103 protein-coding genes, 2 tRNA genes, 5 pseudogenes and 1 riboswitch (2 of these 111 running past the window's edge) are annotated in these 115343 nt (G+C 62.8%); of the genes and pseudogenes, 51 read left to right on the top strand and 59 right to left on the bottom strand.

The genetic code is table 11. From position 1 onward, the window contains the following. On the bottom strand, window positions 1-1198 hold the 5' portion of the coding sequence (locus tag ATE59_RS08915; RefSeq protein ID WP_058812113.1) for a protein adenylyltransferase SelO. 266 nt of this gene lie to the left of the window's left edge; only the first 1198 of its 1464 coding nucleotides appear in the window; its start codon is at window positions 1196-1198; its stop codon lies beyond the left edge, outside the window. A gap of 489 nt (window positions 1199-1687) precedes the next feature. On the opposite strand from ATE59_RS08915, the gene ATE59_RS08910 reads away from it, so the two are divergent. The 8 genes from ATE59_RS08910 to ATE59_RS08875 all read left to right on the top strand — a co-directional run bounded on the left by ATE59_RS08910 (window position 1688) and on the right by ATE59_RS08875 (window position 11193). Then, window positions 1688-2080: a hypothetical protein gene (locus tag ATE59_RS08910; protein WP_058812111.1), complete on the top strand. Its 393-nt coding sequence runs from the start codon at window positions 1688-1690 to the stop codon at window positions 2078-2080. Between the two features lie 69 nt (window positions 2081-2149). Then, window positions 2150-2339: riboswitch (cobalamin riboswitch) on the top strand. Window positions 2340-2413: 74 nt separating this feature from the next. Then, entirely contained in the window at window positions 2414-4381 is a 1968-nt protein-coding gene (locus tag ATE59_RS08905) for a TonB-dependent receptor plug domain-containing protein (protein ID WP_082657364.1), read from the top strand. Window positions 4382-4404: 23 nt separating this feature from the next. Next, window positions 4405-5202: an ABC transporter substrate-binding protein gene (locus ATE59_RS08900; protein WP_197409153.1), complete on the top strand. Its 798-nt coding sequence runs from the start codon at window positions 4405-4407 to the stop codon at window positions 5200-5202. Beyond that, window positions 5199-6185: a FecCD family ABC transporter permease gene (locus tag ATE59_RS08895; protein ID WP_058812106.1), complete on the top strand. Its 987-nt coding sequence runs from the start codon at window positions 5199-5201 to the stop codon at window positions 6183-6185. Before ATE59_RS08900 ends, ATE59_RS08895 begins: the two co-directional genes overlap by 4 nt. Next, complete coding sequence (locus ATE59_RS08890) at window positions 6178-6954, top strand: ABC transporter ATP-binding protein (protein WP_197409152.1); 777 nt, start codon at window positions 6178-6180, stop codon at window positions 6952-6954. The genes ATE59_RS08895 and ATE59_RS08890 overlap by 8 nt, the downstream gene beginning before the upstream one ends. Window positions 6955-7039: 85 nt before the next feature. After that, complete coding sequence (gene galE, locus ATE59_RS08885) at window positions 7040-8065, top strand: UDP-glucose 4-epimerase GalE (protein ID WP_058812103.1); 1026 nt, start codon at window positions 7040-7042, stop codon at window positions 8063-8065. A gap of 801 nt (window positions 8066-8866) precedes the next feature. Continuing rightward, on the top strand, window positions 8867-9883 hold the full coding sequence (locus tag ATE59_RS08880) for an NAD-dependent epimerase/dehydratase family protein (protein ID WP_058812102.1): 1017 nt from the start codon (window positions 8867-8869) through the stop codon (window positions 9881-9883). Next, on the top strand, window positions 9883-11193 hold the full coding sequence (locus ATE59_RS08875; RefSeq protein ID WP_269434526.1) for a nucleotide sugar dehydrogenase: 1311 nt from the start codon (window positions 9883-9885) through the stop codon (window positions 11191-11193). The genes ATE59_RS08880 and ATE59_RS08875 overlap by 1 nt, the downstream gene beginning before the upstream one ends. Before the next feature lie 44 nt (window positions 11194-11237). On the opposite strand, the gene ATE59_RS08870 is transcribed toward ATE59_RS08875, so the two are convergent. The 7 genes from ATE59_RS08870 to ATE59_RS08840 form a co-directional block, all read right to left on the bottom strand. After that, on the bottom strand, window positions 11238-12230 hold the full coding sequence (locus ATE59_RS08870) for a hypothetical protein (RefSeq protein WP_058812101.1): 993 nt from the start codon (window positions 12228-12230) through the stop codon (window positions 11238-11240). Window positions 12231-12252: 22 nt separating this feature from the next. Beyond that, window positions 12253-13017, bottom strand: a complete 765-nt coding sequence (locus tag ATE59_RS08865) for a class I SAM-dependent DNA methyltransferase (protein ID WP_058812100.1) — start codon at window positions 13015-13017, stop codon at window positions 12253-12255. Between the two features lie 15 nt (window positions 13018-13032). Beyond that, window positions 13033-14172: a DegT/DnrJ/EryC1/StrS family aminotransferase gene (locus ATE59_RS08860; RefSeq protein ID WP_058812099.1), complete on the bottom strand. Its 1140-nt coding sequence runs from the start codon at window positions 14170-14172 to the stop codon at window positions 13033-13035. Then, window positions 14172-14585, bottom strand: coding sequence for a hypothetical protein (locus ATE59_RS08855; RefSeq protein WP_058812098.1), 414 nt, complete (start codon window positions 14583-14585; stop codon window positions 14172-14174). The genes ATE59_RS08860 and ATE59_RS08855 overlap by 1 nt, the downstream gene beginning before the upstream one ends. Window positions 14586-14596: 11 nt before the next feature. Next, window positions 14597-15664, bottom strand: coding sequence for a GDP-mannose 4,6-dehydratase (gmd, locus tag ATE59_RS08850; RefSeq protein WP_231737224.1), 1068 nt, complete (start codon window positions 15662-15664; stop codon window positions 14597-14599). A gap of 64 nt (window positions 15665-15728) precedes the next feature. Then, window positions 15729-16805 carry a hypothetical protein gene (locus ATE59_RS08845; RefSeq protein ID WP_058812096.1) on the bottom strand — a complete coding sequence of 359 codons (1077 nt, stop codon included), beginning with the start codon at window positions 16803-16805 and terminating at the stop codon, window positions 15729-15731. Continuing rightward, window positions 16799-18163, bottom strand: a complete 1365-nt coding sequence (locus tag ATE59_RS08840; RefSeq protein ID WP_156416750.1) for a lipopolysaccharide biosynthesis protein — start codon at window positions 18161-18163, stop codon at window positions 16799-16801. The genes ATE59_RS08845 and ATE59_RS08840 overlap by 7 nt, the downstream gene beginning before the upstream one ends. Window positions 18164-18412: 249 nt before the next feature. Between ATE59_RS08840 and ATE59_RS08835 the strand changes: the two genes are divergently transcribed. Then, entirely contained in the window at window positions 18413-18967 is a 555-nt protein-coding gene (locus tag ATE59_RS08835) for a sugar transferase (protein WP_058812094.1), read from the top strand. Between the two features lie 4 nt (window positions 18968-18971). Here ATE59_RS08835 and ATE59_RS08830 read toward each other — a convergent pair whose 3' ends face one another. Beyond that, window positions 18972-19853, bottom strand: coding sequence for an NAD-dependent epimerase/dehydratase family protein (locus ATE59_RS08830; protein WP_058812093.1), 882 nt, complete (start codon window positions 19851-19853; stop codon window positions 18972-18974). Between the two features lie 41 nt (window positions 19854-19894). Here ATE59_RS08830 and ATE59_RS08825 point away from each other — a divergent pair, with 41 nt between their 5' ends. Further along, entirely contained in the window at window positions 19895-21055 is a 1161-nt protein-coding gene (locus ATE59_RS08825; RefSeq protein WP_231737223.1) for a glycosyltransferase family 4 protein, read from the top strand. A 14-nt stretch (window positions 21056-21069) separates the two neighbouring features. Here the strand turns inward: ATE59_RS08825 and ATE59_RS08820 are convergent, their stop codons facing one another. From ATE59_RS08820 to ATE59_RS08790, 6 genes are all read right to left on the bottom strand, one after another. Further along, window positions 21070-22311 carry a hypothetical protein gene (locus tag ATE59_RS08820; protein ID WP_156416749.1) on the bottom strand — a complete coding sequence of 414 codons (1242 nt, stop codon included), beginning with the start codon at window positions 22309-22311 and terminating at the stop codon, window positions 21070-21072. Window positions 22312-22328: 17 nt separating this feature from the next. Then, a complete protein-coding gene (locus ATE59_RS08815; protein WP_197409151.1) occupies window positions 22329-24527 on the bottom strand; it encodes a GumC family protein in 2199 nt (732 codons plus the stop codon). A gap of 38 nt (window positions 24528-24565) precedes the next feature. Continuing rightward, complete coding sequence (locus ATE59_RS08805) at window positions 24566-25258, bottom strand: polysaccharide biosynthesis/export family protein (protein WP_231737222.1); 693 nt, start codon at window positions 25256-25258, stop codon at window positions 24566-24568. A 74-nt stretch (window positions 25259-25332) separates the two neighbouring features. Next, window positions 25333-26748, bottom strand: a complete 1416-nt coding sequence (locus ATE59_RS08800; RefSeq protein WP_058812088.1) for an O-antigen ligase family protein — start codon at window positions 26746-26748, stop codon at window positions 25333-25335. Between the two features lie 16 nt (window positions 26749-26764). After that, window positions 26765-28735 (bottom strand): polysaccharide biosynthesis protein, encoded by a 1971-nt coding sequence (locus ATE59_RS08795; RefSeq protein WP_231737221.1) that lies wholly within the window; start codon window positions 28733-28735, stop codon window positions 26765-26767. A gap of 169 nt (window positions 28736-28904) precedes the next feature. Then, complete coding sequence (locus tag ATE59_RS08790; RefSeq protein WP_058812087.1) at window positions 28905-29696, bottom strand: metallophosphoesterase family protein; 792 nt, start codon at window positions 29694-29696, stop codon at window positions 28905-28907. Between the two features lie 230 nt (window positions 29697-29926). On the opposite strand from ATE59_RS08790, the gene wecB reads away from it, so the two are divergent. Genes wecB through hslU form a run of 5 tightly spaced genes read left to right on the top strand, consistent with a single transcriptional unit; the run spans window position 29927 to window position 35108 of the window. Beyond that, window positions 29927-31042 (top strand): non-hydrolyzing UDP-N-acetylglucosamine 2-epimerase, encoded by a 1116-nt coding sequence (wecB, locus tag ATE59_RS08785; protein WP_058812086.1) that lies wholly within the window; start codon window positions 29927-29929, stop codon window positions 31040-31042. Continuing rightward, entirely contained in the window at window positions 31032-32327 is a 1296-nt protein-coding gene (gene wecC, locus ATE59_RS08780) for a UDP-N-acetyl-D-mannosamine dehydrogenase (RefSeq protein ID WP_058812158.1), read from the top strand. Before wecB ends, wecC begins: the two co-directional genes overlap by 11 nt. A 45-nt stretch (window positions 32328-32372) precedes the next feature. After that, window positions 32373-33179 carry a class I mannose-6-phosphate isomerase gene (locus ATE59_RS08775; protein WP_058812085.1) on the top strand — a complete coding sequence of 269 codons (807 nt, stop codon included), beginning with the start codon at window positions 32373-32375 and terminating at the stop codon, window positions 33177-33179. A gap of 56 nt (window positions 33180-33235) precedes the next feature. Beyond that, window positions 33236-33802 carry an ATP-dependent protease subunit HslV gene (gene hslV / locus ATE59_RS08770; protein ID WP_058812084.1) on the top strand — a complete coding sequence of 189 codons (567 nt, stop codon included), beginning with the start codon at window positions 33236-33238 and terminating at the stop codon, window positions 33800-33802. A gap of 4 nt (window positions 33803-33806) precedes the next feature. Continuing rightward, window positions 33807-35108 (top strand): ATP-dependent protease ATPase subunit HslU, encoded by a 1302-nt coding sequence (gene hslU / locus ATE59_RS08765; RefSeq protein ID WP_058812083.1) that lies wholly within the window; start codon window positions 33807-33809, stop codon window positions 35106-35108. Between the two features lie 108 nt (window positions 35109-35216). Here hslU and ATE59_RS17575 read toward each other — a convergent pair whose 3' ends face one another. Beyond that, the gene (locus tag ATE59_RS17575; protein WP_003044814.1) at window positions 35217-35390 is read right to left on the bottom strand and encodes a DUF1328 family protein; all 174 of its coding nucleotides are present in this window, start codon (window positions 35388-35390) and stop codon (window positions 35217-35219) included. 255 nt (window positions 35391-35645) lie between these two features. On the opposite strand from ATE59_RS17575, the gene ATE59_RS08760 reads away from it, so the two are divergent. The 7 genes from ATE59_RS08760 (at window position 35646) to ATE59_RS08730 (ending at window position 42172) form a co-directional block, all read left to right on the top strand. Continuing rightward, entirely contained in the window at window positions 35646-36518 is an 873-nt protein-coding gene (locus ATE59_RS08760) for a helix-turn-helix domain-containing protein (RefSeq protein WP_058812082.1), read from the top strand. 157 nt (window positions 36519-36675) lie between these two features. Further along, window positions 36676-37590, top strand: a complete 915-nt coding sequence (locus tag ATE59_RS08755) for a tetratricopeptide repeat protein (RefSeq protein WP_051066407.1) — start codon at window positions 36676-36678, stop codon at window positions 37588-37590. Further along, window positions 37544-38536 (top strand): tRNA lysidine(34) synthetase TilS, encoded by a 993-nt coding sequence (tilS, locus tag ATE59_RS08750; protein WP_058812080.1) that lies wholly within the window; start codon window positions 37544-37546, stop codon window positions 38534-38536. Before ATE59_RS08755 ends, tilS begins: the two co-directional genes overlap by 47 nt. 102 nt (window positions 38537-38638) lie before the next feature. Next, on the top strand, window positions 38639-40582 hold the full coding sequence (gene ftsH, locus ATE59_RS08745) for an ATP-dependent zinc metalloprotease FtsH (RefSeq protein WP_058812079.1): 1944 nt from the start codon (window positions 38639-38641) through the stop codon (window positions 40580-40582). Window positions 40583-40631: 49 nt separating this feature from the next. Next, window positions 40632-41027, top strand: a complete 396-nt coding sequence (locus ATE59_RS08740; RefSeq protein ID WP_058812078.1) for a hypothetical protein — start codon at window positions 40632-40634, stop codon at window positions 41025-41027. Window positions 41028-41058: 31 nt separating this feature from the next. Beyond that, entirely contained in the window at window positions 41059-41541 is a 483-nt protein-coding gene (locus ATE59_RS08735) for a hypothetical protein (protein ID WP_058812077.1), read from the top strand. A 25-nt stretch (window positions 41542-41566) separates the two neighbouring features. Beyond that, complete coding sequence (locus ATE59_RS08730; protein WP_058812076.1) at window positions 41567-42172, top strand: DUF3800 domain-containing protein; 606 nt, start codon at window positions 41567-41569, stop codon at window positions 42170-42172. Window positions 42173-42250: 78 nt separating this feature from the next. Here the strand turns inward: ATE59_RS08730 and rpoZ are convergent, their stop codons facing one another. Next, window positions 42251-42595 carry a DNA-directed RNA polymerase subunit omega gene (gene rpoZ, locus ATE59_RS08725; protein WP_003044837.1) on the bottom strand — a complete coding sequence of 115 codons (345 nt, stop codon included), beginning with the start codon at window positions 42593-42595 and terminating at the stop codon, window positions 42251-42253. Window positions 42596-42732: 137 nt separating this feature from the next. Here rpoZ and ATE59_RS08720 point away from each other — a divergent pair, with 137 nt between their 5' ends. Beyond that, window positions 42733-43923, top strand: a complete 1191-nt coding sequence (locus ATE59_RS08720) for a phospholipase D-like domain-containing protein (protein ID WP_058812075.1) — start codon at window positions 42733-42735, stop codon at window positions 43921-43923. A gap of 6 nt (window positions 43924-43929) precedes the next feature. Here ATE59_RS08720 and ATE59_RS08715 read toward each other — a convergent pair whose 3' ends face one another. Next, window positions 43930-44526 carry a class I SAM-dependent methyltransferase gene (locus ATE59_RS08715; RefSeq protein ID WP_058812157.1) on the bottom strand — a complete coding sequence of 199 codons (597 nt, stop codon included), beginning with the start codon at window positions 44524-44526 and terminating at the stop codon, window positions 43930-43932. A 168-nt stretch (window positions 44527-44694) separates the two neighbouring features. On the opposite strand from ATE59_RS08715, the gene ATE59_RS08710 reads away from it, so the two are divergent. Continuing rightward, on the top strand, window positions 44695-46020 hold the full coding sequence (locus tag ATE59_RS08710) for an MFS transporter (protein ID WP_058812074.1): 1326 nt from the start codon (window positions 44695-44697) through the stop codon (window positions 46018-46020). A gap of 16 nt (window positions 46021-46036) precedes the next feature. On the opposite strand, the gene ATE59_RS08705 is transcribed toward ATE59_RS08710, so the two are convergent. Beyond that, window positions 46037-48367 carry a CDC48 family AAA ATPase gene (locus tag ATE59_RS08705; RefSeq protein ID WP_443029278.1) on the bottom strand — a complete coding sequence of 777 codons (2331 nt, stop codon included), beginning with the start codon at window positions 48365-48367 and terminating at the stop codon, window positions 46037-46039. Between the two features lie 75 nt (window positions 48368-48442). After that, window positions 48443-49215 (bottom strand): annotated as a pseudogene (locus ATE59_RS17570) (IS5 family transposase). 161 nt (window positions 49216-49376) lie between these two features. On the opposite strand from ATE59_RS17570, the gene ATE59_RS08690 reads away from it, so the two are divergent. Beyond that, on the top strand, window positions 49377-50255 hold the full coding sequence (locus ATE59_RS08690) for a LysR substrate-binding domain-containing protein (protein ID WP_040590058.1): 879 nt from the start codon (window positions 49377-49379) through the stop codon (window positions 50253-50255). 256 nt (window positions 50256-50511) lie between these two features. Here the strand turns inward: ATE59_RS08690 and ATE59_RS08685 are convergent. From ATE59_RS08685 to ATE59_RS08665, 4 genes and pseudogenes are all read right to left on the bottom strand, one after another. Continuing rightward, window positions 50512-51514 (bottom strand): annotated as a pseudogene (locus ATE59_RS08685) (IS110 family transposase). 93 nt (window positions 51515-51607) lie between these two features. After that, a pseudogene (locus tag ATE59_RS17565) lies at window positions 51608-52353 on the bottom strand (IS5 family transposase); the annotation flags it as partial. Window positions 52354-52390: 37 nt separating this feature from the next. Further along, entirely contained in the window at window positions 52391-52906 is a 516-nt protein-coding gene (locus ATE59_RS08670; protein WP_058812069.1) for a hypothetical protein, read from the bottom strand. A gap of 71 nt (window positions 52907-52977) precedes the next feature. Then, entirely contained in the window at window positions 52978-54060 is a 1083-nt protein-coding gene (locus ATE59_RS08665; RefSeq protein WP_058812068.1) for an AI-2E family transporter, read from the bottom strand. A 124-nt stretch (window positions 54061-54184) separates the two neighbouring features. On the opposite strand from ATE59_RS08665, the pseudogene ATE59_RS17560 reads away from it, so the two are divergent. Beyond that, window positions 54185-54898: pseudogene (locus tag ATE59_RS17560) on the top strand (IS5/IS1182 family transposase); the annotation flags it as partial. 186 nt (window positions 54899-55084) lie between these two features. On the opposite strand, the gene ATE59_RS08655 reads toward ATE59_RS17560, so the two are convergent. The 9 genes and pseudogenes from ATE59_RS08655 to ATE59_RS08620 all read right to left on the bottom strand — a co-directional run bounded on the left by ATE59_RS08655 (window position 55085) and on the right by ATE59_RS08620 (window position 64252). Next, window positions 55085-56152, bottom strand: coding sequence for a hypothetical protein (locus tag ATE59_RS08655; RefSeq protein ID WP_058812066.1), 1068 nt, complete (start codon window positions 56150-56152; stop codon window positions 55085-55087). A 516-nt stretch (window positions 56153-56668) separates the two neighbouring features. Next, window positions 56669-58183, bottom strand: a complete 1515-nt coding sequence (locus ATE59_RS08650; RefSeq protein WP_058812065.1) for a KAP family P-loop NTPase fold protein — start codon at window positions 58181-58183, stop codon at window positions 56669-56671. An 85-nt stretch (window positions 58184-58268) separates the two neighbouring features. After that, a complete protein-coding gene (locus ATE59_RS08645; protein ID WP_058812064.1) occupies window positions 58269-58940 on the bottom strand; it encodes a recombinase family protein in 672 nt (223 codons plus the stop codon). Window positions 58941-59559: 619 nt separating this feature from the next. Then, entirely contained in the window at window positions 59560-59877 is a 318-nt protein-coding gene (locus ATE59_RS08640; RefSeq protein ID WP_058812063.1) for a BRO-N domain-containing protein, read from the bottom strand. Between the two features lie 726 nt (window positions 59878-60603). Next, window positions 60604-61005, bottom strand: a complete 402-nt coding sequence (locus ATE59_RS17980) for a BRO-N domain-containing protein (protein ID WP_082657359.1) — start codon at window positions 61003-61005, stop codon at window positions 60604-60606. Window positions 61006-61091: 86 nt separating this feature from the next. Then, a pseudogene (locus ATE59_RS18380) lies at window positions 61092-61367 on the bottom strand (antA/AntB antirepressor family protein); the annotation flags it as partial. Continuing rightward, window positions 61324-62334 carry a hypothetical protein gene (locus tag ATE59_RS18205; RefSeq protein WP_231737219.1) on the bottom strand — a complete coding sequence of 337 codons (1011 nt, stop codon included), beginning with the start codon at window positions 62332-62334 and terminating at the stop codon, window positions 61324-61326. The pseudogene ATE59_RS18380 and the gene ATE59_RS18205, both read right to left, overlap by 44 nt. 116 nt (window positions 62335-62450) lie before the next feature. Continuing rightward, entirely contained in the window at window positions 62451-64097 is a 1647-nt protein-coding gene (locus tag ATE59_RS08625) for a site-specific integrase (protein WP_156416746.1), read from the bottom strand. An 80-nt stretch (window positions 64098-64177) separates the two neighbouring features. Then, window positions 64178-64252 (bottom strand) — tRNA-Thr (locus tag ATE59_RS08620). A gap of 106 nt (window positions 64253-64358) precedes the next feature. On the opposite strand from ATE59_RS08620, the gene ATE59_RS17800 reads away from it, so the two are divergent. After that, window positions 64359-64514 carry a hypothetical protein gene (locus ATE59_RS17800; protein WP_156416745.1) on the top strand — a complete coding sequence of 52 codons (156 nt, stop codon included), beginning with the start codon at window positions 64359-64361 and terminating at the stop codon, window positions 64512-64514. On the opposite strand, the gene ATE59_RS08615 is transcribed toward ATE59_RS17800, so the two are convergent. Both ATE59_RS08615 and ATE59_RS08610 read right to left on the bottom strand, forming a co-directional pair. Next, window positions 64504-64818, bottom strand: coding sequence for a DUF1905 domain-containing protein (locus tag ATE59_RS08615; RefSeq protein WP_058812060.1), 315 nt, complete (start codon window positions 64816-64818; stop codon window positions 64504-64506). The genes ATE59_RS17800 and ATE59_RS08615 overlap by 11 nt on opposite strands. A 6-nt stretch (window positions 64819-64824) precedes the next feature. Then, window positions 64825-65769, bottom strand: coding sequence for a peptidylprolyl isomerase (locus ATE59_RS08610; protein WP_058812059.1), 945 nt, complete (start codon window positions 65767-65769; stop codon window positions 64825-64827). Between the two features lie 77 nt (window positions 65770-65846). On the opposite strand from ATE59_RS08610, the gene ATE59_RS08605 reads away from it, so the two are divergent. After that, a tRNA-Ser gene (locus ATE59_RS08605) sits at window positions 65847-65937 on the top strand. Between the two features lie 14 nt (window positions 65938-65951). On the opposite strand, the gene ATE59_RS08600 is transcribed toward ATE59_RS08605, so the two are convergent. Both ATE59_RS08600 and ATE59_RS08595 read right to left on the bottom strand, forming a co-directional pair. After that, the gene (locus ATE59_RS08600) at window positions 65952-67616 is read right to left on the bottom strand and encodes a recombinase family protein (RefSeq protein ID WP_058812058.1); all 1665 of its coding nucleotides are present in this window, start codon (window positions 67614-67616) and stop codon (window positions 65952-65954) included. Continuing rightward, complete coding sequence (locus ATE59_RS08595; RefSeq protein WP_082657357.1) at window positions 67613-68074, bottom strand: DUF2924 domain-containing protein; 462 nt, start codon at window positions 68072-68074, stop codon at window positions 67613-67615. The genes ATE59_RS08600 and ATE59_RS08595 overlap by 4 nt, the downstream gene beginning before the upstream one ends. Before the next feature lie 171 nt (window positions 68075-68245). Here ATE59_RS08595 and ATE59_RS17795 point away from each other — a divergent pair, with 171 nt between their 5' ends. Continuing rightward, window positions 68246-68449 (top strand): hypothetical protein, encoded by a 204-nt coding sequence (locus ATE59_RS17795; protein WP_156416744.1) that lies wholly within the window; start codon window positions 68246-68248, stop codon window positions 68447-68449. Window positions 68450-68487: 38 nt separating this feature from the next. Here the strand turns inward: ATE59_RS17795 and ATE59_RS17545 are convergent, their stop codons facing one another. Further along, window positions 68488-68691, bottom strand: coding sequence for a helix-turn-helix domain-containing protein (locus ATE59_RS17545; RefSeq protein ID WP_082657356.1), 204 nt, complete (start codon window positions 68689-68691; stop codon window positions 68488-68490). Between the two features lie 140 nt (window positions 68692-68831). Between ATE59_RS17545 and ATE59_RS08585 the strand changes: the two genes are divergently transcribed. Further along, window positions 68832-69635 carry a hypothetical protein gene (locus ATE59_RS08585; protein ID WP_156416743.1) on the top strand — a complete coding sequence of 268 codons (804 nt, stop codon included), beginning with the start codon at window positions 68832-68834 and terminating at the stop codon, window positions 69633-69635. Between the two features lies 1 nt (window position 69636). Here ATE59_RS08585 and terL read toward each other — a convergent pair whose 3' ends face one another. The 3 genes from terL to ATE59_RS08570 are packed head-to-tail and all read right to left on the bottom strand — an operon-like array spanning window position 69637 to window position 72915. Beyond that, entirely contained in the window at window positions 69637-71058 is a 1422-nt protein-coding gene (gene terL / locus ATE59_RS08580) for a phage terminase large subunit (RefSeq protein WP_197409148.1), read from the bottom strand. Next, entirely contained in the window at window positions 71048-71470 is a 423-nt protein-coding gene (locus tag ATE59_RS17790; RefSeq protein ID WP_156416742.1) for a DUF5681 domain-containing protein, read from the bottom strand. Before ATE59_RS17790 ends, terL begins: the two co-directional genes overlap by 11 nt. Then, window positions 71470-72915 (bottom strand): DNA modification methylase, encoded by a 1446-nt coding sequence (locus ATE59_RS08570; protein ID WP_156416741.1) that lies wholly within the window; start codon window positions 72913-72915, stop codon window positions 71470-71472. The genes ATE59_RS17790 and ATE59_RS08570 overlap by 1 nt, the downstream gene beginning before the upstream one ends. Window positions 72916-73369: 454 nt before the next feature. On the opposite strand from ATE59_RS08570, the gene ATE59_RS08565 reads away from it, so the two are divergent. From ATE59_RS08565 to ATE59_RS08545, 5 genes are all read left to right on the top strand, one after another. Beyond that, window positions 73370-75451: a S9 family peptidase gene (locus tag ATE59_RS08565; protein ID WP_058812051.1), complete on the top strand. Its 2082-nt coding sequence runs from the start codon at window positions 73370-73372 to the stop codon at window positions 75449-75451. A gap of 163 nt (window positions 75452-75614) precedes the next feature. Continuing rightward, a complete protein-coding gene (locus ATE59_RS08560; protein WP_058812050.1) occupies window positions 75615-78374 on the top strand; it encodes a valine--tRNA ligase in 2760 nt (919 codons plus the stop codon). Between the two features lie 92 nt (window positions 78375-78466). After that, window positions 78467-79828, top strand: coding sequence for an MATE family efflux transporter (locus ATE59_RS08555; protein WP_058812154.1), 1362 nt, complete (start codon window positions 78467-78469; stop codon window positions 79826-79828). Between the two features lie 98 nt (window positions 79829-79926). Next, on the top strand, window positions 79927-81093 hold the full coding sequence (locus ATE59_RS08550; protein WP_231737217.1) for a sensor histidine kinase: 1167 nt from the start codon (window positions 79927-79929) through the stop codon (window positions 81091-81093). A gap of 1 nt (window position 81094) precedes the next feature. Then, window positions 81095-81829, top strand: coding sequence for a LytR/AlgR family response regulator transcription factor (locus tag ATE59_RS08545; RefSeq protein WP_003039043.1), 735 nt, complete (start codon window positions 81095-81097; stop codon window positions 81827-81829). Window positions 81830-81845: 16 nt separating this feature from the next. Here ATE59_RS08545 and ATE59_RS08540 read toward each other — a convergent pair whose 3' ends face one another. From ATE59_RS08540 to ATE59_RS08530, 3 genes are all read right to left on the bottom strand, one after another. Beyond that, a complete protein-coding gene (locus ATE59_RS08540) occupies window positions 81846-82187 on the bottom strand; it encodes a UrcA family protein (protein WP_058812048.1) in 342 nt (113 codons plus the stop codon). A gap of 300 nt (window positions 82188-82487) precedes the next feature. Further along, complete coding sequence (locus tag ATE59_RS08535; RefSeq protein ID WP_058812047.1) at window positions 82488-82871, bottom strand: hypothetical protein; 384 nt, start codon at window positions 82869-82871, stop codon at window positions 82488-82490. A gap of 106 nt (window positions 82872-82977) precedes the next feature. After that, window positions 82978-85053 (bottom strand): M13 family metallopeptidase, encoded by a 2076-nt coding sequence (locus tag ATE59_RS08530; RefSeq protein WP_058812046.1) that lies wholly within the window; start codon window positions 85051-85053, stop codon window positions 82978-82980. Between the two features lie 234 nt (window positions 85054-85287). Between ATE59_RS08530 and uvrA the strand changes: the two genes are divergently transcribed. Together uvrA and ATE59_RS08520 are read left to right on the top strand one after the other, a co-directional pair. Next, window positions 85288-88179 carry an excinuclease ABC subunit UvrA gene (gene uvrA, locus ATE59_RS08525; RefSeq protein WP_058812045.1) on the top strand — a complete coding sequence of 964 codons (2892 nt, stop codon included), beginning with the start codon at window positions 85288-85290 and terminating at the stop codon, window positions 88177-88179. A gap of 177 nt (window positions 88180-88356) precedes the next feature. Next, entirely contained in the window at window positions 88357-89034 is a 678-nt protein-coding gene (locus ATE59_RS08520) for a hypothetical protein (RefSeq protein WP_058812044.1), read from the top strand. Window positions 89035-89074: 40 nt separating this feature from the next. Here the strand turns inward: ATE59_RS08520 and ATE59_RS08515 are convergent, their stop codons facing one another. The 3 genes from ATE59_RS08515 to ATE59_RS17540 form a co-directional block, all read right to left on the bottom strand. Beyond that, entirely contained in the window at window positions 89075-89626 is a 552-nt protein-coding gene (locus ATE59_RS08515; protein WP_058812043.1) for a hypothetical protein, read from the bottom strand. Between the two features lie 155 nt (window positions 89627-89781). Continuing rightward, window positions 89782-90090, bottom strand: coding sequence for a putative quinol monooxygenase (locus tag ATE59_RS08510; RefSeq protein ID WP_058812042.1), 309 nt, complete (start codon window positions 90088-90090; stop codon window positions 89782-89784). After that, entirely contained in the window at window positions 90087-92015 is a 1929-nt protein-coding gene (locus ATE59_RS17540; protein ID WP_197409147.1) for an AAA family ATPase, read from the bottom strand. Before ATE59_RS17540 ends, ATE59_RS08510 begins: the two co-directional genes overlap by 4 nt. Window positions 92016-92219: 204 nt before the next feature. Between ATE59_RS17540 and ATE59_RS08505 the strand changes: the two genes are divergently transcribed. From ATE59_RS08505 to phoB, 6 genes are all read left to right on the top strand, one after another. Further along, window positions 92220-93281 carry a substrate-binding domain-containing protein gene (locus tag ATE59_RS08505; RefSeq protein ID WP_058812041.1) on the top strand — a complete coding sequence of 354 codons (1062 nt, stop codon included), beginning with the start codon at window positions 92220-92222 and terminating at the stop codon, window positions 93279-93281. 258 nt (window positions 93282-93539) lie between these two features. Then, window positions 93540-94916, top strand: a complete 1377-nt coding sequence (pstC, locus tag ATE59_RS08500; protein ID WP_058812040.1) for a phosphate ABC transporter permease subunit PstC — start codon at window positions 93540-93542, stop codon at window positions 94914-94916. Further along, window positions 94909-96165, top strand: coding sequence for a phosphate ABC transporter permease PstA (gene pstA, locus ATE59_RS08495; RefSeq protein WP_058812039.1), 1257 nt, complete (start codon window positions 94909-94911; stop codon window positions 96163-96165). Before pstC ends, pstA begins: the two co-directional genes overlap by 8 nt. 17 nt (window positions 96166-96182) lie before the next feature. After that, window positions 96183-96965, top strand: coding sequence for a phosphate ABC transporter ATP-binding protein PstB (pstB, locus tag ATE59_RS08490; RefSeq protein ID WP_058812153.1), 783 nt, complete (start codon window positions 96183-96185; stop codon window positions 96963-96965). Window positions 96966-97006: 41 nt separating this feature from the next. Continuing rightward, window positions 97007-97720 (top strand): phosphate signaling complex protein PhoU, encoded by a 714-nt coding sequence (gene phoU / locus ATE59_RS08485; protein WP_058812038.1) that lies wholly within the window; start codon window positions 97007-97009, stop codon window positions 97718-97720. Further along, on the top strand, window positions 97720-98418 hold the full coding sequence (gene phoB / locus ATE59_RS08480) for a phosphate regulon transcriptional regulator PhoB (RefSeq protein WP_058812037.1): 699 nt from the start codon (window positions 97720-97722) through the stop codon (window positions 98416-98418). The genes phoU and phoB overlap by 1 nt, the downstream gene beginning before the upstream one ends. Before the next feature lie 207 nt (window positions 98419-98625). On the opposite strand, the gene ATE59_RS08475 is transcribed toward phoB, so the two are convergent. Next, on the bottom strand, window positions 98626-100011 hold the full coding sequence (locus ATE59_RS08475; protein ID WP_058812036.1) for an OprO/OprP family phosphate-selective porin: 1386 nt from the start codon (window positions 100009-100011) through the stop codon (window positions 98626-98628). A 218-nt stretch (window positions 100012-100229) separates the two neighbouring features. Between ATE59_RS08475 and ATE59_RS08470 the strand changes: the two genes are divergently transcribed. The 3 genes from ATE59_RS08470 to ATE59_RS08460 all read left to right on the top strand — a co-directional run bounded on the left by ATE59_RS08470 (window position 100230) and on the right by ATE59_RS08460 (window position 102997). After that, window positions 100230-101138 (top strand): SDR family oxidoreductase, encoded by a 909-nt coding sequence (locus ATE59_RS08470; RefSeq protein WP_058812035.1) that lies wholly within the window; start codon window positions 100230-100232, stop codon window positions 101136-101138. Window positions 101139-101196: 58 nt separating this feature from the next. Continuing rightward, on the top strand, window positions 101197-101853 hold the full coding sequence (locus ATE59_RS08465) for a DUF4328 domain-containing protein (protein ID WP_082657353.1): 657 nt from the start codon (window positions 101197-101199) through the stop codon (window positions 101851-101853). Between the two features lie 79 nt (window positions 101854-101932). Beyond that, window positions 101933-102997 (top strand): hypothetical protein, encoded by a 1065-nt coding sequence (locus tag ATE59_RS08460; protein WP_058812033.1) that lies wholly within the window; start codon window positions 101933-101935, stop codon window positions 102995-102997. Here ATE59_RS08460 and ATE59_RS08455 read toward each other — a convergent pair. The 8 genes from ATE59_RS08455 to eno all read right to left on the bottom strand — a co-directional run bounded on the left by ATE59_RS08455 (window position 102969) and on the right by eno (window position 109751). Beyond that, window positions 102969-103322 carry a DUF2794 domain-containing protein gene (locus ATE59_RS08455; protein ID WP_058812032.1) on the bottom strand — a complete coding sequence of 118 codons (354 nt, stop codon included), beginning with the start codon at window positions 103320-103322 and terminating at the stop codon, window positions 102969-102971. The two genes, ATE59_RS08460 and ATE59_RS08455, sit on opposite strands and share 29 nt — an antisense overlap. Next, window positions 103322-104041, bottom strand: coding sequence for a serine O-acetyltransferase (gene cysE, locus ATE59_RS08450; RefSeq protein WP_058812031.1), 720 nt, complete (start codon window positions 104039-104041; stop codon window positions 103322-103324). Before cysE ends, ATE59_RS08455 begins: the two co-directional genes overlap by 1 nt. Before the next feature lie 106 nt (window positions 104042-104147). Continuing rightward, on the bottom strand, window positions 104148-104780 hold the full coding sequence (locus tag ATE59_RS08445; protein ID WP_058812030.1) for a hypothetical protein: 633 nt from the start codon (window positions 104778-104780) through the stop codon (window positions 104148-104150). 145 nt (window positions 104781-104925) lie between these two features. Beyond that, a complete protein-coding gene (locus ATE59_RS08440; RefSeq protein WP_058812029.1) occupies window positions 104926-106302 on the bottom strand; it encodes a pyruvate dehydrogenase complex E1 component subunit beta in 1377 nt (458 codons plus the stop codon). 1 nt (window position 106303) lies between these two features. Then, entirely contained in the window at window positions 106304-107374 is a 1071-nt protein-coding gene (pdhA, locus tag ATE59_RS08435; protein ID WP_003039108.1) for a pyruvate dehydrogenase (acetyl-transferring) E1 component subunit alpha, read from the bottom strand. A 129-nt stretch (window positions 107375-107503) separates the two neighbouring features. After that, on the bottom strand, window positions 107504-107863 hold the full coding sequence (locus ATE59_RS08430) for an FtsB family cell division protein (protein WP_058812028.1): 360 nt from the start codon (window positions 107861-107863) through the stop codon (window positions 107504-107506). 68 nt (window positions 107864-107931) lie between these two features. Beyond that, window positions 107932-108453: a DUF7716 domain-containing protein gene (locus ATE59_RS17785; protein ID WP_156416740.1), complete on the bottom strand. Its 522-nt coding sequence runs from the start codon at window positions 108451-108453 to the stop codon at window positions 107932-107934. 23 nt (window positions 108454-108476) lie between these two features. Continuing rightward, window positions 108477-109751, bottom strand: a complete 1275-nt coding sequence (eno, locus tag ATE59_RS08420) for a phosphopyruvate hydratase (RefSeq protein WP_058812026.1) — start codon at window positions 109749-109751, stop codon at window positions 108477-108479. A gap of 180 nt (window positions 109752-109931) precedes the next feature. Between eno and ATE59_RS08415 the strand changes: the two genes are divergently transcribed. The 5 genes from ATE59_RS08415 to ATE59_RS08395 all read left to right on the top strand — a co-directional run bounded on the left by ATE59_RS08415 (window position 109932) and on the right by ATE59_RS08395 (window position 112044). Next, a complete protein-coding gene (locus ATE59_RS08415) occupies window positions 109932-110507 on the top strand; it encodes a hypothetical protein (RefSeq protein ID WP_231737216.1) in 576 nt (191 codons plus the stop codon). Between the two features lie 7 nt (window positions 110508-110514). After that, window positions 110515-110979 carry a phage holin family protein gene (locus tag ATE59_RS08410; RefSeq protein WP_058812025.1) on the top strand — a complete coding sequence of 155 codons (465 nt, stop codon included), beginning with the start codon at window positions 110515-110517 and terminating at the stop codon, window positions 110977-110979. After that, window positions 110979-111365, top strand: coding sequence for a hypothetical protein (locus ATE59_RS08405; protein ID WP_058812024.1), 387 nt, complete (start codon window positions 110979-110981; stop codon window positions 111363-111365). The genes ATE59_RS08410 and ATE59_RS08405 overlap by 1 nt, the downstream gene beginning before the upstream one ends. After that, window positions 111349-111735 (top strand): hypothetical protein, encoded by a 387-nt coding sequence (locus ATE59_RS08400; protein ID WP_003039125.1) that lies wholly within the window; start codon window positions 111349-111351, stop codon window positions 111733-111735. The genes ATE59_RS08405 and ATE59_RS08400 overlap by 17 nt, the downstream gene beginning before the upstream one ends. Before the next feature lie 93 nt (window positions 111736-111828). Beyond that, window positions 111829-112044 (top strand): DUF4170 domain-containing protein, encoded by a 216-nt coding sequence (locus tag ATE59_RS08395; protein ID WP_003039127.1) that lies wholly within the window; start codon window positions 111829-111831, stop codon window positions 112042-112044. 55 nt (window positions 112045-112099) lie between these two features. Here the strand turns inward: ATE59_RS08395 and ATE59_RS08390 are convergent, their stop codons facing one another. From ATE59_RS08390 to ATE59_RS08380, 3 genes are all read right to left on the bottom strand, one after another. Then, window positions 112100-112378 (bottom strand): ETC complex I subunit, encoded by a 279-nt coding sequence (locus ATE59_RS08390; protein ID WP_003039130.1) that lies wholly within the window; start codon window positions 112376-112378, stop codon window positions 112100-112102. 66 nt (window positions 112379-112444) lie between these two features. After that, window positions 112445-114919, bottom strand: coding sequence for an ATP-dependent helicase HrpB (hrpB, locus tag ATE59_RS08385; protein ID WP_058812023.1), 2475 nt, complete (start codon window positions 114917-114919; stop codon window positions 112445-112447). 7 nt (window positions 114920-114926) lie between these two features. Then, window positions 114927-115343, bottom strand: partial view of a polyprenyl synthetase family protein gene (locus ATE59_RS08380; protein WP_003039135.1) — the final stretch only. The gene runs 597 nt beyond the window's last position; only the last 417 of its 1014 coding nucleotides appear in the window; its start codon lies beyond the right edge, outside the window — the gene reads right to left on this strand; it ends in the stop codon at window positions 114927-114929.

Raw genomic sequence — 115343 nt, 5'->3', positions numbered from 1 at the left:
TCCACGGCGCCATGGCATCGGGCGCGGGAAGCAGCGCCTGCAGCATATCGCCCTCGCCTCGGAGCAGCATGGCGAGCGCGCGGAAGAACAGCGTGAAATCGACCTGATGCGTCTCAAGCTGATCAAACAAGCCGTCGATCAACTCGTCATCGCCATCGCCCGGCTGCGTCAGCCCGAGCTTGGCGCGCATCCGTGCGAACCAGGCCATGCGAAAGCGTTCGGGAATGGCGTTGGCAAGCGCCTTCGCCTCTTCGACATCGTCCGGCCTTACCGCGTGGATGGCCGGGAGCAGCGCTTCGGCGAAGCGCGCCATGTTCCAGTGCAAGATTTGCGGCTGGCGGCCGTAGGAATAGCGTCCGTTCGCGTCGATCGAGCTGAAGACCGTGTTCACCGCGAAGCGGTCCATGAAGGCACAGGGGCCATAATCGATCGTCTCGCCGCTGATCGCGACATTGTCGGTGTTCATCACCCCATGGATGAAGCCGGCGCCGAGCCAGCTTGCGACAAGATCGCACTGTAGGCCGATCACCCGGTCGAGCAATGCCAGATGCGGGTTGGCCGCTTCGGCAAGTTCGGGAAAATGGCGGCGCACGGCATAATCCGACAATTGAACGACATGGTCGGCGCCGAAATGCGCGGCGAAGAACTGAAAGGTGCCGACGCGGATATGGCTGCTCGCGATGCGCGTCAGCACGGCGCCGGGGTGCGCCTGCTCGCGCTGGACGCGATCGCCGGTGGCCACCGCGGCGAGCGCGCGCGTCGTCGCGATGCCCATCGCCGCCATCGCCTCGGACACGAGGAACTCGCGCAGTACGGGGCCGATCGCCGCCTTGCCGTCGCCGTTGCGCGAAAAAGGCGTCGGCCCCGACCCTTTGAGCTGGACGTCGAACCGCGCCCCGTCGGGCGCGACGATCTCGCCGAGCAGCAGCGCGCGGCCGTCGCCCAGCTGCGGCGAGAAATGCCCGAACTGATGCCCGGCATAGGCGAGCGCCAGCGGGTTGGCGCCGCCGGGCATTTCCTCGCCCGAAAAGATCCGGGCGAGCTGCGCATCGCTCACGCCCGCCGCATCGATCCCCAACCGTTCGGCAAGCGCATGGTTGAAGATCAACAGCGTCGGCGCCGACGGCTTCGCCGCCTCCGCGGGCGCGTAAAAACCCGGCATCGCGTCGTGAAAACTATTGTCGAACGCAAAATCCATGCCCGGCTCCCTAGGGCAGCAATGTCGGTCGAAGCGCCAACGATTGCAAGCCGCAGCACAGTCGTCACCATCCTGCATTATGTCGCGAAGCCGCGTCCGTTCGCCGCGTCATCCATTTCAGTTCTCGAGATATATGATAGAGCATGGCGATCAATCCAAACGGTTTGGAACCGTCATCGTTTGGTCACCCCATGCGCATAGATGACGCCGTCCCAAGGCTGAATGCTATAAGCAGAACAACATCCAATATGAAAGAAATTGGATTATCATTCGTTGACAAATACTTGTAGTGGCGAGATGGAATGACACGATCAAGATTTGGATAGGGCCGGGCACCTCCAGTGGATTGGATTGCACCAGCCTCGAAGGCCCCGCCAGTCTGGCGGGGCCTTCAACTTATTAAAGCCCGGGCATACAAGCAAGGTTCAGGCAGCGCGCGCCAAAGGGCAGCAGCCCGATCCCGAGCGCCGCGCGATTCGAAAGTGATCAATGCAAATTCTGCAGCAAGCCGCCGCCGATTATCACGGCCTCATTCTGGATATAGGCGCGGCGACGGGCCTCCCCGATGCGATGCTGCACCTGCATGCGGGGATGCTCATCTTCCTCGGGACCGCGCTGGTGATGCGCCGGGGCCTGGATGACATATTGCCGCTGGGCATCGTCATCATCGCCGCCTGCGGCAACGAGGTGCTCGACCGGATCAATCTCGGTAACTGGAACTGGCCCGACACGCGCATGGACCTGTTCAACACGATCGTCTGGCCGCTCGCGACCCTCCTCGTCGCTCGGACCGTTCGAGGCCGCCGTTCTGCCGCCGCCAGCAAGAAAGCTCCAGCCGAGCCAGCCACTGAGCCAGCAGCGGCCAATCCTGACTTCGGCTGAAGCCCGACGCGCCGGTCCAGCCCGGCCCGCGAATTGGCGATTGCAGCGCGCTTCCGCTTTTGCTAGCGGCCCGCCTCGTGACCTCGGGTTGCCTGGAAACAGGCATGAAAAGGGAAGACCGGTCGATCCGGCGCTGCCCCCGCAACTGTAGTCCGGCGAGGTGGATGCAATCATGCCACTGGAAGCTTGTCTTCCGGGAAGGCCGCATCCCACCGCTGACCCGGCGAGCCAGGAGACCTGCCAGGGCGTCGCCGTTATCTGCACGCGGGCGGGGTGTACCGGGCGCAGGCGAGGATCCTCGCGTGACGGCAAGCCGTTACGCTGGAGGTACTCGTGAAGTCATTTTTCTGGAAATCCACCTTGTCGCTCGTCGCGGTTGCCGCGGCCTCGCCCGCATGGGCGCAGGACGCTGACGCTGATAGTTCGACGATCACCGTCGTCGGCGATCTGCTAGGCGCCGACCAAAGCAACGCCTCGGTCTCGGTCATCGACGCCGCCGCCATCCGCCGCGCCCAAAACGGCACCGCCGCCGACCTGATCGCGCGGCTGCCCGGGGTCAGCATCACCCAATATGGTACGCTCGGCAGCGTATCGAACGTGCGCATCCGCGGCGCCGAGGGCGAACATACGCTCGTCGTCATCGACGGGGTGCGCGTCGGCGATCCCTCCTCGCCGGGCGGCGGCTTCGACTTCGCCAATCTGATGCTCGGCGCGATCGACCGCATCGAGGTGCTGCGCGGCGCGAACAGCCTGCCGTGGGGCAGCCAGGCGATCGGCGGGGTGGTCGCCATCTCGACCACCGAGCCTGACACGGTCGGCGGCGGCACGAGCGGCCGGATCGGCGCCGAATATGGCGCGCGCGATACGGCGCGGGTCAACGGCCAGCTCCGCGCCGATCTCGGCGCATCGCAATTCGGTCTCGGCGGCGGCTATGTCCGCACCGACGGGATCAGCAATGCCGCGGTCGGCACCGAGCGCGACGGCTATCGCCAATATGCGCTCAACCTCACGAACCGGACCGAGATCGGCAATACGCTGACCGTCCGCGCCTTCGGCCTTTATGCCGACAGCCGCGTCGATCTCGACGGCTTCGCGCCCCCGACCTACAGCTTCGGCGACACCGCCGAATATCAAAAGACGCGCGAACATTATGCGGCCGCCTCGGTCGAGCACCGCCCCGGCGGCAACGGCAGCACGACCGGCTTTTCGCACAAGCTCGCCTTTGGTTTTGCCGACATCAACCGCGATAATTACGACCCGGCGGCGGGCAGCGATCCGAGCTTCAAGGCGCGCGGACGCAGCGAACGGCTTTCGTACAGCATCGACTGGCTGACCGCGGGCAACGTAAGCGGACAGCAAATCCGGCTGATCGCGGGCGCCGAACGCGAATGGACGCGCTCGCAGACCGCCGACGCCTTTTCGAGCGACAGCGGCCGAACCGCGACCACCGGACTGTGGGCGATGGTCGTCGGCAAGCCGACCGAGACGCTGTCGCTGACCGCGGGGGTGCGCCGCGACGATCACCGCGACTTCGGCGGCGCGACCAGCCTCGCCTTCGATGCGGGGCAGAAGCTCGGCGATCATGTCACGCTGCGCGCGAGCTACCGCGAAGGCTTCAAGGCGCCGACGCTGTTCCAGCTTTCGGATACCGCAGGCGCCTACGGCAATCCCGATCTGCAGCCCGAGCGCGCCCGCGCCTATGAAGTCGGGGTCCGCATCGCTGCCGCACCGCTCGCGTTCATCGACATCGCCTGGTATCGCCGCGACACGCGCAATCTTATCGATTTCGTGAGCTGCCCCGCCGGCCCCAATCCCCTGCCCCCGATCTGCGCGACGGGCAACCGCCCTTTCGGTACTTACGACAATATCAACCGCGCGCGCGGCCAGGGGGTCGAGGTCGAGGGCGCGGTACAGCTGTCGCCGGGCCTGCGCTTCAGCGCCAACTACAGCCTCGTCGTCGCGACCGACCGCACCCCCGGTTCGGTCTACGAGGGCAATCGGCTGGCGCGGCGCCCCAAGCATCTTGCCAATGCCGAACTTGGCTGGACGCCCGGCGGCGCCTTCGCTGGCGCCGACCTGTCGGTCGCCGCGCGCTATGCCGGCAAGAGCTTCGACGATCGCGCGAACAATGTGACGCTGGACGATTATTGGCTGGTCGATCTGCGCGCGAGCTACCCGCTCGTCGCCGGAATCGATGTCTATGGCCGCATCGAAAATCTGTTCGACACCGATTATCAGACCGTGGCGGGCTATGGCACTGCGGGCCGCTCGGCCTATGTCGGGGTCCGCTGGGCCTTCTGATGCGCGCGGGAGCGGCCCTTGCGATGCTGGCGGCCCTCACGGCCTGCCAGCCGCGCGCGCCGCTCCCCGCCCTTCACGGTATCGTCAGCATCGATTATTGCGCCGACCAGATGCTCCTTGGCCTCGTGCCCCGGGAGCGCATCCGCGCCATATCCTTCGAGGCCGCGAGCGACAGCGCCTTTGCCGCGCCGCGCGCCGCGGGCCTGCCGCGGCTGCGCCCGCAGCTTGAGGATATTGCGATGCTGCGCCCCGCCCTCGTCGTGCGCTCCTATGGCGGCAGCGCGAAGCTCGACCGCCAGCTCGAAGCGATGGGGATAAGGGTCGTGCAGCTCGGCTATGCGGGCACGCTCCCCGATGTCCGAAACCAGATGCTCCGGGCAGGCGCGGCGCTCGGCGCCGACCCGCGCGCCGCGGCGCTGGTCAAGGCCTTCGATGCCGAGGTCGCCGCCGCGCGCCAGGGCGGCGGGCACGCGGGCACCGCGCTTTACATCACCCCCGGCGACGTCACGACCGGCCCCGGTTCACTGGTCGCCGAGGTCATGGAAGCGGCGGGCTACACCCCCTATCGCACCCGCCCCGGCTGGGGCAGCCTGCCGATCGAGGAGATGGTGCGCCGTCCGCCCGATCTCGTGTTCCGTGCCTTTTTCGACAGCGCGCGCTATCGGCAGGATTATTGGACCGCCTCGCGCCACCCCGTCGTGGCCGAAGCCACGCGCCATGCCCGCGATGTCGAGGTGCCCGGCGGCTGGCTCTCGTGCGGCAATTGGTTGGCGGGACACGCGGTCAAGGCGCTCGCCGATGCGCGAAGGGATATGCGATGACGCGCCTCAACCTGACCCTTGCCGCGATGCTGCTGCTCGCCGCGATGCTCGCGCTGGCGACCGGCCCCGATGGCGTATCGCCAGCGCTGCTCGCCGGCTGGCTCGGCGGGCATGATCCCGCCGCGGCGATCATCCTTGCCGACATCCGGCTGCCGCGCGTGCTCAGCGCCGCGGTCGTTGGCGCGTCACTGGGCCTCTGCGGCGCCGCGCTGCAAGGGCTCACGCGCAATCCGCTTGCCGAACCCGGCATCCTCGGCGTCTCGGCGGCGGCAACGCTCGGGGCAACGCTGACGCTCTATTTCGGGCTCGTGGCACTCTTCCCCTGGGCGCTTCCCCTCGGCGCGATCGCGGGCGCCGCGCTCGCGACGCTGCTCCTCGCCTCGGCGGCGGTGCGGACGCAGGGCATGGCGAGCCTGATCCTCGTCGGCGTCGGCCTCTCGAGCCTCGCGGGCGCGCTGATGGCGCTGATCCTCAACTTCGCGCCCAATCCCTTTTCGCTCTCCGATCTCGTCAACTGGACGCTCGGGTCGGTCGCCAACCGGTCGCTCGCCGATCTTGCGATGACCGCGCCGCTGATCCTCGTCGGCGCGCTATTCCTGTTCGCCCAGCGCGCGAACCTGTCGCTGCTCACGCTTGGCGAGACTGCTGCCGCGGCGCACGGCCTTGACGTCCGCCGCACGCGCATCGCGATCGTCGCCGGAACCGGAATCGCGACCGGCGCTGCGGTGGCGCTGGCCGGCGCGGTCGGCTTCGTGGGGATCGTTGCGCCGCATTTGGTTCGCCCGTGGACGGGGCACGATCCGGGGCGGACCCTGGCGCCTTCGGCGTGGCTGGGCGCGCTGCTCCTCGTGCTTGCCGATCTTGTGGTGCGTATCCTGCCGACCGACAATGAGCTGCGCCTGGGCGTCGTCGCCGCGCTTGCGGGCGCGCCAGTTTTCACGCTGATTGTGCTGCGCCGCGGCCGAGGCGGTGCGCGTGGCTGACGATCTGATCATCGAAGCGCTGCGCGTCGAGGCGCAGGGCACCCCCCTCATCGACGATATCAGCGCCCGCTTCGCACCGGGGCAGCTGACCGCGATCGTCGGCCCCAATGGCGCAGGCAAATCGACGCTGCTGCGCGCGATGGCGGGCGTCGTGCCGACGCAGGGCGCGATCCGCATGGGCGCCACCGACCTCACCGCACTGCGCCCCGCCGAACGCGCGCGGCGGCTTGCCTATCTGCCGCAGGTGCACGAACTCGCCTGGGACATCAGCGTCGCCGACATGGTCGCGCTCGGCCGCTTCGCTTATGGCGCCGCGCCGGGCCGGCTCTCGGCCGAGGACAAGGCGGCGGTCGATCGCGCAATGGCCGCCACCGGCTGCACCGACCTTGCCCACCGCGGCGTTACCAGCCTGTCGGGCGGCGAGGCGGCGCTCGCCTGTCTCGCGCGCGTCCTCGCCGCCGAAACGCCGGTCCTGCTCGTCGACGAGCCGGTCGCGGCGCTCGATCCCGCCAATCAATATCGCGTGATGGAATGCCTTGCCTCGCTCGCCGCCGACGGCCGCACGGTCGTCGCGGTGCTCCACGACCTGTCGCTGGTCGCGCAATTTGCCGACACGGTGCTGTGGATGGCGGGTGGTCGACTTGCCGCGCAAACCCCCGCCACCCACGACGCTTTCGCGCAATATGTTCCGGCACTCTTCGCTCGCGCGCCTGTCTTTGCCAGCGACGGATCGAGCGCGCTCTATTTTCGTCGCAGCCAAAGCACGTAACGCCACCTTTGCTTCTGGTGCCTAAGCCCTTCTGAATTGACCGCGCCGCGCGAAGCGCTAGGCAGGCGGTGCAAGGAGGCGATGGGTGAAGGTCTTTGTTACCGGCGGTGCCGGCTATATCGGCAGCCACACGCTCGTGCAGCTTTTGGCGGCGGGGCATGAGGTGTGCGTGTTCGACAATTTCGCGAACAGCTCGCCCGTCGCGCTCGACCGGGTGCGGCAACTGACCAACCGCGACATGGGGCTAGTCCAAGCGGACATTCGCGACGCCGACGCGCTGTGCGATGCGGTGACCACATTTGCGCCCGACGCCGTCGTCCATTTCGCCGGGCTCAAGGCCGTCGGAGAATCAAGCGACCTCCCGCTCCTCTATTATCAGACCAACGTCAGCGGCACGATGAACCTGCTCGCCGCGATGGATGCGGCCGGGTGCACACGGATCGTCTTCTCCTCATCTGCAACCGTCTATGGCGAGGCGCATTATCTGCCGTTCGACGAGGATCATCCGATCGCCCCCACCAACCCCTATGGCCGGACCAAGGCGATGGCGGAGGGCATCATCGGCGACTGGGCCAAAGCGACCTCGGACGCGTCGGCGGTGCTGCTGCGCTATTTCAATCCCGTGGGTGCGCATGAATCGGGCCGCATCGGCGAAGACCCGCAGGGTATCCCCAATAATCTGATGCCCTATGTCGCGCAAGTTGCCGTCGGACGCCGTGCCAGCCTGCAGATATTCGGGGACGATTACGACACGCGCGATGGAACAGGCGAACGCGACTATATCCATGTAGTCGATCTCGCGGCTGCTCATCTCGCGGCCATCGAATGTGCGGCATCAACGTCTGGCTGCGAAGCTGTTAACGTCGGCACCGGCCAAGGCGTCACCGTCCGCGAACTGGTCGCCGCCTATGAACGCGCCAGCGGACGACCGATCGCGACCAATGTTGTAGCCCGGCGCTCTGGCGATGTCGCAAGCAGCTATGCCGCGACGACGAAAGCTGCCCGGCTGCTGAATTGGCGCGCGGCATTCAACATCGACGACATGTGCGCAACGAGCTGGCGCTGGCAATCTACTAACGTCGACGGATATGGCGCCGGAGAGACCCAATGACGATATTGATTGCCGGAGTCGCAGGCTTCATCAGTATCACATTGTCGCCACCCTATCTCGCGCGCGCGGCGAACGGGTGATTGGCATCGATAATTTACCTATCACACGCTCGGCGCTCAGCGAGGCGCCCGCGGTTCGCTGGAAAATCCGGCGGCCTATATTCACTTCGACGTTTCCGGCCACCTCAACATGCTGGAATTGGCGCGTCGCCGCGGCATCGAGTCTATGTCTTCACACAGTTGGTTTACGGCATGCAACGTGACATGCCGTTCCGCGCGCAATCCCGCGCCTGCACGCCGATATCGCTCTATGGGGCTACCAAGCGTGCGAGATCGATTGAAGGGTCCGGCGGTTGGAGAGGCCACACCGTTTGTATAATATCGGTAATAACTGGTCGGAAAAGCCGTCCGATATGGTTGCCGCTATAGCGGCGACCTGCGGCCACCAAGCCGAAATCAACCCACTGTTGATGCGGACGGGTGGCGCGCGGAAAGCTTGACGGCTTCCACCGGCCGTTGAAACCTTCCAAGGGATCGTGGAAACTATTCTCGAGCGCGAAATCAAAGGCGTCTGTGTCGAGTGTTGACGTCATGAATGCAAGTAGCGCGGCTCTCTACTGCTCCGGCTCCCCTCATGTCGTGCACCAACGCGCCATTCCTCGGGTCGAACACGCCCTTGTTCGCAGTAATGTCCGGTTTGGCTTGTCCGGGAGAGATTGGCCATGGCGATTGCGCGCCGCCTGTCCTATGGCGCACCGGCGCGCCTCCAGGCGACCATGTCCAGATTCGGTAGAATGGAATTATGAAGAAGATATTCGTCACGGGCAGTGCCGGCTTCATCGGCTTTCACCTCTGCAAGCTGCTGTTGGACGAAGGTTTTGAAGTATTCGGCCTCGATGCCATGACCGACTATTACGACGTACGGATCAAGATCGAGCGCCACCGCCTGCTGACGTCGCGCTCCAATCGCTTCACCGCACGGGAATTTCGCCTGGAAGAGGCCGACGAGCTGATGTCCTATGTCCGCTCGGTCCAGCCGGACGCCATCGTTCATCTCGCGGCGCAAGCCGGCGTACGGTACAGCCTCGAAAATCCGCGCGCGTATATCGACACGAATATCGTCGGCACATTCAACATCATGGAATGCGCACGCGAACTCGGGATCGGCCACCTTCTCATGGCTTCGACCTCGTCGGTCTATGGCGCAAATGAGGAAATGCCTTTCGACGAGCGGCAGAAGACCGACACACCTCTCACCATCTACGCGGCAACCAAAAAAGCCAATGAAGCGATGGCGCACAGCTATGCGCATCTTTGGGACCTGCCGACGACGATGTTTCGTTTCTTTACGGTCTATGGCCCCTGGGGCCGACCGGACATGGCACTCTTCAAATTTACGAAGGGCATTATCGATGGGACCCCGATCGATATCTACAATCACGGCGACATGTGGCGCGACTTTACCTATGTCGAAGATCTGGTACGCGGAATCCGGCTCCTGATCGACGCGGTTCCTCCCGGGATCGCTGATCGCGGCGAACCGATCCTTATCGACAATCTGTCGCCCGCGGCGCCGTTTCGCATCGTCAACATCGGCAATTCGGACAAGGTCCGTTTGCTCGACTTCGTCGAAGCGATCGAAGATGAGATCGGGGTGAAAGCGCTTCGAAACTATATGGACATGCAAACGGGTGACGTGCCGGCAACATGGGCCGACGCGTCGCTGCTCGAGGCTTTGACCGGATATGCGCCGCGTACCGACTTTCGCACCGGGGTGCGAAATTTCGTCGCCTGGTACCGGGAATATTACGGAGTTTGATGATGACCGACGTGAATAGCGCCGATGCCGCCGCGGCGTCCTATGACGATGCCGTCGTTGCGATTATCGGCCTCGGCTATGTCGGCCTGCCCCTCGCAGTCGAATTCGGGAAGCAGCGCCGCGTCGTCGGCTTCGATATCGACGCGCGGCGCATCGAAGAGCTGCAGGCGGGCCATGACCGGACGTTGGAAGTCGAAGGCGCCGAACTGGCCGAAGCGGAAAAGCTCGTCTTTGCACACGATCCCGAAGCGTTGCGCGAATGCCGTATCTTCATCGTGACGGTGCCCACCCCGATCGACGCGCACAAACGCCCAGACCTGACCGCTTTGAAGCGCGCTTCCGAAATGGTCGGGCGAGTGATGCCCGCGGGCGCACTCGTCATTTACGAGAGCACCGTCTATCCCGGCGCGACCGAAGAAGATTGCGTGCCTGTGCTCGAAAATGTTTCGAGCATGCGGTTCAACAAGGACTTTTTCGCAGGCTACAGCCCCGAACGCATCAATCCCGGCGACAAGGCGCACCGGCTGCCGACGATAACCAAGGTCACCTCGGGTTCGACCCCGGCGATCGCCGAAGAGGTCGACCGGCTCTATCGCGCGATCGTGACTGCCGGCACGCATAAAGCGCCCTCGATCCGCGTCGCCGAAGCGGCAAAGGTCATCGAGAACACACAGCGCGATCTCAATATCGCACTGATCAACGAACTCGCGCTTATCTTTGCTCGCATGGGCATCGACACGCTCGACGTGCTGGAAGCGGCGGGCACCAAGTGGAACTTCCTGCCCTTCCGCCCCGGACTGGTCGGCGGCCACTGCATCGGGGTCGACCCCTATTATCTGACGCACAAGGCGCAGGCGGTCGGCTATCATCCCGAGGTCGTGCTTGCGGGCCGGCGAATCAACGATGCGATGGGTCATTATGTGGCGAACCGGCTGGTACGCGAGATGATTGTTCGCGACATCGCGATCAAGGGCGCACGCGTGCTCGTCCTCGGCCTGACGTTCAAGGAAAACTGCCCCGACCTTCGTAATACGCGCATTGTCGACATCGTCGCTGAACTGGAAGGCTATGGCATGACGGTCGATAGTCACGATCCGTGGGCCTCGGCCGACGAAGCCCGGCACGAATATGATATCGAACTCGTGGAGCCCGCCGAAGCGGCCTATGATGCGCTCGTCCTTGCGGTCGCGCACGACGAATATCGCGACATGGGCCTGCCGGGCATCCTGAAATTCGCCAAATCCGAATCCGCCCCCGTTTTCGACCTCAAGGGGATATTGGACGATCGCACCTCGACAATTCGCCTGTAGCCTGCCCAAGCGGGGCGCTGTCGGCACCGCACCCTTTGTGACCTTTACCAGGTTCCGCTGAAAAACAGCCGCGGCAGGTTGATCACATAAGGTAGGATCACAGCGCTGCTCAGCACCAGAACGGCGCCGCGATCGAATATGTCGCTTTCGCCATCGCCTCGCGATACCGACCATTCATAGGCGAGCACGACAAGCGCGCCCATGATAAGAAAGCGGTTGAACGTCGGCAGAATGAAGGCCGAAACGAGAAACATCGAGGCGAAGGCCACAACATAAAGCGGAATATATCGCAGGCTCTTCGTCGGGGCCCGTACGAACAGGTAAGCGGCGGCAAAGATTGCGACGCCGAAATTCTTCAGGCCGCGCGAAGCTTCGGTAAGATCGATGTCGACCCGCGACCCGAGCACCGAACTTTCGAAGAAAATGACGACGCATGCAGCGGAAATCGCCAGGAGGGCCAGCCGGCGGCGATAAGCAAGTATGCCGGAAAGCAGCATCGAAATATGAATGCAGGTCAGGACCAGCGTCATTCGGCCCGCCTTGAACAGGCTCACTTCGCTGCGGCACAGGAAATAGTAGAAATAAATAAGCGCGGAACAATAACGAAGGGACGATGTATCCAGCGTCAATACGAATGCGCAGAGGATCAGAAAAGAATAGTCGTTTCGGCGAACCCGGAAAGACATGATCATCCCGGCGATCTGAATAGCGCTTTCCACGAGGAGCCACAGCCTGAAATCACGAAGCAGAAGGATCAGACCCGAATGCAGAGGCTCCAATTTTGTCAGGAAGAATATCTCGCTATCGTTTACGAACGACAGCATATACACGTATGAATAATAATTCATCGTGTCGGAATTGTAGTCGAAACCCCTGAAGCCCCCGGCCGCGATCAGCGCAACGGTGATGACCAAGGCGATCAAGCTCATCGGCAGCTTGCGGAATACCACCCAGCCGACGAGCGCCGCCAGAAAGGCACTCCCCGCATAGATTTCCAGCCAGAGCAGGTCTTCGCCGAATATTTCCCAGGCAAGCACCGGCCGAACGCCTCGTCAGACCTCAGACCGCAACGGCTGAGCAGAAAATATTCCAGCTGTCGTCGTTCGGTTCGCCGCCCGCCGGAAAGCTGCGGATGACCGGCGGCCCGAACCCGGCGACCTCGAGCAACAACTCCAGTTCCTGCGGGAAGAAATAGCGCATGTCATGGGTTTCTTCGGCATGGCCCAAATAGCGATCGCCGTCCACCGTCCACAATTTGAATGTGACATGCGCCAGATGCCGAAAGCTGTCGATCGCCGTCGAGGCCGACCGGATCGTCTGCCCTTTCGCGCCTTCGACCACGCGGACGCGGTCCTCGGGCCGCACGCCGAGCACGGCAGGGCCATACCAGCAATCGAAAGCAAAGAGGCCGCCGGTACGCAAATGACGACGCACATTCCGCAGAGCGGCCAGCACTGCTTCGTTGCTGTTCATATAGCCGAGCACCGCGAACATCATCGTCGCGACGTCGAATGGCCCCTCCGCCTGAAAATTCCGTGCGTCGCCGACCAGAAAGTCGAGCTGCGCTTTTTCCGGAAGCGTCCGCGCCTTTTCTTCGGCGAGCGCGATCATCGACGGCGACATGTCGACGCCGACGCAGGAAATCCCGCGCCGCGCCCATTCGAGGCTGTGCCCCCCGGTGCCGCAGCCGATATCGAGGACACGGCCCATCGCGACGCCGTTGTTTCTCGCGGCCGCAGCCACGAGATCGCATTCCGCGACATAATCCTTGTCGCCATACATCGCATCATATTGGTTGGCGTAAGAGGTGTCGAAGACGGTCATGTCGCGGGGCTTTCGTTAGCTCAGAATCTTGCGGACGGCAGCGCAGACATGATCCATCTGCTCGGCGGTGATCGCCAGCCCGGACGGTATGTACAAGCCCTTGCGGGCAATCCGTTCGGTCACGGGATAGGTTTCGCCCAGGAACAGGCCCATGTCGTGGAACACCGGTTGTTCGTGCATGCCGAGGAAGAAAGGACGCGATTCGACACCCTCCGCCTTCAAAGCGGCGGCGAAGCTTGCCGCGTCCAGCGGATGGTCGTCGTCAAGAAGCAACGGATAGACCCAGAAAACACTACGCCCCCAATTTTCTTCCATCGGCAGCTGGACGCCCGGCAGGTGGCCAAGGCGCGCGGTATATTCGGCGGCGATCGCGCGCTTGCGCTCGACGATGTCCTCGATGCGCTTCACCTGGTTGACGCCGACCGCGGCCTGCATATTGGTCAGCCGGAATTGATGGCCCAGTTCGGTATGCAAAAAACGCCGGTCGGGACGAAAACAGAGGTTGCGCAGGTCGCGGCAGCGTTTGGCAAGGTGATCGTCGCTGGTAATCAGCATCCCACCTTCGCCGGTCGTGATCAGCTTGTTGGCGAAAAAGCTGAACGTCGCGATATGCCCCATGCCGCCGCAGACCCGCCAGGTCGCGCTGTCGGTATCGCGGCCCGACAAATAGCGGGCGCCATGGACTTCGGCCGCGTCCTCGATGATCGCCAGGCCGTGTTTCTCGGCCAGCGCGAGGACGGGATCCATATCGACCGGATGGCCGAACATATGGACGACCATGATCGCCTTGGTCGCCGGCGTGATCTTGGCCTCGATCTCATCGGTCCGCATGTTGAAAGTGCGCGGGCAGCAATCGACGAGAACGGGTTTCGCGCCGACGCGCACCGCCGCGAGAGCGCAGCTGATAATCGTATAGCTGGGCATGATGACTTCGTCGTCCTGCCCGATGCCCAACGCTTCGACCGCGACCTGCAACGCCACGGTGCCGTTGGCGACGGCAATGCCATGAGACTGGCCGCAATAATCGGCCCATCCCTGCTCGAACTCGTCGACATAGCGCCCGGCGGATGAAATCCATCCGCTGCGGAAAGCTTCCTCGAGAGGTTTGAAGTCCTCGTCGGTCAGCAGCGGTTCGTTAACCGGCACCCACGTCATCAAAATCGTTCCTTGTCTTTGTTGCCGGCATAGGGGCCCTGCTTCACTTCGAACAGGACCGTGTCCTCATAGAGATGAAAGCCGTGCCCCCCGCCGAGCAGCAGAATGATCGCGCCCTCTTCGAGATCGCGCTCCGCGACAAAATTCCGCCCGCTGTCGTAGATGGTGACCCGGCATCGCCCCTTGCGAACCACGATACACTCGTTCGTGCCCTCTACCTGCCGGGTGATCGGAAGGTGGACGTGCGCCGGGATGCCTTGCCCCGCGCCATAAACGATCATGCCCATCTGCAGGCTGAAATCGCCCGGCGTCATGAAGGTCGTTTCGGACGGCAGCCAGTGCGGGTCGACGATATAGGCGAGCGGGACGCCCGCATCGTTCGCAATGATTTCGACAGGCGAAGACTGACTCATCGCGGATACCGTCAGAAAAGCGAGCGGCGCGCGCTGCTGGCCTGTTCGATTTCCGCCTCGACCAGATCGGCGTCGGCCATCTCGTCGACCAGCGACTGGAAGTCGACCTTCGGTACCCAGCCCAGCTTGGTGCGTGCCTTCGTCGCGTCGCCGAGCAGCGTCTCGACCTCCGTGGGACGAAAATATCCCGGATCGACCTCGACGATGCAGGTGCCGTCCGCGAGATACCCCTTCTCGTCGACGCCCTCGCCTTCCCACCGGATATCCATGCCGAGGCGGCGGCCAGCCACTTCGACGAATTCGCGTACGCTATGCTGCTCGCCGGTCGCAATCACGAAATCCTCGGGCTTGTCCTGTTGCAACATCAGCCACTGCATCTCGACATAGTCGCGTGCATGCCCCCAGTCGCGCAACGCGCCGAGATTGCCCAGATACAGGCGCTTCTGAAGCCCCAGCTTGATGCGGGCCAGCGCGCGCGTGATCTTGCGCGTGACGAAGGTTTCGCCGCGGATCGGGGACTCGTGATTGAACAGCACGCCGTTGCAGGCATACATATTATAGGCCTCGCGGTAATTGACCGTGATCCAATAGGCGTAAAGCTTCGCGACGGCATAAGGCGAGCGCGGATAGAAGGGCGTGGTTTCCTTCTGCGGCACTTCCTGCACCAGCCCGTAGAGTTCCGAAGTCGAGGCCTGGTAAAAGCGCGTCTTTTCGGCAAGACCCGAGATTCGCAGGGCCTCCAGAACGCGCAACACCCCGACGGCGTCCGAGTTCGCCGTATATTCGGGTTCCTCGAACGAAACCGCGACGTGACTCTGGGCAGCAAGATTATAGAATTCGTCCGGTTCCACCTGCTGAATGACGCGCATCAGGCTGCTCGAATCCGTCATGTCGCCATAATGTAGAGTCAAACTGCCTCCACCTTCGTGCGGGTCGGAATATAGATGATCGATACGCGCCGTATTAAAGATCGAAACGCGCCGCCTGATACCGTGGACCTCGTAGCCCTTCTTGATCAGAAACTCTGCCAGATAGGCGCCGTCCTGACCGGTAATACCTGTAATAATTGCCTTTTTCATCAACGAGGTCTTTCAAAATGCAGCGCCGCGCTAACTAGAGAGAGGCGCCGCGCAATGCAACAGATTAGCGTCCTTTAACCCACGCCCGAACGGGTTTGAGCAAAGGGATGTGACTGAGTGCGGAACGGATGCGGTAAGGACTGACGAGGCGGCGCAGCATCGTCGCACGCCCCTCGCTCACCGGCGCGATCTCGCGCGCATGGTGACCGCGATGCGCCGCCAGCAAACCGGCGACTTCTCCGACCCGCCCGTCCAGTATCGCATGCCAGATGATCGTATGCGCCTCGGCATACGACTGCCACGTCAGGCCCGCGACCGAACCTGCGCGCCGATCGACCTCCTCCGCGAGGTCGCGGAACACCGTTTCCAGCTCTTCCTGCGACCATATGGCATGGGTGATACCGCCGGGAAGGTCGACATGAAAGCCCTGCGGCGTGACGATCGTCTTCACCCCTGCGGCCAATGCGTCGAGCGTTCCGAGCGACCCTTCGTCCCGGCCCAGATAGAGATAATAATCGAACGCCGGCACGCGGGCCATCATCTCGACATAGTCGGCCCGGAAATCATCGGTCCCAGGCGAATAGGCGACCTCGGCCCCCGCTGCTTCGAGGAGCGGGATGACGTCTTCCCAGCCGAGGCCGAAAATTTCGAACCGGAACCGGTCGAGACGCATCGTTCGCGCCATTTCAACCAGCATGGCCTCGCGCTTGCGGCCGTCGGCATAGAGCCGGGTGGTCAAGCCGATCACGATGCGCCTCGGTGCGGCCGCGAAATCATGGCCGGGCACCGCAAAAGCAAGCGACGTCTCGCCCACGCCCGCGGCAACCAGCGTGTCGCACGTATGGCTCGACAGCGCGATTCCAACATCGACACCCGAGGTCAGCTCGCTCTTGACCAGGCCTACCTTGTAGGGATCGTCGAGGTGCGTGATGAGCATCGTCGCCGGCGTGTTGTGCGGCACGTTGGCGAACGCATAGCTCATCCAATGGTTCACGTCGGCGTCGGCGTCCTCGGCCTCGCCCACCGAAACAGCAAAGCCGAAAGCCGGGGCATGTTCGGCGATCCGCGCAGCCATCTTTTCGATGATCCACGACCGATTGTCCTGCGCGAGGACCAAATGCGCCTTGCGGGCCTTTACCATGTCACGATCTTCTTTTTAACGAGCAGTATCCACGAAATGACGAATGCCGCAGCATAGGCGACGGACAGCCCGAGCGCCGCGCCGGAAAGGCTCCAGGATGCCGCACCGATCACCAGCGCCGCGATTCCGATGCCTGCTCCCAGCAAACCCGACCAGGCCTGAAGCGCGGCATTGCCCGACGCGATTGCGACCGAATGCGTCCATATGAACGGCAGTGCGACAACGATCCACAAGGATATCAGGGGATATATCGAAGGGACGTCGCTATATTCGGGCCCGAACACATAATGTGCGAGCGGATAAACCAGTGCCCATCCCGCAAGATATACGAATAACGCAATGGCAAGCAGATAGATCGTGGTCTTTTTCAGAATAGTGGACAGTTCGGCCATCTTCCCGTCGGCGACATAAGCAGCGACGTTCGGCAGAATGACGACGAAGATCGGATCGACGCATTTCCAAGCCATACCGGCGATACTCTTGGCAATCTTATAGACCGCGACATTATGCTGCGAGAGGAATATCCCGCATATCAGCGTGTCGAGTTCCTTCACCACTGAATCGACGGCAGAAATCGTCTGGCTGCTGAAGAGCAGCTTCGATCGCTCGCGGTAAAAGATCCATAGTTGATCCGCCGCACCGGCGAGACCGGCGATGGGGCCGTAGCTCCGATGGGCGATACCGCGCGCGAGGTACAATATCCACAGGTTAATGACGATCGCCGGCGGAACCTGGACCAGAAATGCCGTTTCGACCGTCGCTTGCCCTAGAAGAAAGACGATGCCGAAACCCAGCAGCCTCAGCGCCCAGTCCAGCGACTGAAGCAGTGCATATTTGTGAATTTTTCCCGAGAGGCGCATGATTCCGATCGCGGGACCAATTCCGACCTTGGCGCCAAACACCCCCAAGGCCGCCAGCCACGGGATCCCTGGATCGACGTCGATTCCGAGCGCTCGCAGAACAAGAAAACCAGCGGGTACCGAAATGCCGAACGCTACGGTTCGCGCGAGTACGTCGAAAAGAAAAAGCGACCGCATGTTGCGCGCCGAATCTTCCGCGCTCGCCTTTTCGCTGAGAACGACGATCGAAACTTCCTGGATACGGTAATCGAACAGCGCGTTTACGACCGTCGGAACCGCCATGGCGAGCGCATAGGCGCCGAAATCCTGTGGCCCGAGCACACGGCCCGCAGCGAGAATATAGAGCGCGCCGAAGATGGCGACGCCGAAACTGGCGGCATATTGCCAAGCCATGTCCCGCAGGGAAAACAGCCGGATCTGTCGAGCCGCATCGCCGAGCCTCGAGAAAAGTCCCATTTTTTCTATTAGTCGATTTCTTGATTGAGGAACTCCGATCACGCCACGTCCGCTCGTCGGTGAGTGACTTGCGAGCGCAGGCGAGGTCGGGAGCAAGATCGCCCGGCCGCCCTATAGGCCGAAGCGCCGACGCGCAACTCTTCTGATGCCGCGACTCCCGCCAGTCGCAACCGGACTCAAATTTCCAATAGCCCGGAAAGCTCGCGCCATCTATACGCGCGCACCGTGCACTCGGCGAGCGCATCGCATTCCACTTTCCGATCTCAGGACCATGACGGGTATATTTTCGATATGACGAAGCGCTTCATGGATATAACCGTTTCGCTGCTTCTCTTCGTCCCCGCCCTCCTTATCTGCCTGATCGCGAGTCTCGCGATTTTCATCGACATCAGGGCCAATCCGGTTTTCACACAGCGACGAGTGGGCCGTAATCGCCGTCCCTTTACCCTCGTGAAGATGCGGACGATGCCGCCGGACACGCCCCACCTCGCCTCGCATCAGGTCGGTGCGGCCGCGATCAGCCGGACCGGAACGGTTCTGCGCCGGCTCAAGATCGACGAATTACCCCAACTCTGGTGTGTTTTGCGCGGCGAGATGAGCTTGGTCGGCCCTCGCCCCTGCCTCGAAAGCCAGACCGAATTGGTCGCGGAACGGGACAGGCTCGGCGTTTTCCACATTCGGCCCGGGATAACCGGGCTCGCGCAAATTCAGGGCGTCGATATGTCGACCCCGGTCAAGCTTGCTCAGATCGATGCGGCCTACGCCGCAAACCCGAGCGTTATGGCGGATATTTCGATACTTGTTCGAACCGCCATCGGCGGCGGCCGCGGCGACGCGGCCGCCTGATCTTCTATCCCGTTCGCGTCGGCGGGTTCACCGCCCTGCCCATGGCTGCGCGAACAATATCGTCAGGAGGCACCAGCCACTGCGGGCTTGCCGCGCGGGCAAAACGGCCGCCATCGAAAGCCGCGGCGCCAAACAGGCTCTCTCCGCGTCGGCCAAGCAGCTTCTGCAGCATCCGACGCCCCAGTTCTCCAACGGAGAAGACGCGTTTGCGACGCCCCGCCGCGACGAGCATCCTCGCGTAAAGCTCCTCCGACGTGAGCGGCGCGCTGTCGGTCACGATATATGTCCCAGCTTGCCCGGTGCGAATCGCAGCGAGCACCGCTTCGACGAAATTGTCGACGTGCATAAAACTGCGACGCCCCTCGGCGCCCTTCAACGGCAAAGGCAAGCCACGCTCCGCCGCGCGGCGGAAGAGCGCAAAAACGCCGGGCGCATCCTCCGCGATCAGGATCGGCGGACGCAATATCGTCAGAAGGGGCCCGCCGCTCGCAATGCGGTGGAGAGCCTCGTCGCCGCGCAGCTTGCTTCGCCCATAGGGGCTGTCGGGCCGGGGCGTTACGGTGTCATCCAGCAATTCGCCGAAATTGCTGCTACTGGCGACGGCCGCCACGCTGCTGACGTGCACAAACTGCTTCACGGCGGCATTCCGCGCGGCTTCATATAGTCGCTGTGGAATGATTACATTGGCCAGTTCGGCCGCCTCCCCCACGCCCGATTTCTCGCCGACGCAATTCACCACCGCGTCGCACCCGGCAAGAAATCCGGGAATATCGCCCTGCTCCATATCCCGCCGTGACAGGATGCGACATGTCACGCCGTCGCGCGCGAGGCGGGCGGCCAGATGGCGCCCGAGAAAACCGCTGGCACCAGCGATCGCGACTTGCATATCGATCGATTCCTTTACATCAGACCGGATCACTAAATCGGGTGCGGCGCGCGCAGTCGACCACTTTCTCAAATCATTCTCAAACGAGACCCATGAGCAAAATTCTGATCAATGGATCGCATCCGCAGTATCTCGTCAATTTCCGCGGCCCTTTGATTCGGGACCTCATCGCGCGCGGACATGAACTCCATGTCTCGTCGCCCGATCTCGATGGAGAATGGCGCGACGCCGTTCTTGAGCTCGGAGCCACGCCGCACAGCGTCCCGCTGCGTCGCACGCGGATCAGCATATTGGGCGATCTCAATTATCATGGCTTCATCTATCGGCTGATCCGCAAGGTCGGGGCGGATTTTGTCCTCAACTACACTATAAAGCCCAACATTTGGGGAAGTTTGGCCGCCAGCCGCGCCGGAGCGCGGTCGGCAAGCATGGTCACAGGATTGGGGTTTGCCTTTATCGCCGGCGACGGGCTGGCACGCGCGGCGACCCAGAAAATAGCACAGCGCCTTTATCGCATGGCGACCGACGCCAACAGCCATGTCGTCTTTCAGAACCCCGACGATCTCGCCGATTTCATCGCGGCGGGAAGCCTCCGCAAGCCGGACAAGGCTGTGATCGTCAACGGCTCGGGCCTCGACCTCGATCATTATAATGTCGCGCCGCTTCCGCCCGCCCCCGTGTTCCTCAGCCTTGCCCGCCTTTTGCGGAGCAAGGGGCTGGAGGAATATGCCGAAGCCGCGGCGCAGGTCAGGACCACCATACCGGCGGCGCGTTTCCTGCTGGCCGGGATGCTCGATACCGGTCCCGATGCGGTAAGCCGGGAACAACTCGACCGCTGGATCGCCTCGGGTATCGAATATCTCGGTCATTTGAACGACGTACGTCCCGCCATTGCGCAAGCGTCGGTATTCGTCCTCCCGTCGTGGCGCGAGGGCACACCTCGCACCGTATTGGAAGCGATGGGGATGGGGCGGCCCATCATCACCACCGACGCGCCAGGATGCCGCGAGACGACTGTCGATGGCGTAAACGGGCTCCTCGTCCCGGTTCGGGATGCCGGCGCCCTCGCCGATGCGATGATCCGGCTTGCACGCGATTCCTCTCTACGGGCCGCATGGGGTACCGAAAGCCGGCGAATGGCCGAAGAGAAATATTCGGTGGACAAGGTCAATCAGTCGCTGATCGAAGGCCTTGGCCTATAAGGATTCCAATATCCTTACCGCGCCTTTCCGGGAGCGCGGCCTCCGGCCAAGGACAATTTGCCGATCGAGAACAAGGTCGGGTTGCGGCCGATGCCCCCGGCGACGCGCATATCGAGCCGGACGAGTCTGCAGCCATCCGGTACCCGCAGCTCATGCGTCCGCTTCAGCGGCACGGACGTCGCAAGCAGATCGTTGGACCGGATGATCGTTTTCACCGACGGGCCCAGCAGGCACGTCATCTCCCAATTTGCCGATGCTTGCAAATTGGGCGTTCGATCGATCACCTGCCAACGGAATGCCGAACCGGCAGGGGGCGTGAAAATCTTGCTGGCTGCGATCCCGACCGTACCGGGCGCGCCCGTTATTTCCAGTCCGGTCTGGCCGTCGTCGAGCGCGATCGGAACCGCGCCTTGCTCTGCCCCATCAGCAAATGCCCAGACGAAGGGAGGATACCCCTCGGTTGCGTCGGCGGTCACGCTCACGCCATGCAAGCTCTCTTTTTCCGCGCCGGGCAGCTGCGGGTGCAATCGCAGTGCTAGTTCATATTGCTTTTCCTGAAGCAGCCTGCCGACCAGCTGCGCATAGATGGGACGGATATACGGAACATCGGGCGCAACCGCCCGGCGGTCGATCAACAGCTGCGCAACCGGGGCCGAACGCGGCAGCCTTGTTACCGCTGCCTGGACAAGATCCAAAATCCACGGATTATCACGCCTGATATAGGGAGCAAGGTGGCGGCGTCCCTCAGGCGACATGATGATCATGGCGAGCGCTGGCATCATCTCGGTGGTGGCGCGATGATCACCGCGAAACATCAGGTCGAAGTGACGTATCCCCTCGGGCGGCGAGCCATAGCGCAAATTATCTTGCGCCAGCCAGAGCTGGACCGCCCCGTCACGCCGCGACAGGCGATCGGATTGGCGCATCGCCTTTCGCGCATCTGCCATATTGCCTTCGATCTCCAGCCCCTTGCCGACGAGCCACAAGGAACGCGGATTCAAAGGGGCGAGCTTCAGCGTGGCGCGCCCGGTATCGATCAGCCGCTCAGAATCGACCTTTTTACCCGGCTCGTACACGCTGATCGCCAGACGCATCTGCCCACTGCGCCAGGAAAAAAATCCGGCACCGAGGGGACGGAAACTGTCGATCGCCAGTCCGATTGAGGCCGCGGCCTGCGAGAATGCGAGCACCGCCAGAAAAAGACCGCAAAGCCAGCCCAGAAAAAGCTTCAGCCCAATTGTTCTCGCGCCCGTCACGCCCTTACCGTCCTCGCTCAGTTAGCGCCGTCAGTGGCAGCAGCATCCTTGCCATAGCTATATCCATAGCCGTAGCCGTAGCCATAGCCCGACTGACGCGCTCGATATTTGGTGAGCAGCGCCCCGAGGATGTGGGCACGCGACTCCCGAAGACGTGTGATCGCCGCTTGCGAGGCGCGTACCGCCGTCCGGTCGGCTTCGATCACATAGATCAGCCCCTCGACCACATTGGCGATAAGCGGTGCATCGGACAGTCCGAGCATCGGCGGGCTGTCGAGGATAACATGATCAAAGCGTTCCGAAAGCGCGCGGACCAGCGAGGCGAGACGGTCACCGCTAAGAAGTTCCGAAGCGCTCGGCGGCACCGGCCCCGCGCTGATGAAGCTGACGTTGGACTTGCCGATCGTCTGAATGAGGTCTTCCCAATTATCCTCGCCGGCGAGGAAGTTCGACACCCCTTTCGAATTGTCGAGACCGAGCCGCGTCGCCACGACGGGACGGCGCATGTCGACATCGACCAGAACCACCGAACCCGATGTGCGGCCGATGACGCGTGCAAGCGAATAGGCCGAAGTCGATTTCCCTTCCGAAGGCGACGTGCTGGTCAGCGCCATCGTCCGCGGCAATCCATGGTCAGTCGAGAAGCCCAGATTTGTCCGGACGGTCATATAGGCTTCGGACAGAATGGATTTCGGATCTTCGATATCCGAAAGCACCTCGTCGTCGACCACCGGGATCGCGCCGAGCAAAGGAACGCCGAGCCGGTCCGATATCTGCTGCGGCTCACGCACGCTTTCGTCGAGATTTTCGAGGATTACGACGGTCAACCCAGCGAAGAGCAAGCCCAACAAAAGCGCCGCCGCGAGGTTCAGAACCAAACGGGGCGACGACGGCTTGACCGGATTGACCGCATCATCGACGACCGAGATATTGTTCGTGCCGACGCCGGCAACGCCGATTTCCTTGTAGCGTTGCAACAGCCCGTCATACAGTTCGCGATTGGTATCCACCTCACGCTGATAGATATTATACTGGATGCTCGAACGGTTTTCCGTATCGAGCCGGCCCAGCAATCTGTCGACCCGGGCGCGAAGATCCGTTTCCCGCTGGACCGCCGCATTATAGTCCGCGCTGTACGCTCCGCGAACGCGCGTTTCCTCGGCCGAAATCGCACGATCGAGGGCCGCGACCTTCTCCCGCGCGGCTTGGGCCTGCGGATATTCGGGTTCGAACTGGACCAGCAATTCCTGGTAGGCAGCGTTGGCTTCCGCGCGCCGCTGACGCAGCGTACTCAGCGACTGGTTCGAAAGACCGAGCTGCGTAGCGCCAGGCGCCCGCGCTGCGCTCAGCTTCGATTCGGCTTCGGCCCGTTCTGCGGTTGCCTGGACGAGAAGACGATTGAGCTGTTCCAGATCGCTCGACGCCAAGGTCTGGGTCGTCCGTGTACGCCCGTCCTCCCCCTGGATTTCCGACAGTCGTACAATGCCCTGTCGCGCGGCGTAGTTCACAAGGTCGCGTTCGGATTTTTCCAACCGGTCGCGCAGCCCCTGCAGACGTCCTTCGAGATAGATGCGCGCATCCGCCGTCGACGCCAAGCGGCGATCCATGCTTTGTTGCACAAATTCGTTCACCCAGGTACTTGCGATCAGGCGCGACAATTGCGGCGAAGCGCTGGAATAGCTGACGTCAACGAGCGCCGAGCCGCGCAGCGGCGAGATCCCGACATTATCGAGCAGCAATTCGACCGCCTGCCGCTCGCGTTGGCGAAGATCTGCGGCCGAAACCGGCCCCGACCGGAGACCGGAGAGCAATCCCTCACCCTCAGGCGTTTCGCCATGCGCTGCGAAAAATTCGGGATTACGCGCCAGCCGCAAACGACGCTCGACGCGCTCCGCGAGTGAACGCGCATTGAGCAACGAATATTGGGTGAGGTAAAACTCCTGATCGGGAGCGTTGCTATCTCGTTTCAATCCCTCGACGTTGGTCACATTGGCTTGTTCACGAGCTATCTCGATGCGCGATGTCGCTGTATATTGCGGCGTCATCAACAGCGTGATAATTGCTCCTGCAACCGTGACCGCTGACACAATGGCAAGCGCCAGCCAGATATGGCGCCGAACGGCGTTCCAGTATTCCAGCAGCACCGGAGCAGACCAGAAGGGCCTTTCGGCTCCGTTTTCCGATCTTGCCATGTTACCCACCGCAGTCGTCGTCATGTTTGACATCAGGGAAATTCTCGTTCGATTTCTATAGATCAGTTTTTTTTGTCCAGAACCGCTACCAACGGCGATACGAACAGCGGCGAAACGGATACGATCTGCTGGAATAGTCGGCGCCCCGGCGAATCGCCGACCACCACTATGTCGTTGGGGTAAAGTACGGGGTCGGCATAGGCGCCGCGGCGTACCGCCGCCAGATCATAAAGTGCGATCATCTGGCGCCCGTTCACCTCGCGATGAATGACAACCTCGCGCAAACGCGCGAATTCGGTGGCCCCGCGCGCGGCCGCAACTGCGCGCATCAACGTCATTCCTGGAAGGATCGGATAGTTGCCCGGCTCGGCCACTTCGCCATCGACCGTCACGAAATTACTTACTGATTGTTCGAGGTTGACCGCTACCTGCGGGTTGCGGACATAGCCAGCGCGCAGTTGCTGGGTGATCCGGTCTGCGGCCTCGCCCAGCGACAGGCCGGACACCTGGACAACACCGGCGATGGGTAGGGAAATATTGCCCGAGCCGTCGACCGTGACGCGCCGGTCCGCAAGATCTTGGATACCCATGACGTCGACAATCAGCTTGTCGAACGGCCCGACCTTATACTCGAAATTCTGGTCGGCACCGGTCTGCCCCTGCGGCCCCGGCAGCTCGGACATGTCCACGCGAGTCACCGAAGGACCACCTAGTCCCTCGCCCACAAGACCCGACGCGCAGCCGGCAAGGAACAAGGCCAGCGCTATCGCGGTGACGCGAGGAAGCACTTTCACGCCGGTTTTCGTAATATTACGCCGCATAGTCCCAGTCACTTCCGATTAAATCCATAAGCATTGGCGCACCACACCGCTGCGATCGTAATATAAAGCAGGAGCGACGGAACTCTCAGCGGATAATCGGTCACACTGGCCAAGGCAAGCATTGCCACGACCGCGAAACCCGCGCGGCCCAATATCTGTGCCGCATAGTCCCCTTCCTCGGCGGCGACGCGGCGACTGCGCCAGAGCGACGCGAAGGCGACGCTCGCCATATACGCTGCCCACAACAGCAGGAGGAGAGCCGGCAAGCCGCCGGTCAGAAGCCATTCGAGATAATCGTTGTGCGCGTGGTTGAAATAGAATGGGGATACCAACCTGTCAGGTTCGAAGATCTGATATACTTCCACAAAAGTTCCGATACCGCTGCCGAATGGAAAGAAACGCCGCGTCGCTTCTGCGAGAATCGGAAAGGAGCTGAAGCGGAGTTCCGATGCGGGATCGGTCTCCAAAAGACGATCGAGTGCCGGCGTGTTCGCAGCAACGACCAGCCCTACGACGAGCAGGAACGCCGCTATACCTAGCCCCACAAGACGCGAGCGATGCCTACCGCGCATTCCGACGACGCGGCCCTGCGCGGCCGGCGCGCGATAGACCCACCATGCGAGGGCCAAACCGGCCGCGGCGAGCACGATGCCGGCGCGCGATCCGGTCATCAGGATGAACGAAAGCAAAAGGCACGCCCCCGTCAGCGTCATCGCCTTATGAAAGAAGAGCGTATCCGGCTTACCCTTGAAGAGCGAAAGATTGGCGGCGAGAAGCGGATAGAGCGTGGCCAGCAGCGCCGCCTGATGGTTGCGATTGGCGAACAGGCCGACCCCTAGACCGTTGTTAGTAATTCGATAGAAGTAAAGCGCGCCGTTCGACGGGCCTATCGCCTGGATCATGCCGATGACACCGCTCAAAAGCCCGACCACGATCAAGAACTGCAATATCTGCCGGTGCCGCCGCAAGTCGAGGGCCAGCGCGGCGATCAAAAGGGCTATCGGCCCCATCAGGGAGAACAGCGCATTCCACGTCCGCGCCTGCGCCATCGACAGCGGCTGCCAAGGCATTTGCATTCCGGCCGCCCGGTAAACATCGGCGACGACCTCGCGGCCCGGCAAGGCCGTCCATACAGACGGCGGCAACGGAATCACATGCAGCACCAGCAACAGGGCGACGGCCAGCGCGAACAGCAGCAGCGGCTTGCCGCGTCGCCAGGCCTCCCCACCACAGGTGACTGCCGCGACACAAAGCAGGACGGCTGACAAAGGACGCCAGACCAGCAATGACACGATATCGTCGCGGCCACTGCCCGCCATCAGAAAGGCTGCCCCCAAGAGGACAAGCGCGATTACAAATGCCGGGCGCCCCGGACCGTCAATGCCGGCCTTGCCCCGAATCCTGTTCAAGAAATTTGTCTGCATAAAGTCGTGCACTCGCTCAGGCGCCCGCAGCGCGCAAGTTCCCGATCCGTTTGGGAGCCGTCGAGCGGTCGGTTTGCGCATAGTCAGGAACCGCGCGGCGAACAACCGCCATTGCTTTGTCGACATCCGCCCTGTCGAGCGCCTGCTCAAGTTCATAGAGCAGCGCCGCAAGTTTGGTCCAACCGAGCTTCGCTTCCTGGGCGCGCATGATCCGACTATGCTCGGTCGGCAGCGGATTGTCGCCGAGCAACAATTCTTCGTACATTTTTTCGCCCGGGCGAAGCCCGACCTCCTCGATCGCTATGTCGCCATCGGGATTGGTTTCGTCGCGAACGGTGCATCCCGACAGTTGGATCATTGAATGAGCGAGGTCATAGATGCGAATGGGCTGACCCATGTCGAGCACGAAGACCTCACCTCCTTTCGCCATGGCACCCGCCTGCATCACCAGCTGGGCCGCCTCCGGGATCGTCATAAAAAATCGCGTCACATAGCGATGCGTCAGCGTGATGGGGCCTCCCGCAGCGATCTGTGCCCGAAAGCGCGGCACAACGGATCCGCTCGAACCCAGCACGTTGCCGAACCGCACCATCGAAAATATGGTGCCACTTTTTACGTCGGCACGCGCCTGCAAAACCAGCTCGCAGATGCGCTTCGAGGCACCCATAATGTTGGTCGGGCGCACCGCCTTGTCAGTGCTGACAAGAATGAAGCGCGACGCGCCCACCCGTTCGGCTTCGATACAGCAGCGATATGTGCCGAATACGTTATTGCGAAGGCCGGAGATCGGGTTCGCCTCGACCAGTGGCACATGCTTGTAGGCAGCCGCATGAAACACCGTTTGCGGCAGGTGACGGTCCATAATGCGCGCCGCGACCAACGGCTCCGAAATATCGGCGAGCTCTGCGAAAATCTCAGCACTATGATCCGCCGCGACAGTTTCTTCGAGCTCGGTATGAATCGTATAGAGCGCGAACTCCGACTGTTCGACGAGGATCAGGCGGCGCGGGCGGCGCGCAAGGATTTGCCGACACAATTCGGATCCGATCGAGCCCCCGGCGCCCGAAACCATTACGACTTTGTCCTCGATGGCACCCTTTAACAAGGTTTCGTCGGGTGGGACGGCGTCACGGCCGAGCAGCTCCTCGACCTGGACATCGCGCAAATCCCGAACCGAAACCTTGCCGTCCAGGATGCTTGCCATGCTAGGAAGCGAACGGACACGCACCGAATGGGGCTTCAGCTGTTCGACGATCTGCAATCGCCGCGACCGCGAGACGCTCGGCAGAGCTAAAAGTATTTCGTCGAGTGCCAACTCGCCGATCACGCGGCCGATATCGCCTGTGCCGTAAATCCGCACGCCATCGATCCGATGGCCCTCGACGCTCGGATCGTCGTCGAGATAGCCTGCGAGGGCTACTTGGCCGTCCTGCTGGATCGCGAACGCCAGTTGTTGCCCTGCCCGCCCGGCCCCATAAATCGCCACACGCTGACCGCGCGCCCGCTTTGCAACATGCAGAATGTCGACGAGCGCATAACGGATGGCGATGCGACTAATGGCAAGCAAAAGCAGGAAGATCATCGGCTGCAACACCCCGATTGTCCGCGGTACCCCCGCAATGCCGATGAACATGAATATCGTGATCATCGGCAGCGAGACGAGCAGGCAAGCGGCCGCGAGGTCCATCATCGTCCTGCCGCCCGCGAAGCGGATAATCGATCGATAGATGCTGCACCAACGGGCTGCGATCAGCCAAGCTGGAATGACTGTCGCCAAAACGATCCCGACTGCGGGGCTGACAAGATCCCACTTACCGAGACGGATGGAAAATGCCAGCCAGACCGAAATCACGCAGAGCGCCAAATCCATGGCCAGCGCGATCAGGCGACGTAACGGACGCGGGAGGTCGGCCAGCCGCCGCAATCCGGCAACGATCGACATGATGATAAAGGTGGAAAAGTCATCGGGGCGAGGCCGAATCGTCATGGAAGCTTTCCAACTTTCGCATAATTGGTCTTAATGATGAGGGCATTCCGCGTTGCCAAAGCCCAACCTTGTCAACTTCATCCCGAAGGAGAAGGTGCAGTCCCCGTCGATATCGGGAGGGATAGGGTCACGCAACGGCAAAGGTAAGGTTATGGCGGTGCCTCTTTGTCTATGCCGCCGCGAGGCCGGACATTGAAACTCCCTTAGTCTTTAGATAGCATCTTGCTGTTCCCTCAAGGACGATTGCCGTCAACACGCCTGATCGATAGGCGCCGGTATCGATACCGATGCGGTTCGGACATTCGTCGATTTCGTCGCGGATCGTATGCCCATGGACGACCATAACCCCGTGATCGCGTTCATCCTGCAGGAAATCTTCCCGGATCCAGCGCAGGTCGGCGAACGATTGCCGTTCCAGAGCTATGCCGGGACGGATGCCGGCGTGGACGAAAACATAGTCGCCGATCGTGATGATGTCTTCGCCCTGGCCTAGAAAGTTGACATGCGCCTCAGGGACCATCGCGGGCAGACGCTCGGCCACCTCCTCGAAACTTGCGGACGTGAGGCTCAGATCGTCGTTCCAATAGCTGGCGACGGTGGCGTCGCCCCCTATCCGCATAAAATAGCGCAAACGGCGCACATCGCCGGTCAGCGCCGCCAGAAAGCACTCTTCATGGTTTCCGATAAGCAGTCGAGTGTCCGGAAACTCGTGGTGCAGCGACATCGCCCGCTCGACAACCTCGGCCGATTCAGGGCCGCGATCAATGAGGTCGCCCAGAAGAATCAGCGTGACCCTTGCCGGACCCCGGTTAGCATTGTCTGCACGAATCTGGTCCAGCAGCTCGGCAAAGAGATCGTCACGTCCGTGAATGTCGCCGATCGCATAGACGCGCTGCCCTTCCGGGACAGAAAAACTGCTTCGTGCGGTTTCGTCCGACTTGCTTGTCCGCTTCCAAAACATCGGAATTAGAACCATCCCACTACAAACAAAATGCATAATTCGGGCAGAAACGAATGTGGCGCGCGAATGGCGTCGCTCCTAGTCCCCCGGCACGTCAGTTGCAACCTACGCACGAGGGCCCTGAAAGTTCATCGACGATTGGGCATTCTATCATTTCCTTGCGGGCACAAGACTTTAAGAGTGTTGCAAGCTCTTCCGTGTAGGAGTTTTTCGCGACAAGGAGTTTTCGAATGCGCGTTATGACGGTCTTCGGCACCCGCCCGGAGGCGATCAAAATGTTTCCCGTCGTGCACGCGCTTCGCCGCCAACCTGGCGTCGAAGGGCGCGTCTGCGTCACCGCGCAGCATCGCGAAATGCTCGATCAGGTTCTCGACATTGCGCAGATTAGGCCCGACATCGACCTTGACGTCATGACGCCAAACCAGACGCTCGATGCGCTGCTCGCCCGGCTGGTGACCAGCCTCGGCGAGGTCTTCGATGCCGATCGCCCCAACCGCGTTCTTGTCCATGGCGACACGCTGACGACGATGGCGGCGACGCTCGCCGCCTATTTCCGCAAGATTCCGGTCGGCCATGTCGAAGCCGGGCTGCGCAGCGGGAATATTTATCATCCTTGGCCCGAAGAGGTGAATCGCAAGGTCACGGGCGCGGTCGCCGACCTGCATTTTGCCCCGACCGAAACCGCGGCGGCGGCGCTGCGAGCCGAAAATGTGCCAGCCGAGCGGATACACGTCACGGGCAACACCGTCATTGACGCACTGCTCGCGACAAAAGCGCGCATCGACGAAAGCCCGTCGCTAGCCGCTGGTCTCGACCAACTCGTCGAACGCTTTGCTGGCAAGCGCATCGTCGCCGTCACCTCGCACCGGCGCGAGAATTTCGGGGACGGGATGCGGGCGATTGCCGAAGCCATCGCCGCCATCGCCGCGCGCCCCGACGTCGCGGTGATCTTTCCCGTCCACCCGAATCCGCAGGTCCGCAGCGCGATGGAGCCGCTGCTCGCCGCGCTATCCAACGTCGCGCTGATCGACCCGCTCGATTATCCGCATTTCGTGCGCCTGCTCGCCGAATCCGACCTTGTGCTCACCGACAGCGGCGGCGTGCAGGAGGAAGCGCCGTCGCTCGGCAAGCCGGTGCTCGTGATGCGCGAAACGACCGAGCGGCCGGAAGGCATTACGGCAGGCACGGCAAAACTCGTCGGCACCAACAAGGACCGTATCGTTACCGAAATTTTCAGCCTTTTGGACGATAGCGAAGCCTATTCGGCGATGGCCCGCGCGCACAATCCGTTCGGCGACGGCCTCGCTGCCCAGCGAATTGCGGAGATTGTCGCGCGTGCCCATTGATACCGACCAGCAAGTTACCGTCCTCGGCCTCGGCTATATCGGGCTGCCGACCGCGGCGCTGATCGCGCGGTCGGGTTGCCGCGTCACCGGCGTCGATGTCAGCGAGAAGGTCGTTGAAACGGTCAACAGCGGCAAGGTGCATATCGAGGAAGTCGATCTCGACGGGCTCGTCCAGGGCGTCGTCGCACGCGGCGCGCTCACCGCATCGACCGAAGTCGCGCCCGCCGACAGCTTCGTGATCGCCGTGCCGACGCCGCACGACGCCGATCATCGCCCTGATATCAGCTATGTGCTGGCGGCAGCCCGCGCGATTGCGCCCAAGCTGCAAGCCGGCAATCTTGTCATCCTCGAATCGACATCGCCCGTCGGCACGACCGAAAAGGTCGCCGCGCTGATCGCCGAATTGCGACCCGACCTTAAGGTGCCAGGCGCGTGCGCCGGTGCCGCCGACATCTTCATCGCCTATTGTCCGGAACGTGTCCTCCCCGGCCGCATTCTGGTCGAGCTGGTCGATAATGACCGCTGTATTGGCGGTATCACGCCGCGCTGCGCGCGCCGTGCGATGACCTTCTACCGCCAGTTCGTGCGCGGTGCCTGCATCACGACCTCGGCGCGCGCCGCCGAAATGGTCAAGCTCGTCGAAAACAGCTACCGCGACGTCAACATCGCCTTCGCCAACGAACTGTCGATGATGGCCGAGGAAATGGGCGTCGACGTCTGGGAGGTGATCCGACTCGCCAACCGCCATCCGCGCGTCAACATCCTTCAGCCCGGCCCCGGCGTCGGCGGCCATTGCATCGCGGTCGATCCCTGGTTCCTCGTCCACGGCGCGCCCGATCACAGCCGCCTGATCCGTACCGCGCGCGAGGTCAATCTCGCGAAGACTGCGCATGTCATCGGCGCCGCCGAAATGCTGGTGTCGCAGCACCCGCAGGCGCGCGTCGCTTGCCTCGGCCTCGCCTTCAAACCGAACATCGATGATTTCCGCGAAAGTCCTGCGGTCGAGGTGGCGGCAGCCCTCGCTCGCCGCTTCGGCAAGCAGGTCGACATCGTCGAGCCCTATGCGCGCGGGCTGCCGGCCGAATTCGCCGGTACCGGATCCGAACTCATCGACCTCGATACCGCACTCGCGAAGTGCGACCTGCTGATCGTGCTCGTCGATCACGACCTGTTCAAATCGATCCCGCTCGAAGAACGGTCGGACAAGATCGTCTATGACACGCGCGGTCTCTGGCTCGACCAGCCCGGCGGGAGCACCCCCAACCGGCTCCATCGCGCTGCCTGAGGTTCTCCGCTTGACGCTTCCGGGGCAGGCCCGCATTTTGGGCAAATGTTGACCCGCCTCGAAACCATCGTTGTCGAAAAGCCCTGGGGCCGCACCGACATCCCGCGCGACTTCGGCGATTTCGGTGGCCGCCGTGTCGGCGAGATATGGTTTTCGAACCCCGCCGGCATTGACGCGCCGATCTTGGTGAAATTCCTTTTCACCTCGGAGCGGCTGTCGATTCAAGTTCATCCCGACGATGTGGCAGCGTGGGCGGCAGGCTATCCGCGCGGCAAGGAAGAATGCTGGCTGATCCTCGATGCAAAGCCCGGCGCCGAACTCGGCGTTGGGCTCAACCGCGAAAGCAGCCGCGAAGAGCTCCACAGTGCCGCGCTCGACGGCGGGATCGTTGACATGATCGACTGGCGCCCCTCGAAAGTCGACGATTTCGTCTATAATCGGTCCGGCACGATCCATGCAATCGGTCCCGGGCTGACCGTCGTCGAGGTGCAACAGAATGTCGACTGCACCTACCGCCTCTACGATTATGGTCGCCCGCGGCAGCTTCATCTGGACGAGGGGCTGAAGGTCTCGAACCCCGGTCCTGCCAACGACCCACGCGATGCAGTAGTCGATCCGCGCGCCAACTGTATGCTCGTCAGCGGACCGCATTTCCATCTCGCCCATCTCGCAAGCCCCGTCGACCCGGCAATCCTCGCGCAAGCGAGCGGCGACCTCACCTTCGTCCCGCTCGCGGCAGGTTGCCGCGTTGCGGGCGAAAGCGTCGCACTTGGTGAAGCTGTGCTCATCACCGATCCCACGGCCATCGAAATCGACGACGGTAGCCGCGCGCTCCTGACCTGGCCCGCCTGACGGCGATCCCGCCCCTCCCCTTGCGGCCCGGCGCCGCTTTACCCATATCGCGCCGCATGACCCAATCGACCGCGCACCGTGACGCGCCCTGGCACGGAACCACCATCCTCTCCGCCCGCAACGCAGACAAGGTCGTCGTAATCGGCGACGGTCAGGTGTCGATGGGGCAGACGGTGATGAAGCCCAACGCCCGCAAGGTCCGCCGCCTCCACGACGGCAGCGTGATCGGGGGCTTCGCGGGTGCGACCGCCGACGCCTTCACCCTGTTCGAACGGCTCGAGGCCAAGCTCGAACGCCACAATGGTCAGTTGCTGCGCGCCGCGGTCGAACTCGCCAAGGACTGGCGCACGGACAAGTATCTGCGCAACCTCGAAGCGATGATGATCGTCGCCGACAAGGAGGTAACGCTCGTCATCACCGGCAACGGCGACGTCCTCGAACCGCTCGGTGGCATCGCCGCGATCGGCTCGGGCGGCAATTTCGCGCTGTCGGCGGCGCGCGCACTCGCCGATTATGAAAAGGACCCCGAGGTGCTGGCGAAAAAGGCGATGCAGGTCGCCGCCGATATCTGCGTCTACACCAACGACCAGACCACGCTCGAAACCATCGAAATTCAGGCATAATATCATGAACAAGGATTTGACTCCGAAGGCGATCGTCGCCGCGCTCGACACGCACATCATCGGTCAGAAGGATGCCAAGCGCGCGGTCGCCGTCGCGCTGCGCAATCGCTGGCGCCGCCAGCAGCTCGCCCCCGATCTGCGCGATGAGGTCAGCCCCAAGAATATCCTGATGATCGGCCCGACGGGGTGCGGCAAGACCGAGATTTCGCGCCGTCTGGCCAAGCTCGCCGATGCTCCCTTCATCAAGGTTGAGGCGACCAAATTCACCGAGGTCGGCTATGTCGGCCGCGACGTCGAGCAGATCGCGCGCGACCTGGTCGAGGAAGCGGTGCGTCTCGAGAAAGATCGCCGCCGCGGCGCGGTGCGCGCGGCCGCCGAGGAAGCCGCGATGGAGCGCCTCCTCGACGCGCTGACCGGCAAGGGCGCCAGCGAAGCCACGCGCCAGAGCTTCCGCCAGCGTATCCGCGAAGGCCATCTCGACGACAGCGAAGTCGAGATCGAGGTGTCCGACGCCCCCGGCATGCCGTTCGACCTGCCCGGCCAGCCCGGCCAGATGAGCATGATCAATCTCTCCGACATGCTCGGCAAGGCGATGGGCGGCCTTCCCAAGAAGCGCCGCAAGATGAAGGTCATCGACGCCGCGACCCGGCTGATCGAGGAAGAGCAGGACAAGCGGCTCGATCAGGACGATGTCGCGCGCGTCGCGCTCGCCGATGCCGAAGCCAATGGGATCGTGTTCCTCGACGAGATCGACAAGATTGCGGTCAGCGACGTGCGCGGCGGTTCGATCAGCCGCGAGGGCGTCCAGCGCGACCTGTTGCCACTTATCGAGGGCACGACCGTTGCGACCAAATATGGTCCGATGAAGACCGATCATATCCTCTTTATCGCCAGCGGTGCGTTCCATGTCGCTAAGCCCAGCGACCTGCTCCCCGAATTGCAGGGCCGTCTGCCGATCCGTGTCGAATTGGGCGCACTCAGCGAGGAGGATTTCGTTCGCATCCTCAGCGAGACCAAAGCGGGTCTCCCCGAGCAATATGCCGCGCTGCTCGGGACCGAAGGGGTCACGCTGAGCTTTACCGCCGACGCCATCGCCCGCGTCGCCCGGCTCGCGGCCGAGGTGAACGAAAAGGTTGAAAATATCGGCGCCCGCCGGCTCCAGACGATCATGGAACGGCTTGTCGAGGAAGTGAGCTTCACGGCCGAAGACATGCCCGACACCACGCTCGAAATCGACGCCGCCTATGTCGACAAGCAACTCGCCGATGTCGTGGGCGACACCGATCTCAGCAAATATGTGCTCTGACGGCTAGCGGCCCACCGTCGTACGGCGGCGGGGGTTGCCTCCTGATTGCACAAAAAAAGCGGGCGGTTTCAAACCGCCCGCTTTTTTTGTTGCTTATGTCGCGACCTGTCAGCTGATCTTCTTCGCCGCAGCCGAACCGAGGACGAGGAACAGAACAACCAGGGCCAAGCCGACGAAGAAGAGGATTTTGGCGATCCCGGCCGCTGCACCGGCCACGCCGGAGAAGCCGAGAACGGCCGCGAGCAATGCGATCACTGCGAAGATCAACGCCCATTTGAACATGTTGAATTCCTTTCGATACCTAATCATCCGGATTCGCGCGCTTTGTTTCGCGGGAACGATGATTTGAACGGATGAGCGGCGGCGAATGTTCCGCGCCCCATCCTCGCGTCCGCACGTCGGCTTTTCCGCCAATCCGGAATCCGCTTCCTTTCGGCCTGTTGTTTGCGGAACTTCATTTGACTTTCGCGCGTCCACAATGCGAGAACGAGCCGACACGGTCGAAACGGGTTGCAAGCGACCGGCACGGAGACAGCAATGGCAGATGAGGACGTCGCCCCGCAGCAGGGCGAGTTGGCGATCACGCGCACCGGCGACCGGCTTCGCCTAGCGCGCGAGGCGGCAGGGCTTTCGCTCGCCGACATCGCGACGCGTACGCGCGTGACCCAGCGGCATCTTCAAGCCATAGAAAACTCGGAATTTTCGGAACTTCCGGGCCGGACTTATGTCACCGGCTTCGCCCGCGCCTACGCTCGCGCGCTTGATCTGCCCGAGGCCGAAATCGCCGCCGAGCTTCGCCGCGAACTCGACGAGGATGAATATGGCGCGCGGCCGCTCTACGAAGCCTATGAGCCGACCGACCCCGCCCGCCTGCCGACCGCACGGTTGACCTGGACGCTCGTCATCGTCGCGCTCTTGCTGGTCTCGGCCTATGGCGTGTGGCGCTTCCTGTCGGTCGAACCCGACGAGGCGCTGATCGCGGCACAAAATGCCGACGCCGACGCGTCAGAAGCCCCTGCTGCCGCTACCCCGGCGGCAGGCGCCGCCAAGGCGGGCGCGCCGAACGCGGCAGTGCCGGCGAACGCCCCCGTCGTGCTTACCGGCCTTTCCGAAGTGTGGATCGGGTTCGACGATGCCGCGGGCAAGACCGAAAATTGGCGCACGCTCGACGCCGGCGAGACCTATGAGGTTCCCGCAGCCTATATCGAGCAGTTCACGCTGCGCACGAGCCGCCCGCAGGCGCTCAAAATCACCGTCGGCGGCCGCGACGTCGGCGCGACCGGCCCCGCCGATACGCTCGTCAAGGGAATCTCGCTCAAACCCGCCGACCTCGTGGCGCGCGCCGAAGGAAGCGGCAGTACCGCGACGGTTCCGCTGCCCAAGGCCAAAGGCGCCTCCGCGCGCCCCTGATTCGTCTCCGTTCCCGACGGATCGACGCGGCCGCGCGCCGAAATGGGTTTGCGTATCCGCCGTTTGCGGCGTTATGAGAGCATAGAGACAAGATAGTTAACTGGTGGGGGCCGCACGGCAGATGAGGAAGTTACAAGGGTCTTTGATCGGCGCGACAATGATCGCGCTGACAGCGGCGCCTGTTGCACAGGCGCAGGACGCCGGGATCGACAAGCGCGTCGAGCGATTGGAAAAGGAAATGCGGGCGGTCCAGCGCTCGGTCTTCCCCGGCGGCAGCCCCGCTTTCTTCGAGGGCGAGATCGCGCCCGACAACACGCCCGGCGAACGCGCGAAGGGCAATGCCCCGGTCATCGACCTCACCGCGCGCGTCGATGCGCTCGAAGCCCAGCTTCAGACGCTCACCGGCCAGACCGAGCAGAACAGCTATCAACTACGCGAACTCGAAAAACAGTTCGCCGCCTATAAGGCCGAAATGGAAAAGCGCCTTGCCGCCCCCGCCATCGGCGGTGAAACCCCGGCAAGTCTGCCGCTTGCATCGGGTTCGGGGGCGACCAAGCCTGCCACGGTGACGCAGGCGTCGACGACTACGACCACCAAAAAGCCCTCAACGACGACGCCCGCCGCGAGCAAACCCGACGCCAACCGGCTCGCGCTCGTCAAGAAGGTCGAAATTCCGGCGACCGGCAACGAGGCCGAAGATGCCTATACCTACGGCTTCCGCCTGTGGGACGCCAAACTCTATCCCGAGGCGCAGGCGCAGCTCAAACAGGTCGTGGCAAAATGGCCCAAGAGCAACCAGGCAAGCTATGCGCAGAACCTGCTCGGGCGCGCCTACCTCGATGAAGGCAAGCCCAGCCTTGCCGCCGTCGCTTTCTATAATAATTACAAGGATCGGCCGAGCGGGCCCCGCGCGCCGCACAGCCTGATGTATATGGGAGTAGCGCTCGACAAGCTCGGGCGCAAAGCCGACGCCTGCAAGGCCTTCCGCGAACTGGATGAGGTCTATGGCGACAAGGCACCGAAGGATGTCCGCGACGATGCTGCCGCCGCAAAAGCAAAAGCAGGCTGTTGACAGCGACGCCGTCGAGCGGCTCGGCGGCGAACTCGCCGCGCTCGTCGGCGCTGACTGGCATCGCCGTGACTATGGCGTCGCCGTATCGGGCGGCCCGGACAGCATGGCGCTGCTCTGGCTGATGGCTTCGCTGCTGCCCGGGCAGGTCCGGGCGGCGACGGTCGATCACGGATTGCGCAGCGGTTCGGCCGAAGAGGCGCGCATGGTCGCGGCCTTCTGCGCGCGTGAACATATTCCCCACGCGACGCTGACGCCGGATAGTCCAATCGCGGGCTCGCTGCAGGCCGCGGCGCGAACGGCGCGCTATGATCTGCTCGACGGCTGGCGCCGCGAACAGGGAATCGACTTCATCGTCACCGCACACCATGCCGACGATCAGCTCGAAACGATGATCATGCGGCTCAACCGCAGCAGCGGCGTCGGCGGCCTCGCCTCGATCCGCACGCGCAACGGTCAGGTTCTGCGCCCCTTGCTCGGCTGGCGGCATATGGAACTGACGCGGCTCGCGCTCGATCAGGACATTCCGTTCGTCGACGATCCGTCAAACAGCGACGAGCGTTTCGACCGGGCGCGGCTGCGCCACGCGCTGCGCTATCAATCGACGATCGACGCCGAAGCCGCCGCACGCTCGGCGCGCTGGCTCGCCGAAGCCGACGAGGCGCTCGACTGGGCGGTCGATCAGGCGATCACAAGCTGGCCCGAGGCCGACGACGCGGCGGTCATTCGCGATCTCGGCTATCCGCCCGAGCTTTTCCGCCGCATCGTCATGCGCCGTCTGTCGCAAGCCGACCCGCGACTCGTGCTGCGCGGCGTCACCCTCGACACGGTCATCGCGGCGATGCGCGAAGGCCGCCGCGCGATGGTCGGCAGCCTGTTGATCGACGCAGCAGGCAACAGTGACGGCTCAATCTGGCGCATTTCCTCGGCGCCGCGGCGGAAAAGCTGAATTTATCGCGCTTGGCACATTGTCATTTAACCGGATATTCCTATCTTGCAGCCTATAGTCGCGGCTTCTCGCGATGCTGGCGTTGATTGGGATATTTTCCGAATGCAGGACGACAAGGAACCGCAGGGCAACCCCTGGATGAAGAGCGTGATGATCTGGAGCGGCATCCTGCTTGCCATGCTCCTCGTCGCGTCGATGTTCGGCGGCGCCTCGCAGGGCACCGGTTCGCCGATGGCCTATTCGGAATTCCGTGAGAAGGTTCAGGAAGGCGCCGTGAAAGAAGTCGTCCTTTCCGATGACCGCGTTTCCGGCAAGCTGACCAATGGCGAAAACTTCTCGGCCAATATCGTCCGCGATCCCGAACTGCTCAAGCTGCTCAACGACAATGGCGTCAAATATGACGGCAAGCCGACCGACCAGGGCAATATCTGGGTCTATCTGCTGATCCAGGCGCTGCCTTTCATGCTGATCCTCGGCATCGCTTTCTTCGTTTTCCGCCAGGTTCAGAAAAATAACGGGTCGGGCGCGATGGGCTTCGGCAAGAGCCGCGCGAAGATGCTCACCGAGAAGCAGGGCCGCGTGACCTTCGACGATGTCGCCGGCATCGACGAGGCGCGCGAAGAACTGCAGGAAATCGTAGAATTCCTCAAAGATCCGAGCAAATTTTCCAAGCTCGGCGGCCAGATCCCGAAGGGCGCGCTGCTCGTCGGCTCACCGGGCACCGGCAAGACGTTGCTTGCCCGCGCGATCGCGGGTGAAGCCGGCGTCCCCTTCTTCACCATCTCGGGTTCCGATTTCGTCGAAATGTTCGTCGGCGTCGGCGCGAGCCGCGTGCGCGACATGTTCGAGCAGGCCAAGCGCAATGCGCCGTGTATCGTCTTCATCGACGAAATCGACGCGGTCGGCCGGCATCGCGGTGCCGGCCTTGGCAACGGCAATGACGAGCGCGAACAGACGCTCAACCAGCTGCTCGTCGAAATGGACGGCTTCGAAGCGAACGAGGGCATCATCATCGTCGCTGCGACCAACCGCCCCGATGTGCTCGATCCGGCGCTGCTGCGTCCGGGCCGCTTCGACCGCCAGGTCGTCGTCCCGCGCCCCGACATCGAAGGCCGCCAGAAGATCCTCGAGGTTCACACGCGCAAGAAGCCGCTCGCGCCCGACGTCGACCTGCGCCGCATCGCGCGGGGCACGCCCGGCTTTTCGGGTGCCGACCTTGCCAATCTTGCCAACGAAGCCGCACTGCTCGCGGCCCGCAAGGGCAAGCGCCTGATTGCGTCGAGCGAGTTCGAGGAAGCCAAGGACAAGGTGCTGATGGGCGCCGAACGCCGTTCGATGGTGATGACCGAGGACGAAAAGAAGGCCACCGCCTATCACGAGGCCGGCCACGCGCTCGTGTCGATTCACGTCGAGCATAATGATCCGCTGCACAAGGTGACGATCATCCCGCGCGGCCGCGCGCTGGGGGTCACGTGGAACCTGCCCGAACGCGACCGCTATTCGATGAGCATGAAGCAGATGAAGGCACGCCTCGCGCTCTGCTTCGGCGGCCGCATCGCCGAGCAGCTCATCTACGGCAAGGATGAGCTCAACACCGGTGCGTCGAACGACATCCAGCAGGCGACTGACATGGCGCGCTCGATGGTCATGGAATATGGCATGTCCGACAAGCTCGGCTGGCTGCGCTACCGAGACAATCAGGACGAGGTATTCCTCGGCCACAGCGTTTCGCGCGCGCAGAACATGTCGGAAGAAACGGCCAAGCTGATCGACGCCGAAGTTCGCCGCCTCGTCGAGGACGGCGAGAAGACGGCGCGCAAGGTGCTCACCGACCATCTCGACGAGCTGCATCTGCTTGCAGGAGCGCTGCTCGAATATGAGACGCTCTCGGGCGAGGAAGCGCGCCGCGCGATCAAGGGCGAGGACATCGGCCGCGACAGCGACGCGAACAAGCCCGGCGCCCCCATTCAGGGTCATGCCGGCGGCCTGCCGCAGATCAAGCGCAAACCGCGCCCCTTCGGCGACACGCATCCTCAGGGCGCGTGACGACCGTCGATTCAGCCGGTATTCAGGGCGCCGAAGGAATTTCGGCGACATGATGAACGGCAGGATGCAGCGCATGGGACTGGTTTCGGCGGCTCTGGCATCCGGGCTAGTTCTGACCGCGGCGTCGCCCGGTGACATGAGCGTCGCGACCTTCCTGCAGCGCGCCGAAGCGTTGCAGCGGCTTGGGCCGCTCGCACTCGCCATGCCCGAGACGGACCAGCTCAAGGGCGAGGTCATCGCGGCAGGCAAGCGCTATCAGGCGCGGATCGAGGCCGACCGCAAAGCGGGACGCAAATCGGCGAGCTGTCCGCCGAAAAGCGGCACGCTGACCCCCGAGCAATGGCTCGCGCATCTTCGCACCTATCCGCCGCAGAGCCGCAGCCGCACGACGATCAACATGGCGTTCGACGGGTTGATGCGGAAACGCTATCCCTGCCCCGCTTGACTAGGCCGATTTCCAACATTCTAAGGACCAGATGATGCGCGGCAGGCTTTTCGCATATATTCTCGCGGCGGGCCTTGGCGCCGCCGCGCCCATGGCCGCCGCGCAGGAAAAGGGTGCGCTGACCTCGACTGTGGAACTCGAGAAGGTGAGCGGCGCCGACAGCGCCAAGCCCGTCAAATCCTACGTCGCACCGGACGTCGTCGTTCCCGGCGACCGCGTGCGCGTCACACTGCTGTTCGCCAATCCCGGGCTCAGCCCGGCGACGGGGGTTCGCATCGTCAACCCGATCCCCGCAGGGCTAGTTTTCGACGGCACCGACGACCGCGCCGATTTCAGCGTCTCGGTCGACGGCGGCAAGAGCTTCGGCGATCTTGCGGGACTCACCCTCCCGGGCGCCGATGGGTCGCCGCGCGCGGCGACGGATACCGACGTGACCCATGTCCGCTGGCTCTGGAGCACCGCCGTACCGGCAGGCGGATCGCGCTCGGTTGCCTTTTTCGGCCGCGTCAAATGATCGACGTACGGGGCGCGGCGCAGGCATGACCATCTATTGCGACGAATCGGGCGGCCTCAATGCCGGCGCGATGACTTTTGCCGCGGTGATGCTTACCTCCGAAGCCGCGGCGCAAATCCATGCCCGCTTTCGCGCCGTGACGGGCCTGCGCGGCGAACTCAAGGGCAGCCGTATCTGCCTGACCGAGCGTGCCTATCTCCTCGAACTTTTCGACCGGGCGGGCGGACGCGCCTGGGTGGCCGTCGCCAAACGCGCGCGGCTCCAGCCGCCGGCCAACGGCCAGCCGACAAGCGATCTTGCACTCTACGCGGCGCTTCTCGATCTCGCGATCGGAAGCTGGCTTCCCGAAACCGGCGGCGTGTGCAGCGACGTGGTGATCGACGACGGCCGCTACGATCCCAAAATTCTCGAAAATGTCCGCGAGGCGATCCAGACCGGGCTCGGCGGCTGGGGCCGCGCGTCGCTCGCCGACAGCCGCCGCTCGGAAGGCGTGCAGATCGCCGATGTCGTCGCGAACAGCCTCTATAATGTCGAGGTCGCGTCACCGCGTGCACGGCGCATCGGCATCATTATCGAACCGATGCTCGCCTCGCGCGCGATCCGCGTCGCCGAACTCACGCAGCTTCCCTGAGCGCGCCGCCAAGGCGCCCCGGAAACGAAAAGGGGCCGCGGCTTCCCGCAGCCCCTTTCGGTAGTGCTTTCGCCGATCTTAGTCGAAATCGGCGCCGCCACCTGCGGGACTGCGCGGCGGCGCGGCCGCGGTGAGGCGAAGCGCCTCGGCCGAGCGGGCGATCGAGCTGATTTCATCGGGCGTATCGTCATCGTCGACGACAACCTTCTGCAGCGATCCGGTGAGCGCGTCCTTGAGGTCGACGGGGCGGATCGTCTGTTCGGCGATCTCGCGCAGCGCGACGACCGGATTCTTGTCGCGATCGCGATCGATGGTCAGCTCCGAGCCGCCCGAAATTTCGCGGGCGCGATGCGCCGAAAGCAGCACCAGATCGAAACGGTTGGGAACTTTGTCGACGCAATCTTCGACGGTAACGCGGGCCATCTTGTTTCCTTAGATGAGGAGAGGCCAGCCCGATGGGCATGGCGGCAAGCGCTGCGCGCTAGCAGGCAGCGCCCGATATGTCAACAAAACCGGGGTGCTTGCGGCGCTTCGCGGCTCCTGCTTATGACAGGCGCAGGATGACCGAGCCCCCTGCCCCTGCCCGCGAGCGATTGCATTGGAGCGCCGATGTGGCGGGGCACCGGATCGAGCTGCTGTTCGACGGCGCCGCGCGGCTCGAACGGTTGCTCGCCCTGATCAATAGCGCGATCCGCAGCATCGACCTCGTCATGTATATCTTCGAGGGCGATAGCGCGGGGACCGACGTGCTCGACGCGCTTGCCCGCGCGGCGCGGCGCGGCGTCCGCGTGCGCGCGGTCGTCGACAGTTTCGGATCGTCGAACACGTCCGACAGCATCTTCGTGCCGCTGCGCGACGCGGGTGGCGAAGTGACCTATTTCTCGCGCCGCTGGCGTTCGAGCTATCTGATCCGCAACCATCAAAAACTGATCATGATCGACGGCGATATCGCGATCACCGGCGGCTTCAACATTTCCGACGACTATCTTAGCGCGCCGCGCGCCGACTGCTGGTTCGATCTGGGGATGATCCTGCGCGGGCCGAGCGTCGCGAGCGCCGTCGAGTGGTTCGCGCAGATCCACGACTATGCCGTCAACCACGACGGCAAACTCCTCATGCTCCGGCGGCTGATCCGCGAATGGCCGGTCGAAAATAGCGCCGTAACCTGGCTTGTCGGCGGACCGACGCAGCGCCTCTCACCATGGGCGCGCGCCGTGCGCGCCGATCTCGAGGGGGCGCGGCAACTCGACATGGCGATGGCCTATTTCTCGCCGACGCAGGGGATGTTGCGCCGGCTCGGGCACGTCGCGCGCTTCGGGCGCGCGCGTTTCGTCATGGCAAGCAAATCGGACAATGCTGCGACGATCGGCGCCTCGCGTCTGCTCTACGGCTATCTTCTGCGCAAAGGCGGAGCGGTTTGGGAGTATCGGCCGTGCAAATTGCACATGAAGCTGATCGTCATCGACGACATCGTCTATATCGGATCGGCCAATTTCGACGTGCGCAGCCTGTTCGTGAATGTCGAGATCATGGTGCGGATCGCGGATGCGGACTTTGCACAGCGCATGCGCGGTTTCGTTGCGGGACTCGAAGAGGATTGCGACGTGATCACCGCCGAAACGCACAAGGCTCGCGCCGGCTGGCTGACGCGCCTGCGCTGGACGCTTGCCTGGTTCGTGGTGGGCATCGCTGATTATACGGTATCGCGGCGGCTAAATTTCGGGCTTGCCGAACCCGATCCCGAGCTTTGACGGCGCTCAGTCTTTCCAGCCCCAGAACAGGAAACAGGGCGGGACATTGATCCATTCGAAGGCATTATCGATGCGCTTGAAATGTGCCGCGAGAAAATCGCGCGCGCGGGCGCGGAACTGATAGACGAGGAAGGCCCCGCCCGGGCGCAGCACGCGGTGCGTCGCTGCCGCGATTGCCGGCCCGACGCCCGCCGGGAGCGTCGAAAAGGGCAGACCCGACAGCACATAATCGGCCTTGTCGAAGCCGTGCGCCTTGACGATTTCTTCGACGTCCGCGGCCGAACCATGCACCGCGACGAAGCGGCTGTCGCGGATCTCCTTGCGCAGATAGGCGATGAAATCCTCGTTCGTGTCGATCGCGATCAGCATCGCATCGCCCGCCAGCCGTTCGAGCACCGGGCGGCAAAAGGTGCCGACGCCGGGGCCATATTCGACGAACAGCTTGGTATTCTTCCAGTCGACGGGGCGCAGCATGTGGCGGATCAGCGTCGGTGACGAGGGCACGATCGACCCGACCATGACGGGATGCTTGATGAATCCCTTCACGAACATACCCCAAGGGCCAAAAAATCGCTTCAGCCTCTCGCGGATCCGACGGGACATCGCGATTTTCGATTCTTGGGCCTGCGCCCGCGGATTGGTCATGATGGCTTTCGCGTTGTTGCGGTTCTTGGTGGAGTGGCAAAATCGTGGCGGCGGCGCAAGAAAAGAGTCTGTCTTGACACTGGACAGACGCCCGGCGGCGTGTAGGGAAACAGGCACTTGCGGTAAATGGTTGGAAAACAGGGGGAGGACGAATTGAGCAATATGACGCGCTCGATTCCGGCCGATCGCATGGCAGTCCTCTTCGCCATCATGCTCGTCGCCGCCGCCGGCAATACTGCGATGCAGTCGATCCTTCCCGCCATCGGCGCCAAGCTTCACATCCCCGACGTCTGGGTCAGCCTGGCGTTCAGTTGGTCGGCCTTGCTCTGGGTCCTCACCGCTCCCTATTGGGCGCGCCAGTCGGACAAGCGCGGGCGCAAGGTGCTGATGGCGCGCGGAATCATCGGTTTTTTCCTGTCGATGGCGCTGTGCGGCGTGACCCTGTGGGCCGGGCTCCAGGGCTGGCTCGCCGCCGGCGCGACCTTCATTCTCTTCGCGCTCTTCCGCAGTCTTTATGGCGGCTTCGGATCGGCGGCGCCGCCCGCGGTCCAGGCCTATGTTGCCGCACGCACCGATCCCGAGGAGCGCACGCAGGCGCTGTCGCTCGTATCCTCCTCCTTCGGGCTTGGCACGGTGATCGGCCCCGCGGTTGCGCCCTTCTTCATCCTCCCGATCTTCGGCCTTGCAGGGCCGTTGCTCGTCTTTGCCCTGATCGGCCTCACGGTGCTTGTGATGCTGCGCTGGCGGCTTCCCGACGATATGCCTCGCTTTGCGGCGCGCGGCGCGATCGCCTCCTACCCGCTCTCGGCGGGGCCGGGCGAGCCGACCGCCGAGGATGAAAATGAACTCGATCCCGCCGAGCAGGAATCGCTCGGCTGGCGCGACCGGCGCGTGCGCCCGTGGCTGCTCGCGGGATTTTTCGGCGGTCAGGCGCAGGCGATGATGCTCGGCGTCATCGGCTTCCTCATTCTCGACCGGCTGCATCTGCGTCTGCGGCCCGACGAAGGCGCGGCTATTACGGGTATCGTGCTGATGGCGGGCGCCTTTGCGACGCTGCTCTCGCAATGGGGGCTCATCCCGCTGCTCAAGATGACCCCGCGCACCACCGTCCTGTACGGTGCCGCTTTTGGCGGCGTCGGCATCCTCATGACCGGGCTGGCGCAGGATCTGCACGCGATCGTCATCGGTTTCGCCCTCGCCTCGCTCGGTTTCGGGCTCTTCCGCCCCGGCTTTACCGCTGGGGCCTCGCTCTCGGTCCCGCGCCGCGACCAGGGCAGCGTCGCCGGGATGACGGCGTCGATCAACGGATCGGCCTATATCATCTCGCCCGCCATCGGCGTCCTGCTCTACAATTGGCACCCGATGGTCAGCTATGGGCTGATGGCCGCTTTTTGCGGCTGGCTCGTTGTTTGGGGCTGGTCCGCCTTACGACAGGACCAGCCCGCAATCTGAATATCGGCGCTTCACGTCAGCCCTTCGCATCGTCGGCGTGCTTCTGCTCGCGAACGGGCTTCAGCATGCCGGGCGCGAAGAAGCCGATCGGATCAACGCTCATCGCCTGCTGCTTGATCTCGCCCTGGATTTTTTCATAGTCGCGCTCCATCGCCTCGGTCACCGAGGCGCGGGTATCCTTCAGCGCAGCTTCGAAATCGGCCATGGTGACGAGATCGCTCGCGATCGATCGCTTGAGCGCGGCAAGCCCCGCCCGGCGCACCAGATCCTCCAGATCGGCGCCCGTAAAGCGGTCGCTGCGCTCGGCGAGCGTGTCGAGCGACACATCGTCGGCTAGCGGCATTTTGGCGGTATGGATCTCAAGAATCCGCCTCCGTCCCTCGGCATTCGGAACCGAGACATAAATCAGCTCGTCGAGCCGCCCCGGGCGGAGCAGCGCGGGATCGATCAGGTTCGGGCGGTTTGTCGCGCCGATGACGACGACCGACTGCATCTCCTCAATCCCGTCCATCTCGGCCAGGATCGTATTGACGACGCGCTCGGTCACCTGCGGTTCGCCCGACGTTCCGCTGCCGCGCGCCGGCACCAGGCTGTCGAGTTCGTCGATGAAGATGATCGTCGGCGCGACGGCGCGGGCGCGTGCAAACAACCGGGCGATCTGCTGCTCGCTCTCGCCATACCATTTGGACAGAAGGTCCGACGATTTGATCGCAATGAAATTCGCGTCCGATTCGCGCGCTGCGGCTTTTGCCAGCAAGGTCTTGCCCGTACCGGGCGGACCATAGAGCAGAAAGCCCTTCGCCGCGCGAATACCCAGCCGCCGGAACGCTTCGGGATGTTTGAGCGGCAGTTCGATGCCCTCGATCATCTTGTCGCGCGCCGCGTCGAGCCCTCCGATGTCGCTCCAGCGCGTTTTCGGCGCCTGCACCATCACCTCGCGCATCGCCGACGGCTGGACGCGCTTCAGAGCATTCAGAAAGTCGTCGCGCGTCACGCGCAATTCCGCGAGCACTTCGGGCGGAATCGTCCCTTCCTCAAGGTTCAGCTTGGGCATGATCCGCCGCACGGCCTCGATCGCCGCCTCGCGTGTCAGCGCCGCCATGTCGGCACCGACGAAGCCGAACGTCGTGCGGGCAAGCTCGCCCAGATCGACATCCTCGCCCAGCGGCATGCCGCGGGTATGAATCGCGAGGATCTCGCGCCGTCCGCTTTCATCGGGCACCCCGATCACGATCTCGCGATCGAAGCGGCCCGGACGCCGCAGAGCCTCGTCGATCGCATCGGGGCGGTTCGTTGCCGCGATCACCACCAGATTGGTGCGCGGTTCGAGCCCGTCCATCAGCGTCAGAAGCTGCGCGACGATGCGCTTTTCGGCCTCGCCCGTCACCTGTCCGCGCTTGGGCGCGATCGAGTCGATCTCGTCGATGAAGACGATCGACGGCGCGGCCTTGGTCGCGGCCTCGAAAATCTCGCGCAGGCGCTTTTCGGACTCGCCATAGGCGCTGCCCATGATCTCCGGCCCGTTGATCAGGAAAAATTGCGCATCGCTTTCGTTTGCAACGGCGCGCGCAAGCCGCGTCTTGCCGGTTCCCGGCGGGCCGTGGAGCAGCACGCCGCGCGGCGGATCGACGCCGAGCCGCTGAAACAGTTCGGGATAGCGCAGCGGCAGCTCGACCATCTCGCGCAGCTGATTGATCGTGTCACCAAGCCCGCCCAGATCGTCATAGGTAACGTCGGTGCGCCGCGCGTCCTGCGGCTCCTGATATTCGGACAGCAGTTCGACTTCGGTGCTTTCATCGATGAACACGACGCCCTTCGGATTCGCCGAGACAACAAGCAGGCGCACCTCGGCGAGTGCATAGGCGGGCGCGTTGAGCATCTGGCGCAATTGCGGCGGCATATCGCCTGCGGGAACGCGCTGTTGCCCGGCGGTCGCGACCGTGTCGCCGGCGACCAGCGGACGGCCGAAGAAACTGCGCTTGAGCGCATTTGCCGAGCCCTGAAGCCGCAGATTTTCCTGAGCAGGCGCAAAAACGACGCGCGTCGCGGGCCGCATCTCGACGCGGCTCAGATGCACCATATCGCCGGCGCCGGCGCCAGCATTGGCGCGTTGCAAGCCGTCGAGGCGGATTACCTCGATCCCCTCATCCTCGGCATAGGGCGCTACGACACGCGCCGCGGTGTCGCGTTTGCCACTGATCTGGATGACATCGCCCTCGGTCACCCCGAGTTCAGCCATTGCGGTGCGCGGAATCCGGGCGATGCCGGCTCCGCTCTCTTCCGCCCGCAGCGTCGCCACCTGAAGCTTGACCTGCTTTTCTTTTACCGGTGCGTCGGCCAACGCCAATCTCCCACAAAGAGTTCAGAACGGCGAAGATAGGACGGCGGTTCCCGATTTGCGACCCCTAGGCGACGTTTACATTCACGCAGCACATTTGATGGCAGCGACGAGATTGAGGAGGCCAGCGTAATTTCTGGCGAGTTTGTCGTACCGGGTTGCGATGCGTCGGAAGTGTTTGATCTTGTTGAAGAAGCGTTCGATGAGATTACGTTCTTTGTAGAGATGGGAGTCGAAGCTGCGCCATTGCGCGGTTGTTCGGCGCCGCGGGACGACTGGTTTTGCGCCGCTGGCGGCGATGGCGTCCATGGCGCGCTGCCCGTCATATCCCTTGTCCGCGAGAACATATCTGGCCTGCAATCCGTCGAGCAGGCCTTCGATCTGGGTGATGTCGTTGCGCTCTCCGCCTGTCAGGAGGAAGCGGACCGGGTTACCCAAAGCGTCGGTAGCAGCATGGATCTTGGTGCTCAGGCCACCTTTTGATCGGCCCAGCGCGTGAGCTTCAAACCGATCTTCGGATCGATCGCTTTTTTTGGGGCACCGGCACTATGCTGATGCGCCCGCACGATGGTGCTGTCGACGAGGATGTACTCGAAGTCGGCATCATCGCTCAGCGCCGCAAAAAGCCGTTCCCAGACCCTATTGCGACACCAGCGGTTGAACCGCTGATACACCGTGTGCCAGCGCCCGAACTCCTGCGGCAGAACGCGCCAATGCGCTCCCGACCGCGCCAGCCACAAGACCGCCTCGACAAACAGCCGATTGTCTCGGCCCGTCCGGCCAGGATCGCCTGCCTTGCCCGGCAAATGAGGCTCAATCCGCTCCCAAAGCGCGTCGCTTACTTCCTGTCGCTCCATCCATGCCGACCTCCAAACAGCCAGCAGCTTGAATCACAATCCTACGCCAATGGAAATCCTGAATGTAAACGAAACCTAGGGTCAGGACCAATCATGCCGCACTGCACAAAAGTCTGGCGCGGGATTGACACGCATGTCATCATCGCCATCGAGACACCATCATGCCACGCCTTCCCCCCCTCAGCAGTATGGAAGCCTTTCTGGAGGTTGCTCGTCACGGCACGGTAAAGGCGGCCGCGAGCGAGCTTGGCCTGTCGATGCCTGCCCTGTCGCGCCGTATCCAGACGCTAGAGCATGCCGTCGGTCGACCGCTGTTCGATCGGCATCATCATGGGCTGCGCCTGACCGAGGCAGGGCGCGACCTGCAGGACCAGCTGTCGCCGATCCTCGACGAACTACGCAGCGTTATCGGCCAGGTCGGCAGCCCCGACGCATCGGTCCGCCTGCACCTCAACGTGCTTCCGCTCTTTGCGCAGCAGCGCCTGTTCCCGCGCCTGCCCGAATTGCGCCGCGCGCATCCCGAACTGCACATCGACATCGATACGCTTTCGCACGGTGAAGCGCGGCTCGGCGAAGGCATCGACGCCGCGATCGCGCTTGCCCGCGCGATTGATCCGGCACTTTATGCCGCCCGGCTCGATCAGGACAAGGTGTTCCCGATCGCTGCGCGCGGACTGACCGATGGCGAGCGCCCGATTGCGGTGCCCGAACAACTACAACGCGCGACGATCCTGCTGCATCGCGAAATGCCGGAAACCTTCAACGAATGGCGCAATGCAATCGGCATGCCCTATCTCGAACCTATGGGAACCGACTTCTTCGATTCGGGACCGTTGATGCTCGAGGCGGCAGCGCAGGGAATCGGCGTCGCTTTCATGCACGGTCATCATTTCGACGACGCGCAGGATCCGCGGCTAGTGCGTCTGTTCGATTTCGACGTCGATAGCCCTTACAGCTATTGGTTCGTCTGCCGCCCCCGCGCGCTGCGCCAGCCCGCGGTCAAGCTGTTCCACGACTGGCTGCTCGAAGCAAAGATCTAGGCCGTAGATCTGTAATTGCAGAGCTTAGGCGGTGTTGATCCCATGAGGGTTTCATGGATCTGTCCGCACTGGCCGAGCCGGAGCCTGGTCGTGCTGTATCGGGTCTCACAGAGGCGAACGTTGCATTGACTCGATGCGGGCTTTTGGGCCCATCCGGTAACCTTCGCAGATCGTCCGCCCCCTGCGTTCCCTCGCGGGACACCGCCCTCGGATCAGCTGTGACGCTTCACCGCTGGCAAGATGTTTCTACCTCATCTCATGCCCGGGACAAAGTGCCGTCGCGCAGCATGGCATGCATTATGACCGCAAGGCGGCGGGCGAGAGCGACGCGGGCCTTCTTCAGGCCGCGGCGCTTGGCGATTTTCATCGCCCAGGTCTTCAGGGCGAAGGTCTCTCGGCTGCAAGTGAGGATCGAGTTCGCCGCTTCATAGAGCAGCTTGCGCACCATGCCGTCATCACCCTGCTTGGTGATCCGCCCCGTCCAGTCGATCTCACCGGACTGGTGGCGCCGCGGTACAAGTCCGAAGTAGGCGCCGACATTGCGCGATTGTCGGAACCGACCCGCTTCATCGATCGCCGCTGCGAAGGCGGCGGAGGTCTGAATGCCCACGCCGGGGATGGTCATCAGGATTTCGCAGGCCTGCGACTGGCTGGCGATCAAACGCAACCGGCGATCCATCTCCTTGATCTGGTCGACGATTGCGGATCGTACCGACAACAAGGAGGCGATGGCCTCGCCCAGCCCCGGATGTGCGTCGCCTCCATGTTCCGGTCGAGGAAAGCCTTTCCCCGCCAGGGCGGTAACCGAACGTCGCGCAAAGGCCGCGGATCATGTTATCGAGCTTGACGCGAGCTTCAACCAGATGGCTGCGGGCAGCGATCACGCTACGTACCCCATGCGCCGCCGGCGATTTGACAAACGCCTCCTTGTAGATGCCTGTTCGCGCCAATTGCGCGAGCCCCGCCGCATCATGCGGATCGGTCTTGTTCGCCTTCATCGCCTTGAGGCTCTGATGCGCCTGCCTGGCGTCGATACACACAAGCGGCACGCCCATTTCGCGAAGGCCGTGGCAGATCGCTGGCGACATGCGGCCAGTCTCGATAACCGCACGAGCAAGCGGAGCATGTCTATCGAGCATATCAGCTATCGCAGCCGGGCTGCTTTCAACCTTTTCCGACGCGAGCGTTCGACCCTTTTCGTCAATGATGCAGACCTGCGTGCTTTCCATCGACAGGTCTAATCCGGCAAAATTCTCCATGGCTGCTTCCTTCCTCCAGGATTCGACAACCAGAAGTGTGCGCCTCAACAATGGCCCGAGGAAGCAGCCGCAATTACACGATGACTCATAAACCTGGAGCCACAGGCGCATTGATGCGAGTTGGACCATGGCGAGGAAGTTTTCGGCCAACTTGTCATAGCGCGTTGCCACGCGGCGGAAGTGCCTTAGCTTGGAAAAGAAGCGATCAATCAGGTTCCGCTCACGATAGAGCCACGTGCTGAAATAGGGCTTCGAACGCCGGTTGGCTTTGGGCGGAATACTGGCGAAAGCGCCTTACTCGCGGAGGGATGCTCGAATGCGATCGGCATCATAGGCCTTGTCGGCCAGCACGATTGTTCCGGCGCCGGCATGGTCGAGCAAATCATCAGCGGCTTGACCATCATGGCTTTGCCCAGCGGTCAGGCTCAGCCGGATCGGGAGGCCTTGCCCATCGACGACCGCGTGGATCTTGGTGGTGAGCCCGCCTCGGGAACGACCGAGACAATGATCTCGATCCCCCTTTTTGCCGTCGCGGCCTGCTGGTGGGCGCGAAAAGACGTGCTGTCGATCATTTAGATGTCGTCGTCGTGGGCAGCGGTGATCGCGTCCATCATCCGGTCCCAGACCCCGGCTTTTTGCCATCGGGTGAAGCGATTGTGGCACGTCGTGCGCGGGCCATAGCGTTCTGGAAGGTCGCGCCACGGCGCACCGGAACGCAAAACCCAGAAGATGTCGTTCAACACCCGCCGGTCGTCGACGCGCGGTACGCCTCGCGGCTTATTTGGCAACAGCGGTTCGATCACGCGCCACCCGAAATCGGTCAGGTCGTATCGGCTCATGCCCAGCCTGAATCACAAGCTGGCGTGCAATGAAAGCTCAATCGAATTCGCAGTTATTGATTTTGGCGATCCAGTCTGTGTCCAAGTTCAGAAGAGCTTCGGCAACGTCGACATGCCCCTTAGCAACAGCTTGCGCGGCCGCCGCTGACAGGAGCATCGACTGGTCCCAAGCTTCATTTCGGTGAAAGCTTACGTTTTCCACGAGTTGCTTGATCGCACGATGATAGTCGTCGGCATAAGCCTCGGGGATATCAGGCCCGCGTCCAGTGTGACGAGCCACCTCTATAGCGGTCGGCAGTTGGAAGAATCCAAAATCCACCGGCTCCCTCACTTGGCTTGCTATCTCCACAATGTGGGGAACGGCAACATAGGAAGCGGTATATACATCCCCCTGATGGCACAGGCTCGACCAGAGGCTGAACCACGGCTCGTCCTGATAGCTCGTCTTGGGGCCGGTTGATGAAGCCAGCGCCCGCAGGAGTTCCGGCACATCAACAGCGCTGCCGTAAGCGTGCTGCAGGTCGCTCCAACAAGGATCGTCAAGGGAAAGCATCGCCTTATCTTAACGACCTTCCTTGCGGCATCAACCTGCCGTTGCCAGCCAGCGATTGATGGGTTCACGGCCTAGGCTGCCGACGGCCGAGCCTCGCCGCGCATCTGCGCCGCGATGTCCCAAACCGCGATGAACATCGCCGCGATCACCGGACCTATCACGATGCCGTGAAACCCAAACAATTGCAGCCCGCCCAGCGTCGTGATCAGCACAACATAATCGGGGATGCGCGTCTCGCGCCCCACTAGTATCGGGCGCAGCAGATTGTCGACCATGCCAATGACGAAGAGGCCGCAAAAAACGAGCGCCGCCCCTTTCCAGATTGCCCCGCTGAAAAAGAGGTAGAGCGCCATCGGCACCCAGACGAGCCCGGTTCCCACCGCGGGAATCAGCGATGCCGCGCCCATCAGCACGCCCCAGAGCAGCGGCGCTTCGACCCCGAGCATCCACAGCACCGTCCCGCCGATTATCCCCTGGATGATCGCGACAACGATGCTGCCCTTGATGGTCGCGCGCACCACGACGATGAAACGATCGACGAGCAGGCCAAGTTGATCGGCACGCAGCGGCACGGCGGCCGCAACGCGGCGCTGCAGCGCATCGCCGTCGCGCAGCAGGAAGAAGGCGAGATAGAGCACAACACTCAACTTCACGAGCAACCCGAATAGGCTCTGGCCGAAGAGCAGCGCCTGCCCGAGCATCGCGCGCACGCCGTCGGCTGCGCCCGATCCGAAGATGTCGCGCGCATCGCCGAGATCCTTGACTCCCAGGTTGGCAAGCAGGGTCGTCGCCCAACCGGGTAGTCCGGCGAACAAGGTCGCAAAAATACGCGCAATGTCGATATCGCCCGACTGAATGCGCAGATAGACCGCCGTCGCCTCCCCGACCAGCGCGACGCTCAGTATAGCCGCCGGCAGGATGACGATCCCGACGATCAGCAGCAGGGTCAGCAAGGCAGCGCTGTTCGGCCAGCGGGGCATGCGCGCTAGCAAGCGGCGATAGACCGGCGTGAATAGGATCGCAGCGATTATCGCCCACAGGATAGCAGTCAGAAATGGCCACAGAACGAGCGCGAAAGCGGCCGAAATGGCGATCAGGATGACCAGAAAGGACCAGCGTCCGTCCGCGACTCGCCCTTCACCCTCGCTCGCCATAATCCATCATCCCCTGCCACGTCTTCCGTTCCTTAGCGACGATACTGCTGCTCGCCTAGGTTGCGTTACGGTCAGACCCATTGATTTGCGGTAGCGATTAAGATGCAGACTGCCACGAAAGAGTCTGAATTTAAGTGATTTATTCTGGCCGGCGGATGAGCAGATTGCGCGTCTTCAACCCTATTTCCCACGGCGTCGTGGTCGCGCGTGCATTGACGACCGCCGAGTTTTGAGCCGGATCATCTTCGTCAATCGTAATGGGTTGAGGGGGCACGATGCAACGAGGGAGTACGGCCCGGCACAGCCAGTCCTGCGCTTGTCCAAGAAACGCCCTACAATCGCTCGAAGCAGTGGAGCGGCAAAAGCACCTTCCTCCGCATGATGGAAGTCCTAGCTACATCTCAGGCCCCCGATCGCAAGACGATCATAATCGGCGCGACCTATTTGGAGGCCCACTGCACATTGTTGAGCCTTGGGCAAAAAGGGGGACCTAGACGCCTGGTCAGGCGCGCGAATGGCGGCATGAACGCCAAGCCTCAAGCCGTGGCCGATGTGAACGGCCGCCCGATTCTCGACAGTTTGCCCAAAGCGCAATGGATGCCAGTCGACCGGCGTCCGAACGCCGACTGGCTCCGCTACGCCTCGCAGGAGAAGGAGCTTACGCCATGCGAAAATAGGGAACAACACCGTCAAATATGACAAGGGTCGCTACAAGTGCCGCAACCAGATCAAGATCGTGTTCGGACGCATCAAGGACTGGAAACGGGTCGCAACCCGTTTCGATCGAACGCTTTCTTCTCCCCCGTTCGCCCTCGCCCCTACCGTCAACTTCTGGCTCCAATCAATGATTTCTGACCCAAGAACGTTTAATAAATCATGGAAAAATTGTCAGAAAGATGCCACGGGCGCTATCGCCTACTTCACTTGTTCAAAGCGACGCGCTACTCGCGAGGGCCGTCGGTTCGTCAATACGATCCGGAAAATATTGCCATGGACTCAGTACAGTCGGCCGGCATCCCAGCGGCTATGGCGCCGATTTCGATTTCAGCGCGCGCCCCCCGATCCGGCCGCTAAGATATAAGCCCGGAATGCCACCGGGATCGTCCATTTGGCCAACTTCTACGTGCAGTGATCCACGGTCGGCGCGCAAGACCATGCGCGAAGGATCGGCGAGCCGACCGACGATCCTGTCGATCGCCAGCACGCCCTCGCCTGCCCTGCCGTGCTGCAAGACAATCGTTTTGTATGTCGTTTCGACCGTATTGCTGTTACGATACTCCAATGTTCCTATGCGGATCGAACGCCAGCGATCGAAAAGCGCAATCGGATAGCTTGGATAGTTGCGAACGGAAAGTTCGTCTATTCGAACCGAAGTTACGCGGTTGATACTGAGCGCGATGGCATTTGCGCCCGCGTGGCTGCGATATGCCGGAACCGAATTCGCGATCCGGCGGCCATCGAGGTCGAGGTGGTCAATGACCACGTCGAAATTCACCACTTGCGGATCGTCGGAAGTGATCTGGACGACCGATCCACGGACGAAGCCGACATGCGCCGTAACCGGCTGATAGGCGCCGCCGCTGTTTGGCTCTGCGTCGAAATCACGGTATCCGATCGGCCCATCTTGCACGATGCCTGCGATACGGGCATCGCCGCCAGCCATGGCAACGATGCATCGAAAGATGTTACGGCCGCTGATAACGCCGGTAACAAGATTACGTTGAATCTCTGCCTCGCTCGTCGTCCGTCCATAGGTATAGAGGACGTCTCCGCGAATATCTTCCCCATATACATCGCCGATGGTAATGTTATCGGCCGAAGAGACTGCAATGCCGTGCGAATATTCGCCCTGATCGGTCGCGATATTACCAACCAGCCGAATGTTTCCCAAACTGATGTCGTGCGCGTCACGGGTGAAAGTGATGATGGGATGAAGCTGATCGTCGCCGGTCAGCCCTGGGCGTTGACGGAATGTCACCCCCTGAGTTTCGATGCGATAGTGGCTGCCCGAAAATTTCACTTCGCCGACAAAATAGGTGCCGGGCGGGATGATCAGCGCTGCCCCGGTTCCATCGACGGCATCGCGCGCCATATGAATTGCCGATGTAGCATCATATCGCGACGTCCCCGCTTGGATTGCCCGATGTTGTTCGGCTGGAATGAACTGGAGGATCGACACCGCCCCCCCACTCGATCTCGCCTGCCCCGTCCCTCCGCTAGTAATAGCCGCCGCCACGGCGCCAATGGCTCCTGCCAACCGCAAAGTCCTCCTCCATTCCAATCGGTCATAAAGCGCTAACATAGTATCACCTTGGTCACATGGCTTGGCCAGCTCGGCGCAGCGTGGCTTTCTGCTATCGCTCAGGTAGGTCGGCTTTCCAGTCGTCGGGGATGGGCCCAATTGATTGTGCGGGACGGCCCTGCCCCGATTAAGGTTGCCCCGCCTCGACGTCGATGCCAAGTCGGGAATGGTGCTGCTGGAGAGGATTGAACTCGCAGATTCACCCCAAGAAATCGCGGTTTTCTGCCACTTATGGACAACCACTTGCGGGCATTTGTGTAGCAGTCCTGTAGGGGAGCTGCAAGGCCGGCGACGAGGGAACCACCTTCATTTATCTTCCCCCGCTGCGTCATTGTTCGATGACTTAAACTGGAGGGCCAACTTGACGTGGTCCGCATAGGTATTGATGACGGAAAATGGCGGTTCGTTTAGGCTGTATCGATTCCCATAGAGCTGACCAAACTCGGCCGTGAAATACTCGTTGGCAATGCGACGGGCTATTGATGATCCGGAGTTCACTGTGAGTTCGTGAAGAGGCGTTGAATATCCATTTAGGTACGCCTCAGTTAGATCGCTTACCGTCGCGTCGATATGGTGAACGATACCGGAGGTAAAATCGCGTTGAGTCCGCTTATGGACAGTCACGTTGGAATCGAAAAGATCGAGGACCGAGATGTGCCTGTTGATGCCTCGCAAGGTGTCGAACGCGTCGAGCTGTCCGGCGTGATTCGTATAAATGAGCGGCCATAGAAGCGGCAACTGGAGAGGAACCGGGTGCTCCCACAAGGCGTGGACGGTTGCGAATATCTCGAAGCACTGCTCCATATCTCTTAAGGACATGGCGAACGCCGCGAAGTAGCTGGCTGTGCAGTGGATCGTTTCAAGTTGGGGCGAACCGAACTCCTTCGGATCAATTCCGTATACGTCGAAGAGATTTGAGATGAAGGTTTTCATCTCCACCTCGCGAAACCGGAATGTCCGGTCAAAAAAGCGGAGAAGGTACCGCTTAGAGTTGAAATCGTTCCCGTAGACTGCCTTCACGGAGGCAGCCAGTTCATTGGTGTTCGTTGCGATGAGGAACACAATCCCGTCGGTATTGAAGAGGTGTTTGATCGATTCGAGAAGCTGGATAGCGTGGTTCGGGCGGCAACGGTCCAGCTCGTCGACCAAAATGAATATGAGGGCGTCAGGATGCTCGTTGGTCCGTATGCTGGCCGCGATGGCAGCTAGGTTAGACCTGAACTGTTTAATTGACGAGAGATGCTGCCTGTGAGCTTCGATCAAGCCCGCTGTCAGATCGTCGCTTATCTTCTCGATCACTTGCGCGACACCGTCTCCGATGACAGAAGAATCCTCTTCGGTTCTCGAAGGTGATTGCGAAGAGCCTGAGCCTAGATGTTCTTCAATAGCGTCTAGAAACCCGTCGGCATGTTTCTTGACTAAGCTCGTGGCGAGGCCTTTACCTAGAGCCACTGCCAATGGGCCGCTCGCGCGCACGAACTTGTTCCAGTGTTTCTTGACCGCTTCACCCTTCGAGAGGTGTGGCTTCAATGCATCTTCGATTGCCGACATGACGGCGACCATCGGTTCGTTAGTGAGATCATTCTCCCATGCATTGACCGTGGCGACCGCGTGTCCGTCTAGTGCAAGTTGAGTAGAAAGGCGGTTCAAGAAGAAACTCTTCCCATGGCCCCATTCGGCGTCGATGTTCAGGACGTAGGAGGCGGTGAGGCCTCTCCGCCGTCGCGCTTTGATCTCCGCCATTACGAACCGATAGACCGTGTCGCCGTCCTTCTGACGGTCAAGGGTGTCGCCTTGCCAAATGTCTCCCGTAGTAACCAATCTCTTCTCTCCCCGGAATCTCGCTCTGGCCGCAATCTAAAAAAAGCAGGGCCAGAAGAGAAGAGACAGAAACTGATACGCCGCCTTATAGCCGCGCTAGAATGTTGCGCACACTGGACGCATGCCACCGCCCACCTCTGCGCGTCCGGATGTGCCGGTCATTCAGTTCGGCGGCGATGGCCGGGAGCGAGGTCTTACCGCTCGCCATTATCTCCCCCACGGTCCCCTTCAGGTCCGCAGCGAACCGCTCAGCGTTCCCCTTCACCGCCTCCACAGCCGCCCCATTCCCCTTCGCCGCCCTCCGCAGCGCAGCGGCGCTGTTCGGGTTCCCCAGACGGACCCCACGGGCCTTTGCGGCCTGAAGGGCAACGCGGGTGCGCTCAGCAATCCGCTCGCGCTCGTCCTCATTGATGACGGCGAGCAGGCCGATGGTCAGCCGGTTAACGTCGGGATTGTCGGCGCAGACGAAATCGACACCGCTGTTACGCAGGCTCAGGGTGAACTCCGCGTTGCGGCTCAGCCGGTCGAGCTTCGCAACAACGAGCTTGGCGCCGGTGCGGCGGGCGTCCGCAAGCGCAGCCTCCAGCTGCGGGCGGTCATTCCGCTTGCCGCTCTCCACCTCCGTATATTCGGTGACGACCTCCCATCCCCGGCCATCGCATAGCGCGTGGACGGCATGGCGCTGGGCGTCCAGCCCGAGGCCTGAGCGACCCTGCCCTTCGGTCGAAACGCGGTAATAGGCGACAACGCGGCACATGGTTCAGGCTCCTTACAAATCCTCGTAACGTCCGTTAGGCGGTTTTGTACGGATATGGAATGAGGGGTTCACCCTCAGCATCATGCCGTGGGCGTTGCGGTCCTCGCGCTCGCGATTGTCCTGCGTCCACTGGCTGCGGACCTCGCGGGCATAGGCGCCGCCATTTCGGGAGATAGGGCGGCGAGTGTCGGCGCTTCAGGGGCCTTGCGGAGGCCCATGCGGGAGAGGTTGTGGGTGCGCGGCTCATTCCGCCAGTCGCGCTGCTGGAGTTCATGTGCCAGGGCGTTGTCGTCGCCAAGGCCATAGTCGGGGCCGGTGTAGGGTGCTGCGGCGGGAGTGCCGCTATTGTCGTCGCTCATTGTCGTTATTCTTTCATGGAGGAATGTGTGGCTGGGGCCACGGCGAGACCATCCCCCTGATTTGCAGTCAGGGGGATGTATCCGGCTCAGGCCGGAATAGGGCGCCCCCGCCGCGCTCCAGCGCCCACGACAAAAAGGCGTGAGGCACGGGCGGGGGCTACGGGAACTCGACCCGCAGTTAATCAGGCTGCAGGGAGTTCGACCGATCTGGAATGAAGCGGGAGGAAGGGCGCTAGGCCCCTCCTCAGGGGCGAGTGATCTTAGGCGGTCAGGGCGTCCTGAACGCGCCCAACGAACCATTCGGGGCCTTTAGGCTGCTTCGCCCAGAAGGCGAGGTCAAACAGGCCATCCCGGTTGACGATGCCCACGAGGCGGGGGCCACAAGATGTTTCCACCGGATGCAGGGATTTCGCAGAGGGGCGCAGACGCCGCATGGCCTCCTTCGTCCGAGGCTTGCCCCCGCGCATGTAGATTGAGAGGATGCGGCACAGGTCTGAGACCACAAACCACGGCTCCCCGTCTTTCGTGACATAGCGGAGCGGCTTGCCGTGGTAATCCATCGTTACAGTTTCGGTCATGGTGATGATTTCCTAGGTCGACACCTCTTTCGACGAGCAGCGCAGTAGTGGCAGCGGCCATCGGCCACCGCCTTACGCACCCCGATGTGGGAGGTGGTTGAAGGGAATGTAGGAGGAGGTTCCCATAGGTACCCATGGGAACGGTCAGGGGGTCTTGAGGGTGCCCTTAAGGTATACCTTAAATATCCTGACCGGGGACGGAGGGTTTCCCTTGTCCGATAGTCCTGACTAATTGCACCTACCGCCCGATACCGCTGATTTGCTGAGCCTCAGCGCAGCCAGCTTACTACCATCACCACCGTTCCCGCCGCCGTCGTTACCGACACGAACGCGATTTCCCACCAGCTGATTGGACGCTGGTCGCGAGGATCAGGCCACAGCCTAGGCATCAGGTGCGGCAAGAGATGCGGCGACGTCGAGATGGCGGTTCACGGTCCCTCCTCTGCCAAGGCCGCGATCATGGGCGACCGATAGGCCTGCGGTCAACTTTGCCGCAACGGCATCTCTGTCGCAGGGTTTCCCTCATCAGTGGTCCTGACTTATTCGTGGCCGTCTGGGCGGGTTTTCCGGCCCCTCAGGTCCGCACGGGTGATTTCGGGTAGGGTAGTAGCCCTGCAGGCGCGCGCAGCGTTGTGCGGACGAAAAAGCCGTCGTCACGGTGTCATGGTATCATGGTACGGGCCTGAGGGGTACCGCACGGGGCACCGGAAGGCGGTCGCTGAGCCGTTAGCGTCCCGTGCGGCGCTGAGATGGATAGCGCGAATGCGTTAAAGCGGGGTTGGCGGGCTGCTGGTCCAGCACCGCGCCGACGTTCGCGTCCTTCATGACATAGCCGCCGGTGCGGCGGATCGCAGGAAGCACCTCGCGGGTCACCCAGTTCTGGAACTCGACCGCTTCCGGTTTGTCTGAGCGCATGATGAGTTTGTAGAGGCCGCTTTCGGTAACGGCAGAGGCCATGCTGGCGGTGCCGATGAACTGACCAGCACTCGCGGTGCTAGTCCGCGTGATAGTCCGCTTCTCATCCGCCTCAACGCGGCGGAGGTGGCGGTTTGTCCCGCCTTCCAGACGTAGGCCGAGAATGCGGCAGGCGTCCGTGGCGTGGAACCACGGCTGGCCGTCCAGCTCGATTGTGCGGAGCTTGTGGTTGCGGCGGCAGCCTTCTCGGCGGCGATGAAGTACCGGCGGGTGGCCTTGCCCTTGGGGGTGTTGCCGATCATCGCGATTTCCTTCGCGACGTCGAGGGACAGGAGGTAGTCCTTCTTCGGACGGCCTCCGGAACTTTTCGCCAAAACGGGCGAATAGTCCTCCCCGGCCTCGAAGCCGTAGTCGTCGATCAGCTTCCGCATCCAGTTGGAGAAGTCCCGACCGATCCCCAGCCAGCCGTGAAGCGCCCTTGCATCGACCTTCTGGTCGTCCGTCAGGGGCAGGAAGGCGGCGGGGGGCAAATCACCGTACCTCGAAGCTGGGCAATTGAGTACTATAGGGCGCATTAGCCGCAGCAAGCTTTGAAAGAGAGATCATGGATCGGTACAATCCGACAAAGCGGGTTAGCGCGTCTTGCCCGTGCGCCGCAGCGTCCCCATCAGACAGCGGCAACGTTATCCGGGGGTATTCGATGTCTGAAACAGTCACGATCTCGTATACCATACACTGCGGTCGTCCCGTTGAACCCATCGGCTGACGATGAGTGAATATGTTCCGGTACTCCGTCAATTGATGTAGCCAAGGGTCTGCGGAGGTCGCGTCGTATGCCGCGAGCATCTCAGCAACGACCGGTTCTGAGCGGAGGTGCGCCTGCTGCGCCTTGTCGAGCCACGCCGAGAAGCTGCGCATTGCATCGACTTTTTGAGGCGCACCAAGACGTCCAGCTAACAGCTTGGCGAGATAGTCCCGCGCACTTGCAAGCTCTGAAAGGACAGAATGGAATGCGAGCTGAATATCTCGCATCGGAATGTTGGCGTATCGACGTCCGTGTTGGCAGTTCATCTCTACAGCATGGAGGAGTTGTGCGCGATACCCGTCCGACGCATCGCGCAAACGAATACCCGCCGCGTGGAGGGTGAAAGAAATATACCTTGCAACCCGCGCATAAGCTTCATCACCCGCTTTGTCCGCATTACCGGCAATGGCGCCCCACAGGTCGGCAGGCTGCAATGTGCCATCGTGGGCACCGTTAAGGGGAGTCCAAGACCGCGACACTAACGAGCCTTCTAGACCTGATTGCTGATCGCCCCCAAAAAGCAGAAGGCCGACACGTCCGGCGTGCTGATCGATCCGATTTATGGGCAAAGCTTCCAATGCCTGCACGGTTCCGCCAGAAAGCACGGGATGCCAAATCCACCGCCGGTTACCGTCTTCAATAGCGCGTACGCCGCCAGTCAGGTGCAGCTCTACAATGCCCTGCGTAGTGTCCTGTTTGAAGGATTCCTCAGGAATAATATTGTCGTGACTCGCCATAGCGTATTCCTAAGCGACCTCGGTTCGCTTCGTCGAGCCGATTAAGCTCCACTTCGGCGCTGTGCGGCGGTTGCGGAGCAATGCCCTCCACGGCCCCAAACGGCCCCCTCACGGCGTCATTTTCGATAAAGGTGCGAGAGGTCGAGACCCGGATAGGCCACCCTCCCCAGCGCCTCCGCCTTTTGGCGTGTAGACATGCCGTCGCCATAGGACTTGCCGGACCCCGCCTCCGTCCTTCGGGTCAACGCAAGGGCTGTTCTAGGCGCCAGTTCGGCCTCGCGGGTCGCATCTTCGAACGAGTGCCGGAATGAGTGCATACCGAGCCGCTTCCCTTCCAGCCCGAGCGATTGAACATGGCGGCTAAAGCGCGCGCCGATCTTCCCGCCGACCTCGCGCTTGCCGCCGACATCGGAGTCGGGGAACAGCTGCACCGCGCCTGCCTCACGCTGCGCCGCGACAAACGACAGGAAACCGAGCCTGATTAGCTCGGGGTGAATCGGGAGGGTTGCCCGCGCCTCCTTCGTCTTCAACGTCCGCCCACCGTAGGGCCGGACATGCAGCACCGCGAAACCGGATTCCTCGCCGACATCTGCCACCCGTAAACCGGCAGCCTCGCCGTTTCGGAGACCATGAAAGAGGCATAGCAGCGGCACCCAATATTCGCCCGACGAGCGCCCATCTTCCGCCCATGGGGACTGCCAAGGCCCCGAGCGAAACAGCTTATTGAGCTGAGGCACCTTGAACGGATCGCGCTTGTCTGCAGCGTCCACCGGATCGTAGACCGAAAGTGACCTGAAGGGGCTGGATGCAATCCACTGCTCCGTTACCGCCCAGTTGAAGACGGCGGCGACGTTGACGAGGTATTTGGAGTTGATCGTCTTCGGGGCAAGAAGAGGGAGACCGAGTGCCCTGCCCCGCTCGACCATCTGCGGCACGGTAAGCCCCGCTAGCTCCTTTCGGCGACCAAAGGAAACCGGCAGGCCTTCCAGCACCTTCACCAGCCCCTTGGCCTCCTCGCGGGTGATCGTGCCGACTTCGCGGTCGGCGAACATTTCGCGCAGAACGCGCGAAACCGGCCCGAACGCATTGGCGCTGGCCTTGCTCCAACCCGCCGCCTTATCGGCTTCATAGGCGGTCAGAAGGGCCTCTATGGTCCGCTTAGGGGCCGCTGCGGTCGGTGCCGGAACTGCCGGGGCATCCAATGGCAGCCCCTGCGGCAAATAGTCGGGGGCGCCTTCGAGGCGAGCCACGGCGGCGCGCATCAGCTCGACGAACGCCAGCATAAGGCACCGGCGGAGCATATCCATTGCAGGCGAATCTTCAGGGAGTTCCACCCCTGCCCCTCGCGCTGCCGTTCGGGCCGCTGCGGCGACCATGCCGAACTCATTGCGCCCGAGAGCCTCACGGGTGGCCTCAAGGCGCTCGCGGGTGTCCTGAAGAAGCTGCCGCTGCTCCAGCTGACCAATGGGCCGCGTAACAAGGTAGGAGGGAAGCGCGGAGCGATAGAAGTTCGCGGCCATCGCGAGCGCCTGCGCGTCCGATAGTGTGGTCGGCGGCGCCTCCGCAAGCTTCGCGCGGGCCTCCGCTATGCGCCTCTCATACTCCGCCGCGATTATGGGCACGCGCGCCTGCGCCGCCCTCTTGTCCTCTTCCCCTGTCGACTTGATGAACTCGCCGGGGAGGATTCTCGCCACGTCGGACGGGTACCGCTTTCGAAACTGCCACTTCGACGAACGCTTATTACGGCTCAGCGCATAGGTCATTTCCATGCCTTCCATGTAGCATATTTGTGTAGCAGTGGAAGGCCAAGAAGGGCGGAAATCAGGGATTTCTAGGGGTAGAATGGTGCTGCTGGAGAGGATTGAACTCTCGACCTCACCCTTACCAAGGGTGCGCTCTACCACTGAGCTACAGCAGCATCCGGGCCCGGAGCGGCGTCGCACTCGCTGGGCAGGCGCGGCCTATGGCGGGGCGGCCCGCGCCTGTCAAGGTGCGAGGCTTGACCTTTTGCCGAATTCGCGGGCATGGACGCGGCAATGTCCAAGACGCCTTCCCCCGCCGATTTGGAGCGCGAACGCCGCCTTGCGGAAGCGCTGCGCGCGAACCTGCGCAAGCGCAAGGCGCAGACGCGCGAAGCCCGGACGCACGACGAAAAGTCCGGCGACGCACTTAAAGACTGACCGTCACCGTTACCGCGTCGCCTTCCGCCAAGCCCTCTGCCTTGCGCACAGCCGCTTTGACCGGCAGCAGCCAGCCGCCGCTTTCCTTGTGCGGGAAGACCGACGTATTCCAGCAGGTATCACCGACGGTCGCGCGGACCTTTGCCGACCCGAATCCCTTGCGGCCGTCGAGCCACTGTCCGCCGATCGCTGCGAAGCGGATCCCATCTGCCGCCTCACCCGCGATGGTCAGGAAAAACCAGGCTGCGGGCGCGGTCGCCGACTGCCAGCGCCAGAGCGGCGTCGTGACGGTGAAATCTTCCACGCGCGCCTATTTCGCCGCGATGGGCCGGATCGGCACGGGGATATTGCAGATATCAGCGCCGCCCGCAGGGCGGATGAAGAAGGGATCGCGGCGGTTCGCGCGGGCGTCGGCATAGTTGGTGAAGGCATCGCTGTCGGTCGACAAATATTCGAAGCGCGGCTGGTCCGCTGCCGGCAAGTCGCTGGCAAGCCTGATCGAGCGGATCCCGACGCGCTCGGCTTCATCCTCGTAAAAACCCAGCGGTCCAGTGCCACGCGGCAGGCTGGACAGATATTCGATCCCGCTGATCACGCGGCCGACGAGCGCGATATTGCGGTCGAGGTGGCGCGGCGCGTGGCCGATGGCGGCATAAAGCTCGGCGCCCGAACCGGTATCGGGCGACATGTTACGGCCGACGCCCACCATGCCATAGCAATGGATGGGCCATTCGCTCTGATGATCATAGGCGACAGGCCAGCCTGCGACAAAACCGGTGAATTCTGCGTACGCATCGCCGCGCGGTCGGTGCGGGGACGGCGCCAAGGCCGGACTACGGGTTTCATGAGCCACCAAAATATGGGGCGGTGCCGAATATTCACTCTCCGGTACCGTTACCAAACCCTCGGGCAAAGGCTTTTTCTCGGTCGCGTCCCCCCACTGCGCGACATAATTATCCTGCACTCGGTTGACGCTGGTGCCGTCCCACCAGTGAGCGGCGGCGAGCTTGCGGATATTGCCGATCCATCCCTGACTGAACGGCGCGGGCATCAGCTGGAGGACTACGCGGCGCGCCTTGCCCTTGGCGTCGGGCGCAAGGTCCATCACGAGCAGATCCGACGTCGGGATCGCAACCCAGTCCTTCGCGGGCGCCGCGGCCGCAATCTCGCCCGGCGACGGCACCTCAGTCGCTTCCTGGGCTTGAACGGGACTGGCGAGCGATGCCGCAGCCGCGGCGAGCAGAAGATATTTCATGCCGCCTGTCTGCCATGGCCATGCGACTTGCGAAAGCCCCGCCAAGCGATTAGGGCGCGCCTTCCAGTGCAATATGCGGAGCGGTGGCCGAGTGGTCGAAGGCGCTCGCCTGGAAAGTGAGTATACGTCAAAAGCGTATCGAGGGTTCGAATCCCTCCCGCTCCGCCAAGTCTTTGATTTAATTAGTTTTTATGCGCCGTTACGGCCAAAAACTCCAGTTGCTTCTGCCAAGATAACGGCAAGTCTGGATGCCGCAACAAGTCGGGTCCCAGATGGTCTGGTAGCGTCCCTGCGAAAATTGCTTCCACAACGGCGGGTGCGAGGAAGTTCAGACGCACCATCCGAGAAACCCAGGAAGGGTTGAGTCCCTCTCGCCGCGCAATGTCGGCAATACGGATGTCCCCGCTTTTGAGCTCGGACCACCATTCGCGAGCCTTCACAATATGGCGCGCCAATTCGAGATTTGGCTTCGCCCGGTTGGGCGAACGCCCATTTTGTTGAACCAACCGGACCGCTTTGCCTGTCCGCATTGTCCTCGCCGCCGCTTTCAATGCGATCGTGTCATCATGGGGGACACCTGCGATCGCCAGGCCATTTAGGAGCGCCGACACATCGAGTTGAACCTCAACGTATGATGAGCCGATGATCACTTTTCGAATGAGAGACCTGACCGTGAAATAGTCACGCTGATCGACCGCGGCTAGCATGGCTTGCGCCCTGGGCTCGAGGCCCGCGATATCAGACGGGCGCAGTTCGACGTCCGCTTTGAAAAGCAGAGCGAACGGATCCTGAAGTTCTTTGCAAATTAGTTGAGAGACCGCCGCGTCCAGCTCTCCGTTGGGAATTCGCATCGGATTCCCTGGCACGCCCGCATCCGAAGCCTGATCAACCACGTAGTAGCGATACCGCTTTCGTCCCTTGCAGGCATGATTCGACTTGAAGCGCCTGCCGTCATCGGTCTCAACCAACCCGGCGAGCAATATCGCGTTCGGTCGCTTGGTCGCGTGATAACCCTGCCGGTTCGTTCGTAGCAAATGATGCGCGGCGTTCCATAGCTCAGCCCCGACAATTGCGTCGTGCTGACCCTCGTACAACTTCTCATGGTGCGCAATCTTGCCCCGATAGACCGGGTTAGAAAGTATCTTGTATAACTGGCCGCGCGAGAATTTTCCGCCGCCCGTTTCTCGACCTGAGAGAGCTATCCGCCGTGGCAACCGTATCTGCTTTCGATCCAGTTCATACTCGAGCAAGCGCACGTTCCCGGTTGCCACATAGCGCTCGAAAATCTCGACGATCAGCTTGGCGTGGGCATCGACGATCTTCAGGCTACGTCCGGCAGGCTCGTAACCCAAAGGTGGATTTCCGCCCATCCACATTCCCTTGGCCTTAGAAGCTGCAATCTTGTCGCGAATTCGCTCTGCGGTGATTTCCCTTTCGAACTGGGCAAAAGACAGGAGCATGTTGAGCGTTAAACGTCCCATGCTCGTCGTCGTGTTGAACGATTGCGTGACTGATACGAAGCTGGCCTCAGACGCCTCCAGCACCTCGACAAGCTTCGCAAAATCCAGCAGCGAGCGTGTAAGCCGATCAATCTTGTGGACAACCACGATGTCCACCCTTTTCGCTTTTACGTCTGCCAGAAGCGCTTGCAGCGCAGGCCTCTCCAGAGACCCGCCAGAAAACCCGCCGTCATCATAGCAGCGCGGTATCAATACCCAGCCATCGGCCGCCTGACTCTTGATATATGCAGTGCAGGCCTCGCGCTGCGCGTCGAGCGAGTTAAAATCTTGGCCAAGCCCCTCGTCGGTCGATTTGCGGGTATATACAGCGCAGCGCAGCCGCTTCATGCAACTGCCGCTTTCTCAGTAAGACCGAAAAACGCCGGCCCAGACCACTGCGTCCCCGTGATCGCCCGAGCAATTTCGCTGAGTGACCGCCAAGCGCGCTTCTGCCAAATCAGGCTGCCGTCGGCGTCCACGACAACCACATGCAGGCGTCCCTTCCATTCTCTGACGAGACGCATTCCTGGTTGCAGCGGCAAACTAATCGTCTTCCCGCGCGCAAGATAATCGAGCCGCCGATTTGCCTCCCGCGACAAATCTCCAAACCTAGACTTTTGCATTTCGAACGCGATCGCCAATCGCAATACAGTAGCACTCACCTTCGGCACGGGGTCACCATATGACGCCTGCCATTTCTTGCGCAGAGCAGGCAATGGCATCTCGGCTAGCAACTCTAGGTCAGAATATACTGCATGATCCGTTGCGCTCTCTCGTCCATGATTTTCAATCGGTCTCTTTTTCATAGACAAGGCGATCGCTCGCCCCGCCTCACAAGTCGAGTGCAAAAAGACTTTTCAAACAAAATAAGAAGATATTTCCATATCGCGCGGAATATGTGTGAAATTTAATCACAGTTCTCGTCTATACCTATCTTGTCACTGGACTTAATTCATCATTCGAGCATTCATTATGGAATGAAACGCGAACCACATATCGAATGCGCTCCGGCACGCGGGTTGCTCAACCTCGCGCTGATCGCCGCTGAAGATGCCGCAACGATTGCGGCGTTTCCGCCAGACAACGAAGCTGGCCCCGACGTCTCCCAACTAATTGAGCTGGGGTATCGGATAGCAATTCTCGCAGAAGCAATTGAAGCGCTACGCTCGCCGATACAGTAGCCGCGATTTTGGCCGACCAACGATGGCGAAGAATTCGCCTAATCCAGCAAACGCCCCGGCGCGATCTCAAACGGCTTGGCAAGTTTCTCGATTACCGTGGCTGTTGGGTTCCGCCGTCCTCGCTCGATGTCGCTGACATAGGTGCGGTGGATGTCGGCACGGTCAGCATAATCCTCCTGACTCCAGCCTCGCTCTTCCCTGAGGCTTCGAACATTCCGACCGAGGCGAACGCGTATATCCACGCCCGATTAAAGAGCGCCATGTGACTGATTGATCTACAGACGATCAGTGACAATGAACTTGACTTGCCGCTCTCACAGAGCACTAGATGCGTCACTGATCGTCGACACGCAATTGGGCAGACGACCGCGATGGAGGGTATATGAAGCTTGCGTTGGTTTTGGCGGCGGGAAGCGTATTGATGCCACCTGTTGCGCATGCACAATCATGCGCATCCTATGTTGGGCAGGTCGTTGCGCCGCGAGATATTGACGACGTCATGGCTCCGTTTCGGGCGATCGGTGAGAAAGGCGAGTTCGAAAGTACCGACCAATATAATAGCCGGAAGAGCGCAGCGATCGCGAAACTCGGTGGAACCCTGATTGTTCGAAAGGCGCCGGAGGACCGGAAGCACCTGCTCTACGACGCCGATGCCCAGCAGCTCAACATCGTCTCCTACGCCTTCCGGAATCTCGGATTCAATGCCGACGCGCTCTTTGGTCCGGGCGCCCCCTATCGCGGAGTCATGGAATCGAGCTACCTCAATATCGATGTCGTCATCAAAGAAGACGAGACTGTCACCGGCTCTTATTCCGCATCCAATTCCTACGGAGCTAAGACCCAAGTCTCCAAGATATTCCGGCGTACGCGCGGGATTTTCGAATCCAAAGCGGTGTACGGTAAGGACGCGCTCTTCCCGGCGGCGCAGAACGGCAGCAACATCGCCGGCAGCATTCCGATGTCGCCGCAGGATGCGATGCGGCTAAAGCCTACGCTTCAACTCGCATTCGTGGTCGCGCCCAAGGCTCCCTATTATCTGAGCGCCCTCTATGACTACCCGTCGACACCAACGATTCGGAACCCGCGCGAGGTCAAGAACGAGGTGTCCGCACTGATCGCCGACATTCAGTGCGGTCTCGTGCTCGATCCTACCAACATCGTTCTCGGGGGCTTCGAGACGCGATAGATCACCGTCGCTTCGCAAAGTCAGCTTCGGTCAGCAATCTTCCGGTGTCGACGGCAGCGAGGAACTGAACGATGCTATCGACTTGGTCGTCATGCCGAGCGTGCGGAAAGCTGGCGAGTTCATCTTCGAACGCCTTGAGCCAGGGAGCCTGTCGGGGAACCCAGATTTCCCCACGCTCCAATTTGGGTGACTGCTGGGAAGCACGATCCTGCTTCGAGCCCACGGGTTTCAGGTCATAAATCCAGTTGTGCCGCTGAAATCGAAGGTTCTGGTACAGGCTTATGCCAGCCCCCGCCTTTTCAACAATCACGAGATCGGCGCACCACTTAGCCCGTAGCGCGAGAACGGCCTTTTCTAGCTCGGGGAAGGAGAGCCTCTCCCGATAGATGTCGAGCAAATAGCATTTTTTCCCCGACAGCGCCCAGGTCGAACAGACGCTGTAGTCATTATGATCGTTCAGTTCGTATGCCGTATCCCAGCTCTGGAATATTCCTTGAACCTGATATGGCGGTGGACGCTCGTCAAATCGTTGCAGCCATGCAAGTTTGAAAATCGCGCCTCCGGGTGGCAGCGGCCGCTGGTTGTACTGGGCCTCAAAATCCTGCTCTCCCATTTCCGCACGGAGGCGCGAAATCGTTTCATCTGAAAAGCGGGCATCGTGCAGAATGTTTCCGGCAGGACGTTCAACCTGCCGCATCGGAGCGACCTCGATATATTGCTCGCGATCCACAACCAGGGGTAGAACAAGCTCGTCCCATCCTCCGGCATCAAGGAGCCGCCCCGGCAAGTCTTCCATATGAAGGCGCTGCGCAATCACGAGAATGCGGCCCGTTTTGGGATTATTCAGTCGGCTGGTGACAGTGTTACGATACCAATCATAGGCACCATCTCGGGCAACCTCGGAATAGGCGTCCTTCGCCTTGATAGGGTCATCGATGATGATGAAGTCACCGCCGCGGCCCGTCAGCGTACCACCAACGGACGTCGACAAGCGATATCCGCCTCGCGTTGTTCTGACCTCCTCGGTACTGGTCTTTTTGGGATCGAGATGTGTGTTGGGAAAAACGCGCCTATAGTAATCGGTCTGCATCAACCGGCGCATTTCGAACGCAAAATTTGCTGACAGATCCTGGGCGTAAGATGCGCAAATAATCTTCGCGCTTGGGTTCCGACCCAGAATCCAGGCGGGCGCGCACACGCTGCCGATAAAGCTCTTCATCGTGCGAGGAGGCATCGAAATGATCGACCGACGGTGTTTCCCATCGAACATCTTACCGACCCGATGACAAATGGCGTGGATATGCCAATTATCCTCGTAGGGCTCGTCGTGAAGCTGTCGGAACGCGCCGCGTGTGAACACCGCGAGGTCGCTTTGGCACAGCTGGTCGTGAGCACGGCGCACTGAATGAGGGTCAAGCTCCATCAGTCTCTCCCGACCTGCCATGGTATCGGAGATATTCTTCGATCGCGGCAAGGTCTTCGCGCGTGTCTTCTGTGGGAATTACAACCGCTTCCTGGGCATCTTCAAAACGCTCGACCAAGGGCAGGAAGCGGTCGAGAGCCTTGAGATCACCCTGGCAGGCAAGAGTGGCGACGTGGAGAAGCATGAGCTCCTTGCGCTTCATCTTGACTGGCTTTCCCTGGATTTTTGCCGAAACCTTCTCGTCGGCAATCCGGTTGACCATGGTCTTCAGATTGGGTGAGCCCTTGGGCCTTCCCCTGCCGCTTTTGTTCCCTTTCTTGAAGCGCGTCTTTTCCGGTGGCCGGCCATAACCGACCTCGTAGTTCGGGTGCCCGGTCGGTTCCCCGTCTCTGCCATAAACCGTCGTCATCATTATTCCCCCTCGTCCCTGACGCCAGACGCCCGCCTGACGGTGACCTCGTCGAAGCTTTCTCCGGTCGCGATGAGAACGGCGCGCTGTCCCGAGTACTCCTGCCAACGCCGGATCGACACATCGACAAAGCGCGGCTCCAGCTCGATCCCGCAGCAAATCCGACCGGTCTTCTCGGCCGCGATCAGTGTGGTGCCCGACCCCAGAAAGCTGTCGATAACCGTTTCGCCCCGGGAGGTGACGTCGAGAATCGCATCGCAGATCAGCTCGACAGGTTTTGGTGTCGCATGATGCTGGAGCATTGCATTCGCTGAGGATCCCGGTCGGTTCGCACCGGGTGCACACCAAACGTTCTGCCGATCGCGACCATTTTTGCCGAGCGCGACATTGTTTGTGTGAGGTGCTTCGCCCTTGCAGAAAACGGCGATCAGTTCGTGGGCAGAGCGATACATTGCGCCCATACCCCCCGATTGCTTATACCAAACCACAAGATTGATCAGCGTGAGGCCTGCAGTCTCGCCGACGTCGAAAAGGAGGGAGATAGATCTCCAATCCATAAAGACGAACAGGACGCTGCCTTCGCGTAGACATTTACTCTGGAGCGTTATTGATCGAAGAAGGAGGTCTCGAAACCCGTCGCGGGTCAATTCGCCCGACCCCATCACGAACTCGTCGTGAACCTTCTTGCCGAGGCCGCTAACATTGCCTTTAATCCGAACGTTGTACGGCGGATCGGTGAAGACAGCATCCGCCTTTTCGTCGCCCATGAGCGCCCCGAAAGCCCCCTCATTCAGCGCATCGCCGCAAATTATGCGGTGCTTTCCTAAACTCCATATGTCGCCGACCTTGGTAGTCGGTATGGCAGGCGGTTCCGGTAAATCATCCTCACCGGGGGTTTCCGGATCGATCGGATCGGCGAGAATGATATCCGCTTCCTCAAGCGAAAAGCCGGTATCATCGAGATCGGCACCGAATTCGATCAGCTCTTCGAATTCGACCTTCAATTGATCGAGATCCCACTCCCCTTTCTCGCCTAATCTATTCGAGGCTAGCCGAAGGGTCCTGATCTGGATCTCATCGAGATGCTGACACTGGATCGCCGGCACTTCGCGAATTCCGAGTTGCGTCGCCGCCGCGATGCGGGCCTGGCCATCGACAACCAGATTACCTGATATGAGGATCGGTACGCAGAAACCGTGGCTGGTGATCGAACGCGCGATTGCTTCAACATGTTTCTGGTCGAGCTTACGGACTTCATGTCCCGTGGACCGGAGTTCGGCGATCGCCGCCGTCTCGAACAGCAGTGTCGGAAGCGGATCGTTCCGCCCGCTACGCTCGGCCACCAATCGCCGCGACGCGAGCGCGTTGCGACGTCGTCCCGTCTTGTCGAGCTTGGCTCCCTTTAAACTACCTTCCTTCAAACGCTTTACAACCATTTCAACCTCCAAAGCAAAACCCCCGCCGGCGCTGGCGCGCGGCGGGGGTCTCGCGGAAGGAAACCGACCGGCCCGCGCGTCTGCGCAAACACTGGTCGACCGATCCTTCCTTGGCTGGTCGAAACGCCTTCTCTCGAAGGCTTGACCTTAATGGATACCTTCTCCGCTCGGTTTGCAAGAGCGCTTTGAAATTTTTCTGGCACTTCCCGTCTATGCCGTAGCTCATGCCGTTAAATCATCCGGGATTCCCGACAAATTCCCGTTATCGAGAAACAGGATTTTATCGGCGTGCCGCGGGAAATCCGGCGCGCATCGCGGAGCGCTCCAGCCTGATGGCACGCGAAATGCCGGAATTTCCCGTTATTTTCCCGTTAAGTTGGGAATCCGACCGGAGACCGGTTCGCACTGGACTACGTCCACCGCCATCAGGACTTGAACCCGCCCGCCGCAGCGTTAAACCCGCGGCATGCGTAACATTCTTATCCCCAGCGCGCTCGCGCTCGCCGCCGCCCTTTCCACGCCCGCTCTCGCCCGGCCGATGACCGAGGTCGATCTTGCGACGCTCAACCGCGTCGCTGCGCCCACGGCTTCGCCTGACGGGCGATGGGTCGTGTTCCAGATGACCGAGACCGCGCCCGAAACCTACAAGCGCTCGACCGGGCTCTGGCTCGTCGATCGCAAGGCCAAGGACGCCAAGCCCGCACGAATCGCCGATGCGCCCGGCAAGAATGAAGCATCGCCGGCCTTTGCGCCCGACGGCAGTCTGTATTTCATCTCGAACGCCTCGGGCAGCGATCAGGTCTGGCGGATCGATCCGAAGGCCGGCACGCCCGCGACGCAGGTTACTGATACCAAGGCCGATGTCGCGGGCTTCAAGATTTCGCCCGATGGCGCGCGCCTGCTCGCATGGGGCGACATCCCGATGGAGTGCGCCGATTTCGGCTGCGACGCGAAGGACGTAAAGGACAAGGGCGCGCTTGTCGGCCCCGGCAGCGGGCGCCTCTACAAGGACGGAACCGGCTTCGTCCGTCACTGGGACACGTGGGAAACCCCCGGCACCCACAGCCGCCCCTTCGTTTTCAATCTGGCGGACGGCAAGGCTAGCGCGGCGCGGCCGGTCGCGGCCGGACTGGTCGGCGACACGCCGTCGAAACCCTTTGGCGGCGGCGAAGAGCTTGCTTGGGGCGCCGACAGCCGCACCGTCTATTTCACGCTGCGCAAGGCCGATCGCCACGAGCCGACCTCGACCAACCTCGACATCTATAGCTGGCTGGTCGACAGCCGCATGATGCCGGTCAATCTGACCGAGGCGAACCAGGCGACCGACACCCTGCCCACCCCGTCGCCCGACGGCAAATGGCTGGCCTATGTCGCGATGGCGCGGCCGGGTTATGAGGCTGACCGGCAGGTGCTGATGCTGCGCAACCTTGCGACCGGCGACACGCGCAAGCTCACCGACGACTGGGACCGCTCGGTCGCCTCGATCGCCTGGGCCGCCGACAGCAAGGCACTGTTCGTCACCGCGCAGGACACGCTTGAACATCCCCTGTTCCGCGTCGACGCAGCGAGCGGCAAGGTCGAACGGCTGAAGGCGTCGAACGAAGCCTTCGACGGCAACATCGGCGATGTCAGCGTGCTGCCCGGCGGCGCGCTGCTCTATGCGCGCAACACCGCCCTAGCCCCCACCGACGTCTATGTCCGCGATGCCAAGGGCAAGGTGACGCAGCTCACCGCGGTCAACGCCGACCGCATGGCCGAATTCGCCCCGGTGCGGCTCGATCGCATGCAGTTCGCCGGCGCCAATGGCGACAAGGTGTGGGGGATGATCCTCAAGCCCGCGAATGCGACCGCCGCGAAGCTGCCGGTCGCCTTCATCGTCCACGGCGGTCCGCAGGGCAGCTTCGGCAACAGCTGGTCGACGCGATGGAACCCCCGCCTGTTCGCGCAACAGGGCTATGGCGTCGTCACCGTCGATTTCCACGGATCAACGGGTTACGGGCAGGCCTTCACCGACAGCATCAACAAGGATTGGGGCGGCAAGCCGCTCGAAGATCTGAAGCTCGGCCTCGCGGCGGCGGGCAAGCAGGATGCACAGCTCGACATCGCCAACGCCTGCGCGCTCGGCGCGTCCTATGGCGGCTATATGATGAACTGGATCGCCGGCCAGTGGACCGACGGGTTCAAATGCCTCGTCCAGCACGACGGCGTCTTCGATGCGCGCGCGATGGCCTATGAGACCGAAGAGCTGTGGTTCGACGAATGGGAGCATGGCGGCCCCTATTTCAAGGTTCCCGAAGAATATGAAAAATGGAACCCGGTGAACCATGTCGACAAATGGAAGACGCCGATGCTGGTGATCACCAGCGAGAAGGATTTCCGCATTCCCTATACGCAGGGCCTCGCCGCCTTCACCGCGCTTCAGCGCCGCGGCGTTCCGTCGCAATTGCTCGTGTTTCCAGACGAAAACCATTGGGTGCTGAAGGGTGCGAACAGCGTCCAGTGGCACCAGACCGTGTTTAATTGGTTGGACAGCTATCTGAAGAAATAGGCAAGACCGCGTGCTCCCGCGAAGGCGGGAGCCCATCACCGGCCGGTGCAAGTTGGAACCGGCAGAAGATGGGTCCCCGCCTTCGCGGGGACACGCGATGGCTTGCAGCAAATGCGTGTCCCCCCTTGCCGCTGCGCCCCCCGACTGGCAAAGGCGCCCGGCTATGCCGATGGAAAAAACCTTCGATCCCGCCGCTATCGAGGCGAAATGGTCCCACGAATGGGAAAGCCGCGGGCTCTATCGCCCCGCGCGTCCCGACGCGACACCCTTCACGATCGTCAACCCGCCGCCGAACGTCACCGGCGCGCTGCACATCGGCCATGCGCTCGACAACACGCTGCAGGACGTGCTCGTCCGCTACGAGCGGCTGCGCGGCAAGGATGCGCTGTGGGTCGTCGGCATGGACCATGCCGGCATCGCGACGCAGATGGTGGTCGAACGCCAGATGGAAGCGCGGCAGGACAAGCGCACCAATTACAGCCGCGAGGACTTCGTCGAGAAGGTCTGGCAGTGGAAAGCGGAAAGCGGCGGCCAGATCACCGGCCAGCTCCGCCGCCTCGGCTGCTCGATGGACTGGTCGCGCGAACAGTTCACGATGGACCCGCATTTCACCCGCGCGGTGGTCAAGGTGTTCGTCGATCTCCATAAAAAGGGCCTGATCTACCGCGACAAACGCCTCGTGAACTGGGACCCCAAGCTCAAGACCGCGATCAGCGACCTCGAGGTCGAAACGGTCGAGGTGAAGGGCGGCTTCTGGCACTTCAAATATCCGCTCGCCGACGGCGTGACGCTCGACCACGGGCGCGATTATATCGAGGTTGCGACGACGCGCCCCGAAACGATGCTCGCCGACATGGCGGTCGCGGTGCATCCCGATGACGCGCGCTACAAGAGCGTGATCGGCAAGGACATCCTCCAGCCGATCACCGGCCGCCGTTTCAAGATCGTCGCCGACGAACATGCCGATCCGGAACTCGGTTCGGGCGCGGTGAAGATCACGCCGGGGCATGATTTCAACGACTTCGAGGTCGGCAAGCGCGCGGGGTTCAAGGCCGCCGAGATGCTCAACATGTTCGATGGCGATGCGAACGTCATCCAGACGGCCGACGGGCTAATCCCGCAGGAATATCTCGGCCTCCACCGCTTCAAGCGCGATGGTGTCGATGGCGCCCGCGAACTGGTCGTGGCGCGGATGAAGGAAGCCGGCTTCCTGATCCCGCACGTCGACAAGGACGGGAACGAACATGACGCCGAACCGCGCACGATCCAGACGCCGTTCGGCGACCGCGGCGGCGTGGTGATCGAACCGTGGCTGACCGACCAATGGTATGTCGACGCCGAAACGCTCGCGCAGCCGCCGATGGCCGCTGTGCGCGACGGGCGGATCAACATCGTGCCCAAGACGTGGGAAAAGACCTTCTTCAACTGGATGGAAAATATCCAGCCCTGGTGCGTCTCGCGCCAACTCTGGTGGGGACACCGGATTCCGGCTTGGTATGCCGAGGATGGCCGCATCTTCGTTGCCGAGACCGAAGAGGAAGCGCAGGCACAGGCTGGCACAGGCGTCGCTCTGACCCGAGACGAGGATGTCCTCGACACCTGGTTCTCCTCCGCGCTCTGGCCCTTCGCGACGCTCGGCTGGCCTGAAAACACCGAGCTTCTGAAACGCCACTACCCCAACGACGTGCTCATCTCGGGCTTCGACATCCTCTTCTTCTGGGATGCGCGCATGGCGATGCAGGGGATGGAGTTCATGGGCGACGTGCCGTGGAAGACGCTCTATCTCCACGGCCTCGTCCGCGCGCCCGACGGCGCGAAGATGTCGAAGTCGAAGGGCAATGTCGTCGACCCGCTCGGCCTGATCGACCAATATGGCGCCGACGCGCTGCGCTTCTTCATGGCGGCGATGGAAAGCCAGGGCCGCGACATCAAGATGGATGACGCGCGCCTCGCGGGCTATCGCAACTTCGCGACCAAGCTGTGGAACGCCGCGCGCTTCTGCGAAGCCAATGGCATTTCGGCGTCGACCAGCTTCGAAGCGCCGCCCGCGAGCCTGCCGGTCAACCGCTGGATCATCGGCGAGGTCGCCGCCACCGTCGCGGCGATGGAGAGTGCCTTCGCCGCCTATCGCTTCGACGAGGCCGCGAATGCGATCTACAGCTTTGCCTGGGATCGTTTCTGCGACTGGTATCTCGAACTGATCAAGCCTGTCTCGAGCGAAGTCGAGAGAGGCGCGATCGACGACGAGACAAAAGCCGTCGCCGGCTGGGTGCTCGACCAAATCCTCGTCATGCTCCACCCTTTCATGCCCTTCATCACCGAAGAGCTGTGGACGGGTTTGGGCGAGCGCGCCGACTATCCGCTGATCACCGCCAAATGGCCAGAGCCATTCCCCAAACAGATAATCGAGCCCCCTCTTGTTGTTAATGAGAACAAATTCTTTGCTCCAGCCATCGACCAACAGGCAGCTGAAGATGTGAACTGGCTGATCAAGCTCGTCAGCGAGCTGCGGACCGCCAAGGCCGAGCTCGGCCTGCCGCCGGGCGCGCGCCTGACCGCGCATTTTCCGGCATCGCTCAAGGGCCGTACCGACAAGCTATCGGCGCAGCTCGACCGCCTCGCGCGGCTCGAAGCGATCAGCTTCGATCCCGCTCCGGCTGGTGCCTCGGCACAGCTCGTCGTCGAGGGCGAGACGATCACCGTCCCGCTCGAAGGCGTGATCGACATCGCCGCCGAGCGCGAGCGGCTGACCAAGGCGCTTGCCGCCGCGACCAAGGAACGCGACAGCCTCGCGGGTCGGCTGAACAACCCCTCGTTCGTCGAACGCGCCAAGCCCGAAGCGGTCGACAAGGCGCGCGCCGACCATGCCGCCAAGGAGGCCGAGGCCGACCGCCTGACCGCCGCGCTGGCGCGGCTGGGGTGAGCGAAAACGCGTCCGTTACGCCGGTAGCCGCCGCTGCCGATCCCGCCGCCGCGCCGGTTCCGCCGCGCCAGACCGCGCGCGGCGCCGGACGCATGAACCTGACCGAAGGGCCGATCGCGAAGACGCTGATCCTCTTCGCCTTGCCGACGCTCGCATCAAACGTGCTGCAGACGCTGTCGGGGTCGATCAATTCGGTGTGGGTCGGCCAGTTCCTCGGCGGCAGCGCGCTCGCCGCGACCGCCAATGCGAACATCATCATGTTCCTGATGTTCGCGACCTTCTTCGGCTTCGGAATGGCCGCGACGGTGCTGATCGGCCAGGCGATCGGGCGCGGCGATACCGACGCGGCACGCCGCGCCACCGGCGCTGTCGTCGGCCTCGCGCTGATCTTCTCGCTCGTCATCGCCGTCGTCGGCTGGTTCGCCTCGACCACCATCCTGCATTGGCTCAAGACCCCGCCCGAAGCCTTTGACCTTGCGCACGATTATCTGCGCGTGACCTTCATCGCGATTCCGGCGAGCATGCTGACGGTAACGCTGATGATGGCGTCGCGCGGTGCCGGTGACGCGGTGACGCCGCTGCGCTTCATGCTGTTGTCGGTCGTCCTCGACATCGCGCTCAACCCGCTGCTGATCCTCGGCATCGGCCCCTTCCCGCGCCTCGGCATCGCGGGCAGCGCGCTCGCGACGGCGATTGCCGGGACGATCAGCCTGATCGCGATGCTCGGCTGGTTCTATGCCCGCGACCATGTGCTGCGGCTGCGCGGACCCGAGCTCAAATATCTCCTCCCCAATATGGAGGAACTGCGCTTCATCATCGGCAAGGGGCTGCCGATGGGCGCGCAGATGCTCGTCATTTCGGGCGCCGGGCTGGTGATGGTCGGGCTGGTCAATCGCGAAGGGCTCGTCACCGCCGCTGCCTATGGCGCGACGCTGCAATTGTGGAACTATGTCCAGATGCCCGCGCTCGCGGTCGGCGCGGCGGTCAGCGCCATGGTCGCGCAGAATATCGGCGCTGCAAAGTGGAACCGCGTCACCACCATCACCAATAGCGGCATCGCGATCAACCTGATGATGACCGGGGTGCTGATCGCGCTGCTGCTCCTTTTCGACCGCGCTGCGCTCGCCCTTTTCCTCGGTAGCGATACCGCGGCAATCGATGCCGCGCGCCATATCCAGTTGCTCGCGACCTGGACCTTCCTGCCCTTCGGCACGACGATCGTGCTGATCGGAACGCTCCGCGCCAACGGATCGGTCGTGCCACCGCTCGTCATCCTGTTCCTGTCGATGTTCCCGATCCGCCTCGGCATCTATTATCTGGGTTACCCGGCGCTCGGCGGCGATGCGATCTGGTGGAGCTTTCCGCTGTCCTCGTTCGCGTCGCTGACGATGGCGTGGATTGTCTATCGCCGCGGCAACTGGCGCCGCACGCTGCCGCAACCCCGCGTCGCCTGACCGGCCGCGTTTCGACCAAAAGGCGCGCGGCTTCGACTGACGCAGCGCGCGCACCTAGTTTTTTGCGCCATATTCGCGCAAAAGCGACGGCAATGAACATGACCATCCGCAAAGAGACGCTGCGCGACCAGCGCGCGCACATGCTGGCCGCATCGCCGGGCTGGCGCGCGTCGGACGCCCGCGTCAATCCCCGCGTCGCGATCGGTTCGATCATCGCGATGTGGCTGATCTATTTCCTGATCACGACCGGGCTGGCCTTGCTGGCCGGGGCAGCCGAGCAATGGGGTGCGATCGGCCGCCGCGCGATCGTCGTCATCGCCGGTATCCTCTGCACCTTCACCCTCTATCAGCTCATCCAGCGGGTTCAGCCGAAAAGCTTTGGCGCGCGGCTCGCCGTCGCGATGGGCGCCGCTGTGCCGCTTGTCGTCATCTACGCGAGCATCAATCTGCTCGTCTTCTTCTACTGGTTTCCATCAGGCGATACCCAGAAGATCATCGAAGAGGTGCAGTCCAAATTCCCCATTGCCTGGGAAACGGTGCTGATCCTCGACAGCTCGATCCGCTGGTATTTCTTCTTCGCGGTATGGGCAGCGCTCTATGTCGCCTTCGGCTATGCCAACGAAATGCGCGCGGTCGAGCGCCGCGCCAACAGCTACCGGGTCGAGGCGCAGGCGGCGCAGCTGCGCGCGCTCCACTATCAGGTGAACCCGCACTTCCTGTTCAACACACTCAATTCGCTGTCGACGCTCGTCATGCGCGGATCGCAGGCGGAGGCCGAGACGATGATCATGAATCTGTCGTCCTTCCTGCGATCGAGCCTCGCGATCGATCCCGAACAGCTCGTCAGCCTCGACGAGGAAATGGCGCTCCAGCGCCTCTATCTCCAGATCGAGCAGGCGCGCTTTCCCGACCGCCTGCAGGTCGAGGTGACGATGCCGAAAGCGCTGGAGAATGCGCGCGTTCCCGTGCTGATCCTGCAACCGATCATCGAAAATGCGATCAAATATGGCGTTGCTCCCAGCAAGGGAAGGATTGCGATCCGCCTGTCGGCGAGCAGCGAATATGGGCTGCTCGTGATCCGGATCGAAAATGACATCGACCCCGCCGCACCGACCCCCGAATCGGGCACCGGCCTCGGGCTCGGCAACGTCCGCGAACGGCTGATCACACGCTACGGCCCGGTGGCAGGCTGCGAATGGGGACGGTCGGACAGCGGCGGCTTCGCGGTATCGCTGTGGCTGCCGATCGCGGGCGAAGGACACTGACATGCTGCAGACGCTGCGCACCCTGATCGTCGATGACGAGCCGCTGGCGATCGAACGGCTTCAGATTCTGGCGGGGCAGCAGGACGGGGTTTCGCTCGTCGGTACCGCCAGCGACGGCGCATCGGCGCTGCGCATGGTCGAGGCGCTCGCGCCCGATCTGTTGCTTTGCGATATCGCCATGCCCGACCTCGACGGGCTGGAGGTGGCGACCGCGCTCGAAAAGCTCGATTGTCCGCCAGCCATCGTCTTCGTCACGGCGTTCGATCGCTATGCTGTCGCAGCCTTCGACGTCGCCGCGGTCGACTATCTGCTCAAGCCCGTGTCGCCCGATCGTCTTGCCAAGGCACTGGCGCGCGTGCGCGAATGGCGCAGCGCTGGGCGAACTGCCCCGCCGAAGAGCCGGTGGATCAACGAATTCTGGGTTCAGAACCGCGGTGAGATGCTGCGCATCGATGCGGCGCAAGTCGATCTGATCGAGGCCGAGCGCGACTATATGCGCCTCTATGTCGGCAGCCGAAGCTGGCTGATCCACCAGACGATCAAATCATTGGAAGAGCGGATGAACCCCGATCAGTTCATGCGCATTCACCGGTCCAAGATGGTCCGGCGCGACGGCATCGTCGGCCTCAAGCATCATGGCGACGGGGCGTGGAGCGTGGACTTGGGCGAAGGCGGACAGCACCGGATCGGTCGCACTTACCTGCACGACGTAAAGGCGATCATGCACGGCGCATGACCGCCTCTACCGCCGGTTAGCGGACGGCAACCTCCGCCGGACGTTCAAGTGCCAATTTCATATCGCTGCCACCGAACAACGCCGCCATCTGCGGTTCGGCGCTGCGACGCGCATGGGCAATGCAGTCGCGTTCCTGCGCCCGCTGAGACAGGGTCGCTCGGGGATCGGTACGACACATGCCGCGAATGGCGATGCGTACGCGCGTTTCCAGCCGAGCGCGGCCCTTGACGCTGCTCAGATTGAGATCGCCGTACGGCACGATGACCGTCGGCGCATCATCGGTATCCGCGACGCGCGCCTCGGCGGCAGTCGCGACCGGGGCGGCGGCGCCTGCCGACAATGCAGCGGCGCCTGTCATGAGCAAATATTTGGCAATACGGTGTGACATGGGGGAGTCCTCTCATCCGTTATGGGATGCGGGACACGCTGCGCCGTAACCGGGGAAGTCTGGTCGCCTCGCATCCCGCAACCCACGGAATGCGCCAATTTTCTGCGCCATTCATACGCGCTTCGATCAGCCCCAGCGACGAGTCGATTGAAAGATGAAGCGCCTACAAAGGGCGACCAACGGACGAACGGAAGCGCGCCAATAAAAAGGGGCCCCGACTTGTCGTCGGAGCCCCTTTAATCTCACGGGATCGCGTGCCGATTGGCAGCACTATTCCTTGGGCTGCGGCTTGGCACAGCGGCTGGTGTCGCCCGCCTTGCAGGCCGCGACATCGGCTTCCCACTTTTGGCGTTCTTCGGCGGCCATCGCCGCGACGCGAGCCTTTTCCGCTTCATAAGCGGCGGTTTCATCGGCATATTTTGCCTGCGCCGCGGCCGTCTGCTCGGCAATCGCAGCCTTTTGCTGCTCATATTGCGAAACGCTCTGCTGATAGCGCGCGGTTTCGGCATCCGCCTTCGCAAGCTGCTCGGCATTCAGCTTCGCGGTATCCGCGCGTTCCTGAGCGGTCGTGCCGTCAGGCAGCTTCTGAGCCATCGCCGGCGCCGAACTCATCAGCGCCGCGACGACCGCGGCGGCAAAAATCGATCTGGTCATCGAGAAATCTCCTTAAACCGAGCACCCTGCCCGTCCAACGCTTTGCCGCAAGTTGCGTTCCGCGACCAGCGGCATTGCGCGGAGGGGATAAAAGGGCGCCACCGGTTTACCAGATGCGCGTGCGATCCTCGGGCTTCAGATAATATTTGGCCCCCGGTGCGACGTTGAACGCCTTGTACCAGGCATCGACGTTGCGCAGCGGACCGATGATGCGCCAGCGCGCGGGGCTGTGGGGGTCGCTCGCCACCTGCTGTTTGGTCGCATCCTCGCGCGCCTTGTCACGCCACGCCTGCGCAAAGGCCAGGAAGAAGCGCTGGTCGCCGGTCAACCCGTCGATCACCGGCGCTTCCTTGCCGTTCAGCGACCGGTGATAAGCGTCATAGGCGACCTCGAGCCCGGCAAGGTCGGCGAGATTCTCGCCCATCGTCAGATCGGGATTGATGAAAGCACCCGGTGCCGCTTCATAGGTCGCATATTGCGCGCCGAAGCCCTTGGCCTGCGCATCGAAGCGCGCGGCATCTTCCTTGGTCCACCAGTCGCGCACGGCGCCGCTCGCGTCGATCTTGCGGCCCTGATCGTCGAAGCCATGGGTGATTTCATGGCCGATCACCGCGCCGATCGCGCCATAGTTGACCGCATCGTCGACCGTCTCACTGAAATAGGGGGCCTGCAAGATACCGGCGGGGAAAACGATCTTGTTTTCGAGTCCGCCGTTATAGGCATTCACTTCCTGCGGGTTCATCGACCATTTCTTGCGGTCGACCGGCTTGTCGAGGTCGGCGAGCTGATAGGCATATTCGAACGCCGCGCTGCGCTTCACATTGCCGTAGAGATCGGCGAGATCGATCTTGAGCCCCGAATAATCGCGCCACTTGTCGGGATAGCCGACCATCACGTCCATCTTGCCCAGCTTGGCAAGCGCCGCTTCCTTGGTGGCGGGCGCCATCCAGCTGTTGCCGCGGATGCGGTCGCCCATCGCCAGCTTCAGATTGGCGACGAGCGTTTCCATCTTCGCCTTGGCACTCGGCGGGAAATATTGCTTCGCATATTCCTCGCCGACCAGCTCGCCCAGGCTGCTATCGACAAGGCGCAGCCCGCGCTTCCAGCGCGGCCGCATCTCGGTCACGCCGCTCAGCGCCTTCGAGAATTCGAAGCGGCTGTCGACCCAGTCATCGGACAGATAATTGGCCGCATTGTCGGCGACATGGAATTCCTGCCACAGCTTCAGCGTGTCGAGCGGCGTCTTGCCATAGAGCGCGGCGATGTCGCGGATCGCGGTATTTTCGTTGACGATGATGCGCTTCTGCGCCGGAATTTCGGCGCCCGCGAACCAGGCGCTCCAGTCGAGCCCGGGCGCATAGGCGGCCAGCGCCTCCGACGACATCGGGTTGTTGATCTTGCCCAGATCGCGGCGCTCGGCGATCGCCCAGCTCACCTTGGCGATCTCGGTCTCGAACGCCAGCACCGCATCGGCGGCCTTTTCGGGATCGGGGTTACCGATCATCTTCATCGTCCGCGCGATATAGGCGCGATAGGCCTCGCGCTGCGGCTTGAAGCTGTCGTTCAGATAATAATCGCGGTCGGGAAGCCCGATCCCGCCCTGCCCGAGCCACAGGACGTTGACGGTCGGCGTGTCGGGATCGGCATAGGGACCGCCACCGACGATCGAGGCGCCGAAGCTTCCCTGCGACGCGCCCATGAAGCGCGCCATCTCGCTCTTGTCCTTGATCGCCGCGACGGCGGCGATATCCGCCATCAGCGGCTTGGTGCCGAGTTGTGCAACGCGCTTTTCGTTCATGAAGCTTTGATAAAGCCCGCCGACCTGACTGGTCGCGGGTGCGCCGGTGACGAGCTGGCGAAGCTGACGCTGCGTCAGATTATAGACATCGTAATCGACGCCGGCCGACGCCTGATCGGCCGGAATTTCGGTGCGCGCGAACCAGGCGCCATTGGCATATTTGTCGAAATCGTCGCCCGGCTTTACCGACGGGTCGCGTGCGTTCAGATCGACGCCCCAGCTTCCGAAGGTCAGCGGCTTGAGCGAGCCATCTTCGGCGCCGGCCGCAGCATCAGTCGCGGCGACCAAGGGGGCGCCGGCACCCGGATTACGGGCCAGAACAGGTGCTGCGATCAGCGCGGCGGCGATAGCGACGGCAGCAGTGCCGCCCAAAAACATCTTCATTCCCCAGTCTCCTACCCCCGCGCACGGTTCAAGGGCCGATCCGCCGCAGGCCATGGCGACTTGTCCGCCCGCGCCCATCGCAGGTCAAGCAAGATGCAGGCCGCTGGTCGAACGCACTGGTTGGTTGGTGGAATCGCCGCCCCGTTGCGCGCAAAGCAGCCGCTTCCTATCTAGGCGTTCGAGCGAGCGGCGCCCTCTTGCGCGGCCGGAACAAATCTGGAACATACCCACCCCATGAGTCTCACCCATATTTCGGTGCGCGGCGCGCGCGAGCATAATCTGAAGGGCGTCGACGTCGATCTGCCACGCGATGCGCTGATCGTCATCACCGGTCTGTCGGGCAGTGGCAAGTCGAGCCTCGCCTTCGACACCATCTATGCCGAGGGTCAGCGGCGCTATGTCGAGAGCCTGTCGGCCTATGCGCGCCAGTTCCTGGAAATGATGCAGAAGCCCGACGTCGAACATATCGACGGGCTGTCGCCGGCGATTAGCATCGAACAGAAGACGACGAGCCGCAACCCGCGCTCGACGGTGGCCACCGTCACCGAAATCTACGACTATATGCGCCTGCTCTGGGCGCGTGTCGGCATTCCTTATTCGCCCGCGACCGGCGAGCCGATTTCGGCGCAGACGGTCAGCCAGATGGTCGACCGGGTGATGGACCTGCCCGAAGGAACGCGCGCCTATCTGCTCGCGCCCGTCGTGCGCGGGCGCAAGGGCGAATATAAGAAGGAACTCGCGCAGTGGCAGAAGGACGGCTTCACCCGCGTCCGCATCGACGGCGAATTTTACGAGATCGAGGACGCACCGGCGCTCGACAAGAAATACAAGCATGACATCGAGGTCGTGGTCGATCGCATCGTCGTGCGCGAGGGGATCGCGACGCGGCTTGCGGACAGTTTCGAGACGGCGCTGAAACTTGCCGAAGGGCTTGCCTATGTCGACCTTGCCGATGGCGAGGTTCCGGGGCGCGACGGCGACGTCGGCGGCGCCATGAAAGGCGCCGGCATCCCGGCCAATCGCATCATCTTTTCCGAAAAATTTTCCTGCCCCGTTTCGGGCTTCACGATCGCCGAGATCGAACCGCGGCTGTTCAGCTTCAACGCGCCGCAGGGCGCCTGCCCGGCGTGCGACGGGCTGGGCGAGCGGCTGGAATTCGACCCCGAGCTGGTCGTGCCCAACCATGCGCTCAGCCTGAAAAAAGGCGCCGTCGTCCCATGGGCGAAATCGAACCCGCCCTCGCCCTATTATATGCAGGTGCTCGAAAGCCTGGGCAAAGCCTATGGTTTCGGGCTCGACACGCCGTGGCAGGATCTACCCGGCGAGGTGCAGCTCATCATCCTTTACGGCAGCGGCGGCAAACCGGTCGAACTGACCTTCAAGGACGGCCGGCGCACCTATACGACGCACAAAGCGTTCGAGGGCGTGATCGGCAACCTCAACCGGCGGATGTTGCAGACCGAAAGCGCATGGATGCGCGAGGAGCTGGGAAAGTACCAGACCGCGCAGCCGTGCGAGACGTGCCACGGCGCGCGCCTGCGTCCGGAGCCGTTGGCGGTGAAGATCGCAGGCGAGAATATCAGCATGTCGGCGCAGCGCTCGGTCGCCGACGCGCTGGGGTGGTTCAGCACGCTCGAGGAGAAGCTGAACGACCAGCAGCGCCAGATCGCCAAGGCGATTTTGAAGGAGATCAACGAACGGCTCGGCTTCCTCAACAATGTCGGGCTCGACTATCTCAACCTCAACCGCACCAGCGGCACATTGAGCGGCGGCGAGAGCCAGCGCATCCGCCTCGCCAGCCAGATCGGCAGCGGCCTGTCGGGCGTCCTCTACGTCCTCGACGAACCGAGCATCGGCCTGCACCAGCGCGATAACGACCGGCTGCTCGCGACCCTGAAGCGCCTCCGCGACCTCGGCAACACGGTGATCGTCGTCGAACATGACGAGGATGCGATCCGCCACGCCGATTATGTCGTCGACATGGGCCCCGGCGCGGGCGTCCATGGCGGCGAAATCGTCGCCGAAGGCACGCTGAAGCAGGTGCTGGCGAACAAGAAGAGCCTGACCGCAGCCTACCTCACCGGCGCGAAGAAGATCGAGGTGCCGACGCACCGTCGCCCCGGCAACGGGTTCGACCTGGTGCTGAAGGGCGCGCGCGCCAACAACCTCCAGAATGTCACCGCGACGATCCCGCTCGGCACCTTCACCTGCGTCACCGGCCTGTCGGGATCGGGCAAGTCGAGCCTCGTCATCGACACGCTCTACGCCAGCGCGGCGCGCACGCTCAACGGCGCGCGGCTCGTCGCCGGGCCGCACGACAGCCTGACCGGCCTTGAGCATTGCGACAAGGTGATCGACATCGACCAGTCGCCGATCGGCCGCACCCCGCGCTCGAACCCCGCGACGTACACCGGCGCCTTCACGACGATCCGCGACTGGTTCGCGGGGCTGCCCGAGGCGCAGGCGCGCGGTTACAAGCCCGGCCGCTTCAGCTTCAACGTCAAGGGCGGGCGCTGCGAAACCTGCACCGGCGACGGGCTGATCAAGATCGAGATGCACTTCCTGCCCGACGTCTATGTGACGTGCGAGACGTGCCACGGCAAACGCTACAACCGCGAAACGCTGGAAGTGAAGTTCAAGGGGATGAGCATCGCCGACGTGCTCGACATGACGGTCGAGGATGCGGCGGAGTTCTTCAAGGCGGTGCCCGCGATCCGCGACAAGATGGAAATGCTCGTCCGCGTCGGCCTCGGCTATATCAAGGTCGGGCAGCAGGCGACGACGCTGTCGGGCGGCGAGGCGCAGCGGGTGAAGCTGGCGAAGGAGCTATCGCGCCGCTCGACCGGACAGACGCTCTATATCCTCGACGAACCGACCACCGGCCTCCATTTCGAGGATGTGCGCAAGCTGCTCGAAGTGCTGCAGGCGCTGGTCGATCAGGGCAACAGCGTGGTGGTGATCGAGCATAACCTCGACGTTATCAAGACCGCCGACTGGATCGTCGACCTGGGCCCCGAAGGCGGGGTCAAGGGCGGCGAGATCGTCGCGGCCGGCACGCCCGAACAGGTGGTGAAGGAACCGCGCAGCTTCACCGGCCAATATCTGGCGCCGTTGCTGGAACGATAGGGCGCAGCACCCGTCCCCTCACCCTTTCGCGTCATCCCGGACAGGTCCGGGGTAAGGAAAGTGAGTAGCGGAGTGCCAGCTACACCGGTGCACCAGGACATTTCTGCCGTTCCGGCGGTTGGCGGCCATCCCTAAGGCTGATCGCTCCCCTGATCGGTGAAGGAGGCGGGACCGGCGATGGCGGGCGGCAAATCGATTTTCGGCAAGGTCGCGGCGGTTTTCGCGGGTCTTTCAGGCGTCGCAGCGCCGGCGCAGGCCGGTGCGCCGAACAGCGAATCCGAACACCCCGCCGCGATCACCGCGGAGCAGGAGCTGCGCAGCCTGCGGCTGGTAGTCCGCGAAGCGGGGACCGCGGCAAGGCGCAACCAGATTCTCAGCGAACGCGGCGCCACAAGTGACGACAGCGTTTTTGCGGCGCCCCTTGCCGAGGGTCTGGAAATGATCGTGGTTGCCGACCGGGGAAGCACGAACAGCATGTGGATGGTCCGCGACCTGACGCGATATCATTTGACCGCCGAAGCGGTGCAGGCGCTCGCGCGGCAACAGGTGCTCGCGGTGCTGCCGACGCTGCCGCCGAAAGAGGCGGTGGCGGGCGGCGCGGTGCGCATTCCCCAGACCGATTATCTCGCCAGCCTGATGCTAGCCGACGGCTGGGACGCGCTCGACCGCGCGCTGGGCGGCCAGTTGATCGTCGCGGTTCCGTCGGACAATGTGATCATCGTCGCCGACGGGGCGGCCGCCGACGTCCGCGCGATGCTGCCCGGCTTTGTCGAAGCGCAATATGCCGACGCCAGCCGCTCGGTATCGCCGCGACTGTACCGGCGCGAAAACGGCGCATGGGTGACCGTCAACTGACCATCGCCGCCCATCGGTGGCGGCGGGAGATCCCCTCAGCTCAATGCCACACCGCCGACAGCGGATAGAGCGCGAGGAGCCAGATCAGGCAGGCGACGACGATGCGGCGGTCCTTTGCCGCGATCGCGAGCGCGGCGACGGGGAAGAAGGACCATGCAAGGATGAAGGCACGCACGGTGCCCGCCCTGGGGAGTCCGACAAAGGCCCAGGTGACGGCGACCAGCGCGATATTGGCCAGCAACACGCCGCCGATCACCAGCCGCCGCTGTTTGTCGAAATGGGCGTTGAGGTCGTCCCACGCCTCCGGATCGTCGGGAAAGACCAGGCTCGCCGCGACGAAATAGACCGCGGTGACGACGAAGCCGCCGAACAGGACCGGCCAGTTCAGCGGCAACAGCTCGCGCAGGGTCCATCCGTACATCCAGAAGGTCACCACATCGCACGACACGAACAGGCCGAGCAGCGCGGTCGGCCAGCCGATGCGGACGCGGTGGCTGGCCTTGAGCGCGCGCGCCAGCCCGCCCAGCCCCTCGGCCAGCGCGAGGCCCAGGATCAGGCCGAAAAAGGAAAAGCTGAATTCGAACCCCGTCATATGCCCCCGGCCTGATCTCTCCCCGCCCGCTTGCGGGAGGGGCTGCGAGACTTGCGAACCCGTTCGCTAGTCGCAGCGGGGTGGGCAATCAACATCGGATGCGCGCACCCAAGCGCGGCCCGCCCCCGCCCCCTCCCGCAAGCGGGCGGGGAGATTTACCCCATCAGCTTCGCCGTAATATCCTCGGCGGCATAGATGCGGATCGCGGGCGGCTGCGGCGAGAAGGCGCGCATGTCGGCGACGAAGGCGCGCGCGGCGGGCAGCGCGAAATGGGCGCGCACCGCATCGACGCTCTCCCACTCCTCGACGAACGTCAGCCTATCGGGAGTCTCGACATCGATATGGCAATTATGCGCTAGACACCCCGGTTCGGAGCGCGACCGCGCGCTATGCTCGGCGCCGAGCGCAATCATGCGCTCGCGATGTTCGGGAGTGAGGATGACGTGGCCGGTGATGAGGATCATGGATTCGTCCGAGTTCCCTTTATTTGCTCGAACCTTGCCAAGACCGCTTCGCAAACCGAATTGAAAGCCAACCTCCTTTTGGCGTCGACAATCTGCAAGCTCGGATTGTCAGATTTCAAATCTAAAACCTCGTAGGCGAACTCAACCTTTCTAATTCCTTCACCAAATCTTCCCTTGTACCAGTTTTCCACAGACTCCATTCTCTTGACTGTCTTTACATCACTAACCTTGATGCGATCAGCTCCGATATTATGACGGACAATAAGATTGTTAACCGATTGAACTATCACGTCAGGTGAAAGGTAATCTTCCATTTCCAATATTTTACCCTGACCGCCCTTTAAAGAGAATAGATTATCCTTTGAAATTCCAATGATTTTCAGAGATTCCAATATCTCCAATCCGCCATCGTCGCCATCTGTTAAATACAAAACACCCGAGGGGTTACCAATTGTATGAGTACTCAATCGCTTTTCAGCTTCCGATAAACCTGGAACAAACTGAAACCCCAAAACCTCAACGTCTAGAACCTCTCTAAACATCGTAGGAAGAAGGAGCATATCACATGGCCCTTCAACCACCACAGCATTCCTAGTAGGAAAGAATGCCAGAGTGCTTGCTCCCATTCCAAATAGCAGAGGAGCAAAGCCGGAACCTTCGGTAGACCAAAACTTATTTATAATTTGGCTAGCGCTGGGATCTCGATCGCTGGGCCGGACCAGCCTAACGCCATTTCCTAAGTCCTCGGGCAAGCATCCGGCTGAATGCGTAGTGAAGATGACTTTCTTTGCGGCATTCTGCCGGGCCAGCATTTGCACAAGATCCGCTTGCGCGTCATAATGCAGTCTCTGCTCGGCCTCATCAATGAGAAGAATTAAGTTCTCCGAATGGCCACTTGTTACGAAAGATTGAAGAGCAACAAACTGTCTAAGGCCGTCACTCCTCTCCGCAAAAGAAGTAAACTCCAATTTCTCATTGACCACTTGCACTAAAAGATTATCAGCTTGAATCCTAATCGAGACATGAACCCCAGATTGATTCCAGCTCTCTTGAAACTCGCTTTCAAGCTTTCGATTTGCAGCATGCTCAATAGTCGTTAAAACGTCGGATTTCCCACTGCTATGAGCAGAAAGCAGCTCTCTCACGTCAACGTCAGCTATTTTCAAAAGATTATTTAGTGCTGATGGAACACCGTTCACAAGATCGGGTATCTCATATTCTGATCTAAGATCTCTATCATCTTCTTTAAAGAATAATATTACAGGCAATCTCTCTATCATGCTATCGATTGCTCGGTCTATTGGAGATTTCTCCATCTCCACTGAACGCCAATCGCTCTTGAGACTACCAAGAGATTTAATTCGCTTGGCATCACCATCGTCAACAATTTCCAGAAGGCCATCCACCAGCTTCCCAACCGCTTCGATGTCTGACTTCTCCATGTTTTCGACATCTGATTCCAAGATTCTGGATACGCTCTCGAAATCTTCAACATGATCTCCAGAGAATTCGTCAAGTTTAGAGGAAAATCTGCGATTTTGAAAAGCGTAGCTTAGCTCCTCGAGCATTTTCGCTCTCTTGGTCAAATCCCGAAGAGGAGGCTCTGGTATTATCTCAAATTCCCTCGCTCCGCTCAGGTCTTTTGTGACCTTCAGCCAAGATGGAACGGAAAGCCCAGCAATTTCCAAATCATGACCATCTAGGAAATACTTTGCCTCTATCGATACATTCTGAGACACTAGGCCACGCGAGACATCCCGCGCCGATATCGGATCATCGTGCCCTAGGCTTTCTATGGCATTCAAAAGAGACGATTTCCCTGCCTCATTTGGCCCAACTAGACCGATGAGCTTCCCATTAATTCTCAACGTTTCGTTTCCACGAAACCTTCTAAATCCGGAAAATGATATCTCTGTTAGTTCCATGTCACCCCGCCCCGGCAGCATAATACACCCAATACGGAGTTTAGCCTGAGTTTGATGGACAGCAACTATAAAGCAAAAAGTCTCATGACACTTCCATGACACCCTCTGTCACAAACGCGTCACACAAAACCCCCATTGGCGGCTCAGCGAGTCGCCGCGGGGGTGGCGGCTTGGTTCGGTAACGACCCCCGACAGGATCATTTCATGGTGAAGAAATTTGCCCGCACCACCGGCCTGCTCGCCTGCGCCGCGACCGCCGCGCTGGCGCTTTCGGCGTGTCAGGATCAGGCGTCCTCGGGCGGCGCCGCGCGCGATTATATCAGCGCCGTCGGCTCCTCGACCGTCTATCCCTTTGCCACCGCGGTCGGCGAAAAATTTGCCGAAGCGACGGGCAACAAGACGCCGAAGATCGATTCGACCGGCACCGGCGGTGGCTTCGAACGCTTTTGCCAGGGCGTCGGCGGCGACACCCCCGACATCTCGAACGCATCGCGCCGCATGAAGAAGAAGGAATTCGACACCTGCGTCAAGAATGGCGTCAAGGACATCGTCGAAATCCAGGTCGGCATCGACGGCATCGCGCTGGGCGAAGCGCAGCGCGGCCCCGGCTTCAAGCTGACCGAGGAAGATGTCTATAAGGCGCTCGCGGCGAACCCTTATGGCAAGCCGAACACCGCCAAGACGTGGAAAGACGTCAACCCGGCGCTGCCCGCGGTCGGCATTTCGGTCTTCGGCCCGCCGTCGACCAGCGGCACCTATGACGCGTTCAAGGAACTGATCATGGGCAAGGGCTGCGACGCCGACCCCGCGATGAAGGCGCTGAAGGACAGCGACAAGGACAAGCATGAGGCGGTGTGCACCGGCCTGCGCGGCGCGCCCTTCTATGTCGAACAGGGCGAGAATGATAATCTGATCATCTCGAAGCTCGACAAGAACCCTGACAGCCTGGGCATCTTCGGCTTTTCGTACCTCGATGCGAACAAGGACAAGATCAAGGCGGTTCCGGTGCAGGGCGTCAGCCCGACCTATGACACGATCGCCGGCGGCAGCTATCCCGGCGCGCGCCCGCTGTTCATCTATGTCAAAAAGGCGCATGTCGGCGTGATCCCCGGCCTGGCCGAATATGTCGCCGAATTCCTGAAGGGTGCGGCGAAGGACGGCTATCTGGCCGCCAAGGGCCTGGTGATCTCGCCCCCCGACGTGTCGGCGAAGGCCGCCGCCGCGGCGAAGGACATGACGCCCCTCGACGGTTCGGAGCTTAAGTAATCTCCCCCGCCGGCGGCCGGGACGCGGGGGGCCACATCCCCCTGCCCCCGGCCGCCGCTTTTTGGGTCGCTCCCATCCCGTTCGTGTCGAGCGAAGTCGAGACACCCGTCGGGTCAGCGCATGGTCGAGGGGCATCTCGACTTCGCTCGATGCGAACGGACCAGAATGCGGGCGGATCGGAAATTATGACGCCGAGTCATCAAAATGCCACGCGCGGCCGCTTTGGGTTGCGGCGGGCCAGACGATAACGGGGACGATGTGACTTTCAACGCCGCCGCCTTATTGCTCCTGATCGGGGGGCTTGCGCTGATCGGCTGGCTCGCCGGCCGCGCGCGCTCGGCGCTGCTCGCGGGCCGCGCGGGCACCCGGCTGCATTCGCGGCCGCAATATCATGGCTGGTATGTCGCGCTGTGGCTGTTCGCGCCCGCCGCGATCTTCCTCGCCGTCTGGTCGAGCATGTCGCCGGCGCTGATCACCAATGCGGTGCTCGCCAGTCCCGAGGCGCAGAGCCTGCCCGCCTTCGGCTTCGAACGCGGCGCGATGCTGTCCGACGCGCGCGCCGTCGCGCAGGGCAAGCAGGCGGCGGTGCGCATCGCCGAGGCGGCACCGCTCGTCAAACCCTATGCCGATGCGACGCACCGCTATGCGTGGATCGGCATCGCGGCGATGCTCGCGCTGGCGCTCGCCGGCGGACTTTATGCCTTTACGCGGATCAAGCCCGATTTCCGCGCGCGGACGCGGGTCGAGCGGATCGTGATGGCGCTGCTGCTCGTCGCCTCGCTCGTCGCGATCCTGACGACCTTCGGTATCGTGCTGTCGCTGCTGTTTGAATCGATCCGCTTCTTCCGCCTCGTCCCCGCGACCGAGCTTTTGTTCGGCACCTATTGGAACCCGCAGAGCGGCGCGCCGCAGCCCGGCACCTTCGGCGGCATCCCGCTGTTCTGGGGCACGGTGTTGATCGGCGCGATCATCGCGATGATCGTCGCGATCCCGATCGGGATGATGACCGCGGTCTACCTCACCCAATATGCGGCGCCGACGGTGCGCAAATGGGTGAAGCCCTGCCTCGAGATCCTCGCCGGCGTGCCGACGGTCGTTTACGGCTATTTCGCGGCGCTGACCGTTGCGCCGGCGCTGCGCAATTTCGCCGTGATGCTCGGCGTGCCGAATGCGAGCACCGAAAGCGCGCTCGCCGCGGGTATCGTGATGGGCGTGATGATCATCCCCTTCGTCTCGTCGATGGCCGATGACAGCATCAACGCGGTTCCGCAGGCGATGCGCGACGGCAGCCTCGCGCTGGGCGCAACGCCGAACGAAACGATCCGCCAGGTGCTGATCCCCGCTGCGCTTCCCGGCGTGATGGGCGGCATCTTGCTCGCGGTCAGCCGCGCGATCGGCGAAACGATGATCGTGGTGATGGCCGCGGGCCTCTCCGCCAACCTTACCGCCAACCCCTTCGCCAGCGTCACCACGGTGACGGCGCAGATCGTCAAGCTGCTCACCGGCGACCAGGAATTCGACAGCGCCAAGACGCTCGCCGCCTTCGCGCTCGGCCTCGTGCTGTTCATCGTCACGCTGCTGCTCAACATCGTCGCCCTGCGCATCGTCAAAAAGTATCGCGAAGCTTATGAATAGAGACACCGCCCCGACCGACTGGAAAGGCGCGGCGATGCAAAAGCGCATCGCGGGCCGCTACGCCGCCGAACGCCGGTTCAAGGCGATGGGGCTGGGCGCGGTGCTGCTGTCGGGCTTTTTCCTCGCCTTCCTGCTGTTCGTGATGGTCGGCAATGGCGCGCGCGGCTTTACCTACACCCATGTCGCGGTGCCGATCGACTTCAAGGCGATGCCGCTGACGGTCGACAAGGCGCGGCTGTCCGACGCCGACGCCGATCAGGTGATCGCCAACGCCGGGCTCGCCGACATCGTCGCCTTTGCCGCCGACGAGGCGCTGGGCAAGGACGGGTCGCAGCTGATCAGCGAAAATGCGTGGAAGGAAGTCCGCACCCGGATCAAGGCCGATCCCGAGCTGCTCGACGGCAAGTCGCTGTTCGAACTCCCCGCATCGAGCGCGGTCGACATCGCGGCCAAGGAAGGCGCGAAGGGCGCGCTGGGCGAACGGGTCGATGCGCTCGAAAAGGAAGGCAAGCTGTCGACGGGCTTTCACACGCCCTTCTTCAAAAATGCCGACGCGACCGATCCTGCCGTCGCGGGCATTTGGGGCGCGCTCAAGGGATCGTTGATGACGATCTTCATCGCCTTTCTGATCGCCTTTCCAACGGGCGTGCTCGCGGCGCTCTATCTGGAAGAATATGCGCCGAAGAACCGCTGGACCGACCTGATCGAAGTGTCGATCAACAATCTGGCCGCGGTGCCCTCGATCATCTTCGGCCTGCTCGCGCTCGCGGTGTTCATCAACTGGTTCGGCCTCTGCCAGGCGAGCCCGCTCGTCGGCGGGCTGACGCTGGCGCTGATGACAATGCCGGTGATCGTCATCGCCAGCCGCAACGCGATCAAGTCGGTGCCGCCGTCAATCCGCGACGCCGCATTGGGGGTCGGGGCCAGTCCCGTGCAGGTGGTGTTCCACCATGTCCTGCCGCTCGCCCTGCCCGGCATCCTGACCGGCACGATCATCGGCATGGCGCGCGCGCTGGGCGAGACGGCGCCGCTGCTGCTCGTCGGGATGCGCGCCTTCATCGGCGACGTGCCGGGCGGCCTCTGCTCGCCGTCGACGGTGCTGCCGATGCAGATTTTCCTCTGGTCGGACGAGGTCGATCGCGGCTTCGTCGAAAAGACCTCGGCGGCGATCATCGTGCTGCTGTTCGTGCTGCTGTCGATGAACGCGCTTGCCATCTATCTCCGTAACAAGTTCGAAAAACGCTGGTGAAAATGAGCTCCCTGACCATGACCAACGACGACCTGATCATCGCCGATCCCAAGATGCGCGCCGAGGGCGTCAACGTCTTCTATGGCGACAAGCAGGCGATCAAGGACGTGTCGATCGACGTCGGCACCGACCTCGTCACCGCCTTCATCGGCCCCTCGGGCTGCGGTAAGTCGACCTTTCTGCGGTCGCTCAACCGCATGAACGACACCGTCGCCAGCGCGCGTGTTACGGGCCGCATCGAACTCGACGGCGAAGATATCTATGCGCCGTCGATGGACGTGGTCCAATTGCGCGCGCGCGTCGGCATGGTGTTCCAGAAGCCGAACCCCTTTCCCAAGTCGATCTATGACAATGTCGCCTATGGTTCGCGCATCCACGGGCTTGCCGCGAACAAGGCCGACCTCGACGTCATCGTCGAGCGCGCGCTGACCCGCGCCGGCCTGTGGGACGAGGTCAAGGACCGGCTGGGTGAAAGCGGCACCGCGCTGTCGGGCGGCCAGCAACAGCGCCTGTGCATCGCGCGGGCGATCGCGGTCGACCCCGAAGTCATCCTGATGGACGAGCCCTGTTCAGCGCTCGACCCGATCGCGACCGCCAAGATCGAGGAGCTGATCCACGAACTGCGCGGCAAATATGCTATCGTGATCGTCACGCACAATATGCAGCAGGCGGCCCGCGTGTCGCAGCGCACCGCCTTTTTCCACCTCGGGACGCTGGTCGAATACGGGAAGACGACCGACATCTTCACCAACCCGAAGCAGGAACGCACCAAGGATTATATCACCGGCCGCTACGGTTAAGGCGCGGGCGAAGAAGGACAGGAACGAGAACGATGGCAGTTGTGAACGATCATACGGTCAAGGCGTTCGACGAGGACATCAATCGCCTCCGCGGCCTGATCAGCGAAATGGGCGGGCGCGCCGAACAGGCGCTCCTCCAGGCAATGACCGCGCTCAGCAAGGGCGACCTCGCCCTCGCGGCGCAGGTGGTGGAGGGCGACAAGAAGATCGACGCGCTCGAAGCCGAAGTCGAACAGCTCACGGTGCAGACGATCGCGCTCCGCGCCCCGATGGCCGACGATCTGCGCGAGATGATCGCGGCGCTCAAGATCGTCTCCGTCGTCGAACGGATCGGCGACTATGCGAAGAATATCGCCAAGCGCGTTGCGCTGATGGACCAGACGCGATCGATCGAATCGATCCCGGTGCTGATGTCGATGTCGGCCATCGTCGCCGAGCTGATCCACGACGCGCTCGACAGCTTCGCGGCGCGCGACGCCGACCTCGCAGTGCGGGTCACGGTGCGCGACAAGAATGTCGACGATTTCTACAACAGCATCTTCCGCACGCTCGTCACCTTCATGATGGAAAATCCGAAATATATTACCGAGAGCGCGCATCTGCTGTTCGTCGCCAAGAATCTGGAACGCATGGGCGACCATGCGACCAACATCGCCGAGATGGTCTATTATGTCGTCACCGGTGAGCGGATGGAGGAGCGCGAACGCGGCGAAACGCCCGAAGACAGCGCATCGGCGGAGAAGGAGCAAGGCTGATGCCGCAGCCCGACCTGCTGCTGATCGAGGATGACGAGGCGATCGCCGAACTCATCGTCTGGCATTTCGCCCGCGAAGGTTTTTCGGTCCGCCAGACCCCCGATGGCGAGCAGGCGCTCGTCCTCGTCGAGGAACGCGTGCCCGACATCGTCCTGCTCGACTGGATGATCGAAAGCCTGCCGGGGATCGAGGTGTGCCGCCGCCTGCGCCGCAACCCGAAATCGGCGAATGTGCCGATCATCATGCTGACCGCGCGCGGCGAGGAAGAGGACCGCATCCGCGGCCTCGAAACCGGTGCCGATGATTATGTCACTAAACCGTTCAGCCCGCGCGAACTGGTGGCGCGCGTTTCCGCGGTGCTGCGCCGCCTGCGCCCGGCGCTGGCCGGCGAGATCCTGGCCTATGCCGACATCGAACTCGATTCGGTGGCGCACAAGGTCGTCCGCAGCGGTCAGGTGGTCAGCATGGGGCCGACCGAATTTCGCCTGCTGCGCCACTTCATGGAGCATCCCGGCCGCGTCTTTTCGCGCGGACAGTTGCTCGACAGCGTATGGGGCCAGGACAGCGACATCGAACTGCGCACCGTCGACGTCCATATCCGGCGGCTGCGCAAGGCGATCAACCTGCCCGGCACCGCCGACATCATCCGGACCGTGCGCTCCGCAGGCTACGCACTCGACGCGGGGAAAAGCGTCTGATCGGGCAGAAGATTCGCTTGCGGGGCGGCTCTGTGATTGACGGCTAACGGCCGGTTGCGGCTGTCGGCCGATCTTTCTTTCATCGTCATCCCGGCGAAGGCCGGGATCTCTACCTAACGGAATAGCGCACCGGAGAGATCCCGGCCTTCGCCGGGATGACGAAAATAGCGGGTGGCAGCTTCCCACCCCAAAGCAGACTCCCCCCGATCAGAAATCGATCTGCGTCCGCAGGCCGAAGGCGTCGGCCGAATAGTTGCGGTCGCCGCTCGTGCTGCCGATCGCGGCGTCGTCGTACATCAGATGGCCGTAATTGGCGGTCAGGCGCAGATAGGGGATCGGCGCCCACACGACCGCGACGCCCAGCGTGCGCTGGCGCCCGCCGGCGATGCCCGCATCGCTGAGGTCGAGATGATCGTACCGGGCGTTGATCTCGATCGCGCCGGGGCCGCCCGCGGTGATCGGGCGCGACGGTGCGAGCCGGTCGAAACTGCCGTCCTTATACCCGCGGCGATCGCCGCGCGTCAGCACATAGCCGACTTCGGCATAGCCGCCAAAGAAGGTCGGGTCGGCAAGGCCCGGACGGCGCGCGGTCTGCCAAAAGCCTTCGCTGGCGACGTGGAAGGGGCCGGCGATCAGCGCGCCCTCAAGCCCCAATCCGCGCTCGCTCGTCGCGGTGAAAGTGCCGGTGTCGACAAGGCGGCTGTTGGTCGTGTGGACAAAGGGTCGCGCGGCGTAGCGCACCGCGCTCGGCCCGTCATTCGCCTTGCGCCAGTGCGCCGATGCCCCGAGGTGAAGCTGGGTATCGCCGAAGCGGGGCATCCACACCACCCGGCCGTCGACGCTCACGCTATTATCCGAATCGCTCAGCAGGTCGTTGGCATTGTCGCCGAACACCCCGCCCTGCACGAGCAGCGCCTTGCCCTTATACTGGCCCGACAGGCCGACGCGCCGCTCGAAACCGAAGGCCTGGGTAAAGGCGGCGCGTTCGGCGAAGCTGGTGAAGAGATCGCTCGTCATTTCCTCGAGCGACCAGAAAGGCTTGATCTGCCCGGCGGTGATCGAGAGCGGGCCGGTGCCATAGGTCAGATAGACGTCGGTCAGTTCGACCGAGCTGTTCGCGACATCGGCCTCGACGCGGTAGCTGATGCCGCCCGGGATCTTGCCGTCGACGCCCAGATAGACGCGGCGGAATTCAGTCGCCAGGCCGCCATGCGTGTCGGTGACGCCCGGCGGCGCGTCGATGCTGGCGAGATCGAGCTGGATGCGACCGCGCGGCTTGAAACTCCAGCCGTCGGCGGTCTTGATCTCGGGCGCGCCCTTCCACGCGATGTCGGTGCCGGGTTTCGCGGGGGCTGCCGCGGCCGTTGCCGGGGCAGGCGCGGGCGTTGCTGCGGTCACCGTGCCCGATGGAACGGCGCCCGGCGCAGTCGCGGCATCGAGGCGGTCTTCGAGCGTCTGGACCTTGGCCTTGAGGGCAGCCAGCTCTGCACGCAGCGCGGCGGCTTCCTCCGCACTCATCGCCTGCGCATGCGCGGTCGTGGGGATGCAGAACATCGTCGTCGCCAACAGGGCGGCGGTCAGGGTCGGACGCATGCAGAAGGCTCCATTGCGAAAAGGTGACGATCCGGTGGCGCTGTTATGACGGTCAGATGACAGTCGCACGTCATTTACGTTACATTTCGATGACAGTCGGCATTTTGTTGCACCCGCCAAAATTGCCCCTCCCCCCTTGTCTGCCCGCCGCGAGCGGTTAAGGACGTGCCAGTTTTCTTGGGCAACCTTTCGCAGGATGCCCCTCATGGGAGATCAGCATGACGATCAAATTTGACGGCCGCGTTGCCATTGTCACCGGCGCCGGCGGCGGCCTGGGCCGCGCCTATGCGCTCGAACTCGCCCGGCGCGGCGCGAAAGTCCTCGTCAACGACCTCGGCGGCGCCCGCGACGGCACCGGCCATTCGGACGCCGCGCTGCAGGTCGTCGAGGAAATCCGCGCCGCGGGCGGAACCGCCATGTCGAACGGCGGCAGCGTCACCGAATATGAGCATATGGTCGAAATGGTGGCCAAGGCGAAAGAGGAATGGGGCGGCGTCCACATCCTGATCAACAACGCCGGCATCCTGCGCGACAAGAGCTTCGCCAAGATGACGATGGAGGATTTCAACCTCGTCGTGCAAGTCCATCTGCTCGGCAGCGCAAACGTCACCAAGGCATGCTGGGATCTGATGCGCGACCAGGCCTATGGCCGCATCCTGATGACCGCCTCATCGACCGGCCTCTACGGCAATTTCGGCCAGGCCAATTACGGCGCGGCGAAGCTCGGCCTTGCCGGTCTTACCAAGACGCTGCACCTCGAAGGCGCGAAATATAACATCCGCTGCAACACGATCGCGCCGGTCGCGGGCACGCGCATGACCGAAGACATTTTCCCGCCCGAACTGTTCGAAAAATTCACCCCCGAAAATGTCGCGCCGGCCGCGCTGTTCCTGGTGAGCGAAGATGCGCCGTCGAACATGATCGTCGGCGCGGGCGCAGGCGCCTATCACGCCGCCTATATCACGGCGACCCCGGGCGTCGCCCTGCCCGAAGACCAGCGCACGCCCGAAGGCGTCGCCGCGGCGTGGGACAAGATCATCGATCGCACCGGCGAAATCGTGCCCCAGTCGGGCAGCGAACAGTCGATGGTGGTGATGAAGGCCTTGCAGGCGCTGGCCGGCGCCTGATACCCCTGCCTATACCGGCAGGCGCCAAAGACGGCGCCTGCCGGTTGAGGGGGACAATATGGCAGACATGGAATTGGCGGCGGGGATCGACCTGCTGGAGCAACGCGACAAGCTCGTCCGGGCGCTGCTTTGGCTGGGGCTGGCGGTATCCGGCGGCATGCTCGTCGGCCAGGTTGCCGAGTTGCAGGGGATCGTCTCGCTCGACGACAACCTGACCTTGGCCTCGGCATCGGGCGCATACGGCCTGCTCTCGGTCCTCGACATCCTGCTCGTGCTTGTCACCTTCGTCTGTTTCGGCATGTGGATATATCGCGCCGCCGCCAATGTGACGGCGGCAGACGTGCGTGGGTTCGACTATACGCCGGGCTGGGCGGTCGGCTGGTTCTTCATCCCCTTCGCCAACCTCGTGAAGCCGTTTCAGGCGATGCGGCAGATTTGGAACGCCAGCCATGGCGAATCCGCCCCGAACCTCGACAATGGTGACAACCTGCTGACAATCTGGTGGACGACCTGGCTGCTCTCCAGCATTGCCACCAATATTGGTACGCGAATGATCGCGGCCGCACAAACGCCGGAAACCTTGCGCAGCGGCCTGCAGATCAGCATCGTCGGAACGGCCATCTCGCTCCCGCTCTATTGGGCTGCGATCCAGCTTGTCGCACGCATCACGCGCGCACAGCGCGAACGCCTGACGGCAGCGCATATCTTCGCCTGACTTATCGTATTGCATCACTAATACGCTTTTGCTATACCCTGCGTGGGGCAAGGGGATCGGTCTAAGAAGGACGACCCCGATGTATAGCGAAAGCGACCTGCAAGCTGCGGTCGATGCAAAAGTTCTGACGCCGGAGGCGGCCACCGCCTTTCGGACGCATATTGCATCGCTGCGCGACGCCCCCGGAGCGGATGAGGAATCCTTCCGGCTCATTACCGGTTTCAACGATATTTTCGTCAGCATTGCCGCGGTGATTCTGCTGGTCGCGGTGGCGTGGATCGGCGAATCGATCCATCCGGCGCTCGCGGGGGTCTTCGTCGCCGGGTCGGCGTGGCTGCTCGCCGAATATTTCACCCGCCGCCGCCGCATGGCGCTGCCCAGCATCCTGCTCGTCCTCGCCTTTTCAGGCGGCGTCGCCGCGACGATGATCGGCTTCCTCGTCAAGCATGGCGAGGCGATCTTCGGCAATCATGTGAACGAAACCACGGGCGCGCTGATCGCCAGCGTCATCGCCTTCGTCACCGCGGGCGCGACATGGCTGCACTGGAGGCGGTTCATGGTACCCGTGACGATTGCCGCCGGCACCGCCGCGCTTGCCGCCACCGCGGTCGGGCTGATCCTCTCGGCCGTCGGAATGCCCGATCCGTCGCAGACGCTGTTGATGGCACTGATCCTCGTCGCCGGTGTCGGCGTCTTTACGCTCGCCATGTGGTGGGACCGCAGCGATCGGACGCGCACGACGCGGCGCAGCGACGTTGCCTTCTGGCTTCACCTGCTCGCCGCGCCGATGATCGCGCACCCGGTGTTCCATCTGCTCGGCGTCACGAGCGGCGACAATATCACCAGCGGCGCCGCGGTGATGGTCGTGGGCATTTATATCGTCTTCGGGCTGATCGCGCTCGCGATCGATCGCCGCGCGCTGCTCGTCTCGGCACTCGCCTATGTGCTGTTCGCGATGACCGAATTGTTCCGCACCTTCGGCGCAGTCGAACTCAACGTCGCGCTCACGGCCTTCGTCATCGGTTCGGCGCTGCTCATGCTGTCGGCCTTCTGGCAGAATGCGCGGGCGATGGTCGTCGGCATGCTGCCGGCGGACGTGGCGAACCAGTTGCCCGCTACGATCCGTCCCCAACCAGCTTCATAAGCTTGCGCTCGACGGGGGCGAGCACGTTAGAAAGCTCGTCCCCGCGCTTGAGCACTGCCCCGCCTTCGGAGACAAGGGCCCACATGCCCTGACGGCTCCGCAAGGCGGGGCGTTTTTCTATGCGATATTCGGGGCGTTCGGCGGTGCGCCGAAAAGCCGAGAAGATCGCGACGTCGCGGTGGAAATCCATCGCATAGTCGCGCCACTTCCCCGCTGCGACCATGCGGCCATAGAGATCGAGGATGCGCATCAGCTCGTCGCGGTCGAAGCCGGTCTGTTGCGGCCATGCCCGCCCCGCATATGGAAGGGGCGTCACCGTCCCCATCAGGCGCTTTTCCGGCCTCCCTTGCGGCGCGGCGCATCATCGCCCTCACCCGATGCGGCGCGCTCATCGAGCAGCGTCTTGAGCTGCTTCTGCAACACTTCGAGCTGACATTGCAGGATTTCGAGCTTCTGCGTCGCCGGGTCGAAGGCTTCATTGCACGGGGTGCCATAGGGCACGAAGTCGCGCGCATATTCGGTCGCGTCGAGCAAGGTCGACCGCGCCGGGATGCCCACCATCACCGCGCCTTCGGGCACATCCTTCGTCACCACCGCATTGGCGCCGACGCGCGCGCGCGAATTGACGATCACCGGGCCCAGAATTTGCGCGCCCGACCCGACGATCACATCGTCGCACAGCGTCGGGTGGCGTTTGCCGCCGATGCCGTTCGCGGGGTCGGTGCCGCCCAGCGTCACGCCCTGATAGATGGATACATTGTCCCCGATCTCGGCGGTTTCGCCGATGACGACGCCAAAGCCATGATCGATGAACAGGTGGCGGCCGATCGTGGCGCCGGGATGGATGTCGATGCCGGTCAGCCAGCGCGACAGATGATTGACGAAGCGCGCGAGGAAGAACAGGTCCGCCTCGAACAACCAGTGGGCAATGCGGTGCATGCCGACGGCGAGCAGCCCCGGATAGAGCAGAATTTCCCAGCGCGAACGCGGCGCGGGATCGCGCGCCTTGATCGAGTCCAGATAGGCGACGAGCCCGTTAAACATCGCAATTTCCCCTGCGACCCTATCTCGTTTGCGCCAAGATAGAGGCTCGGGGGCGGCATTTCCACCCCCGCCACAACACTTTCCCGTCAAAGGCCGGTAAGGCCCGTCAAAGGCCGGTCAGGCCGATCCGGAAAAGCAGCAAGCCTTCGCTGCGCCAGCGTCGTTCGCCGCCGCGCGCCGCGATGGCCGCCGACCAGCGATCGAGCATCAGCAAAGCCTTGCTGCCGAGCAATCCGCGCGGCGGTGCCGCCCGGTTACAGGCATCGCGAAAAAGCTGCGCCGCGGCGTCCGCCGTTTCCTGCTGCCCGGCCAGCCAGACCAGCCCCCAACGCGCCCCGCCCGCGCCGCCCGACAGCGCGAACAGCGCCTCGCCGAACGCTGCGCCGGCCGCAATCCGTGCGGCGGCGTCTTCGGCAAGCAGCACCGCTTCGGCGGCATCGACCAGCGCATCGAGCCCGTCCTGCCCCGCCCAGCTCTGCTGCAATTCGGCGAGCAGCGGCTCACCCTTCGGCAGCGCGGCGGGATCGGACGCGAGCAACCCCGCCATGTCGCGCCACCAGGCGAGCTTGATCTGGCCGATCATCGGCTCGCGCGCGTCTGCCAGCAATTTGGTGAGCCGCTCGGCGAGCGCCCACAGCACCGCCAGTGCCTCGCGCCGCGCGCGCGGCACCGCGACCATCACGCGCGGGTCGCGGATGTCGGGGTAGCCGTAGAGAATCGGCGAGGTTTCGGTCGTCATGCGATCGCGCGATAGAACAGACGGCGCCAAATAAGAACCGCTCGCCCTGAGTTTGTCGAAGGGCTGCTCTTCACTTCGACGTTGCGAACGAAGAACGATGCTTCGACAGGCTCAGCACGAGCGGAGTTCGGGCAGGTTCGGGATGTCAGCCGCGATTGCAAACCGTCTTCGCCGCCGCGATCACGCGCGGGACATCGACCAGCGCCGCCTTTTCAAGATTGGCAGCATAGGGCAGCGGGACATCCTCGTCGGTTACGCGCAGCACCGGCGCATCCAGGTCGTCGAAGCCCTGTTCCATCGCCACCATCGCAAGTTCGCTGGCGATTGAGCAGGTCGGCCAACCTTCCTCGACGACGATCATGCGGTTCGTCTTCTTGAGGCTGGCGAGCACGGTTTCGGTGTCGAGCGGACGCAGCGTGCGCAGGTCGATCACCTCGGCCTCGATCCCCTCACCGGCCAGCGCGTCGGCGGCCTCGAGCGCAAGCCCGACGCCGATCGAATAGCTGACGATGGTGACGTCGCTGCCCTCACGCATGATGCGCGCCTTGCCGATCGGCAGGACATAATCCTCGACGTCGGGAAGCTCGAAGCTGCGGCCGTAGAGCAGTTCGTTTTCAAGGAACACCACCGGGTCTTCGCTGCGGATCGCCGCCTTGAGCAGCCCCTTGGCGTCGGCGGCGTCATAGGGCGAGATCACGATCAGGCCGGGGACGCTGGCGTACCAGGGCGCATAATTCTGGCTGTGCTGCGCCCCGACACGGCTCGCCGCGCCATTGGGGCCGCGGAAGACGATCGGACAGCGCATCTGGCCGCCCGACATATAGTTGGTCTTGGCCGCCGAGTTGATGATGTGGTCAATCGCCTGCATCGCGAAGTTGAAGGTCATGAATTCGATGACCGGCTTCAGCCCGCCCATCGCCGCGCCGGCGCCAAGGCCCGCAAAGCCATATTCGGTGATCGGCGTATCGATCACGCGGCGCGGGCCGAATTCGTCGAGCAGGCCCTGCGTCACCTTGTAGGCGCCCTGATATTCGGCGACTTCCTCGCCCATCACGAAGATGCGGTCGTCGGCGCGCATTTCCTCCGCCATCGCATCGCGCAGCGCCTCGCGAACGGTCAGCTTGACCATCGCGGTGCCCGCGGGGATCGACGGATCGGCGGCGCGCACGGCCGGCGCCGGCTTTTCGGCCGCCGGAGCGGGCGTGGCGGCCGGAGCCGGAGCCTCGGCGGGCGCCGGAGCGGCAGCAGGCGCGGGCGCCGGAGCCGGAGTGGCCTCTTCGCCCTCGCCCGAAATCGTCGCGATCACGGTGCCGACCTTCACATTGTCGGTCCCTTCGGGAACCAGAATCTGCGCGATCGTGCCTTCGTCGATCGCTTCGAATTCCATCGTCGCCTTGTCGGTCTCGATCTCGGCGAGAATATCGCCCGATTTGACCGCGTCGCCTTCCTTGACGAGCCACTTGGCGAGCGTGCCTTCTTCCATCGTCGGCGACAGCGCCGGCATCTTCAATTCGATGGCCATCTCAATATTGCTCCACCAGCACGTCGGTATAAAGTTCGGACGGATCGGGTTCGGGCGCGCTTTCGGCGAAGTCAGCCGATTCCGCGACAACCGCGCGGATTTCCTTGTCGATGTCCTTGATGCGATCTTCGCCGATGCCGGCGTCGATCATCGCCTTTTTCAGATGCTCGATCGCGTCGCTCTTGTCGCGCACCGCCTGCACTTCCTCGCGGCTGCGATATTTGGCGGGGTCCGACATCGAATGGCCGCGATAGCGATAGGTCTTGAGTTCGAGCAGGATCGGTCCCTTGCCCGCGCGCACCCATTCGAGCGCCGCCTCGGCCGCGCCGCGCACCGCGAGCACGTCCATGCCATCGACCTGCATACCGGGAATGCGGAAGCTCTCGCCGCGGCGATAGAGCTGATCCTCGGCCGACGAACGGTTGACGCTGGTGCCCATGGCATATTGGTTATTCTCGATCACGAAGATGATCGGCAGCTTCCACAGCTCGGCCATGTTGAAGCTTTCGTACACCTGGCCCTGGTTAGCGGCGCCATCGCCGAAATAGGCCATCGCAACGCCGCCGTCCCCGCGATATTTGTGCGCGAAGGCAAGCCCGGTGCCCAGCGCGACCTGCGCGCCGACGATGCCGTGTCCGCCGTAGAATTTATGCTCGACGCTGAACATGTGCATCGAGCCGCCCTTGCCCTTCGAGATGCCGGCTGCGCGCCCGGTCAGTTCGGCCATGATGACCTTCGGATCGATGCCATAGGCGAGCATATGGCCATGATCGCGATAGCCGGTGATCACGCTGTCCTTGTCGCCGTCGAGCGCCGACTGCAGACCGACCGCCACCGCTTCCTGCCCGATATAAAGGTGGCAGAAGCCGCCGATCAGGCCGAGGCCGTAAAGCTGGCCCGCCTTTTCCTCGAAGCGGCGGATGAGCAGCATCTCGCGATAGAATTTCTCGAGCTCTTCGGGCGTCGCCGCATAGGGGACGGGCTCGCGCGGGGTTTCGCGATTGCTCGCGGCAGCTGGGGTGGATGCAGTCTTTTTTGGCGCGGCAGTCTTGCGCGCGGGTGCTTTTGCCAAGGCGATATCCTTTGCGTTTGGCCGTTACGGCAAGGCCCCTATAGGAGAGCGACGCCCCGCTTGGCAACGCCCCGCGGGCATGGCGCGACTGCGTGGCTACCTATGCATTTATCGGTGGGAAAGCGCCGGTCAGCGCTGGCCGTCGGCCTTGGGCGCGGGAGCCGCGGGCTTTTCCGCGGGGTCCATCGGAATGGCGATCTCGTCGGGGTGCATCACGCCCAGCTTTTCGCGAACATATTCGTCGGCCAGATCGGGATCGACGCGCTGTCGCCCGAGCAGGTTCACCCGGTTCTGCAGCTCGTTCTGCTTCTTGGTGAGCTCGGACAGAATGACGCGCTTCTTTTCGACCGACTGGCCGTAATCGCCCCACGCATAAAGGCCGGTGGGCCCGAAAATGATATAGCCGATCATCGCCAGCACCGCGATCAGCGCCACCGTCGGCCCGACCGCCCGGCTTATCGATTTACGGAATTTGTGGCGCTGCGTCATTTCGGTTCTTGAATCAGAGTTGATTCGCGGCGTCAAGGCGGCAAACCGTAGTTTTCCAATATCATTTGCTATTCGAAAATGCAGGGTCGCAGACGAACCATCTCAAAATGATGCTTCCGACAGAAAGCACTCATATTAACAGCGCCACGTTCGCATCCTTCACGACGACAACGAGATGCCGCCCTTTCCTCACCCAAAGAGTCGTAAAACTCCCTATCCAGCTCTCGAAGAACAATATCTGCAGGGAGCGGATCAGGTGCGCCAAGGGACGGAAGATACGCGTCAAACTTCCAATAATATACGAACGCCTGAACGCAGACTTCATCGTCGGGAGAAGCGGACAACCTAGCAGCTGCATCGCAAACATCTTCAATTGTTTGCGTGTCCAGCCCCTCCCTCGGAAACCCGAGCTGACGCCCAATAACCCCCAGTTCCTCTTCATCCTGATACGCCTCATCGGCAATCAGGACGCAATCGGACGCGACCGTAATTTCGCCGTCAGGAAGATACACCCAACCTTGCGGAAGGCCCCTGCTCACTGCCGCCCTCAACATGTCGGGTAGCGACTTGCGAATAATTCCTTCCGACATACATGGTCACCCCACCCAAGCCATCACCCGAAAATCGCCGCCCCCGGATAGCGCGCCATGTCGCCCAGCTCTTCCTCGATGCGGATGAGCTGGTTGTACTTCGCAAGCCGGTCCGAACGCGCAAGGCTGCCGGTCTTGATCTGGCCGCAGTTGGTCGCGACCGCGAGGTCGGCAATCGTCGAATCCTCGGTCTCGCCCGAACGGTGTGACATCACCGCGGTGTAGCGCGCCCGGTGCGCCATATCGACCGCGTCGAGCGTTTCCGACAGCGTGCCGATCTGGTTGACCTTGACCAGCAGCGAGTTGGCGAGGCCGGTCTTGATGCCCTCCTCCAGCCGCACCGGGTTGGTGACGAACAGATCGTCGCCGACGAGCTGGCACTTGTCGCCGATCAGGTCGGTCAGCGCCTTCCAGCCGGTGAAGTCGTCTTCGCTCATCCCGTCCTCGATCGACTTGATCGGGTAATCCTTGACCAGCGCGGCGAGATAATCGGCCATCTGCTCGGGGCTGAGCGACAGGCCTTCGCCGCTGATCTCATATTTGCCGTTCTTGAAGAACTCGGTCGCGGCGCAGTCGAGCGCCAGCACCACGTCGCTGCCAAGCTTGAAGCCCGCCTGATCGATCGACGCGGCGATGAAATCAAGCGCAGCCCGCGTCGAGGCGAGGTTCGGGGCGAAGCCGCCTTCGTCGCCGACTGCGGTGGCGAGGCCCTTTGCCGACAGGCCTTTTTTCAGCGTGTGAAAAATCTCGCTGCCCCAGCGCACGGCTTCGGCGATGCTGCCGGCGCCGACGGGCATGATCATGAATTCCTGGACGTCGATCGGGTTGTCGGCATGTTCGCCGCCGTTGATGATGTTCATCATCGGCACCGGGAGCGTGCGGGCGGAGACGCCGCCGACATAGCGGTAGAGCGGCAGGCCGCGCGCGTCGGCCGCGGCCTTCGCCGCCGCCAGGCTGACGCCGAGGATCGCATTGGCGCCGAGGCGGCCCTTGTTGGGCGTGCCATCAAGGTCGATCATTGCCATGTCGAGCTCGCGCTGATCCTCGGCATCGAGGCCGATCAGCGTCTCGGCAATCTCGCCGTTTACGGCGGCAACCGCCTTCGTCACGCCCTTCCCCAGATAGCGGCCCTTGTCGCCATCGCGCAGTTCGACCGCCTCGTGCGCGCCGGTCGAGGCGCCCGAAGGAACTGCGGCGCGGCCGAAGCTGCCGTCTTCGAGCAGCACGTCGACTTCGACGGTCGGATTGCCGCGGCTGTCGAGAATTTCGCGGCCGTGAATGTCGATGATGGCGGTCATGGGTCGGGTCCTGCTGCGGGGCCGAAGGGCGGCCGGTTGGAAAGGCGCCCGCCTGTTATCGGCGCCCCGCCGCCAAAGCAACACGTCGCATAGGAATTTCACGGGATTTTCGGCGCGCTATGGAACCAAATCGCCGCGCTTGCTATATAGATTGAGGTAGGACCGCGGACGGCGCGACGCGTGCGCGCCCCCAACAAGAATGAAGAGGACGATGTGATGGCCAAAGCCGCTACTCCCGCGACCAAGAAGGCAGCTCCCCGCCCCAAGGCACCCGCAAAGCCCGCTGCCACCAAGGCAGCGCCGGCCCCGAAGGCAAAGGCGGCGGCAAAGGATCATCCGATCCGCGACCAGCTCGCCGTGACCCGCGACACGATCAAGGCCGAAGCGTCGAAGAAGGCCGCGTCGATCAAGGAAGATGCGACGAGCTTTGCCAATCAGGCATCGGCAAAGGCGCGCGAAGCCGCGACCAAGGGCAAGGACAAGGCGGCTGAAACCGTCGGCAGCCTGGCCAAGATGCTCGAGGATAGCGCCGACACGGTGGATTCGAAATTCGGCAAGCAATATGGCGATTATGCCCGCTCGGCCGCGACCACGGTGGCCGGCCTTGCCTCGTCCCTCGATCAGAAGGATCTCGACGAACTGGCGGGCGCGACCCGCGATTTCGTCAAGAAGAGCCCGGCGGTCGCGGTTGGTGCGGCGGCGGTGATCGGCTTTGTGCTGGCCCGTATGCTCAAGGGCGGGTCGAGCAACGACTGATCGCCCCTTGCCCGCACAGAAACCGACCCCTCCACCGACCTCTGCATCGGCGTCCGATCCGCACGGCTTCGGCGGCGTCAGCCATGGCTATGCGCCCGACGGGCCGCCCAGCACGCCGCCGCCGGTACCGCTCGAAGATATCGTTCGCGATCTCGTCGACGATACCAAGCAGACGGTGCAGGCCGAACTGGCGCTTCTCGAAGCGCGCGGTGCGCTGGCCTCGCACGGGGTCAAATGGGCGTCGGCGTGGGGCTTCGTCGCGGCCTGCGCGCTGCTCGTGGCGCTGCTCGCGGTTGCCTTCGGCGCAATCCTCGTGCTCGCGCCGCACGTCGGCCCGCTGCTCGCGACGCTGATCGTGGTCGCGGCGCTCATCGGGCTCGCGGGCTTCGCCGGCTGGCGCGCAAAGCGAAGTGCGGGCGATGTGAAGCTTGCCCTGCGCAGCGACCTGTCACCGCAAGGGAGTGACGACTGATGTCCGCCGCCCGCAACCGCCTCGTCAACGCGCTGCGCCGGTCGATGCTGCAGCGCGCGGCTTTGCGGCGTCAGGCCGACACGGCGCGCGCCGCGTTCAAACCGCGCGCGCTCATCGATCGCGGCAAATATCGCTTGCAGGCAAAGGTCGACGACACCGCGCAGGCGGTCCGCGACGAATTTCGCAGCAACCGCCTGCCGATCGCGTTGGCCGCGGTCGCCGGGACGCTGTGGCTGCTGCGCGAGCCGATCAAGGAGCATGCCCCCCGCCTCGCGCGGCGCATCCAGAACGTGGCGAGCGGCCTTGCCGACCGGCTGCGTCCTGCGACCGCGGACGCGGTCGAAGATATCGAACAAATGGAGGAAGACGATGAAGCCCTTCGGTGAAACCGCCCGCGACGCGCAGGCAAAAGCGAGTGAACTTGCTGAGAAAACCGCGGAAAATGCGCGTGCCACCGCCGAGGCGGCCAAGGCGCGCATCCAGGAAGGCTATGGCCGCGCCCGCGCCGCGACCAGCGACCTCGCAGACCGCACCCGCGCTGCGTCGAGCGAGCTTGCTGCAAAGGGACGCGAACAGGCCGACGCCGCACGCGAAGCCGCCGGTCACGCCTATGAAAAGGGCAAGGCGCAGGCGACCCGCGCCAACGGCAAGCTCAAGGACATCGCGAAGGACCAGCCGCTAACGCTGCTCGCCGGTGCCGCCGCGATCGGCGCGCTGCTCGGTTCGCTGCTTCCGAAGGGTCGCAAATCCGACTAAAGCCTATGCCGGGCCTACTTGCCCGGACGGCGCGGTGCTGTTAGGGGCCTCGGCCTCTCCCTTCCCCACGCCGTAGCGGCAAGGAACCTGAAAATGAGCAAACTGCATCTGGTGTTCGGCGGGCGCGTCAGCGATCCGCAGGGCCTCGATTTCGTCGACCTGTCGAACCTCGACGTCGTGGGCCTGTTTCCCGATTACAAGTCGGCCGAAAAGGCTTGGCGCGCCGCCGCGCAGCGCACGGTCGACGATGCCGAGATGAAATATGTCGTCGTCCACCTGCACAAGCTGTTGCAGCCCGACGCGGAATAATCGCCGACAGGCGAATGGCCCGCGTCGCCCCCGCAAACCCGGGGACAACGACCGATCAACGGAAATTGTCGGCGTAAGCCTGGATCTTGAGCGTGCGCACCGGGGTCGGCATGACCTCGACCTCGATCCCGTTCTTCGCCGCATAGGCAATCGCTTCGTCGCGCGTTGCGAAGCTCAGGCGAAGCTGCCGCTGCGTATCGCCGCTACCCGCCCATCCCATCAGCGGATCGGCCTTGCGCGCTTCGGCGGGGGCATATTCCAGGAACCAGCGCTGGGTGCCGGCACGGCCCGACTGCATCGCATTCTTGGGCTTCTGGAAAATACGCGCTTTCATCGGAGAGTCCCTGACTGGATTGCTATGCCGTCGCCTTAGCGGCTCTGTCGCGCCGCGAAAAGGGGGCTATTGCGCATCGCGCCGCGCCTGTGCCGCCTTGGTCAGCAACGTCGGGCGCGCGGTCGCCGGATCGTCGGGCCAGCTATGCTTGGGATAGCGGCCGCGCATTTCCTTCGCGACCTCGCGCCAGCTTCCGCTCCAGAACGACGCGATGTCGCGGCTCGTCTGGATCGGACGGTGCGCGGGCGAGGTTAGCGCCAGGACAAGCGGAATCGGCGGATCGCCGACGGTCGGATGGCGCGCCAGCCCGTACATTTCCTGCACCCGCACGCTGACCGTCGGGCCGCCCTCGGCGCCATAATCGATCGCATGACGGCTGCCGGCAGGGGTGGTGTAATCGGCGGGAGCAAGCTTTTCGAGCAATTGCCGCGCCGGCCAGTCGAGCAACCCCATCAGCGCATCGGTAAGCCGACGATCGCCAATATCGCGCAGCCCGCGCGCGCCATCGAGCAACGGTTCAAGCCAGAGGTCGAGACTGTCGGCGAGCGCGCCCGTCGACAACGCGTCGAGCCCGGCAAAGGACGCGCGCTGGCGCAGCGCCTGCGCCGCGGGCCCCCAGCCGATCAGCCCCAGCCCTTTGTCGCGAACCGCGGCAAGCCGGACCGCCACATCATCCTCCGCCCCCGCATCGCGCCCGGCCTTGCCGCTTGACAGCGCGATCGCGCCTAGTCGCCGCTCGCGCCGGTGATCGACGCGGTCGTTCGCGGCGTCATAGACGCTTGCGCTCTGCTGGACGATGCGATCGGCGAAGATCGCCTCGACCTCGCCCGCCGCGATCGGCGCAGCGGCGAGGATGCGAACGCCGGCGGCATGGCCCTGCGCATCGGAGATGGCGAGCCATTCGGCATTGGCGAGCGGGTCGACGGGATCGATCTTGTAGGCCCGTCCCCCGACGCTGAGATATTCGCCGCGCTGGCCGGCGCGCTGGCGCGCAACGCGGTCGGGCCAGGCGGTGGCGATCCAGCCGCCGATCGAGCGTGTTTCGTCCGTTCGCGGACCGGACGCCAATCGCCCGCCAACCCCGGCAAGCCGTCGCGCGAGCCGCCGCGCACCCTCGGCACGCTCGCCCCTGATGCCGCGCCAGCGCCCCAGCCGTGCCTCGACATCGGCGCCGCGGCCGCCGAGGCCCGGCTCGGTCAGCAGGACCGCCAGTTCCCCTGCCAGATCGCCCTCGCCCGCCGCCGCCGCGTCGAGCAGCATGTGCGCAAGCGGGACCGGCAGCGGCACCGCCGCGAGCGCCTTGCCATGCGCGGTAATCCGCCCATCCTCGCCCAGCGCACCGATCGCCTGCAACCGCGCCTTCGCCTCGGCGATGGCAGCGGGCGATGGCGGGTCGAGCCAACCGAGCTGGCGCGGGTCGACGATCCCCCAGCTCGCGCAGTCGAGCACCACGGGCATCAGGTCGTTCTCGTGGATTTCGGGCGGATCGAAGGGGGGCATCCCGGCGGTCGCCGCCGCCTCCCACAGCCGGTAGGCAACCCCCGGCCCCTGCCGCGCCGCGCGCCCCGCGCGCTGCGTCGCCGACGCCTGACTCGCGCGTTCGGTGACCAGTCGCGCGATACCCGCCGCCTTGTCGAAGCGCGGACGCCGCGACAGGCCGGCATCGATCACGATTCGCACCCCGTCGATGGTCAGGCTGGTTTCAGCAATGCTCGTCGCGAGGATCAGCTTGCGCGCGCCGCCGGGGTCGCGGACCAGCGCCTTGCGCTGCATCGCGGGGTCGATCTGCCCATGAAGGCGATGAACCACGAGTAGCAGACCCGCCGCCTCGACCGCCGCCGCTGCGCGCTCGATGTCGGCGGCGCCGGGCAGAAAGGCGAGCATGTCGCCTTCCTTCTCGTCGGCCAGCGCCTGACGCACCGCCGCAAGCACGCTCGCCTCCAGCCGATCCTCGGCGCGGCGCCCGATATGGCGCAGATCGAGCGGCCAGCTCTTGCCTTCGCTCTTCACCACCGGCGCATCGCCGAGCAGCGCCCCGAAGCGCGCGCCGTCGAGCGTTGCCGACATCGCCACGAGCCGCAGATCGTCGCGCAGCCCCTGCTGCGCATCGATTGCGAGCGCGAGCGCGAAATCGCCGTCGAGGCTGCGTTCGTGGACTTCGTCGAACAACACCGCCGACACGCCTTGCAGTTCAGGATCGGCAAGAATGCGGTTGCGGAACAGACCCGGCGTCATCACCAGAAGGCGCGTCGCCGCAGACTGCTTGCTGTCGAGCCGCGTCGCATAGCCGACCGTCCCGCCGACCGCTTCGCCCATTTCCTCGGCAATGCGCTCGGCCGCCGCCCGCGCCGCGAGGCGCCGTGGCGAGAGCAGCCACACCGCGCCCTTGCACCATGGCTCGCGCAGCAAGGCCGGCGCGACGCGCGTCGTCTTGCCCGCGCCCGGCGGCGCGACGACGACGGCGTTGGGCTTCAAGAGCAGCGCCGCCATGATGTCGGGCAGCACCGCGTCGATGGGCAGGAAGGGCCCGGCGGTCGTCATCGCCGCCTCAATAGGCGCGGGCGACCGCAAAGGCGACGGCTTCGGTCAGCGCCGCCTTGGCCTGGCTGCTGCGAAAGCCCCCGATGGCATCGACCGCGCGCTGACCATAATGCCGCGCGCGCGCCAGCGTGTCGGCGATCGTGTCGTGCTTGAGCAGCAGCGAGGTCGCATAGGCGAGATCGTCGTCCGAAGCGCGGTGGCCGACGATGGCCTGCTTCCAGAATTCACGTTCTTCGGCGCTGCCGCGCGCGTAAGCGAGGATGACCGGCAGGGTGACCTTGCCGTCGCGGAAATCGTCGCCGACGCCCTTGCCCATCGTTTCGGCGTCCGAAACATAGTCGATCGCATCGTCGACAAGCTGAAAGGCGATGCCCAGATTGCGGCCGTAAGCGTCGAGCGCTGCCTCGGTCGCCTCGTCGCGCTC

This window comes from Sphingopyxis sp. A083, from assembly GCF_001468495.1.
Taxonomy (GTDB): Bacteria; Pseudomonadota; Alphaproteobacteria; order Sphingomonadales; family Sphingomonadaceae; genus Sphingopyxis; species Sphingopyxis terrae.
Note: the sequence above shows the minus strand (reverse complement) of the source record. Positions and strands in the feature narration are given on the sequence as shown.

Coding starts and splice junctions, on each gene's coding strand:
- ATE59_RS08910 (WP_058812111.1), top strand. CDS start 1,688: ATGCAAATTCTGCAGCAAGCCGCCGCCGATTATCACGGCCTCATTCTG.
- ATE59_RS08900 (WP_197409153.1), top strand. CDS start 4,405: ATGCTGGCGGCCCTCACGGCCTGCCAGCCGCGCGCGCCGCTCCCCGCC.
- ATE59_RS08895 (WP_058812106.1), top strand. CDS start 5,199: ATGACGCGCCTCAACCTGACCCTTGCCGCGATGCTGCTGCTCGCCGCG.
- ATE59_RS08880 (WP_058812102.1), top strand. CDS start 8,867: ATGAAGAAGATATTCGTCACGGGCAGTGCCGGCTTCATCGGCTTTCAC.
- ATE59_RS08875 (WP_269434526.1), top strand. CDS start 9,883: ATGATGACCGACGTGAATAGCGCCGATGCCGCCGCGGCGTCCTATGAC.
- ATE59_RS08865 (WP_058812100.1), bottom strand. CDS start 13,017: ATGACCGTCTTCGACACCTCTTACGCCAACCAATATGATGCGATGTAT.
- ATE59_RS08860 (WP_058812099.1), bottom strand. CDS start 14,172: ATGACGTGGGTGCCGGTTAACGAACCGCTGCTGACCGACGAGGACTTC.
- ATE59_RS08855 (WP_058812098.1), bottom strand. CDS start 14,585: ATGAGTCAGTCTTCGCCTGTCGAAATCATTGCGAACGATGCGGGCGTC.
- gmd (WP_231737224.1), bottom strand. CDS start 15,664: ATGAAAAAGGCAATTATTACAGGTATTACCGGTCAGGACGGCGCCTAT.
- ATE59_RS08845 (WP_058812096.1), bottom strand. CDS start 16,805: ATGGTAAAGGCCCGCAAGGCGCATTTGGTCCTCGCGCAGGACAATCGG.
- ATE59_RS08835 (WP_058812094.1), top strand. CDS start 18,413: ATGACGAAGCGCTTCATGGATATAACCGTTTCGCTGCTTCTCTTCGTC.
- ATE59_RS08830 (WP_058812093.1), bottom strand. CDS start 19,853: ATGCAAGTCGCGATCGCTGGTGCCAGCGGTTTTCTCGGGCGCCATCTG.
- ATE59_RS08815 (WP_197409151.1), bottom strand. CDS start 24,527: ATGACGACGACTGCGGTGGGTAACATGGCAAGATCGGAAAACGGAGCC.
- ATE59_RS08800 (WP_058812088.1), bottom strand. CDS start 26,748: ATGCAGACAAATTTCTTGAACAGGATTCGGGGCAAGGCCGGCATTGAC.
- ATE59_RS08795 (WP_231737221.1), bottom strand. CDS start 28,735: ATGACGATTCGGCCTCGCCCCGATGACTTTTCCACCTTTATCATCATG.
- ATE59_RS08790 (WP_058812087.1), bottom strand. CDS start 29,696: ATGTTTTGGAAGCGGACAAGCAAGTCGGACGAAACCGCACGAAGCAGT.
- wecB (WP_058812086.1), top strand. CDS start 29,927: ATGCGCGTTATGACGGTCTTCGGCACCCGCCCGGAGGCGATCAAAATG.
- ATE59_RS08775 (WP_058812085.1), top strand. CDS start 32,373: ATGTTGACCCGCCTCGAAACCATCGTTGTCGAAAAGCCCTGGGGCCGC.
- hslV (WP_058812084.1), top strand. CDS start 33,236: ATGACCCAATCGACCGCGCACCGTGACGCGCCCTGGCACGGAACCACC.
- hslU (WP_058812083.1), top strand. CDS start 33,807: ATGAACAAGGATTTGACTCCGAAGGCGATCGTCGCCGCGCTCGACACG.
- ATE59_RS17575 (WP_003044814.1), bottom strand. CDS start 35,390: ATGTTCAAATGGGCGTTGATCTTCGCAGTGATCGCATTGCTCGCGGCC.
- ATE59_RS08760 (WP_058812082.1), top strand. CDS start 35,646: ATGGCAGATGAGGACGTCGCCCCGCAGCAGGGCGAGTTGGCGATCACG.
- ATE59_RS08755 (WP_051066407.1), top strand. CDS start 36,676: ATGATCGCGCTGACAGCGGCGCCTGTTGCACAGGCGCAGGACGCCGGG.
- tilS (WP_058812080.1), top strand. CDS start 37,544: ATGTCCGCGACGATGCTGCCGCCGCAAAAGCAAAAGCAGGCTGTTGAC.
- ftsH (WP_058812079.1), top strand. CDS start 38,639: ATGCAGGACGACAAGGAACCGCAGGGCAACCCCTGGATGAAGAGCGTG.
- ATE59_RS08740 (WP_058812078.1), top strand. CDS start 40,632: ATGATGAACGGCAGGATGCAGCGCATGGGACTGGTTTCGGCGGCTCTG.
- ATE59_RS08735 (WP_058812077.1), top strand. CDS start 41,059: ATGATGCGCGGCAGGCTTTTCGCATATATTCTCGCGGCGGGCCTTGGC.
- ATE59_RS08730 (WP_058812076.1), top strand. CDS start 41,567: ATGACCATCTATTGCGACGAATCGGGCGGCCTCAATGCCGGCGCGATG.
- rpoZ (WP_003044837.1), bottom strand. CDS start 42,595: ATGGCCCGCGTTACCGTCGAAGATTGCGTCGACAAAGTTCCCAACCGT.
- ATE59_RS08720 (WP_058812075.1), top strand. CDS start 42,733: ATGACCGAGCCCCCTGCCCCTGCCCGCGAGCGATTGCATTGGAGCGCC.
- ATE59_RS08715 (WP_058812157.1), bottom strand. CDS start 44,526: ATGTCCCGTCGGATCCGCGAGAGGCTGAAGCGATTTTTTGGCCCTTGG.
- ATE59_RS08710 (WP_058812074.1), top strand. CDS start 44,695: ATGGTTGGAAAACAGGGGGAGGACGAATTGAGCAATATGACGCGCTCG.
- ATE59_RS08690 (WP_040590058.1), top strand. CDS start 49,377: ATGCCACGCCTTCCCCCCCTCAGCAGTATGGAAGCCTTTCTGGAGGTT.
- ATE59_RS08670 (WP_058812069.1), bottom strand. CDS start 52,906: ATGCTTTCCCTTGACGATCCTTGTTGGAGCGACCTGCAGCACGCTTAC.
- ATE59_RS08665 (WP_058812068.1), bottom strand. CDS start 54,060: ATGGCGAGCGAGGGTGAAGGGCGAGTCGCGGACGGACGCTGGTCCTTT.
- ATE59_RS08655 (WP_058812066.1), bottom strand. CDS start 56,152: ATGGCGCGCGATGCCGTCGATGGAACCGGGGCAGCGCTGATCATCCCG.
- ATE59_RS08645 (WP_058812064.1), bottom strand. CDS start 58,940: ATGTGCCGCGTTGTCGCCTATTACCGCGTTTCGACCGAAGGGCAGGGT.
- ATE59_RS08640 (WP_058812063.1), bottom strand. CDS start 59,877: ATGACCGAAACTGTAACGATGGATTACCACGGCAAGCCGCTCCGCTAT.
- ATE59_RS18205 (WP_231737219.1), bottom strand. CDS start 62,334: ATGGCGAGTCACGACAATATTATTCCTGAGGAATCCTTCAAACAGGAC.
- ATE59_RS08625 (WP_156416746.1), bottom strand. CDS start 64,097: ATGACCTATGCGCTGAGCCGTAATAAGCGTTCGTCGAAGTGGCAGTTT.
- ATE59_RS17800 (WP_156416745.1), top strand. CDS start 64,359: ATGGACGCGGCAATGTCCAAGACGCCTTCCCCCGCCGATTTGGAGCGC.
- ATE59_RS08610 (WP_058812059.1), bottom strand. CDS start 65,769: ATGAAATATCTTCTGCTCGCCGCGGCTGCGGCATCGCTCGCCAGTCCC.
- ATE59_RS08600 (WP_058812058.1), bottom strand. CDS start 67,616: ATGAAGCGGCTGCGCTGCGCTGTATATACCCGCAAATCGACCGACGAG.
- ATE59_RS08595 (WP_082657357.1), bottom strand. CDS start 68,074: ATGAAAAAGAGACCGATTGAAAATCATGGACGAGAGAGCGCAACGGAT.
- ATE59_RS17795 (WP_156416744.1), top strand. CDS start 68,246: ATGAAACGCGAACCACATATCGAATGCGCTCCGGCACGCGGGTTGCTC.
- ATE59_RS08585 (WP_156416743.1), top strand. CDS start 68,832: ATGAAGCTTGCGTTGGTTTTGGCGGCGGGAAGCGTATTGATGCCACCT.
- terL (WP_197409148.1), bottom strand. CDS start 71,058: ATGGAGCTTGACCCTCATTCAGTGCGCCGTGCTCACGACCAGCTGTGC.
- ATE59_RS17790 (WP_156416742.1), bottom strand. CDS start 71,470: ATGATGACGACGGTTTATGGCAGAGACGGGGAACCGACCGGGCACCCG.
- ATE59_RS08565 (WP_058812051.1), top strand. CDS start 73,370: ATGCGTAACATTCTTATCCCCAGCGCGCTCGCGCTCGCCGCCGCCCTT.
- ATE59_RS08560 (WP_058812050.1), top strand. CDS start 75,615: ATGCCGATGGAAAAAACCTTCGATCCCGCCGCTATCGAGGCGAAATGG.
- ATE59_RS08555 (WP_058812154.1), top strand. CDS start 78,467: ATGAACCTGACCGAAGGGCCGATCGCGAAGACGCTGATCCTCTTCGCC.
- ATE59_RS08550 (WP_231737217.1), top strand. CDS start 79,927: ATGACCATCCGCAAAGAGACGCTGCGCGACCAGCGCGCGCACATGCTG.
- ATE59_RS08545 (WP_003039043.1), top strand. CDS start 81,095: ATGCTGCAGACGCTGCGCACCCTGATCGTCGATGACGAGCCGCTGGCG.
- ATE59_RS08540 (WP_058812048.1), bottom strand. CDS start 82,187: ATGACAGGCGCCGCTGCATTGTCGGCAGGCGCCGCCGCCCCGGTCGCG.
- ATE59_RS08535 (WP_058812047.1), bottom strand. CDS start 82,871: ATGACCAGATCGATTTTTGCCGCCGCGGTCGTCGCGGCGCTGATGAGT.
- ATE59_RS08530 (WP_058812046.1), bottom strand. CDS start 85,053: ATGAAGATGTTTTTGGGCGGCACTGCTGCCGTCGCTATCGCCGCCGCG.
- uvrA (WP_058812045.1), top strand. CDS start 85,288: ATGAGTCTCACCCATATTTCGGTGCGCGGCGCGCGCGAGCATAATCTG.
- ATE59_RS08520 (WP_058812044.1), top strand. CDS start 88,357: ATGGCGGGCGGCAAATCGATTTTCGGCAAGGTCGCGGCGGTTTTCGCG.
- ATE59_RS08515 (WP_058812043.1), bottom strand. CDS start 89,626: ATGACGGGGTTCGAATTCAGCTTTTCCTTTTTCGGCCTGATCCTGGGC.
- ATE59_RS08510 (WP_058812042.1), bottom strand. CDS start 90,090: ATGATCCTCATCACCGGCCACGTCATCCTCACTCCCGAACATCGCGAG.
- ATE59_RS17540 (WP_197409147.1), bottom strand. CDS start 92,015: ATGGAACTAACAGAGATATCATTTTCCGGATTTAGAAGGTTTCGTGGA.
- ATE59_RS08505 (WP_058812041.1), top strand. CDS start 92,220: ATGGTGAAGAAATTTGCCCGCACCACCGGCCTGCTCGCCTGCGCCGCG.
- pstA (WP_058812039.1), top strand. CDS start 94,909: ATGAATAGAGACACCGCCCCGACCGACTGGAAAGGCGCGGCGATGCAA.
- pstB (WP_058812153.1), top strand. CDS start 96,183: ATGACCAACGACGACCTGATCATCGCCGATCCCAAGATGCGCGCCGAG.
- phoB (WP_058812037.1), top strand. CDS start 97,720: ATGCCGCAGCCCGACCTGCTGCTGATCGAGGATGACGAGGCGATCGCC.
- ATE59_RS08475 (WP_058812036.1), bottom strand. CDS start 100,011: ATGCGTCCGACCCTGACCGCCGCCCTGTTGGCGACGACGATGTTCTGC.
- ATE59_RS08470 (WP_058812035.1), top strand. CDS start 100,230: ATGACGATCAAATTTGACGGCCGCGTTGCCATTGTCACCGGCGCCGGC.
- ATE59_RS08465 (WP_082657353.1), top strand. CDS start 101,197: ATGGCAGACATGGAATTGGCGGCGGGGATCGACCTGCTGGAGCAACGC.
- ATE59_RS08460 (WP_058812033.1), top strand. CDS start 101,933: ATGTATAGCGAAAGCGACCTGCAAGCTGCGGTCGATGCAAAAGTTCTG.
- ATE59_RS08455 (WP_058812032.1), bottom strand. CDS start 103,322: ATGGGGACGGTGACGCCCCTTCCATATGCGGGGCGGGCATGGCCGCAA.
- cysE (WP_058812031.1), bottom strand. CDS start 104,041: ATGTTTAACGGGCTCGTCGCCTATCTGGACTCGATCAAGGCGCGCGAT.
- ATE59_RS08445 (WP_058812030.1), bottom strand. CDS start 104,780: ATGACGACCGAAACCTCGCCGATTCTCTACGGCTACCCCGACATCCGC.
- ATE59_RS08440 (WP_058812029.1), bottom strand. CDS start 106,302: ATGGCCATCGAATTGAAGATGCCGGCGCTGTCGCCGACGATGGAAGAA.
- ATE59_RS08430 (WP_058812028.1), bottom strand. CDS start 107,863: ATGACGCAGCGCCACAAATTCCGTAAATCGATAAGCCGGGCGGTCGGG.
- ATE59_RS17785 (WP_156416740.1), bottom strand. CDS start 108,453: ATGTCGGAAGGAATTATTCGCAAGTCGCTACCCGACATGTTGAGGGCG.
- eno (WP_058812026.1), bottom strand. CDS start 109,751: ATGACCGCCATCATCGACATTCACGGCCGCGAAATTCTCGACAGCCGC.
- ATE59_RS08405 (WP_058812024.1), top strand. CDS start 110,979: ATGTCCGCCGCCCGCAACCGCCTCGTCAACGCGCTGCGCCGGTCGATG.
- ATE59_RS08400 (WP_003039125.1), top strand. CDS start 111,349: ATGAAGCCCTTCGGTGAAACCGCCCGCGACGCGCAGGCAAAAGCGAGT.
- ATE59_RS08395 (WP_003039127.1), top strand. CDS start 111,829: ATGAGCAAACTGCATCTGGTGTTCGGCGGGCGCGTCAGCGATCCGCAG.
- ATE59_RS08390 (WP_003039130.1), bottom strand. CDS start 112,378: ATGAAAGCGCGTATTTTCCAGAAGCCCAAGAATGCGATGCAGTCGGGC.
- hrpB (WP_058812023.1), bottom strand. CDS start 114,919: ATGACGACCGCCGGGCCCTTCCTGCCCATCGACGCGGTGCTGCCCGAC.